General features: G+C 65.7%; 112 protein-coding genes and 2 pseudogenes (2 of these 114 running past the window's edge). 32 read left to right on the top strand and 82 right to left on the bottom strand.

The window, feature by feature from the left end; all coding sequences use genetic code 11:
* Positions 1 to 516 carry the 5' portion of a class III extradiol ring-cleavage dioxygenase family protein gene (locus tag MKK62_RS19345; protein WP_240258319.1) on the bottom strand. The gene continues 171 nt to the left of window position 1, outside the view, so the window shows 516 of its 687 coding nt (coding positions 1–516); it begins with the start codon at positions 514 to 516; its stop codon lies beyond the left edge, outside the window.
* A 10-nt stretch (positions 517 to 526) separates the two neighbouring features.
* The gene (locus MKK62_RS19340) at positions 527 to 1,438 is read right to left on the bottom strand and encodes a DMT family transporter (protein ID WP_240258320.1); all 912 of its coding nucleotides are present in this window, start codon (positions 1,436 to 1,438) and stop codon (positions 527 to 529) included.
* Between the two features lie 468 nt (positions 1,439 to 1,906).
* On the opposite strand from MKK62_RS19340, the gene MKK62_RS19335 reads away from it, so the two are divergent.
* Entirely contained in the window at positions 1,907 to 3,238 is a 1,332-nt protein-coding gene (locus MKK62_RS19335) for a DUF349 domain-containing protein (RefSeq protein ID WP_240258321.1), read from the top strand.
* Here the strand turns inward: MKK62_RS19335 and MKK62_RS19330 are convergent.
* The 6 genes and pseudogenes from MKK62_RS19330 to istA all read right to left on the bottom strand — a co-directional run bounded on the left by MKK62_RS19330 (position 3,235) and on the right by istA (position 9,817).
* On the bottom strand, positions 3,235 to 3,840 hold the full coding sequence (locus MKK62_RS19330) for an Rv2732c family membrane protein (protein ID WP_240258322.1): 606 nt from the start codon (positions 3,838 to 3,840) through the stop codon (positions 3,235 to 3,237). The genes MKK62_RS19335 and MKK62_RS19330 overlap by 4 nt on opposite strands.
* 164 nt (positions 3,841 to 4,004) lie before the next feature.
* A pseudogene (gene miaB, locus MKK62_RS19325) lies at positions 4,005 to 5,396 on the bottom strand (tRNA (N6-isopentenyl adenosine(37)-C2)-methylthiotransferase MiaB); the annotation flags it as partial.
* Between the two features lie 133 nt (positions 5,397 to 5,529).
* Positions 5,530 to 6,057 (bottom strand): recombination regulator RecX, encoded by a 528-nt coding sequence (recX, locus tag MKK62_RS19320; RefSeq protein WP_240258323.1) that lies wholly within the window; start codon positions 6,055 to 6,057, stop codon positions 5,530 to 5,532.
* Entirely contained in the window at positions 6,023 to 7,072 is a 1,050-nt protein-coding gene (recA, locus tag MKK62_RS19315) for a recombinase RecA (RefSeq protein ID WP_240258324.1), read from the bottom strand. The genes recX and recA overlap by 35 nt, the downstream gene beginning before the upstream one ends.
* Before the next feature lie 454 nt (positions 7,073 to 7,526).
* Entirely contained in the window at positions 7,527 to 8,252 is a 726-nt protein-coding gene (locus MKK62_RS19310; RefSeq protein WP_240263800.1) for an ATP-binding protein, read from the bottom strand.
* 47 nt (positions 8,253 to 8,299) lie between these two features.
* Positions 8,300 to 9,817, bottom strand: a complete 1,518-nt coding sequence (gene istA / locus MKK62_RS19305) for an IS21 family transposase (protein ID WP_240258325.1) — start codon at positions 9,815 to 9,817, stop codon at positions 8,300 to 8,302.
* 262 nt (positions 9,818 to 10,079) lie between these two features.
* On the opposite strand from istA, the gene MKK62_RS19300 reads away from it, so the two are divergent.
* Entirely contained in the window at positions 10,080 to 10,595 is a 516-nt protein-coding gene (locus MKK62_RS19300; RefSeq protein ID WP_240258326.1) for a hypothetical protein, read from the top strand.
* 111 nt (positions 10,596 to 10,706) lie between these two features.
* On the opposite strand, the gene MKK62_RS19295 is transcribed toward MKK62_RS19300, so the two are convergent.
* Positions 10,707 to 10,901, bottom strand: a complete 195-nt coding sequence (locus MKK62_RS19295; RefSeq protein WP_240258327.1) for a DUF3046 domain-containing protein — start codon at positions 10,899 to 10,901, stop codon at positions 10,707 to 10,709.
* Positions 10,902 to 10,914: 13 nt separating this feature from the next.
* The gene (locus tag MKK62_RS19290; protein WP_240258328.1) at positions 10,915 to 12,072 is read right to left on the bottom strand and encodes a glycosyltransferase; all 1,158 of its coding nucleotides are present in this window, start codon (positions 12,070 to 12,072) and stop codon (positions 10,915 to 10,917) included.
* Between the two features lie 119 nt (positions 12,073 to 12,191).
* Between MKK62_RS19290 and MKK62_RS19285 the strand changes: the two genes are divergently transcribed.
* Positions 12,192 to 12,614, top strand: a complete 423-nt coding sequence (locus MKK62_RS19285; RefSeq protein ID WP_240258329.1) for a limonene-1,2-epoxide hydrolase — start codon at positions 12,192 to 12,194, stop codon at positions 12,612 to 12,614.
* Positions 12,611 to 13,006 carry a DUF5313 domain-containing protein gene (locus MKK62_RS19280; RefSeq protein WP_240258330.1) on the top strand — a complete coding sequence of 132 codons (396 nt, stop codon included), beginning with the start codon at positions 12,611 to 12,613 and terminating at the stop codon, positions 13,004 to 13,006. The genes MKK62_RS19285 and MKK62_RS19280 overlap by 4 nt, the downstream gene beginning before the upstream one ends.
* 31 nt (positions 13,007 to 13,037) lie before the next feature.
* Here the strand turns inward: MKK62_RS19280 and pspM are convergent, their stop codons facing one another.
* The 5 genes from pspM to pgsA form a co-directional block, all read right to left on the bottom strand.
* Entirely contained in the window at positions 13,038 to 13,859 is an 822-nt protein-coding gene (gene pspM, locus MKK62_RS19275; protein ID WP_240258331.1) for a phage shock envelope stress response protein PspM, read from the bottom strand.
* Between the two features lie 14 nt (positions 13,860 to 13,873).
* The gene (gene pspA, locus MKK62_RS19270) at positions 13,874 to 14,698 is read right to left on the bottom strand and encodes a phage shock protein PspA (protein ID WP_240258332.1); all 825 of its coding nucleotides are present in this window, start codon (positions 14,696 to 14,698) and stop codon (positions 13,874 to 13,876) included.
* A 64-nt stretch (positions 14,699 to 14,762) separates the two neighbouring features.
* The gene (gene clgR, locus MKK62_RS19265; protein WP_240258333.1) at positions 14,763 to 15,101 is read right to left on the bottom strand and encodes a transcriptional regulator ClgR; all 339 of its coding nucleotides are present in this window, start codon (positions 15,099 to 15,101) and stop codon (positions 14,763 to 14,765) included.
* Positions 15,102 to 15,213: 112 nt separating this feature from the next.
* On the bottom strand, positions 15,214 to 15,702 hold the full coding sequence (locus MKK62_RS19260; protein ID WP_240258334.1) for a CinA family protein: 489 nt from the start codon (positions 15,700 to 15,702) through the stop codon (positions 15,214 to 15,216).
* On the bottom strand, positions 15,680 to 16,276 hold the full coding sequence (gene pgsA, locus MKK62_RS19255; protein WP_240258335.1) for a CDP-diacylglycerol--glycerol-3-phosphate 3-phosphatidyltransferase: 597 nt from the start codon (positions 16,274 to 16,276) through the stop codon (positions 15,680 to 15,682). The genes MKK62_RS19260 and pgsA overlap by 23 nt, the downstream gene beginning before the upstream one ends.
* A 111-nt stretch (positions 16,277 to 16,387) precedes the next feature.
* Between pgsA and MKK62_RS19250 the strand changes: the two genes are divergently transcribed.
* On the top strand, positions 16,388 to 16,909 hold the full coding sequence (locus tag MKK62_RS19250) for an amino-acid N-acetyltransferase (RefSeq protein ID WP_240258336.1): 522 nt from the start codon (positions 16,388 to 16,390) through the stop codon (positions 16,907 to 16,909).
* Between the two features lie 36 nt (positions 16,910 to 16,945).
* Here the strand turns inward: MKK62_RS19250 and MKK62_RS19245 are convergent, their stop codons facing one another.
* A complete protein-coding gene (locus tag MKK62_RS19245; RefSeq protein ID WP_240258337.1) occupies positions 16,946 to 19,453 on the bottom strand; it encodes an FtsK/SpoIIIE family DNA translocase in 2,508 nt (835 codons plus the stop codon).
* A gap of 157 nt (positions 19,454 to 19,610) precedes the next feature.
* On the opposite strand from MKK62_RS19245, the gene MKK62_RS19240 reads away from it, so the two are divergent.
* The 3 genes from MKK62_RS19240 (at position 19,611) to MKK62_RS19230 (ending at position 21,255) form a co-directional block, all read left to right on the top strand.
* Positions 19,611 to 19,925: a putative quinol monooxygenase gene (locus MKK62_RS19240; RefSeq protein ID WP_240258338.1), complete on the top strand. Its 315-nt coding sequence runs from the start codon at positions 19,611 to 19,613 to the stop codon at positions 19,923 to 19,925.
* Positions 19,925 to 20,755: a mycofactocin-coupled SDR family oxidoreductase gene (locus MKK62_RS19235; protein ID WP_240258339.1), complete on the top strand. Its 831-nt coding sequence runs from the start codon at positions 19,925 to 19,927 to the stop codon at positions 20,753 to 20,755. The genes MKK62_RS19240 and MKK62_RS19235 overlap by 1 nt, the downstream gene beginning before the upstream one ends.
* Before the next feature lie 62 nt (positions 20,756 to 20,817).
* Complete coding sequence (locus MKK62_RS19230) at positions 20,818 to 21,255, top strand: hypothetical protein (protein ID WP_240258340.1); 438 nt, start codon at positions 20,818 to 20,820, stop codon at positions 21,253 to 21,255.
* Here MKK62_RS19230 and MKK62_RS19225 read toward each other — a convergent pair.
* The 5 genes from MKK62_RS19225 to MKK62_RS19205 all read right to left on the bottom strand — a co-directional run bounded on the left by MKK62_RS19225 (position 21,242) and on the right by MKK62_RS19205 (position 25,951).
* Positions 21,242 to 22,918, bottom strand: coding sequence for a ribonuclease J (locus tag MKK62_RS19225; RefSeq protein ID WP_240258341.1), 1,677 nt, complete (start codon positions 22,916 to 22,918; stop codon positions 21,242 to 21,244). The genes MKK62_RS19230 and MKK62_RS19225 overlap by 14 nt on opposite strands.
* A gap of 18 nt (positions 22,919 to 22,936) precedes the next feature.
* Positions 22,937 to 23,839 carry a 4-hydroxy-tetrahydrodipicolinate synthase gene (dapA, locus tag MKK62_RS19220; RefSeq protein ID WP_240258342.1) on the bottom strand — a complete coding sequence of 301 codons (903 nt, stop codon included), beginning with the start codon at positions 23,837 to 23,839 and terminating at the stop codon, positions 22,937 to 22,939.
* Between the two features lie 70 nt (positions 23,840 to 23,909).
* Positions 23,910 to 24,662: an FAD-dependent thymidylate synthase gene (thyX, locus tag MKK62_RS19215; protein ID WP_240258343.1), complete on the bottom strand. Its 753-nt coding sequence runs from the start codon at positions 24,660 to 24,662 to the stop codon at positions 23,910 to 23,912.
* Between the two features lie 117 nt (positions 24,663 to 24,779).
* Positions 24,780 to 25,829: a polyprenyl synthetase family protein gene (locus MKK62_RS19210; RefSeq protein WP_240258344.1), complete on the bottom strand. Its 1,050-nt coding sequence runs from the start codon at positions 25,827 to 25,829 to the stop codon at positions 24,780 to 24,782.
* Positions 25,826 to 25,951 carry a hypothetical protein gene (locus MKK62_RS19205; RefSeq protein ID WP_260060442.1) on the bottom strand — a complete coding sequence of 42 codons (126 nt, stop codon included), beginning with the start codon at positions 25,949 to 25,951 and terminating at the stop codon, positions 25,826 to 25,828. The genes MKK62_RS19210 and MKK62_RS19205 overlap by 4 nt, the downstream gene beginning before the upstream one ends.
* Positions 25,952 to 26,708: 757 nt before the next feature.
* Between MKK62_RS19205 and MKK62_RS19200 the strand changes: the two genes are divergently transcribed.
* The 4 genes from MKK62_RS19200 to MKK62_RS19185 are packed head-to-tail and all read left to right on the top strand — an operon-like array spanning position 26,709 to position 34,214.
* Positions 26,709 to 28,226 (top strand): hypothetical protein, encoded by a 1,518-nt coding sequence (locus tag MKK62_RS19200; protein WP_260060441.1) that lies wholly within the window; start codon positions 26,709 to 26,711, stop codon positions 28,224 to 28,226.
* 2 nt (positions 28,227 to 28,228) lie between these two features.
* Positions 28,229 to 28,954 (top strand): hypothetical protein, encoded by a 726-nt coding sequence (locus MKK62_RS19195; RefSeq protein WP_240258346.1) that lies wholly within the window; start codon positions 28,229 to 28,231, stop codon positions 28,952 to 28,954.
* A complete protein-coding gene (locus MKK62_RS19190) occupies positions 28,951 to 32,148 on the top strand; it encodes an ATP-binding protein (protein ID WP_240258347.1) in 3,198 nt (1,065 codons plus the stop codon). The genes MKK62_RS19195 and MKK62_RS19190 overlap by 4 nt, the downstream gene beginning before the upstream one ends.
* A complete protein-coding gene (locus tag MKK62_RS19185) occupies positions 32,145 to 34,214 on the top strand; it encodes an FAD-dependent oxidoreductase (RefSeq protein ID WP_350355730.1) in 2,070 nt (689 codons plus the stop codon). Before MKK62_RS19190 ends, MKK62_RS19185 begins: the two co-directional genes overlap by 4 nt.
* Here MKK62_RS19185 and MKK62_RS19180 read toward each other — a convergent pair.
* The 4 genes from MKK62_RS19180 to MKK62_RS19165 form a co-directional block, all read right to left on the bottom strand.
* Positions 34,202 to 35,431 carry a winged helix-turn-helix domain-containing protein gene (locus MKK62_RS19180; protein WP_240258348.1) on the bottom strand — a complete coding sequence of 410 codons (1,230 nt, stop codon included), beginning with the start codon at positions 35,429 to 35,431 and terminating at the stop codon, positions 34,202 to 34,204. The two genes, MKK62_RS19185 and MKK62_RS19180, sit on opposite strands and share 13 nt — an antisense overlap.
* On the bottom strand, positions 35,412 to 36,104 hold the full coding sequence (locus MKK62_RS19175; RefSeq protein ID WP_240258349.1) for a cell division protein DivIVA: 693 nt from the start codon (positions 36,102 to 36,104) through the stop codon (positions 35,412 to 35,414). Before MKK62_RS19175 ends, MKK62_RS19180 begins: the two co-directional genes overlap by 20 nt.
* An 85-nt stretch (positions 36,105 to 36,189) precedes the next feature.
* A complete protein-coding gene (locus MKK62_RS19170) occupies positions 36,190 to 36,687 on the bottom strand; it encodes a dihydrofolate reductase (protein WP_240258350.1) in 498 nt (165 codons plus the stop codon).
* Positions 36,684 to 37,484: a thymidylate synthase gene (locus MKK62_RS19165; protein WP_240258351.1), complete on the bottom strand. Its 801-nt coding sequence runs from the start codon at positions 37,482 to 37,484 to the stop codon at positions 36,684 to 36,686. The genes MKK62_RS19170 and MKK62_RS19165 overlap by 4 nt, the downstream gene beginning before the upstream one ends.
* A gap of 209 nt (positions 37,485 to 37,693) precedes the next feature.
* Between MKK62_RS19165 and MKK62_RS19160 the strand changes: the two genes are divergently transcribed.
* Positions 37,694 to 38,428 carry a dienelactone hydrolase family protein gene (locus MKK62_RS19160; protein WP_240258352.1) on the top strand — a complete coding sequence of 245 codons (735 nt, stop codon included), beginning with the start codon at positions 37,694 to 37,696 and terminating at the stop codon, positions 38,426 to 38,428.
* 3 nt (positions 38,429 to 38,431) lie between these two features.
* Here MKK62_RS19160 and MKK62_RS19155 read toward each other — a convergent pair whose 3' ends face one another.
* Entirely contained in the window at positions 38,432 to 39,427 is a 996-nt protein-coding gene (locus MKK62_RS19155) for a helix-turn-helix domain-containing protein (RefSeq protein ID WP_240258353.1), read from the bottom strand.
* Between the two features lie 377 nt (positions 39,428 to 39,804).
* Between MKK62_RS19155 and MKK62_RS19150 the strand changes: the two genes are divergently transcribed.
* A complete protein-coding gene (locus MKK62_RS19150) occupies positions 39,805 to 40,503 on the top strand; it encodes an SDR family oxidoreductase (RefSeq protein WP_240258354.1) in 699 nt (232 codons plus the stop codon).
* On the opposite strand, the gene MKK62_RS19145 is transcribed toward MKK62_RS19150, so the two are convergent.
* Positions 40,451 to 41,122, bottom strand: a complete 672-nt coding sequence (locus MKK62_RS19145) for a TetR/AcrR family transcriptional regulator (RefSeq protein ID WP_240258355.1) — start codon at positions 41,120 to 41,122, stop codon at positions 40,451 to 40,453. The genes MKK62_RS19150 and MKK62_RS19145 overlap by 53 nt on opposite strands.
* A gap of 60 nt (positions 41,123 to 41,182) precedes the next feature.
* The gene (locus MKK62_RS19140; RefSeq protein WP_240258356.1) at positions 41,183 to 41,980 is read right to left on the bottom strand and encodes a maleylpyruvate isomerase N-terminal domain-containing protein; all 798 of its coding nucleotides are present in this window, start codon (positions 41,978 to 41,980) and stop codon (positions 41,183 to 41,185) included.
* A 342-nt stretch (positions 41,981 to 42,322) separates the two neighbouring features.
* On the opposite strand from MKK62_RS19140, the gene MKK62_RS19135 reads away from it, so the two are divergent.
* The 4 genes from MKK62_RS19135 to MKK62_RS19120 all read left to right on the top strand — a co-directional run bounded on the left by MKK62_RS19135 (position 42,323) and on the right by MKK62_RS19120 (position 46,159).
* Positions 42,323 to 43,309, top strand: a complete 987-nt coding sequence (locus MKK62_RS19135) for an NAD(P)H-binding protein (protein WP_240258357.1) — start codon at positions 42,323 to 42,325, stop codon at positions 43,307 to 43,309.
* Between the two features lie 260 nt (positions 43,310 to 43,569).
* Entirely contained in the window at positions 43,570 to 44,448 is an 879-nt protein-coding gene (locus MKK62_RS19130) for an alpha/beta fold hydrolase (RefSeq protein ID WP_240258358.1), read from the top strand.
* Between the two features lie 67 nt (positions 44,449 to 44,515).
* Entirely contained in the window at positions 44,516 to 45,052 is a 537-nt protein-coding gene (locus tag MKK62_RS19125) for a carbonic anhydrase (RefSeq protein WP_240258359.1), read from the top strand.
* 78 nt (positions 45,053 to 45,130) lie between these two features.
* Positions 45,131 to 46,159, top strand: coding sequence for a TIGR03617 family F420-dependent LLM class oxidoreductase (locus MKK62_RS19120; RefSeq protein ID WP_240258360.1), 1,029 nt, complete (start codon positions 45,131 to 45,133; stop codon positions 46,157 to 46,159).
* On the opposite strand, the gene MKK62_RS19115 is transcribed toward MKK62_RS19120, so the two are convergent.
* The 6 genes from MKK62_RS19115 to MKK62_RS19090 are packed head-to-tail and all read right to left on the bottom strand — an operon-like array spanning position 46,134 to position 54,227.
* Positions 46,134 to 47,123 carry an aldo/keto reductase gene (locus MKK62_RS19115; RefSeq protein WP_240258361.1) on the bottom strand — a complete coding sequence of 330 codons (990 nt, stop codon included), beginning with the start codon at positions 47,121 to 47,123 and terminating at the stop codon, positions 46,134 to 46,136. The two genes, MKK62_RS19120 and MKK62_RS19115, sit on opposite strands and share 26 nt — an antisense overlap.
* A gap of 13 nt (positions 47,124 to 47,136) precedes the next feature.
* Positions 47,137 to 48,234, bottom strand: a complete 1,098-nt coding sequence (locus tag MKK62_RS19110) for an acyl-CoA dehydrogenase family protein (protein ID WP_240264053.1) — start codon at positions 48,232 to 48,234, stop codon at positions 47,137 to 47,139.
* Positions 48,235 to 48,239: 5 nt separating this feature from the next.
* Complete coding sequence (locus MKK62_RS19105; RefSeq protein WP_240258362.1) at positions 48,240 to 49,424, bottom strand: acyl-CoA dehydrogenase family protein; 1,185 nt, start codon at positions 49,422 to 49,424, stop codon at positions 48,240 to 48,242.
* Complete coding sequence (locus MKK62_RS19100; RefSeq protein WP_240258363.1) at positions 49,421 to 50,182, bottom strand: SDR family oxidoreductase; 762 nt, start codon at positions 50,180 to 50,182, stop codon at positions 49,421 to 49,423. Before MKK62_RS19100 ends, MKK62_RS19105 begins: the two co-directional genes overlap by 4 nt.
* Positions 50,179 to 50,997 carry an SDR family oxidoreductase gene (locus MKK62_RS19095; protein WP_240258364.1) on the bottom strand — a complete coding sequence of 273 codons (819 nt, stop codon included), beginning with the start codon at positions 50,995 to 50,997 and terminating at the stop codon, positions 50,179 to 50,181. The genes MKK62_RS19100 and MKK62_RS19095 overlap by 4 nt, the downstream gene beginning before the upstream one ends.
* Complete coding sequence (locus tag MKK62_RS19090) at positions 50,994 to 54,227, bottom strand: acetyl-CoA carboxylase family protein (protein ID WP_240258365.1); 3,234 nt, start codon at positions 54,225 to 54,227, stop codon at positions 50,994 to 50,996. Before MKK62_RS19090 ends, MKK62_RS19095 begins: the two co-directional genes overlap by 4 nt.
* Before the next feature lie 152 nt (positions 54,228 to 54,379).
* Here MKK62_RS19090 and MKK62_RS19085 point away from each other — a divergent pair, with 152 nt between their 5' ends.
* From MKK62_RS19085 to MKK62_RS19075, 3 genes are all read left to right on the top strand, one after another.
* Positions 54,380 to 54,676, top strand: coding sequence for a CDGP domain-containing protein (locus MKK62_RS19085; protein WP_434085103.1), 297 nt, complete (start codon positions 54,380 to 54,382; stop codon positions 54,674 to 54,676).
* Between the two features lie 70 nt (positions 54,677 to 54,746).
* Complete coding sequence (locus MKK62_RS19080) at positions 54,747 to 55,406, top strand: cupin domain-containing protein (RefSeq protein WP_240258367.1); 660 nt, start codon at positions 54,747 to 54,749, stop codon at positions 55,404 to 55,406.
* Positions 55,407 to 55,416: 10 nt separating this feature from the next.
* Positions 55,417 to 55,977 (top strand): cupin domain-containing protein, encoded by a 561-nt coding sequence (locus MKK62_RS19075; protein ID WP_240258368.1) that lies wholly within the window; start codon positions 55,417 to 55,419, stop codon positions 55,975 to 55,977.
* 4 nt (positions 55,978 to 55,981) lie between these two features.
* On the opposite strand, the gene MKK62_RS19070 is transcribed toward MKK62_RS19075, so the two are convergent.
* The 3 genes from MKK62_RS19070 to dapB are packed head-to-tail and all read right to left on the bottom strand — an operon-like array spanning position 55,982 to position 57,632.
* The gene (locus MKK62_RS19070; protein WP_240258369.1) at positions 55,982 to 56,437 is read right to left on the bottom strand and encodes a flavodoxin family protein; all 456 of its coding nucleotides are present in this window, start codon (positions 56,435 to 56,437) and stop codon (positions 55,982 to 55,984) included.
* Entirely contained in the window at positions 56,434 to 56,898 is a 465-nt protein-coding gene (locus tag MKK62_RS19065; RefSeq protein WP_240258370.1) for a hypothetical protein, read from the bottom strand. Before MKK62_RS19065 ends, MKK62_RS19070 begins: the two co-directional genes overlap by 4 nt.
* A complete protein-coding gene (gene dapB / locus MKK62_RS19060) occupies positions 56,895 to 57,632 on the bottom strand; it encodes a 4-hydroxy-tetrahydrodipicolinate reductase (protein ID WP_240258371.1) in 738 nt (245 codons plus the stop codon). The genes MKK62_RS19065 and dapB overlap by 4 nt, the downstream gene beginning before the upstream one ends.
* A 171-nt stretch (positions 57,633 to 57,803) precedes the next feature.
* Between dapB and MKK62_RS19055 the strand changes: the two genes are divergently transcribed.
* On the top strand, positions 57,804 to 58,220 hold the full coding sequence (locus MKK62_RS19055) for a hypothetical protein (protein ID WP_240258372.1): 417 nt from the start codon (positions 57,804 to 57,806) through the stop codon (positions 58,218 to 58,220).
* On the opposite strand, the gene MKK62_RS19050 is transcribed toward MKK62_RS19055, so the two are convergent.
* From MKK62_RS19050 to aldR, 4 genes are read right to left on the bottom strand one after another with little or no spacing between them, the layout of a single operon-like run.
* Positions 58,217 to 59,293 carry a PDR/VanB family oxidoreductase gene (locus MKK62_RS19050; RefSeq protein WP_240258373.1) on the bottom strand — a complete coding sequence of 359 codons (1,077 nt, stop codon included), beginning with the start codon at positions 59,291 to 59,293 and terminating at the stop codon, positions 58,217 to 58,219. The two genes, MKK62_RS19055 and MKK62_RS19050, sit on opposite strands and share 4 nt — an antisense overlap.
* A 16-nt stretch (positions 59,294 to 59,309) precedes the next feature.
* On the bottom strand, positions 59,310 to 61,088 hold the full coding sequence (locus MKK62_RS19045; RefSeq protein WP_434084966.1) for an SDR family oxidoreductase: 1,779 nt from the start codon (positions 61,086 to 61,088) through the stop codon (positions 59,310 to 59,312).
* Positions 61,089 to 61,101: 13 nt separating this feature from the next.
* Positions 61,102 to 62,016 carry a metal-dependent hydrolase gene (locus MKK62_RS19040; RefSeq protein WP_240258374.1) on the bottom strand — a complete coding sequence of 305 codons (915 nt, stop codon included), beginning with the start codon at positions 62,014 to 62,016 and terminating at the stop codon, positions 61,102 to 61,104.
* 47 nt (positions 62,017 to 62,063) lie between these two features.
* Positions 62,064 to 62,579, bottom strand: coding sequence for an HTH-type transcriptional regulator AldR (gene aldR, locus MKK62_RS19035; RefSeq protein WP_240258375.1), 516 nt, complete (start codon positions 62,577 to 62,579; stop codon positions 62,064 to 62,066).
* A gap of 68 nt (positions 62,580 to 62,647) precedes the next feature.
* Between aldR and ald the strand changes: the two genes are divergently transcribed.
* Positions 62,648 to 63,763 (top strand): alanine dehydrogenase, encoded by a 1,116-nt coding sequence (gene ald, locus MKK62_RS19030; protein WP_240258376.1) that lies wholly within the window; start codon positions 62,648 to 62,650, stop codon positions 63,761 to 63,763.
* Positions 63,764 to 63,799: 36 nt separating this feature from the next.
* On the opposite strand, the gene MKK62_RS19025 is transcribed toward ald, so the two are convergent.
* The 5 genes from MKK62_RS19025 to MKK62_RS19005 all read right to left on the bottom strand — a co-directional run bounded on the left by MKK62_RS19025 (position 63,800) and on the right by MKK62_RS19005 (position 70,232).
* A complete protein-coding gene (locus MKK62_RS19025) occupies positions 63,800 to 64,822 on the bottom strand; it encodes a nitronate monooxygenase (protein ID WP_240258377.1) in 1,023 nt (340 codons plus the stop codon).
* A 4-nt stretch (positions 64,823 to 64,826) separates the two neighbouring features.
* Positions 64,827 to 66,176 carry a M16 family metallopeptidase gene (locus MKK62_RS19020; RefSeq protein ID WP_240258378.1) on the bottom strand — a complete coding sequence of 450 codons (1,350 nt, stop codon included), beginning with the start codon at positions 66,174 to 66,176 and terminating at the stop codon, positions 64,827 to 64,829.
* Positions 66,154 to 68,454 (bottom strand): polyribonucleotide nucleotidyltransferase, encoded by a 2,301-nt coding sequence (locus tag MKK62_RS19015; RefSeq protein ID WP_240258379.1) that lies wholly within the window; start codon positions 68,452 to 68,454, stop codon positions 66,154 to 66,156. Before MKK62_RS19015 ends, MKK62_RS19020 begins: the two co-directional genes overlap by 23 nt.
* A gap of 409 nt (positions 68,455 to 68,863) precedes the next feature.
* Positions 68,864 to 69,133, bottom strand: coding sequence for a 30S ribosomal protein S15 (gene rpsO, locus MKK62_RS19010; RefSeq protein ID WP_067332662.1), 270 nt, complete (start codon positions 69,131 to 69,133; stop codon positions 68,864 to 68,866).
* Between the two features lie 124 nt (positions 69,134 to 69,257).
* A complete protein-coding gene (locus MKK62_RS19005) occupies positions 69,258 to 70,232 on the bottom strand; it encodes a bifunctional riboflavin kinase/FAD synthetase (protein ID WP_240258380.1) in 975 nt (324 codons plus the stop codon).
* Positions 70,233 to 70,311: 79 nt separating this feature from the next.
* Between MKK62_RS19005 and mntR the strand changes: the two genes are divergently transcribed.
* On the top strand, positions 70,312 to 71,007 hold the full coding sequence (gene mntR / locus MKK62_RS19000; RefSeq protein WP_240258381.1) for a manganese-binding transcriptional regulator MntR: 696 nt from the start codon (positions 70,312 to 70,314) through the stop codon (positions 71,005 to 71,007).
* Positions 71,008 to 71,009: 2 nt separating this feature from the next.
* On the opposite strand, the gene MKK62_RS18995 is transcribed toward mntR, so the two are convergent.
* From MKK62_RS18995 to MKK62_RS18935, 13 genes are all read right to left on the bottom strand, one after another.
* On the bottom strand, positions 71,010 to 71,879 hold the full coding sequence (locus MKK62_RS18995; protein WP_240258382.1) for an SDR family oxidoreductase: 870 nt from the start codon (positions 71,877 to 71,879) through the stop codon (positions 71,010 to 71,012).
* Entirely contained in the window at positions 71,876 to 73,342 is a 1,467-nt protein-coding gene (locus MKK62_RS18990; protein WP_240258383.1) for a flavin-containing monooxygenase, read from the bottom strand. The genes MKK62_RS18995 and MKK62_RS18990 overlap by 4 nt, the downstream gene beginning before the upstream one ends.
* Positions 73,342 to 74,172 (bottom strand): short-chain dehydrogenase/reductase, encoded by an 831-nt coding sequence (locus tag MKK62_RS18985; RefSeq protein WP_240258384.1) that lies wholly within the window; start codon positions 74,170 to 74,172, stop codon positions 73,342 to 73,344. The genes MKK62_RS18990 and MKK62_RS18985 overlap by 1 nt, the downstream gene beginning before the upstream one ends.
* Positions 74,173 to 74,250: 78 nt before the next feature.
* Positions 74,251 to 75,831: an acyl-CoA synthetase gene (locus MKK62_RS18980; RefSeq protein ID WP_240258385.1), complete on the bottom strand. Its 1,581-nt coding sequence runs from the start codon at positions 75,829 to 75,831 to the stop codon at positions 74,251 to 74,253.
* A complete protein-coding gene (locus tag MKK62_RS18975) occupies positions 75,828 to 76,781 on the bottom strand; it encodes an alpha/beta hydrolase (protein ID WP_286670866.1) in 954 nt (317 codons plus the stop codon). The genes MKK62_RS18980 and MKK62_RS18975 overlap by 4 nt, the downstream gene beginning before the upstream one ends.
* On the bottom strand, positions 76,778 to 78,028 hold the full coding sequence (locus MKK62_RS18970; RefSeq protein ID WP_240258386.1) for an acyl-CoA dehydrogenase family protein: 1,251 nt from the start codon (positions 78,026 to 78,028) through the stop codon (positions 76,778 to 76,780). Before MKK62_RS18970 ends, MKK62_RS18975 begins: the two co-directional genes overlap by 4 nt.
* Before the next feature lie 14 nt (positions 78,029 to 78,042).
* Positions 78,043 to 78,912: an SDR family oxidoreductase gene (locus tag MKK62_RS18965; RefSeq protein WP_240258387.1), complete on the bottom strand. Its 870-nt coding sequence runs from the start codon at positions 78,910 to 78,912 to the stop codon at positions 78,043 to 78,045.
* Positions 78,913 to 78,932: 20 nt separating this feature from the next.
* On the bottom strand, positions 78,933 to 79,793 hold the full coding sequence (locus MKK62_RS18960; protein WP_240258388.1) for a MaoC/PaaZ C-terminal domain-containing protein: 861 nt from the start codon (positions 79,791 to 79,793) through the stop codon (positions 78,933 to 78,935).
* A gap of 4 nt (positions 79,794 to 79,797) precedes the next feature.
* On the bottom strand, positions 79,798 to 80,247 hold the full coding sequence (locus MKK62_RS18955; protein ID WP_240258389.1) for a type II toxin-antitoxin system Rv0910 family toxin: 450 nt from the start codon (positions 80,245 to 80,247) through the stop codon (positions 79,798 to 79,800).
* A gap of 2 nt (positions 80,248 to 80,249) precedes the next feature.
* Entirely contained in the window at positions 80,250 to 81,440 is a 1,191-nt protein-coding gene (locus MKK62_RS18950; protein WP_240258390.1) for a lipid-transfer protein, read from the bottom strand.
* A 115-nt stretch (positions 81,441 to 81,555) separates the two neighbouring features.
* A complete protein-coding gene (locus tag MKK62_RS18945) occupies positions 81,556 to 82,137 on the bottom strand; it encodes a TetR/AcrR family transcriptional regulator (RefSeq protein ID WP_240264056.1) in 582 nt (193 codons plus the stop codon).
* A gap of 154 nt (positions 82,138 to 82,291) precedes the next feature.
* Positions 82,292 to 82,672 (bottom strand): DUF732 domain-containing protein, encoded by a 381-nt coding sequence (locus tag MKK62_RS18940; RefSeq protein ID WP_240258391.1) that lies wholly within the window; start codon positions 82,670 to 82,672, stop codon positions 82,292 to 82,294.
* 50 nt (positions 82,673 to 82,722) lie between these two features.
* A complete protein-coding gene (locus MKK62_RS18935; RefSeq protein ID WP_240264057.1) occupies positions 82,723 to 83,859 on the bottom strand; it encodes a sodium:calcium antiporter in 1,137 nt (378 codons plus the stop codon).
* 89 nt (positions 83,860 to 83,948) lie between these two features.
* Between MKK62_RS18935 and MKK62_RS18930 the strand changes: the two genes are divergently transcribed.
* The gene (locus MKK62_RS18930; RefSeq protein WP_240258392.1) at positions 83,949 to 84,326 is read left to right on the top strand and encodes an ArsR/SmtB family transcription factor; all 378 of its coding nucleotides are present in this window, start codon (positions 83,949 to 83,951) and stop codon (positions 84,324 to 84,326) included.
* A 9-nt stretch (positions 84,327 to 84,335) separates the two neighbouring features.
* Here MKK62_RS18930 and truB read toward each other — a convergent pair whose 3' ends face one another.
* From truB to pptH, 3 genes are read right to left on the bottom strand one after another with little or no spacing between them, the layout of a single operon-like run.
* Entirely contained in the window at positions 84,336 to 85,214 is an 879-nt protein-coding gene (gene truB, locus MKK62_RS18925; RefSeq protein ID WP_240258393.1) for a tRNA pseudouridine(55) synthase TruB, read from the bottom strand.
* Positions 85,211 to 85,885 carry a 4'-phosphopantetheinyl transferase PptT gene (gene pptT / locus MKK62_RS18920; RefSeq protein WP_240258394.1) on the bottom strand — a complete coding sequence of 225 codons (675 nt, stop codon included), beginning with the start codon at positions 85,883 to 85,885 and terminating at the stop codon, positions 85,211 to 85,213. The genes truB and pptT overlap by 4 nt, the downstream gene beginning before the upstream one ends.
* Before the next feature lie 5 nt (positions 85,886 to 85,890).
* Positions 85,891 to 86,859: an ACP phosphodiesterase PptH gene (gene pptH / locus MKK62_RS18915; RefSeq protein WP_240258395.1), complete on the bottom strand. Its 969-nt coding sequence runs from the start codon at positions 86,857 to 86,859 to the stop codon at positions 85,891 to 85,893.
* A gap of 143 nt (positions 86,860 to 87,002) precedes the next feature.
* Between pptH and MKK62_RS18910 the strand changes: the two genes are divergently transcribed.
* The 3 genes from MKK62_RS18910 to MKK62_RS18900 are packed head-to-tail and all read left to right on the top strand — an operon-like array spanning position 87,003 to position 90,246.
* Positions 87,003 to 87,584, top strand: a complete 582-nt coding sequence (locus MKK62_RS18910; protein WP_240258396.1) for a DUF3558 domain-containing protein — start codon at positions 87,003 to 87,005, stop codon at positions 87,582 to 87,584.
* Positions 87,585 to 87,610: 26 nt separating this feature from the next.
* Positions 87,611 to 89,260, top strand: coding sequence for a CocE/NonD family hydrolase (locus tag MKK62_RS18905; protein ID WP_240258397.1), 1,650 nt, complete (start codon positions 87,611 to 87,613; stop codon positions 89,258 to 89,260).
* Positions 89,260 to 90,246: an alpha/beta fold hydrolase gene (locus MKK62_RS18900; RefSeq protein ID WP_240264058.1), complete on the top strand. Its 987-nt coding sequence runs from the start codon at positions 89,260 to 89,262 to the stop codon at positions 90,244 to 90,246. The genes MKK62_RS18905 and MKK62_RS18900 overlap by 1 nt, the downstream gene beginning before the upstream one ends.
* Positions 90,247 to 90,255: 9 nt before the next feature.
* Here the strand turns inward: MKK62_RS18900 and MKK62_RS18895 are convergent, their stop codons facing one another.
* Together MKK62_RS18895 and MKK62_RS18890 are read right to left on the bottom strand one after the other, a co-directional pair.
* On the bottom strand, positions 90,256 to 90,822 hold the full coding sequence (locus MKK62_RS18895; RefSeq protein WP_240258398.1) for a DUF1802 family protein: 567 nt from the start codon (positions 90,820 to 90,822) through the stop codon (positions 90,256 to 90,258).
* Positions 90,813 to 91,067: a DUF2277 domain-containing protein gene (locus MKK62_RS18890; RefSeq protein ID WP_240258399.1), complete on the bottom strand. Its 255-nt coding sequence runs from the start codon at positions 91,065 to 91,067 to the stop codon at positions 90,813 to 90,815. Before MKK62_RS18890 ends, MKK62_RS18895 begins: the two co-directional genes overlap by 10 nt.
* Before the next feature lie 143 nt (positions 91,068 to 91,210).
* Between MKK62_RS18890 and MKK62_RS18885 the strand changes: the two genes are divergently transcribed.
* A complete protein-coding gene (locus MKK62_RS18885) occupies positions 91,211 to 91,960 on the top strand; it encodes an enoyl-CoA hydratase (RefSeq protein ID WP_240258400.1) in 750 nt (249 codons plus the stop codon).
* A 12-nt stretch (positions 91,961 to 91,972) separates the two neighbouring features.
* Here MKK62_RS18885 and MKK62_RS18880 read toward each other — a convergent pair whose 3' ends face one another.
* The 13 genes from MKK62_RS18880 to rimP all read right to left on the bottom strand — a co-directional run bounded on the left by MKK62_RS18880 (position 91,973) and on the right by rimP (position 105,455).
* Complete coding sequence (locus tag MKK62_RS18880; protein WP_240258401.1) at positions 91,973 to 92,536, bottom strand: hypothetical protein; 564 nt, start codon at positions 92,534 to 92,536, stop codon at positions 91,973 to 91,975.
* Positions 92,537 to 92,634: 98 nt separating this feature from the next.
* Positions 92,635 to 93,189, bottom strand: a complete 555-nt coding sequence (locus tag MKK62_RS18875) for a hypothetical protein (RefSeq protein ID WP_240258402.1) — start codon at positions 93,187 to 93,189, stop codon at positions 92,635 to 92,637.
* Positions 93,190 to 93,217: 28 nt separating this feature from the next.
* On the bottom strand, positions 93,218 to 93,781 hold the full coding sequence (locus MKK62_RS18870) for a hypothetical protein (RefSeq protein WP_240258403.1): 564 nt from the start codon (positions 93,779 to 93,781) through the stop codon (positions 93,218 to 93,220).
* A gap of 6 nt (positions 93,782 to 93,787) precedes the next feature.
* Positions 93,788 to 94,342, bottom strand: a complete 555-nt coding sequence (locus tag MKK62_RS18865; RefSeq protein WP_240258404.1) for a hypothetical protein — start codon at positions 94,340 to 94,342, stop codon at positions 93,788 to 93,790.
* 102 nt (positions 94,343 to 94,444) lie between these two features.
* Positions 94,445 to 97,102 (bottom strand): helix-turn-helix transcriptional regulator, encoded by a 2,658-nt coding sequence (locus tag MKK62_RS18860; RefSeq protein ID WP_240258405.1) that lies wholly within the window; start codon positions 97,100 to 97,102, stop codon positions 94,445 to 94,447.
* 65 nt (positions 97,103 to 97,167) lie between these two features.
* On the bottom strand, positions 97,168 to 97,749 hold the full coding sequence (locus MKK62_RS18855; RefSeq protein WP_240258406.1) for a sugar O-acetyltransferase: 582 nt from the start codon (positions 97,747 to 97,749) through the stop codon (positions 97,168 to 97,170).
* Positions 97,746 to 99,065 carry an MATE family efflux transporter gene (locus MKK62_RS18850; protein ID WP_240258407.1) on the bottom strand — a complete coding sequence of 440 codons (1,320 nt, stop codon included), beginning with the start codon at positions 99,063 to 99,065 and terminating at the stop codon, positions 97,746 to 97,748. The genes MKK62_RS18855 and MKK62_RS18850 overlap by 4 nt, the downstream gene beginning before the upstream one ends.
* Positions 99,062 to 100,060 carry a DHH family phosphoesterase gene (locus tag MKK62_RS18845; protein WP_240258408.1) on the bottom strand — a complete coding sequence of 333 codons (999 nt, stop codon included), beginning with the start codon at positions 100,058 to 100,060 and terminating at the stop codon, positions 99,062 to 99,064. The genes MKK62_RS18850 and MKK62_RS18845 overlap by 4 nt, the downstream gene beginning before the upstream one ends.
* Positions 100,035 to 100,592, bottom strand: a complete 558-nt coding sequence (rbfA, locus tag MKK62_RS18840; protein ID WP_240258409.1) for a 30S ribosome-binding factor RbfA — start codon at positions 100,590 to 100,592, stop codon at positions 100,035 to 100,037. Before rbfA ends, MKK62_RS18845 begins: the two co-directional genes overlap by 26 nt.
* Before the next feature lie 32 nt (positions 100,593 to 100,624).
* A complete protein-coding gene (gene infB, locus MKK62_RS18835) occupies positions 100,625 to 103,345 on the bottom strand; it encodes a translation initiation factor IF-2 (protein ID WP_240258410.1) in 2,721 nt (906 codons plus the stop codon).
* A gap of 67 nt (positions 103,346 to 103,412) precedes the next feature.
* Entirely contained in the window at positions 103,413 to 103,670 is a 258-nt protein-coding gene (locus MKK62_RS18830; RefSeq protein ID WP_350355763.1) for a DUF448 domain-containing protein, read from the bottom strand.
* Between the two features lie 170 nt (positions 103,671 to 103,840).
* Entirely contained in the window at positions 103,841 to 104,884 is a 1,044-nt protein-coding gene (nusA, locus tag MKK62_RS18825) for a transcription termination factor NusA (RefSeq protein ID WP_240258412.1), read from the bottom strand.
* Positions 104,885 to 104,930: 46 nt separating this feature from the next.
* The gene (rimP, locus tag MKK62_RS18820; protein WP_240258413.1) at positions 104,931 to 105,455 is read right to left on the bottom strand and encodes a ribosome maturation factor RimP; all 525 of its coding nucleotides are present in this window, start codon (positions 105,453 to 105,455) and stop codon (positions 104,931 to 104,933) included.
* A 172-nt stretch (positions 105,456 to 105,627) separates the two neighbouring features.
* On the opposite strand from rimP, the gene MKK62_RS18815 reads away from it, so the two are divergent.
* Positions 105,628 to 106,155 (top strand): hypothetical protein, encoded by a 528-nt coding sequence (locus MKK62_RS18815; RefSeq protein ID WP_240258414.1) that lies wholly within the window; start codon positions 105,628 to 105,630, stop codon positions 106,153 to 106,155.
* Positions 106,152 to 106,610 (top strand): ferritin-like domain-containing protein, encoded by a 459-nt coding sequence (locus tag MKK62_RS18810; RefSeq protein WP_240258415.1) that lies wholly within the window; start codon positions 106,152 to 106,154, stop codon positions 106,608 to 106,610. Before MKK62_RS18815 ends, MKK62_RS18810 begins: the two co-directional genes overlap by 4 nt.
* Here MKK62_RS18810 and MKK62_RS18805 read toward each other — a convergent pair whose 3' ends face one another.
* From MKK62_RS18805 to mqo, 5 genes and pseudogenes are all read right to left on the bottom strand, one after another.
* Positions 106,611 to 108,359, bottom strand: a complete 1,749-nt coding sequence (locus MKK62_RS18805) for a proline--tRNA ligase (RefSeq protein WP_240258416.1) — start codon at positions 108,357 to 108,359, stop codon at positions 106,611 to 106,613.
* A 156-nt stretch (positions 108,360 to 108,515) separates the two neighbouring features.
* On the bottom strand, positions 108,516 to 109,970 hold the full coding sequence (locus MKK62_RS18800) for an MFS transporter (RefSeq protein ID WP_434085102.1): 1,455 nt from the start codon (positions 109,968 to 109,970) through the stop codon (positions 108,516 to 108,518).
* A gap of 180 nt (positions 109,971 to 110,150) precedes the next feature.
* Entirely contained in the window at positions 110,151 to 111,302 is a 1,152-nt protein-coding gene (gene cobA / locus MKK62_RS18795) for a uroporphyrinogen-III C-methyltransferase (protein ID WP_240264059.1), read from the bottom strand.
* A gap of 131 nt (positions 111,303 to 111,433) precedes the next feature.
* Positions 111,434 to 111,898 (bottom strand): annotated as a pseudogene (locus tag MKK62_RS18790) (GNAT family N-acetyltransferase); the annotation flags it as partial.
* Positions 111,895 to 113,325: a malate dehydrogenase (quinone) gene (mqo, locus tag MKK62_RS18785; protein ID WP_240264060.1), complete on the bottom strand. Its 1,431-nt coding sequence runs from the start codon at positions 113,323 to 113,325 to the stop codon at positions 111,895 to 111,897. The gene mqo and the pseudogene MKK62_RS18790, both read right to left, overlap by 4 nt.
* Before the next feature lie 254 nt (positions 113,326 to 113,579).
* Between mqo and MKK62_RS18780 the strand changes: the two genes are divergently transcribed.
* A protein-coding gene (locus tag MKK62_RS18780) for an alpha/beta hydrolase (protein ID WP_240258418.1) crosses the window boundary here: on the top strand, positions 113,580 to 114,198 show its 5' portion. Its footprint extends 398 nt past the window's final position; only the first 619 of its 1,017 coding nucleotides appear in the window; its start codon is at positions 113,580 to 113,582; the stop codon falls past the right edge of the window.

Below are 114,198 nucleotides of genomic sequence, written 5' to 3'. Positions count from 1 at the left end.
GGCGTCGTCCAGCGCGCGCTGCACATCGACGTCGGCGGGCTGGTATCCCCCGGGCGCAGCCGGCGTCAACGTGTGGGTGCCGTCGGCGACCACCAGCACCCCGGTCGGCTCGGACCACCCGTCGATCTCGCTGCGCAGTTGCCGGCCGAACGCGACCGCGGCCGCGGCATCATGGCCGTCGGCGTAGACCCGAACCTCCGCCACCGCGTCTGGTTGGGCCTGCAACCGGATCCAGCCGGCGACCAACGCGCACAGGGGCATTGGCGTAGGCGGGCCGCTCGCACCTGGCGAAAGGTGCACCACCACGTCGGCGCCGTAACCCGCGAATGTCCCGACACCGTCGGAGCCGACGACGTCGTCCGCGGCGCCCACCCCGACAACGACCCAGCGAGGTGGCAGCGCGCCTGCCGCGGCGACCATTGCCGCCCGCAATTCAGCGACCTCACCGGCGGCAGCGCCGGCCAGCTCGGGAACGAGTACCGGCGCTGACGGGATGATCGAGATGGCGCTCAGCACGCCATCAAAACTAACGGTCGGAAATCGCCAGCAGTCGTCCGGTGGCAACGTCGTCGTTGTACCCCTGCACGGTTTCAGCCTCACCGCGCGCGAGGGCGGCGGTGGCGATCACCGTGAGCACCACCGCGACGGCGAGCACGACCACCCGCTCCTCGCCCGGCTGCAGCGTTTCGCCGAGCACGGCGACGCCCAGCAGCGAGCCCGCGACCGGCTTCGCCACGGTCATGGTCGGCATGGACGCGTTGAGCGGGCCGCCGCGGTAAGCCGACTGCTGCAACACCATCCCCGTGACGGCCGCGACGATGGACGCGTAGAGCTCCGGGGCGGCGAGCAGCGCCACGATGCCTTTCTCAGCGGCCTCGGCGGCACCCTTGACCAGCACCGCGAACAAACCCAGCGAGGCCCCGGACACGGCCGCCAACAACACCGCACCGATCGTCCCGTTGGGCCATTTGCGAGCACCCAGGAGGCACAGCCCGAACAACGGGCCCAGGACGGCGGCCACGATGAGCCAGGTGTGCCAGGAAGCCCGCGAGTACCCGGCGACCGGATTACCCACGGTGACCACGACGGCCAGCGACCCCGCCAGCACCACTGCCCAGGCCCACTCCCACCGGCTGACCGGCTGTCGGGTCATCCGGGCGTAGATCGGCAACGCGAACAGCAGCGCCGTCACCTGCAGGCCGGTGACCATGATCACGGAACCCAGGGTCAACGCGGCGCCCTGCAATACGTAGTTGGCGATGGCCGCGAGCGCACCAATGCGCCAACTGCGGTTCCGCCAGCACATCAGGAACAAGGCGAGGTAGCCGACCGGCTTGTCGGTCACCTCGTGCGCAGATCGCTGCCGCTCTACATTCCCGATCGCCGACGCCAGCGCGGCGGCCAGCGCCAGCACTGCGGCGATCTCTGCTTTCGGCACGGCTTACCTCCTCGCTGGTCATCGGGCGGGGTGACGGCCGATTCCCGCCACGTTACTGACGCGTGCTGTGAAAACCTCGCTGCCGCGCGTCCCGGTTGTCGATTCGACGGCTCTTTCTCAGGTATGACGGCATTTTGGCCGTCGCTGCCGCGCTGGTGGCGACCGGGCGGATCACGAACCCCTGGGCGGCACACAGCCCGATCAGATCCATTCCAGACATCGTTCACCGCCCAGTCATCTCGGTTTCACCATCCACCCTAGGGGCCATTTGCCCCAACCGCCGATCACGCCGGTGCCGTCCGCCGAATCGACCGCTCCGACGACACTGAGCGGCCAACTCAGAACGCTTCTCACGACAAACTGCTTCAATACTGATGGGGTGCCGTGTGAGTACCTCGTTTCGACGGCGCCGCTTTGCGCGGCAGGTGTGCGGTCACTAACCGCACGGAGGGTAGGTAAGGGCAGCTCATGACGTCTGACGAGCCACACATCGAAGCCCAGGAAGCCCGGCCGAGCCCGAGGCCGGGACCACGGCCAGGTCCCAAGCCGACCCCACGTCCCCCCGCTCACCCGGTAGTAGCGGTGCCCGCCAGCGACCCGCACAAGTTCGGTCGGGTCGACGACGACGGCACGGTGTGGCTGATCAGTTCGGCCGGTGAACGCGTGGTCGGCTCTTGGCAGGCCGGTGACCCCGAAGCGGCATTCGCCCACTTCGGGCGCCGATTCGACGACCTCAGCACGGAAATCGCGCTGCTTGAAGAGCGCTTGACGGCCGGCACCGGCGATGCCCGCAAGATCAAGGCGACAGCCGCAGCACTGGCCGAGACACTGCCCAACGCCAACGTCCTCGGCGACATCGACGCGCTCGCCGCTCGCCTGAACGCCATCGCCGAGCACGCCAGCGAAGCGGCCGCGGCCGACCGGACGCGCCGCGACGAGCATCGCGCGGCCCAGACCGCGCGCAAGGAAGCTTTGGCCGCCGAAGCCGAGGAACTGGCCACCACGTCAACGCAATGGAAGGTCGCGGGCGACCGGCTGCGCACGATTCTCGATGAGTGGAAGACGATCACCGGGTTGGATCGCAAAACCGACGATGCGCTGTGGAAGCGCTACTCGGCGGCGCGGGAGACGTTCAACCGGCGGCGCGGATCGCACTTCGCCGAATTGGACCGCGATCGGGCGGGTGCCCGCGAGGCCAAAGAGAAGCTCTGCGTGAAAGCCGAAGCACTCGTGGATTCGACGGACTGGGGCCCCACCAGTGCCGAATTCCGCAAGCTGCTCGTGGACTGGAAAGCTGCCGGGCGCGCGGCGCGCGACGTCGACGACGCACTGTGGGCGCGCTTCAAAGGCGCCCAGGACAGCTTTTTCAAGGCCCGCAACGCCGCCACCGCCGAACGGGACGCCGAATTCCACACGAACGCCGCCGCGAAAGAGGCGCTACTCGCCGAGGCGGAGAAGATCGACACCAGCAATCCGAAGGCGGCCGCAGCGGCGCTGCGCGCGATCGGTGACAAGTGGGACGCGATTGGCAAGGTCCCGCGGGAGAAGTCGGCCGATCTCGAGCGGCGTCTGCGCGCGGTCGAGAAGAAAGTGCGCGACGCCGCGGAGCCGTCCGGCCCTGACCCCGAGGCTCAGGCCCGCGCCGATCAATTCCGGGAGCGCGCCGAGCAGTACGAGCGTCAGGCCCGAAAAGCCGAGGCGGCCGGCCGCATCAAGGAAGCCCAGGAGGCCAAGGCCAACGCCGAACAGTGGCGGCAGTGGGCCGACGCGGCAGCCGACGCGCTGACTCGCAAGCGCTAAGTCGAAGAACCGCCCGGGCCATTGCCCTTGGGTGGTTGAGGGTCATCGAGGGTCTCCAGCAGCGTCCGGGCCTGGCGCTGCGCCGCCGATTTACGGCGCTGTTCCTCTGCGGCGAGTTGCACGATGGTGCGCGACCAGACCACCCGCGCCCAGTGGAACGTCAGCAAGATGATGGCAAGCCACGCCACGAACAACCCGACGCCGGGCCCGGGGTGACCGGAGGCGACTGTCTGCCGCGACCAAATGGCCAGCAGCCCAGCGGCACTGGCCACCGCAGAACCCGCCAGCGCGATCCAGGCCAAGGCCCAACGGCGGGTCAACAGAGCCAGCATGGAAAAACCGACGCCGAAAACCAAAGCAAGCCAACTGAATACGCGCTGCGGCAGGGCGATGGCCGCATTGGCGGCGCCGTGGGTGGAAAACAGCACATCCCATCCGCGCACGTGACCGGTATGTGGCAGCACGAACGAACCGATCAGCACGAAAACCAAGATCGCGACGACCAAAGCCCTTGCGCCCGGCTCGATCTCGCGAGCAATGCGACGCTCAGCGGCCTCGATGTCGTCGCGGTACGCATCGAATGCGCCGTCATTGCCGCTCATCGAGCACACCCCGGCGACTCGGTCGGCTGAGCCGGTTTCCCGATCGCCGGCATGCCCAGGCTCAATGGTCTGGCTCCTCCTCCGACGCGTCCCCCGTCCGCATCGTCGCCAGACAGGCTCAATGCTCTGGCTCCTCCTCCGACGCGTCCCCCGTCCGCATCGTCGCCAGACAGGCTCAATGCTCTGGCGCCGGAGGGACGCCGGCCGGCGGCGTGTGCGTCTCCGGCTCGGGTGCGGCGGTAGCTGAGCACGTCGCCGTCGGCGATCAGGTGATGCGGCGCTGCGCGGGTGACCGTGGTCGTGACGATGTCACCGGGGCGCACGTGCTGCTCCCCCGGTGTGAAATGCACGAGTCGCCCGTCGCGTGCCCGTCCGCTCATCCGAGCGGTGCTGGTGTCCTTGCGGCCTTCGCCGGTGGCTACGAGGAGTTCGACGGTCCGGCCGATCTGGGCGCGGTTCTCCTCGAGCGCGATCTCTTCTTGCAGGGCGATGAGTCTGTCGTAGCGTTCCTGCACAACCGCTTTCGGCACCTGGTTGTCGAGTTCGGCCGCGGGGGTTCCCGGCCGCTTGGAGTACTGGAAGGTGAAAGCGCTGGCGAAACGGGCCTGGCGGACGACGTCGAGCGTGGCGGCGAAGTCCTCTTCGGTTTCGCCCGGGAACCCCACGATCAGGTCGGTGGTGATCGCCGCGTGGGGCATGACAGCGCGGACCCTGTCGATGATCCCGAGGTAGCGCTCGGCGCGGTAGGACCGGCGCATCGCCCGCAACATGCGGTCCGAGCCGGATTGCAGCGGCATGTGCAGCGCCGGGCAGACATTCGGCGTCCGGGCCATCGCTTCGATGACATCGTCGGTGAATTCGGCCGGATGCGGTGAGGTGAAGCGCACCCGCTCGAGCCCATCGATGCGACCGCACTCAGTCAGCAGTTCGGCGAACGCGCCGCGGTTGCGCGGTAGTTGCGGGTCGGCGAACGACACCCCGTAGGCGTTGACGTTTTGACCTAGCAGCGTGATTTCCAGCACGCCGTCGGCGACCAGTGAACGCACTTCGGCCAAGATGTCGTCGGGGCTGCGGTCGACCTCCTTGCCGCGCAGCGACGGCACGATGCAAAACGTGCAGCTGTTGTTACAACCGACCGAGATGGAAACCCACGCGGCGTAAGCGGATTCGCGTGCCGCAGGCAGCGCCGACGGGAATTCTTGCAGCGCCTCGGCGATTTCGACCTGGGCGACCCGGTTGTGCCGTGCCCGTTCCAGCAGCGTGGGCAAAGACCCGATGTTGTGCGTGCCGAAGACGACATCGACCCACGGCGCCTTGCCCAGCACAGCGTCTCGATCTTTTTGCGCCAGGCATCCTCCGACCGCGATCTGGAAGTCGGGGTTGCTTCGCTTGCGTGGGGCCAGGTGGCTGATGTTTCCGTACAGTTTGTTGTCGGCGTTCTCCCGCACCGCGCACGTGTTGAACACCACGACATCCGCATCGTCGCCGTCGGCCGCCCGCCGGTAGCCCGCCGCCTCGAGCAGACCGGCCAGCCGTTCGGAATCGTGGACGTTCATCTGACAGCCGTAGGTGCGGACCTCGTAGCTGCGCTGCGACGGCAGCGGCGCCGCCGCGGGCGTCGAGCCTGATTCCACCGTCGAAGTCACTGGGCCATGGTACGGCGCGCCAGCAGCCCGGCGTTCGGGCGACCTAGACGCGCCGGCGCTCCCGCTCGCCGGCCAACTCGACGCTGACCACGTCGAAGGCCATCCCCTGGCTGAAGCCTCGCCGGGCAAGCATTCCCACCAAGCGGCGCGTGACCCTGGCATCGGCGGCCTCATCGCTGAGACTTTCACGCCGCAGCTTCTTGCGGACCAGCTCTTCGGCCCGGCCTCGCTCGTCGGCAGGGTTGATGCCGCCAAGCACCGACGTGATCAGTTCCTTGTCCACACCCTTGGTCTGCAACTCAGCAGCCAACGCACGCTTACCTTTTCCCGCGTTGGCCAACCGCGAGTGCACCCACTGCTCAGCGAAGTCCGCGTCGTCCACCAACCCGACCTCGGTCAGCCGATCCAGCACCTGCGTGCTGAGATCGTCGGGATAGCCACGCTTGGCCAGCTGAGCCGCCAACTCGGCGCGGGTTCGCGCCCGCGCGGTGAGCAGGCGCAGACACAACGCCCGCGCCTGCTCACCGCGAGATGGCTCAGAAGTCGACGGGAGCGGGGAGGGGCTCGACATTGGCGTCATCGGTCAGCACGGCACCGATACCGAGCTTTTCCTTGATCTTCTTCTCGATCTCGTTGGCCACGTCGACGTTCTCCAGCAGGAAGTTGCGGGCGTTCTCTTTACCCTGCCCCAACTGCTCGCCTTCGTAGGTGAACCACGACCCGGACTTGCGGACGAAGCCCTGATCCACGCCCATGTCGATCAGCGAGCCCTCGCGGCTGATACCACGCCCGTAAAGGATGTCGAACTCGGCCTGCTTGAACGGCGGCGACACCTTGTTCTTGACGACCTTGACTCGGGTGCGGTTACCGACCGCGTCGGTGCCGTCTTTCAGCGTCTCGATCCGTCGCACATCCAGACGCACCGAGGAGTAGAACTTCAACGCCTTTCCGCCCGTGGTGGTTTCGGGCGAACCGAACATCACGCCGATCTTCTCGCGGAGCTGGTTGATGAAGATCGCCGTGGTGCCCGAATTGCTCAGCGCACCGGTGATTTTCCGCAGCGCCTGGCTCATCAGCCGAGCCTGCAGTCCGACGTGACTGTCACCCATCTCGCCTTCGATCTCTGCGCGGGGCACCAGCGCGGCGACCGAGTCGACGACCAAGATGTCCAGCGCACCTGAACGGATCAGCATGTCCGCGATCTCGAGGGCCTGCTCACCGGTGTCCGGCTGGCTGACCAGCAGCGAATCGGTGTCGACACCCAACTTGTGGGCGTAGTCGGGATCCAGCGCGTGCTCGGCGTCGATGAATGCCGCGATGCCACCGGCGGCCTGCGCGTTGGCCACCGCGTGCAGAGCGACGGTGGTTTTACCCGAAGACTCCGGGCCGTAGATCTCGACGATGCGGCCACGAGGAAGGCCGCCGATGCCCAGCGCCACATCTAGCGCGATAGATCCGGTCGGGATGACCGAAATCGGTTGACGCACTTCGTCTCCGAGGCGCATCACCGAGCCTTTGCCGTGACTCTTCTCAATTTGGGCCATCGCCAATTCGAGGGCCTTTTCGCGGTCTGGGGCTTGTGCCATGGTGCTACCTCTCGGTGTAGTCGTTGTTCGGTTTGACCGGTGTTGGTCGATTGGCCGCGACGTTAGAGCAGCCCTCCGACAAGTCGGCATCTGTCGAACGATCACCACAGTAGCGAACAGGTGTTCGACTAGCTTGCAGGCGCGCCGCTGGCGTGTCTTCGGCAGAAAAGGCCGGGCGCCTCAGTCCGTAGCGCGGAGCCAGTGCCCTGAAATCAAGATCCGATCCCGGATTTACCTTCTGCCATCCAGAATGCGAGCTAATATCCTGAGATATCGCTGAGGAAAGACCCGGCTTTCTCTCAGATAACTCGATATCACACGACTGTCAATGGACAGCTGAAACTGCCCGTGGGCGGACATGAGAACTGCCCGTAGGTGGCCAATAAGAACTGCCCAGTGGCGGACACGAATCTGCCCATTAGGGTGTGTCCGCCACCGGTGGTTGAGGCCGTTGTCAGCTCAAGGGTTTGACTCCCTTCCCGTGCAGGGCTTGGGCCAGCCGCACGGAGTCTCCGCTGGTCTGGCACAGGTGCGCGTGATGCAGCAGCCGGTCCACGGTGGCAGTCGCCAACGTCTTGGGCATCAGCTCATCGAAACCACTGGGGTGCAGGTTCGATGAGATCGCCACCGAGCGCCGTTCATAGGCGGCCTCGACGATGCGGTAGAGCCCTTCAGCGGCATCGGCACCGACGGGCAACAGTCCAACGTCGTCAATCACCACGAGCTCGGCACGCACGATCTTGGCCACGGCCTTGCCCAACGAATCGTCAGCGCGGTGCGCCCGAACCAGGACCCCGATCTGCTCGAGGGTGAACCACGCCACCGGCATCCCGGCTTCGATGACCTTCTGCCCCAACGCTTCGAGGAAGAACGTCTTGCCGGTGCCAGCGGGCCCGCAGACCACCAGGTTCTCCCGACGACCCACCCACTCCAGGGTCTGTAGCGCCTGCTGGGTCGGTAACGGGATCGACGACGCATTGGGGTCCCACACGTCGAATGTCTTCCCGGTCGGGAAGCCGGCGGCTTTGCGGCGGGCGGCCAGCATGGACCGGGCCCGGCCGGCGGACTCCTCGGTCAGCAGCGCTTTGATCACCTCGGTGGGGTCCCAGCGTTGAGCTCGGGCAGTGGCCAGCACGTCGGCGGCGATCGCGCGGGCGTGCGGCAACCGCAGCCCACGCATCAGCGCTTCGACGTCGGCGGGTAGCGACGCGGTGGTCGTGGTGGTAGTCACGCGATGCCTGCCTCGTCAGCGTCGATAACGTTGCGGCCGAATAAGTTCCACCCACTGGTTCCTTGCGCCAGGGAGGTGTCTTCGTCGGCGCCGCGGCGAGTGGTGTCCATGCCCTTGCTGGCGAGGATGGAATCAAGGTCACCGGTGGCGAAGCGACCGTGCACGCCAGCATGCCCGAGCGCCCAGTCGACATCGGCGCGGCCGGTTAACGCCGACAGTTCCACCGCGTGGGCCATCTTCTGCAGGATCCGTTCGGTGCCGACGGCGGCGGCTTCTTTGAGCCACACCGCCGCACCCGGCCCCAGCGCCAGGAAGGTCTGCTCACTGACAGTGCGGGCCCGCACCCGGTAATCACCGGGCACCTTGTCCCGATGCTCAGGGAAGTGGTCATCGTTGATGGCGGGACTACCGGGGGCGGCGCGGCGATGCCGCGCCACCTCCACCGGGCCGCCGCCATCAAGAGCGCAGATCACCACCTCATCGGTGCCGTCGTGGTCACGGATCCACACTGTCTGGCCCAGAAGAGTTGCGGGCAGCGAGTATTGGCAGTGGTCGAAGGTGACCATCGGGGTGTTGTCGGGAACCCGGCGGGTCACCCCCAACGCGGCGGTGTGGGGCAGGTCAGGAACCGCGTGCAGGGCCGGGCGTTCCTGAATGAGCATCTCGGCCGGCCGGCGTCCCGTGATCCGGTGCACGCGGGCGTTGATCTCGGTGGTGAAACCGGCGCATGCGGCTTCGACGTCGGCGAACGAGTCGTACTGCGGCAGGAGGTTGGTCTCAGTAGGCACGATGTCGGCTTTGGCGAGCTTCACCGCGTTCTCCACCCCACCCTTGGTGGCTGGGTCGGCGGGTTCACACGTCAGCACCGAAAGGCCGTAGTAGCGGCCGAAGGTGACCGCGGCCCGGTTGCGGACCGGAACTCCGGCGATGTGTCCAGTGGTGACGGTCTTCTCGTTGTCGGTGAGCAGGTAGGTCGGAGCACCACCGACGATGCGAAAGATGCGGTCCAGGCCGGCGAAGACACTGGGTGCGGTGCGGTCCCGCAAAGCCACCACGACGCGGTAGCGGCTCCACGCCAGCCACGCCACGAGCAGCACGATCTTGCGGCCGGCGACAAGGGGGCCGTCGGCGAAGTCGTACTGTAGCCACAGTCCTGGCTCGGTGATCCAGGGCCGGTGCACGCGTGTATTGCCAAGGCGCCATTGCGCTTTGATCTCCGCCAACGAACGGCGGGTGGTGCGGTCGGTGCCGGTGTAGCCCAACGCCACCAGCTTGTCGTGGGCTTTGTCGCCGCGGATCTTGCCCTTCGAATCAGCGACCCAGGTTTCCAGCAGGTCGCGCCAATCATCGATCATCCGGGCCCGCCGCGTGGCCGGGGGCAGCCCAGCGTTGCGATCCTCGACCGCTTTCTTCACGGTGTGGTGCGAGCACCCACACAGCTCGGCCGCGGCGCGGTAGGACCCGGTCAGGTCGTAGGCATTGAGTATTTCCATGAGTTCTCCGTCAGACTTCAAGTAGGTCTCTCCTGGGGTTGTCGGGTCGACTAGGCATCGACATCGAAACCGCAGGAGAGGCCGCCCCAGCGCAGACGCGCCGAACGACATCAAGTAGGTCTGGGCAGATTCATGGCCGCCTGCGGGCACTTTCGTATCCGCCGGTGGGCAGTTCTTATTGGCCGCGAACGGGCACTTTCATGTCCGCCAGTGGGCAGTTTTTCATGTCCGCCGACACACGACGAACGGACGAATCGCAGTTCCCATCCCCGGAAGGCCAGTCATGACTCGTATCTCGCTCACCATCGGCGCGTTCTCCGCAGGACTGCTCGCTGCCGCGTTTCTGCCGATGGCCGTCGCCTTCGCTGACGACCAGTACTCGATAGAGACATACGACGGTACGCCAGTGATCACCTCTGAAACCGGGGTTGTCCCCTTCTATCAAACCGTTGTGGGGACCGACGTTTTTGCCGCCAACCAGGGCAATCCCGTCGAAACGCTGGGGACCTTCACCGGCCAGTTCGAAAGCGTAACGACGAGCTGGGGCTACTCCAACGAGCTAATTCTCGACACCGGCAACCAACTTGGCGGCCTGACGGTGCCCACTGGATCGGTGTTCGACTTCACCAACTTTGGTGGCGGATTCTCGAATGAATACGCCGACATCGCCGGGACCGCGGGTTCCCCGAACACCATCACCGACATACTCACCACGCCGTTCGGGGACATCAACATTCCCACCACGTTTGACGCCATCGCGGTATTGGTCGACACGCCCGCGGGGTTCGTCATCCCCTGAAACGCGCCGCCCTGCAACCGGCTAACGCGATAGCCGGTTTCGGCCAGGGCTCGAGCGGGAGCTCTGCCGCCAGTCTCGAGAGGCTTGTCCTGCCAAACGACTTGCAGGCTTTCACCACTGGTCGCGGGGTACGTCGAAGTCAACGCACAGCGCCCGCCACACGTCGCGCGGCTCCACCCCGTCCTCGATCGCCTGCGCGGCGGTGCGTCCGTCGAAACCGCTCAACACGTGGTCAGCCAACACCGAGGCGCCGTACGTGGCGCCGAATCGCAGGGTGATCCGCTCGTTGAATTCTGTGAGACGCACCCCGCCAAGTTACCTATCCGGCGAGTGCCAGTGCCTGATGGCACACCTGCACCGGGTCCGCCACGTCGGCGGCGCCGGCCGCGGCGCGTTGCGCGGCGGCGCGATAACCCGGCGCCGCCAGGACATCGGCAACAGCGCCGGCGAGTGCTTCACCGGTCAACGGCCGCACCAGGCGCCCGCTGCCTTGGCGCACCACCCGGTTGGCGATCTCCCATTGGTCACCGCCACCGGGAACCACCACCAGCGGCACCCCGGCCAGCAGGGTCTTGGCCACGATGCCGTGGCCCCCACCGCAGACCATCAGGTCGGCGTGGGCGAGCAGGTCGTCTTGCCTGCCCAGCCCGGCCACCGCCCAGGGCGGCAAATTCAGCTCCGGACCATCGAGCCGCGACACCACCAGCCGCACGCCGAGGGGCGCCAGGCCGGCCAGCGCCGTCTCGGCCATTCCGGCGGTACCGGTCGTCGCCGTCGACGGCGCGACCACCACGACCGGGCCAGAACCCGCCGGGATCGGCAATGTCCGCTCGGTCGGCTCGAAGTGCAGCGGCCCGACCACGACGGCTTCGGCCGGCCAGTCCGGGCGTGGCACCTCCAAGGCTGGTAGCGTTGCGATCAGCATCCGCAAAGGTCCGGGATCGTTTGCGGGCAAACCGATTTCAACACGAACCTGTCGGCGTTGGCGGTCGCCAACCCGTAACGACCGCGCGGTCAACGCGCGCATTGTGGCGTCGCGTAGCCGACCACTGATTCCGGTACCGGGCGCCAGTCCACTGCCGACCGGCGGCAGCCCCTTCGACGGCCGGTACAGCGGGTGCGGGTCGAGTTCGATCCACGGGATTCCCAGCAGCTCGGCCGCCATCCCGCCGCAGGCGGTGATCACATCGGACACCACCAGATCCAGCCCCATTGCCTGCAACTGCGGGCGATTCAGCACGGCCATCCGAGCCGCGCGCTGATGGATCTTGGCCCCGGCATCGCCGTCGTCGTCGTCCTGGGTTGGGTCCAGCCCGGCCAGTTCGACGGCGTCGACACCGGCGGCACGAGCGGTCTCCAGCCATTCGACGCCGGTCAGTAGCGTCGGCACGTCCCCAGCCGCCAGAAACCGCTGGCACAACGCGATCGCCGGGAACGAATGGCCGGGGTCCGGCCCAGCCACCACCGCCACGCGCATCGCACTACCCTGCCATAGCGGGTTCGGGCGTTGACTCTGCGTCCGTGGCGTGAGCTACTCGCATTTTTCCGCCCATGGACGCAGAATCAACGCGGCTCGTCTCACCTAGGCTGTGGATCATGACCGAGCAGACTCTCGAGAACACCCGCACTGTCGAGGTCTTCCTGCATGCGCTGCAGGACGCCGATCTCGACACTGCAGGCGGCGCGCTCGCCGAAGATCTGGTGTACCAGAACGTCGGCCTTCCAACGATTCACGGCCGCCGCCGCGCGATGAAGCTATTCAGTTCGCTGGGCGGCGCCAGCGCCTTCGAGGTGAAGATCCATCGGATCGCCGCCGACGGCGCCGCGGTGCTCACCGAGCGCACCGACGCGCTGATCTTCGGCCCGCTGCGCCTGCAATTCTGGGTGTGCGGCGTTTTCGAGGTCCACGACGGACAGATCACGTTATGGCGGGACTATTTCGACTTCTTCGACATGTTCAAAGCGACCCTGCGCGGCATCGCCGGCCTGGTCGTCCCGTCGCTTCGGGCGTCGTTGTGACGACGTCCGACAAAAACCGCGCACGGCCCAACTTTGTTCAGTTCCTCCGCTACTGCTGCGGCGGGCGCTTGCCCGACTCGATGCGCGACTGGGTACGCAACGACCTGGCTGGCAAAGGCGCGACGGGCCGGATGATGCGGCGGGTCGCCGTTCCGGCGGTGCTGGTGCTCGCCCCGTTCTGGCTGATCCCGACGACGCTCGACGTGCATCTGAGCATGACGCTGCCGATCCTGATTCCGTTCGTGTACTTCTCGCACGCGCTGAACAAGGTGTGGCGTCGGCACATGCTCCAGGTACACGGGCTCGACCCGAATCTTGTTGATGCGCACCGCAGTAAGCGTGAGGAACAGATGCGTCAGTCCTACATCGAGCGCTACGGTCCTCGCGAATAGTCGATCACTTTCAGCGGACCTCGCGGCGCGACTAGGCGTGGCGCGGAAGGCCGCCGAGCTCGTCGAACGCCTGCGACCAGCCGATCAAACGATCTGTGGCCCCGGCCAGTTCGTCCCGGTAGCGCTGTCGTGACGCCAGCAATGCGGCCCCACGGTCTGCACTCGCCGACGACACTAATTGCGCTGCGGCAGTAACCATTTCGTTGTACTGGCGCACGCCTGCGCTCAGTTGCGCAGTGAACGCGTTGATCGTGGGCGCCAAGTAGGAGCGTGATTGCGGCGTGCCGTTCGCGGCCCGTTCCATCGACATCACCTCGGCGGCGGTGGCCGCCATCGCAGCCGAGCTTTTCTTGGCCGCCGCACTCAGGTCGCGAATCTCGTTGTCGGGCAACAAGCTGCCGCGCTCCATGACGCCGAGCAACGAGAAGAATCCTCGCTCTGAGGCGCCCAGCGCATACATTGCCGGCCGCGCCGCCGAACTCGGAGGTGGAAGACGACGGATGCTGGTGGCCCGCTGCGGTGGTAGTGGGTCAGTCTTCAACCAGTGATAGCGGATCAGCAGCAAAGTCGCGATCATCGCCTGCCCGACGGCAACCCCGCCGGTGATCTCGAGCAGTAGCGCGAACCATCCCCACGCCGCCAGGATCGCAGTGACCACACCCCAGAACACGGTGCCGGCGGAGAAGATCAGACCCCAGCGCAAAGCGCGTCGGCGGCGCCGCAGTTGTCGCTCTCGGGGATCGGTGGCGGCGCTGATCTTTTGCAACACCAACTCGGAGACGTCACTCACGGTGTCGAGGCCGCGCAGCAGCAGCGTCCGCCATATCCCGCTGCGCCCCGACTGCACTGCCATCGCCCGATTGTCTCCTACTGGCCCAGGGGTTTCTCGGCCGGCGCGGACTGGGGTGCGGCCGCCGGGGTCCCCGGATCGGCGGTCGGGCCAGTCGTCGTTCCGCCGGTCGGTAAGGCTTCACCGCGCATCGACGCCCGGATCTGCTCGAGGCGGGAGTGGCCGGCCATTTCCACACCGGCCTGCTCGACCTCGAGCATTCGGCCCTGCACCGAATTCTGGGCGAGCTCGGCCTGGCCCAGCGCGTTGGCGTACCGGCGCTCGATCTTGTCCCGAACTTCGTCGAGGTTGGGCGTGGTGCCCGGCGCGGCGATCTCACTCATCGACCGAAGTGATTTGCTGACCTGCTCTTGCATCTTGGCTTGCTCGAGCTGGCTGAACAGCTTGGTGCGCTCGGCGATTTTCTGCTGCAGCACCATGGCGTTTTGCTCGACAGCCTTCTTGGCCTGCGCCGCGGCACCGAGCGCCTGGTCATGCAGCACCTTGAGGTCTTCCACACTTTGTTCGGCGGTCACCAGTTGCGCGGCGAACGCCTCGGCGGCGTTGTTGTACTCGGTGGCTTTGGCGGCGTCGCCGGCGGCGGATGCCTGGTCGGCAAGCGTCACCGCCTGACGGACGTTGACCTGCAGCTTTTCGATGTCGGCGAGCTGGCGGTTCAGTCGCATCTCGAGTTGACGCTGGTTGCCGATCACCTGCGCGGCCTGCTGGGTCAGCGCCTGGTGCTGGCGCTGCGCTTCCTCGATGGCCTGCTGGATCTGCACCTTGGGGTCGGCGTACTCGTCGATCTTCGAGTTGAACAGCGCCATGACGTACTTCCACGCCTTGACGAACGGATTGGCCATCTGTGAGCTCCGCCTTCGTGTGTCGATGTTGCCGTCAGGGTCAACCTATCGTCTCGACCCTGGGCTAGGCGATAGCCAGAGAAGCGACCGGCGGGATGACGACCTTGGTGCTGGCGTCGATGTTGGCCGCAGTCGGCGAGTCGGCCTTGGCCGGCTCGGACGCGAACTCCTCGACGGCCAACTGTTCGCTGGCGTCGATCAACAAGCGCGACAGAGGTACGTCCAGCGCGTCACAGATCGCGCTGAGCAGCTCGCTCGATGCTTCTTTGCGACCGCGCTCGACCTCGGAGAGATATCCCAGGCTCACCCGCGCGCTGTCGGAGACCTGACGCAGTGTTCGGCCTTGCGTGATGCGGGCTTGCCGCAATACGTCGCCGAGAACCTCGCGCAGCAATGACGGCATCACGCTCTCCTCTCACGTCGGGTCATCTTGGGTGTTCTAACGGTCAACGCGCGCGGCTCGGCCATTGGTTCCCCGACAGAGACTTAATCGAGCGGTGGCGATTCGTGCCTGCTCAGGCAGCCGCGACGAGCGCCCGCAGCCGGCTGATCGACTGCCGCACCGCAGCGAGCCGGATGTCCCAGCGTGTCCCGGACAAATGCAGCTCGACCACCTCGGTGTCGACCGGACCGGCCAGGCCCAGGAAGACCGTGCCCACCTCGTGCCCGCCGTGCGGCTCCGGGCCCGCGACACCGGTCAACCCCACGCCCCAGGTCGATTCACAGCGTTGACGTGCGCCGACGGCCAGTGCCCGCGCGGTGGGCGCCGCGACCGGTCCAACCTCGTCGAGGATCTGCGGCGCGACGCCGGCCAGCGAGATCTTGGTGTGCTCGGTGTAGGTGACCAAGCCGCCGCGCAGAACTTCACTGGCTCCCGGCACGCCGGCCAGCGTCGCCGCGAGCAGCCCGGCGGTCAACGACTCGGCCGTCGCGATGCTCTGCTTGCGCACGGTCAGATCGGCGACCAGCGCACGCGCATCGTCAGTCAGCAGCGGGTCGTCCACGGGAATCCCTTACGGCCGAGACGACGTAGTCCAGTCCGGTCAGCAAGGTCAACACGATCGCGGCGGCCATCATTACCCAGGCCACTTTCAGCCAAAGCCCAGATACCGGCAACACGAAGAGTCCGATCGCGACGGCCTGCACTAGGGTCTTGAGCTTGCCGCCGCGGCTGGCAGGGATGACGCCGTGACGCAGCATCACGAAGCGCAACACGGTGACGCCGACCTCGCGGGCCAGAATGACCCCGGTCACCCACCAGTGCAGGTCGCCGAGCATCGACAGCCCGATCAACGCCGCGCCGATCAGCGTCTTGTCCGCGATCGGGTCGGCCATCGTGCCGAACTCGGTCACCATGCCGTAGTTGCGCGCCAGCGCGCCGTCGAAGCGGTCGGTGATGACCGCCACGGCGAACACCACGAAAGCGATGATGCGGCTGGGGGTTTCGTGTCCATTTCCGGCGAACAACGCCAACAGGAAGACCGGCACCAACACCAGGCGCAACAACGTCAATACGTTGGCGAGGTTGGTGACCCGAACACGCGGGACTACCGGACCTGACTGAGGCTGCCCCGACACGGCAACAGAATATCGGTTACCGGCTGGCTCAGGCCTATAGCCCGCTCCTCCTCATCGCGCCACGCGCTCTCCATCGTCGCCGGGCGGCGCGTAACCGATACTCTCCAGTTCGTGAGCGCAGCCACCGGACCACCGGCCGACGGGCCGACGATCCGGCGCGCGCGCACATCGGACGTGCCGTCGATCAAGCATCTGGTCGACACTTACGCCGGCAAGATCCTGCTCGAGAAGAACCTGGTGACGCTGTACGAATCCGTGCAGGAGTTCTGGGTGGCCGAGCAGCATGGCGTGGTGGTCGGCTGTGGCGCTCTCCACGTGCTGTGGGCCGACTTGGGCGAGGTCCGCACGGTGGCGGTCGACCCGTCGGTGACCGGACGCGGCATCGGCCACGCCATCGTGGACCAGCTTTTGCGCGTGGCGCGCGAGCTGGATTTGCAGCGGCTCTTCGTGCTGACTTTTGAGACCGAGTTCTTCGGCCGGCACGGCTTCACCGAGATCGAAGGCACGCCGGTGACGCCGGAGGTGTTCGAGGAGATGCGCCGCTCCTACGACATCGGCGTCGCCGAATTTCTCGACCTCAGCTACGTCAAGCCGAACACTCTCGGCAACTCCCGGATGCTGCTGGTGCTGTGACGGCGTGCGTGCGGCTGGCCGCACACTCGAACGCGCTCAGTCGTCGTCGTCCGAGCCGTCGGCGCCTGAGCCGCCACGGATCAACATCAGTGTGCCGGCCAGGTCCTCAGGCTTGACCAACACCTCGCGCGCCTTGGAACCTTCACTGGGACCGACGATCTCGCGGGTTTCCATCAGATCCATCAAGCGGCCCGCCTTGGCGAACCCGACCCGCAGCTTGCGCTGCAGCATCGACGTCGACCCGAACTGCGAAGAGACCACCAACTCAACCGCTTGCAGGAACACATCCATGTCGTCGCCGATGTCGGGGTCGACGTCCTTGCGCTCGCCGCTGGGCTTTGCCGCAGTGACGCCTTCGGTGTACTCCGGCTCGGCCTGGTCTTTGCAAGCGGTGACGACGGCGTGGATCTCCTCGTCGGTGATGTAGGCACCCTGCAGGCGCAGCGGCTTGCTCGCACCCATCGGCAGGAACAGGCCGTCACCCATGCCGATCAGCTTCTCGGCACCGGCCTGGTCCAGGATCACTCGGCTGTCGGTCAGCGACGACGTGGCGAACGCCAGTCGCGACGGCACGTTGGTCTTGATCAAACCGGTCACCACGTCGACCGAGGGCCGCTGGGTGGCCAGCACCAGGTGAATGCCTGCGGCGCGAGCCTTTTGGGTGATTCGCACGATGGCGTCCTCGACGTCGCGCGGCGCGGTCATCATCAGGTCGGCCAGTTCGTCGACGATCGCCACCACGTACGGGTACGGGCGGTACTCGCGTTGGCTGCCCAGCGGCGCGGTGATTTCGCCGCTGCGCACCTTGGCGTTGAAGTCGTCGATGTGGCGCACACGGGACGCCTGCATGTCCTGGTAGCGCTGCTCCATCTCCTCGACCAGCCACGCCAGCGCAGCAGCGGCCTTCTTGGGTTGGGTGATGATCGGCGTGATCAGATGCGGAATGCCTTCATACGGCGTCAGTTCCACCATCTTGGGGTCGATCAGGATCATCCTGACCTCCTCCGGTGTGGCGCGGGCCAGCAGCGACACCAGCATCGAGTTGACGAAGCTCGACTTACCGGAACCGGTGGACCCGGCGACCAGCAGGTGCGGCATCTTCGCCAGATTGGCCGATATGAAGTCGCCCTCGATGTCCTTGCCCAGTCCGATGACCAGCGGGTGGTGGTCGCGACGGGTCGACGGCGCGGTGAGAACGTCGGCCAGCCGCACCATTTCGCGGTCGGTGTTGGGCACCTCGATGCCGACGGCGGACTTGCCGGGGATCGGCGCCAGCATCCGGACGCTCTCGGTGGCGACCGCGTAGGCGATGTTCTTCTGCAGCGCGGTGATCTTCTCCACCTTCACGCCGGGCCCGAGTTCGACTTCGTAGCGTGTGACTGTCGGTCCGCGGGTGCATCCGGTGACCGCGGCATCCACCTTGAACTGCTGCAGCACCGACGAAATCGCGTCGGCCATCTGGTCGTTCGCGGCGCTGCGCTTTTTCGGCGGGTCTCCCGCGACCAATAGGTTCAGCGACGGCAGCGTGTACGGGCCGTCGACCACCCGATCGAGCACCATAGCGTCCTGTTTCGCAGCGGCTTTGGGCTCCTTCTTGCGGCTGCGTGACACTGCGGGCTCCGGGACGGTCGGGCTGTCGTCCGGCTCAACAGGTTCGGCGCTGGACGGCCAGGCCTGCGCCGCCTCGGCATCGTCGTAGGCCGATGGTTCGTCGTAATAACCGTCCGAAAAGTCCTCCGCGACAACGTCGTCGGGTTCGTCGTAGTAGTCGCTGTCGCCGTCGCGGTAGTCGAACATCCGGGTGCCGAACATCGATCGCAGTGTGTCGGGCAGCTCGCGAATGGTGGTGCCAGTCAACAACAGCAGGCCGAACAGCGCCCCGATGAACAGCAGCGGCGCGCTGATCCATGCGGTCAGCCCCTCCGAGAGCGGTCCCCCGATCGCGAAGCCGAAGAATCCCGCGGCGTGCGCGCGCCCGACCGGAGAGTCCGGCGAACCCGCCCACAAGTGCCAGAGGCCCAGCACCGGTAGCGCCACCATCGTTGCACCGAGTACCAACCGCGGCCGCGCCTCAGGGTTCGGCTCGGTGCGCATCAGCAACAGCGCCACCGCCGCCATCACCAACGGCAACACGACCACGGCCGACCCGATGAAGATCCGCACTCCGGAGTCGACCCATGCGCCCACCGGACGAGCGGCGTCAAACCACGAACTCGCGGCGATGATGACTGCGACGCCCAAGAGCGCCAGGGCGATGCCATCGCGGCGGTGACCCGGATCGATGTCGCGAGCCCGGCCCACTGACCGAGCGGTGCTTCCGGTCCCCTTCGCCAGCATCAGCCACGTCGCGCGGATGGCGCGCCCGGCGGTCAGGCCGGCGGCGGCGAGCACACCGCTCTGTTGCCTTCTGGCCGGCCGTCGCGCGGCCGAGGAGGGTCGCCGAGTCGGCTTCTTCCGGGGTTGTGCTGACCGGGAACCGCCCCGCGGAGCCGCCTTTGACCTGCCCGTTCGACCCCCGGACCGCGCGACAGTCTTACTTGCCATACCGGCAAGCCTAATCGCAAGAACACCATCTGCACCATCCGCCACACTCGTTACGCAGCCGTTACCGTCCAACCACCGGTTCAGCGGCCGAATCGCCTGAGTAGGGTGACATGCGTCACGTAGCAACTCGCTGCTCAGAAGCCTGCAGGAGGCCCGAATGCCCGTTGTTGTTGTCGCCACCTTGACCGTCAAACCCGAATCGGTCGACGCGGCCCGCAAAATCCTCACCGAATCGGTGGAGGAGGTTCACCACGAACCGGGTTGCCAGCTGTACTCCTTGCACCAAACCGGCGAGACGTTCGTCTTCGTCGAGCAATGGGCCGACGAGGAGGCCCTCAAGACGCACAGCACCGCGCCGGCAGTCGGCAAGATGTTCGGCGCGATAGGCGAACATTTGGACGGCGCGCCGGACATCAAGATGCTTCAGCCCATTCCGGCAGGCAGCGTGGAGCAAGGAATTCTGCGCCACTGATGGTCGCGACATCCGACGGACCGCTGGCGGGCAAAGTCGCCTTCATCACGGGGGCGGCCCGCGGCCAGGGGCGGGCACACGCCGTGCGGCTGGCCGCCGACGGCGCCGACATCATCGCCGTCGATCTGTGCGATCAGATCGCCAGCGTCCCCTATCCGCTGGCGACTCCGGACGACCTAGCGGCCACCGTCAAGCTGGTCGAGGACACCGGATCCCGGATCGTGGCCGCTCGCGGCGACGTTCGGGACCGGTCGTCGTTGTCTTCCGCTTTGCAGCAAGGCCTCGACGAATTCGGCCGCCTCGACATCGTGGTGGCCAACGCCGGCATCGCGCCTATGCAGTCCGGTGACGACGGCTGGAACGACGTCATCGACGTCAACCTCACCGGCGTGTACAACACCATCAAGGTCTCGATCCCGACAATGGTCAAGCAGAACACCGGCGGATCGATTGTGTTGATCAGTTCCTCGGCCGGCCTGGCCGGAGTCGGCAGCCCCGACCCAGGCTCGGTCGGGTACGCCGCCGCAAAGCACGGCGTCGTCGGGCTGATGCGGATCTACGCGAATTTGCTTGCACGGCAGAATATCCGGGTGAATTCGATTCACCCCTCCGGTGTCGAGACGCCGATGATCAACAACGAGTTCACGCGCGAGTGGCTGGCCAAGATGGCCGCGGCGACGGAAACACCGGGCGCCATGGGCAATGCCATGCCGGTGGAGACGCTGGACCCCGAAGACATCGCCAACGCCGTGGCGTGGCTGGTGTCCGACCAAGCCCGTTACGTCACCGGCGTCACCCTTCCCGTCGATGCGGGTTTTCTGAACAAGTAAGCCCGACACGCCGCGACGTGCGTGTTCCCACTTCACCGTCGTCGGCGGGCCATACTCAACACGTGGTCAGCAACGAAGCTGTCCCGCTTGGGGGCATAACGCCGGCGGCTTGTGGGGAGCCGCCGTACCGGTACTTGTCACGGCATCAGGTGGCCGTGCTCGATGCCGTGGCCCGCCGTTTGGATCTTGGCCCGCGAGACGAGCCGGACAAATTTGGCGTGATCCTCTACGTCGACCGGCTGCTGTCGGTGTTCAACGTCGCGCCAGGCGGTCTGCATGCGGTGGGGTCGCTTCGTCAGCGAGTTTCCGAACTCCGAAATCAGTACTCCGGCGGAATCGCGCTGCTGGACCAGATGGCTGGTGGTGACTTCGCCGCAGCGCCGCCTCTGCGACAGCAGCTGATTCTGGCGCGCAGTCAAGTGGCCGCATTCGTCGGAATGTTGTTCGGCCACATCGTCGAAGCGATGGGTTCGATCGACTCCGGGGTCAGATTTCGATGACGGTCGGCACGATCATCGGCTGTCGGCGGTAAGTCTCCCCCACCCATTTGCCGACCGTGCGACGAACGGCCTGAGCGATCCGCGCCGGATCTGTGACGTGTTGGGCTACAAGCGATTCCAACTCCGCCTCGACCAGGCGGACAGCGGGCTCAAGTGCCTTGGGGTCCTCGGAAAAGCCGCGGGAGTGCAGGTGCGGCGACGCCGCCGGTCGCCCTGTCTCCCGACGAATCACCACCGTGACCGCGACGAAGCCGGAGGACAGGATGAGTCGTTCGCCCAAGGTGGTGTCGCCGACATCGCCGGTGATCAAGCCGTCGACGAACATCTTGCCGACCGGCACGGCACCGGCGATGCGGACCGCTCCGCCCACCAGGTCAACGCTGACCCCGTTCTCGGCCAACACAATCGACTCGTCGGGAACCCCGGTGCTGGCGGCGAGTTTGGCATTTGCCCGTAGCATGCGCCAGGTGCCGTGGACTGGCATGACGTTGCGGGGACGGATCCCGTTGTAGAGGAACAGCAACTCACCCGAGTAGGCATGGCCTGAGACATGCACGCGGGCTTGCTGATTGGTGACGACGCGGGCGCCGATCTTGGCCAGTTCGTCGATGACACCGTAGACCGCTTCTTCGTTGCCGGGGATCAACGAGGACGACAAGATGATCAGGTCGCCGGCGGTCAGCGTGATGCTGCGATGCTCGCCGCGCGACATCCGCGACAGCGCCGCCATCGGCTCGCCCTGTGTGCCGGTGGTGATGAGCACGACCTGCTCAGGCGCCATCAGCTCGGCGGCGCCGATGTCGACCAGATCGGAGTCGTCCACCTCCAGAAAGCCGAGGTCACGAGCGATGCCCATGTTGCGCACCATGGAACGTCCGACGAATGAGACCCGCCGACCCAGCGCCACCGACGCATCGATGATCTGTTGCACGCGATCGACATTCGAGGCGAAACACGCGACGATCACCCGTCCCTGCGCCCCGCGAATCAGCCGATGCAGCGACGGCCCGACCTCGCTCTCCGACGGCCCGACACCGGGGATCTCAGCGTTGGTCGAATCGCACAGGAACAGGTCGACCCCAGCGTCACCGAGCCTCGACATGCCCGGCAAATCAGTGGGACGGCCGTCCAACGGCAGCTGATCGAGCTTGATATCACCGGTGTGCAGGACGGTGCCCGCACCCGAACGCACCGCGATGGCCAGCGCGTCGGGGATCGAGTGGTTGACAGCGAAGTATTCGCACTCGAAAACACCGTGGGTGGTGCGCATGCCCTCGGACACTTCGACGAACACCGGCTTGACCCGGTGCTCACGGCACTTCGCGGCCACGAGCGCCAGGGTGAACTTCGATCCGACGACTGGAATGTCGGGGCGGAGCTTGAGCAGGAATGGGATGGCGCCGATGTGGTCTTCGTGCGCGTGGGTGAGCACCAAGGCCTCGACGTCGTCGAGCCGGTCTTCGATGTGTCGGAAGTCGGGCAGGATGAGGTCGACGCCGGGCTCGTCGTGGGTCGGAAACATCACCCCGCAGTCGATGATCAGCAGCCGGCCCAAATGCTCGAAAACGGTCATGTTGCGGCCGATTTCGCTGATTCCGCCGAGCGCGGTCACCCGCAGACCACCCGTGGTCAACGGACCCGGCGGCTGAAGGTCTGGTTCCACCTGCAAGCGATCCTTTGGCTACCGGAGCACCGAGGCCGCGCGCATGTCGGCAGCCAGTGCGTCGATCTGGTCGGCCGTCGCGGGCACCTGCGGTAGCCGAGGGTCGCCGACCTCGATGCCCTGCAGCCGAAGGCCGGCCTTGGAGAACGTCACCCCGCCGAGCCGGCTCATCGCATTAGACAGCGGTGCGATCGCGACGTTGATCTTGCGGGCCGTGGCATGGTCGCCGGACGCGAACGCGGTCAACAGGTCTCGCAGTTGCCCGGGCGCCACGTGGGAGATCACGCTGATGAAACCGGTCGCGCCCATGGCCAGCCAGGGCAAATTCAGCGCGTCGTCGCCGGAGTAGTAAGCCAGACCCGTGTCGGCCATCAGCTGGGTGCCGGCGTGCAGGTCGCCCTTGGCGTCTTTGACACCGACGATGTTCGGGTGCTCGGCCAGCGCCCGTAGCGTGTCGTATTCGATCGGCACCACCGAGCGGGGCGGAATGTCGTAGAGCAGCACCGGCAGCGGTGTCGCGTCGGCGACCGCGGTGAAGTGCGCGAGCAACCCCGCTTGCGGTGGCCGCGAGTAGTAAGGCGTGACGACGAGCAGACCGTGCGCGCCCTCGGCCGCGCTGGCCTTCGCCAAGTGGACGCTGTGCGCGGTGTCGTAACTGCCTGCGCCGGCAATCACCCGGGCCCGGTCGCCGACGGCCTCGAGAACGGCTCCCAACAGGGCAAGCTTCTCGGCGTCGGTCGTGGTCGGCGACTCGCCGGTGGTACCCGACACGACCAGACCGTCGCATCCGGCGTCCACCAAATGGGTCGCCAACTTGGCCGCGGCGGGCAGGTCGAGGGAGCCGTCCGGGGCGAACGGCGTCACCATGGCGGTCAGCAGCGTTCCCAAGCGCGCATAAACGTCGAATCCGCCGGTGCTCACGCAGCCAAGGTTACCTGGCGGTACCAAACGCGTTTGCCGGTGCGGCGCCCTGCGCTCAGACCCTGTCTGTTCAGGCCTCGGTCGCCAGTGGACTGGTCGCCACCTCGGTCCCGTCGGCCAGCGTCGCGATGTCGAAGTCGCCGAACACCGCCGGGGCGACATCGACCAGCAGCCGCAGACATGCGATGGCCAGCCGGCGAATCTCGATGTCGGCGTGTTCGCTGGCCCGCATCGCGATGAAATGCCGCCAGGCGCGGTAGTTGCCGGTTACGACGATTCGGGTCTCGGTGGCGTTGGGCAACACGGCTCGAGCGGCCTGGCGCGCCTGTTTACGACGCAGGACGGCGTTGGGCTGGTCGGCGAACTTCGCTTCGAGCTTGCCGAGGAGTTCGGTGTAGGTCGCGCGACTGGCGTCGGCGGCCTCGGAGAGGATCTGGCGCAGCTCGTCGTCGTTCTCCATGCCCGGCGGGACGACGATCTGCGACTGGGTCTCGGGCACGTAGCGCTGCGACAGTTGTGAATAGGAGAAATGCCGGTGGCGGATCAACTCGTGGGTGCACGACCGAGAGATCCCGGTGATGTAAAACGAGACGCTTGCGTGCTCGAGCACCGAGAAGTGCCCGACATCGATGATGTGCCGCAGATATCCCGCATTCGTCGCGGTTCTTGGGTTCGGCTTGGACCAGCTCTGGTAACAGGCCCGGCCGGCGAATTCGGTCAGCGCCTGTCCGCCGTCGGCGTCGGTGCTCCAGTTCACGTCGGGCGGCGCGACGAAGTCGGTTTTGGCGATCAGTTGCACACGCAACGGCGCGGTCTCAGCCACGGCGAACACCCTAGCCGGGCGACGATGCAGAGCGAAGCGATGAGGAGGAGGCGGGCCATCAAACCCCGCCCGACGACGATGCAGAGCGAAGCGATGAGGAGTAGCGGGCCGACGGGCTCAGCGCCAGCGCGCCCAGACATAGGGCACAAGCGCCCGCAGGAAATCCAGATCCGGCCCCGGCTGGGCGTCAGCGAACGCGTGCTCGAAATATTCTTCGGCGACCAGCAGGATGCCCTCGGCGTACTCGCTGGTGAACGTGATACTGCCGTAGTCGTCCATCAGGCGGCGGATGGTTGCGACCAATTCCGGTGATCGCTGCGAGCGGGTGCGCCGCAAGTAGTCGCCCACGAGCGCGCGATCGGCTTCCGACGCAACACTGGCCAGATGCATCAACGGCAGAGTCCGCTTACCCTCAAAGAGATCCCCAAGGATCTCCTTACCGTACGTCCGTTGATCTCCAACGAGATTCAACAAGTCGTCACGGATCTGGAAGGCGGCGCCGAAGTGAAACCCGAAGCGCACCAACGGACCCAAGTCGACCGTCCCGCGCGACCCGACGATCGCACCGACCCGCAATGGATGAATTGTGGTGTACCAGCATGTCTTGTGCATGATGAGGTTGAGGTAGTCCTCCGGGCCAAGGTCGACGACGTCGTCGAGTTGCCATCCGGCTTCGGTAGCCTGCCCTTCCAGCGTGCGCAGCGCCATCGTGTCGAACTCGGCCCACACCAGGTCGGCGAGATCTCGGTCCAGGCGCCGGGTGGCACGCCGTAGTACCTGACCGGCGACGATCGCCACTCCATCGCCCGCATTGAGTGCCGCCGCAACTCCGTATGTCGCAGCCAAAGTTGGCCTGCCGCGCCGCATCTCGCTACCGTCGGCGATGTCGTCGTGCACGAGGAACGCGTTGTGCATCAACTCGATCGCGACGGCGATGCCGAGCAGATCGTCCGGGTCGGCGCCGAACGCCCGGCCCGCGGACATGCACAGCGCCGGACGCAATGCCTTGCCCGGTCGCGACGGATATTCCCGCATCGGCGCATACAGCCATTGACTCGGCTCGCCGTCAGGTATGGCACCCAACATTGAGCGACGAATGACCTTGCCGACCTGACGCAACCGGTCCTCGACCGTCGCAAGGTCGGAATCGTCGGCGGTGCTGGTCATGAGCCTCGCGACGACACGGTCAACGTCACGGGCAGCCAGATGTCGGGATATCCGTCGGCCAGTAGGGTTCCCCGGTAAGTGCCGGCGCTGACTTCGTCGGGAACGTCAATCTCGATGGTCACACCCCGACTGGATCGCGCCACCATAGGCACCATGTCAGGCTCGAATCGCACCGTCGCCGAAGCGATCACCGCACCATCATGAGCCGTCAAGTCACTGCAATGCATTCGGATCTTCCCCAGATCTTCCGCGCCACTGTTGTGTAACCAGACTTCCGTCGATACCGCACCGGGCTCGCTTGCCACCAATGAGACAGCTCCCGCCGAGGTGCCCCGTTGCATATTGACTGATGCAACGCCATTGCGCGGTTGCGCTGCGCCGCGCAATGTTTCGATCGCCTGCGTCGCTAATCTCTGCCACAGCTGCAACACTCGGTCGGCATCGGGAAGCGGCGCGGCCGCTGTTGGCTCGGGATGGCCCGGTGTCTGCGTGACTTCTTCGCAGGGCGGTGTGCAATTAACCGGTTCGTCAACGGATTTGGTGTCAGCCGATCGAATGAAACGGTTGACGACCTCGGTCGCTGCCCTGAACCCTCGAGCCTGAATTTCGCCTAACGCCCGTATGTTCAGGGCCGGGTCGAAGACCGATGCCCACGGGAGATCGGAAGCACCAGCGTCGTTGTCACGCTCGGTCACATTTCACTCCCGTGAACTCCGGTGGATTATCAGCCATTCAGACTGCTGGTGGGTATGATATCGGCGTTAACAGCCAGGAGGTCGGACCTTGCTGAATCTGTTGCAGTCTCAGTTGTCGTTCTTCGGCGCAATCGATGAGGCGGTCCGCTTCGCCAAGCGGGGCCACGGACCCAATCCGGACGCGGTGCTGGACATCGTGGAAGTTCTTTTGCCGGGCACTACCGGTTTCGGGCAGTCAGGCTGGTACCGCGAGCTCGAACAATTCGCCAACCGACCCGGCGTACGCAGCCCCGGGCGGAGCACGCCAATCGCGTTCCCCAGCGTCCAGGCGGCGCTCGAATACCTGCAGGCGGCGGACAGTGACGAGCGGATGCGTCTCGCCAGCGCTGCGCTCGGCGAATCAAGTGCGCAGGCTCAGGGCGAGCCCGTAACCGAGCCACCTGCAGAAGGGCTCGCTACCGATTCAGCTGGCGGCGCACCCCCCGCGCCGGCCCGATTACCTGAGCGAGTGGGCGACTACACCACCTTCCACGACCCGGTGCTGGCGCGCGCTACATACGCGGCAGTGGTGTTGGCGAGAATCGCCGAACTCGGCGGCACGCCACCCATGATCCGGGACATGCCGGATCTGCCTGCACAGATAATGGCTGCGGCGCTCAATTTCTGGTCCGGGACCCCCGAAAATTTTGACCCAGGCGACCCCACATCAGACCCGACCGTGCTCAGTTTGCTGGACGAGGCGAAGCGAGTCACCTCGCGGATGGAGTGGCACAGCTTCGCCTCGAAGAAAGTCAGCAAAAAGTTTGCCGACCAGTCGCTGCCGTGCTTCGGCACACTTGAGGCCGACGGCGACCAATATTGCAGCACGCTTTACACCAACGCGACGGATGACGAGCTCAGTGTCGACGACATCAAAAAAATCGTCGACCCCAGGAACTGGAGTTTGTGTTGCAAGTTCTTCTGCAAGGTCGCCGCGCAGACACCGCCGTACGCCAAACACGGGTGGTCGCGAATTCTGGAAACGATTGGCCCCGAATGTTCTGAGTGGCGCCTGCACACGGCGTTGCTTTTCTACTTCCAAGTCGACGACAGCGGCGGTCTATTCGTCAATTACGACCTCGATCCGCACCGCCAGGATGATTCCCGAATGGTCGAGGTCGATAACGGCTACATCTGGGTTACACCGCTGAATGGCACCGATTCCTCGAAGAAGGGCGTCCGTATCCGCACTAGCAAACAGGAGCGAGTGCAGGGGCTGAGCCCGACTGCAACCTCTGCGCTCGGCTGTCTGCTCGGTTGGGGAGACGCCGCGAACGAGCTTCTCAGTGGGACGGCCCACAAGGTGCTCGCCGGCGAGATCCAGCCTGGCGCATTGGTGTCGTTCGCGACCACACCACCGAACAACTATGCGTCACATATGGATCCGGGCGCCGCGACGCCGGCCGCCATTGTCGAGTCACCCGCGACGCTGCCACCGAACTTCGCCAATACCGTCAAGGACGCCCGCACATTGCTTAACGATCTCGTCAATCGGACGCGCGACGTCACAGCCGATGCCGCCACCCGGTGGCTCGACGGCATGAGTCGTGACGATGTCGAGAAAATCACGTCCAGCATCGGGACAAATCTGCGCCAGTACGCGCTCGAGGTGTACGAAACCGCCGAGAGCATGGTGAAACCCGAAGTGACGAAAGGCGAATAACGATGGCGCCGACCGACGATCCGAAGGCGATCGCAACCCGCTACGCGACGGTAGCCCGCAAGGTGATCAACGGGGCGGCGCAGGTTGCAATAGATGCCTTCGACAAAATCAATGGCGATCCAGGCAGTTTTACGGGTAAGGACGCGATCGAATCAGCGACCCAACTCGCCGGCATTGCCATCACCGGCGCGGCTGAACTTGCGCGGATACCGTTGCAGATACAACCGGACAACGGTCCGCTGCTGGTGGCTGACGAGGTCGCCTCGATAGTCCAGACCGCCGTAAGCGACGCAGCGGCGGTCACCGGTGACGCAGCGGAAAAGGTGAATGCCGGTACCTTCAAAGACAACTGGGTCGACTCGGCCATCACCTTGACCGGGATGGCAGTGCTTCGCACGGCTGAGATCGCCGAGGCGATCGGCGCCGGACCGGGTGTGTTGGCCAATCCGCTGATGAAATTCGGCCCGTACACCGTAAACGCAGCTGTTGCAGACGATCTCGTGCTTCAAATGGGACCTCTGTCGCGCCCCACGGTCGACGAGGACATCTCCGGCATCGTCCGATTCATCCCCGCCGGGGGTGCTTTGAAGCCGGGCAGAGCCAAAAAATTCTGGTTGGTCATCAACACCGCGGGCATCCCCAGTGGCGTCTTCCGCGGCACGGTCGAGGTCATGAAAAACGGCGCTGCCCAGCAGAACCTGGCTGTAAAGGTCATCGTCAACTTGTGACCGAACCGCCCCAGCCACCCGGCGTCGACGAACTTCTCGATCGTGCGCTTCGCGCGCTCGGCGAAGGAAACCGCGTGATCGCCAACCAACTTGCCGAACAGGTGCTAGCCGTCGACCGGCACAATCTGGACGCCGAAGACCTGCTGGCGGCGCCAGCCGATTCGGGTGAAATCCGGCGCATCACAATTCTTTTCGCCGACTTGGTTGACTCTACCGAGTTGTCGACCCGAGTTGAGCCGGAGACGTATCGCACGGTCGTTGGACGCTACCGCGACGAGGTGCAGCGCGTTGTCGAGCGATATGGCGGGCATATCGGCACGACCAAGGGTGATGGCTTACTCGTCTTCTTCGGTCACCCTGAAGCGCACGAGGATGACGTGCGACGGGCGGTGCAGGCCGGCCTGGACATCACCCACGAAGTCACCGCGTTGAGCGCTCGGGTCAAGCGCCGTTTCGGTTTCGAGATCGACGTCCGAGTTGGCGTGCACCGCGGAATCGCGTACCTCGATACCAAACAGGACGACGTCTACGGCTTCGCCGCGAATCTCGCCGCCCGGGTCTGCAGCCTTGCCGACCCAGGGACGGTCGCCGTCTCGCAAGCCGTCGAGGGTCTGATCCGCGGCCGCTTTGAACTCAGAGCGCAGCTGCCCAAGGCGGTCAAGGGCGTCGATCAGCCTATTCGCTACTTCCTGGTGGTGGCCGAACGTGACCTGACCCCAATCGGGTCCGGTCCGTTGGTCGGCCGCGACGACGAGCTCGAATACTTGCGTCGTGCGTGGGAACAGGCCACCCTCGGTCAATTAACAACTCCCGGAGCGGTATTCGTCGGCGAAGCCGGGATCGGCAAGAGCCGGCTCGCGTGGTCGGCGGTCGAGATGGCCGAGCGGTCGCACGGCGTTGTCCTTCAACTGGTCGGGTCCCCTTTTCACACCGACGTCGGCCTCCGCCCGATTCGTCGGCTGCTGGAGCGGCGGTGCGGCATTACCCGCACTTCGCAACCGGAGGAACGGCTACGCCATTTGCGCAGCGAACTCGAACAACGGTCGCTCGATGCCGACGTCGCGGTTCCTCTCCTGGCTCCCGTGCTCGGCATCGGTGCGGAGGCGGGCTACACGGCCGTCGCCGCCGAGGGGCTGAAACTTTACGAACAAATCACCGGAGCGGTGTTCGACTACCTCATCGCCTGCAGCCGAGATGCACCGACGTTGATCCTCGTCGAGGACATGCATTGGTTTGACGAAGACACTTTCGACGTCGTGGAGTCATTGCTCGGCGGCGAGCTCAGCGGACACGTCCTCGTCGTCATGACCAACCGGCACAACACGCCGCTGCCGAAGACCGCGCGAGCGCAGGTGTTCGAACTCAAGCCGCTCAGCGACGAGGAGGCCGACCAGCTCATCGTCGCGCTGCACCCGCGCGTGCGCGCGGACGAACAGAAGGCGATACGCCAGCGCTGCGTGGGGCTTCCGCTGTACATCGAAGAGGTGGTCGCCAAACTCAAAGCGCAGCCATCGGACGAAGCAAGTTCACTGGGCGTCCCGGACACCCTGTACGAGGCGCTATTTGCCCGGCTTCGATCCAGCCCGGGCGCGTTACGCGTGGTCGAGGCGGCGGCCGTGATCGGCAGCCGTATCGAGTGTGGGCTGCTGCGGTCGATCCTCGACGTTGCCGACATCGACGTCGATGCCGTCGTCACCGAGCTGGTCGAGGGCCGCGTGCTGGAGTCAATCGACCACGGACGGTACCGATTTCGGCACGACCTGCTGCGCGAGGTCGCCGAGGAACTGTCCCCGCCAACTCAGCGCCGCCGCCTGCACAGCCGTATCGCCGATAGCCTGGTGGCCACTCAGGGCACACCGGACTGGCCGATGATCGCACGACACTACGAACGGGCCGAGCGCTACACGGAGGCAGCGTCCGCGTATGGTGCGGCCGCGGCCAATGCCCGGCAGCGCGGCGCGCTGCGCGAAGCGCTCGCGCACCTGACGTATGCGATAGCCCAGGCCGAACGCTGCGCCGACGGGCCGGAGCGCGATCGCGTCGAGGTCTCGCTGCGACTTGCTCGGGCTTTTCTGGCGCAGGCCGCCGAAGGCGTGGCGAGCAAGAAAGTGGCCGCCGACTTCGAGCGCTGTCTGGCGTTGTGCGGCAGCAACTTAGCGGACGACGACCTGTTCTCGACTGTGATGTCGCTCTATCCGTATTACACGATGCGCGCGGATCTCGATCGCGCCGAACGGTTGGTCATGTCGGTGCGCGCACAGCTCACCGGGCAGCGAGCATCTTTCATGCCCATCAATGAATTCGGTCTGGGCCAATTAGCCTGGTATCGCGGTGAATTTGGCTACGCAAAGACGAAGTTGAACTTGGCGGCGACGACGCTGACCGAGGCATGCAGCCGCGATCTGGAGACAATGCTGTTCATGCCGAACGATGCCACCGCTGGGCTGTATGCACACCTGGCCATGGCCCGGTTCATCGACGGAGACTTGGCCGGTGTGGCTGTCGAACTGGAGCGAGCCGAGCGACGTTGCGCGGAAATACCTTTTCCCAAAGGCGCTTTCAGCTTGGCTTACGCGCGACAGTTGGAGGTATTGGTCCGCGCAGAGGCCGGCCAACTGCAACGTGCAGCGGAAGTCGCCGCCGATTTGCGCACCCTGGGCGAGCAACACGGCTTCGACTCTTGGGCGCTGGTCGGGGTCGCACAGCTAGGAACCGTGGCCGCACTGTCCGCGCTGGCGGACAACGCCGATGCAGCGGCGCTGCGACCGCATGTCGAGGCGTTGACCGCGTTCGTCGGCGCCTGTCGAGCGATGTCCGCGATCTCACTCGTCACTTTCTACGATGCTGTTTTGGCTCGACTACTCGTCGCGAGCGGCGACCTCACCGACGCGAGGCAGCGCCTGGACACCGGTCTGGAACTGGCTGAGCAGACCAGGATGCATTTCTACGACGCGGAACTCATGCGGCTGCGTGCGCAGACCGCCGATGACGAGGACCAACGTCGCGACGACCTGGAATCGGCCCGGGACCTGGCCCGCCGCCAGGACGCCCCGATCTTCGAATTGCGCTGCGCAGCAGATCTTTTTCAGCTTGACGAGGCGCGCTTCCGGGACGCGGTCACCGCAGCGTTGAGCCGGTTTCCCGACAACAGCTCCTGGCCGGAGGTCGCGGCCGCTCAGGCCATGATCGGGTGAGCCGTCCGGGCGGCAAGGTCGCGATCGTCGGAGGCGGCATGGCCGCGTTGAGTGCCGCCTGGCGCCTCAGCGAGCCCGGCACCCGGCAGCGCTTCGAATCCATCACGGTATATCAGCGGGGTTGGCGACTAGGTGGCAAAGCGGCATCCAGTCGCGGAGTTTATGGACGTATCGAGGAACACGGACTGCATATCTGGCTCGGTTCGTACGAGAACGCGTTCGCCCTACTGCGCGAGTGTTATACCGAACTCGACCGGGCGACAACAGATCCCATGGCTCCCGTCAAGACGTGGGAGGAGGCGATCGCGCCGGCCGACAACCCTGGACTAGCCGATGATTGGAACGGTCGATGGTCGACGTGGCACGGCACGCACCCGCGCGATCACAGCCTGCCCGGCGAACCAGGGAGCACCGGCCGGGAGCTGACGGTGGCGGGCTTCGTCGAACGGGCATTGCGGCTCGTCGTCGCCTTCGCAGATTCTCTACGCGACGCGACACCCGGTCGCTTGACGCTCAGCACGTCTCCCGATCCCCCGGTATCGCCGTCAGACATTCCAGTCGGCACCGCGCTGCGAACGACGCTGGCGGCATTACTGGCCGCGGCGGATCCGCACGCCGACATCACCGCGCCGGGCGACCTTGTCGAGCACACACTCAGCGCCGTCCGCGACGCCATCGACGCAGATGAGCGTTCGGACCGCAGACGCAGCTGGATACTCATTTCCCTTGTGGTGGCTGCGGTTCGCGGCATCATCGCGGACAAGCTGGTCACTGATGCCCGTGGATTCGCGGCGATCAACGACGAAGACTTCTGCGACTGGATCGTTCGCCACGGCGCGCATCCCGAAGTCCTCGATTCCGCGATGGTGCGCGGCATCTACGATCTGGTTTTCGGGTATCAGGACGGCGATCCGCACCAGCCCGCGGTCGCTGCGGGTGTGATGACGTTTCTGCTTGGTCACGTGCTTTTCGGCTATCGGGGTGCCATCTTCTGGAAGATGACCGCCGGCATGGGCGATATCGTGATAGCGCCGCTGTATCAGGCGTTACGGCGACGCGGCGTGACATTCGAGTTTTTCCATCGTCTCGACGGCCTGCACCTCGATGCGGGCTGCCGCAAGGTCGGCTCCATAACCATGGCCCGCCAGGCCCAGCTCGCGGATGACCGCACCACCTACGAACCGCTGGAGAGAGTTCGCGGCCTGCCTGTCTTCCCGAGAAGCCCACTCGGCGACCAGCTGCGGCCGCGTTCCGACCTCGACGCGACCGAGTCACATTTCGGGAACCGCAATGACGTCGAGATGCGGACCCTAAGGGAGGGTGTCGACTTCGATCACGTCGTACTTGCCGTGTCGATCGGGATGATTCCGATCGTCGCGAACGAACTCGTCAACCATCGTCCGGAGTGGCGCGACATGACGACCCACGTCCGCACGGTGGCGACCCAAGCGTTCCAAATCTGGCTCCGACCGGATGAAAAGACGCTCGGTTGTGACAGGCCCGGCGCGACGGTGAGTGCCTATCTGCCGCCGTTTGACACGTGGGCCTCGATGCCCCAAACGCTGTGGTCAGAGGACTGGCCGTCATCCGAGCGGCCTCGTACCGTCGCATATTTCTGCGGCAGTCTCGACGCGCCCTGGCCGAGCGCAGAAGACCAGTCTTCGTATGTGCCTCGGCATACCGAGCGTGTGCGCAACGCGGCCGTCGAGTTCTTGAATCGCCATGTCGGCCTGTACTTTCCGAACGCGGTAACCGAGCAGGGCTTCGAATGGCAGCTGCTCAGCGGTGTGAACGGTCAACGAGGAACCGAGGCGTTGGCCACCCAGCACCTCAGCGTGAACATCGACCCTTCCGACCGCTACGTGCAGTCGTTGCCCGGCAGCGATCAATACCGATTGAGGCCGGACGAAAGTGGTTACGATAACCTGGTTTTGGCCGGCGACTGGACGGATTGCGGCATGAACGCAGGCTGCATCGAGGCGGCGGTGATGTCCGGACTGCAAGCCGCCAACGCGCTGCTGGGCCGGCACCGTTTCCACCGTATCCGCGGGTTCTATATGCCCTGAACCGCGCGCAAAGCCTGCACCAAGTCACCGCGATCCCCGACTGTCACATCAGCCAAGCCCAACCACTTCGCCATCGTCTGCAATTCCCCGATCAGCGCCTCGGCGACCCGCGCCGCAGGACGACCGTCCTCGACGAATGCACCCACCACATGCAGAGCGTCGGCCGAACGATCGGCTTTCAGGTCGACCCGTCCCACCAACTCACCGTCGAGCAGAAATGGCCAGACGTAGTAGCCGAACTGGCGTTTGTGCGCCGGGGTGTAGATCTCGATGCGGTAGTGAAAACCGAACAGCCGCTCCACCCGCGGACGGAAGAAAATCAGCGGGTCGAACGGACACAGCAGCGCAGTGCCCCGGTTGCGGCGCGGAATCGACTGTCCCGCACGCAGATACGCTGGCGCCGCCCAGCACTCGACCTCGGCCGGCTCCAATTCACCCGCGGCGACCAGCTGGGCGATCGCCGCCTTCGACTGTGCCGGGGACAGCCGAAAATAGTCCCGGATGTCGGGCTCGGTGGCTATGCCCAGTGCGGACGCAGCCCGCAGCACCAGCTCTCGAACCGCGTCGGCTTCGGTGACCTGGCGTGCCATCACCTCGGCCGGCAGCACGCGTTCGGCCAAGTCGTAGTGGCGAGCGAATCCGACCCGGGTCGCCGTAGTCAGCGTGCCGGCGGCGAACAGTGCTTCGGCCACCCACTTGGTGTCCGAGCGGCTCCCCCACCAATCTCCGCGCGGGCCGCGCGGCCCGGCGGCCAGGTGCTGCTCGATCTGCCCCGCGGTGCTTGGCCCCAGTTCCCCGACCGCGGCAACTATTTTGTCGGCTAGCTCAGGGTTGGCCTTGACGATGTGTGTACCCCAGCGCCCGTGCCGGTATTGGCCCATTCGCCAGCGCATCAGCGGCCAGTCGTCGACCGCCATCAAGGCAGCCTCGTGCGCCCAGTACTCGACCAGCAGCCGCGGCGAGCGCGCGCTGTGCGCCCACGCCGCGCGGTCGAGCACGTCGCGGTCGTAGGGTCCGAGCCGGCTGAAGACTGGTGCGTAGTGGGCCCGCACCGCGACCGACACCGAATCGAGTTGCAGGACCTGGATCCGCGAAATCAACCGGCGCAGATGTGCTCTTGTTACGGCTGCCTGCGGCTTGACCTCGTGAAACCCTTGCGCCGCAACAGCTATCCGCCGCGCGTTCGCAGCGGATAATTTAACGGGCCGAGTCGCCACTGCCCACGGTGCTTGCCTCCGAATGGTTCTTGACCTCTTCGTACGCGGACTCGAGCGCCGCCGGGACGGCCTCCAGATCGCGGTAGACGCCCATCAGCTGCTCCAACACCTTGAGTCGCTGCCGGCTGGCCTCGTCGACGGCCCGCTTGACCTCGTCGCGATAGTCGTCTGCCTCTCGTTTGGCGTCGGCAAGCAGTTGCTCGCGCTGCCGCTCGGCGTCGGCGCGCATCGTCGCGACTTCGGCCTCGAGTGCAGCCTTGGTCTCGGCATACTCCGCCTCTAGGGCCTTCTTCTGCGCGGCCAGCTCGATCAGTTCGTCTCGATGTTTCGCCTGCACGGCATCCGCCTCGGCTTCGGCGGCTGCGACCAGCGCGTCGGCCTCGGATTGCGCCTCGGCCTGCATCTCCGCGATCTCGTCGACGGCCTGGCGGAGCATTTTCGCCATCCGCTGTTGCAGGGCGTGCGGCGACGACGAGGTGTCGGTGAGCACCGCTATTTCTTTGCGGAGCGCGGCGGCTTCGTCGCCGGCGTCCCTCAGTCGAGCTCGCAGGCTCTCGACGTCGTTGAGCAGGAACTGCTGTTTGGTGGTCAATACCTCGATGCGAGCATCGACGGCGGCCGGGTTGTAACCCCAGAGAATGCGAGAGAACGTCTGCGCGGTTTCGGTTGTCAAGGCCTCTACCCCCTTGTGGAAAACGCCAGGTCGACGATGTGTACCGGTCCCCGCCGAGTATGTCAGGCTGACCTATCGTCGCAGCTCAGGGGCGTTTGTAGTGGTGAAATCGGTACCGCACGCCCGCACGGCTTACCTGCCATTCACCCGGCGTCCCGACCCAAGCCTCGTCGAGCACCGGGGCGATGGCATCACCGTCGTCGCGAGGTAGGTCGATGTCGATTTCGGTGACCTCACAGTGGGTGGCTAGCGGCAGCGCCAGGGCGTAGATCTGTTCGCCGCCGATTACCCAGGTGTCGGGGTCGGTCAATGCGTCATCGAGGTGTTGCACCACCGTTGCGCCCTCGGCGACGAAATCGCTCTGGCGGGTCAGCACGACGTTCTTGCGTCCCGGCAGGGGCCGAAACCGCGAAGGCAGCGAATCCCAGGTCCGCCGGCCCATCACCACCGTGCGGCCGAGTGTGACTTCCTTGAACCGGATCAAATCTTCCGGGACTTGCCAGGGAATGTCACCGGCGCGCCCGATCACCCCCGACGTCGACTGCGCCCAGATCAGGCCGAGTCCGCCAGCGCGACCCGTCATACAGCGACCGGCGCTTTGATCGCCGGGTGTGGGTAATAGTCCTGGACGACGATGTCGTCGTAGGTGTAGTCGAAGATCGAGTCACGTTGTGCCAGAACAAGTTTCGGGTAGGGACGCGGATCGCGGCTCAACTGCTCGGTGACCTGCGCGACGTGGTTGTCGTAGATGTGACAATCGCCGCCCGTCCACACGAAGTCGCCTACCCCGAGGCCGGCCTGGGCGGCCATCATGTGGGTCAACAGCGCGTAGCTGGCGATGTTGAACGGCACGCCGAGAAACAGGTCGGCGCTGCGCTGGTAGAGCTGGCAGCTGAGCCGGCCGTCGGCCACGTAGAACTGGAACAGCGCGTGGCACGGCGCAAGCGCCATCTGCGGGATCTCGCCGACGTTCCAGGCCGACACGATGATGCGGCGGGAGTCCGGATCGGTCCGCAGCAAATTCAGCGCCGCGCTGATCTGGTCGACGTGATCGCCGGACGGCGTCGGCCACGACCGCCATTGCACTCCGTAGACGGGGCCGAGATCGCCTGTATCGCTCGCCCATTCATCCCAGATCGAGACACCGTGTTCCTGTAACCAACCGACGTTGGAGTCCCCCCGCAAAAACCACAGCAGCTCGTAGACCACCGACTTCAAATGCACCTTTTTGGTGGTGATCAGTGGGAAGCCCGCGGACAGGTCGAAGCGCATCTGGTGACCGAACAGGCTGCGAGTGCCGGTGCCGGTGCGGTCAGACTTCGGCGCGCCTCGATCGAGTACCAGCCGCAGGAGGTCTTCGTACGGCGTGGGAATCGGCACGCGGTTTAGCTTAGCGGCGATCGCAAGCGCATCGAAGATGCGCGCCGCGGGTCGACGCCATCTGCCCAGCGGCGATCGCAAGCGCATCGAAGATGCGCGCCGCGGGTCGACGCCATCTGCCCAGCGGCGATCGCAAGCGCATCGAAGATGCGCGCCGCGGGTCGACGCCATCTATCCAGCGTCGAACTGCACGGGGTAGAACGGAGGGCATGCCGAACTTCACCGACACCGTCACCACGCCCGATGGCACCGCGCCGATCCTGCTGGCCACCCCGGAAGGCGAGGGACCATGGCCGGGCGTCGTCATGATCCCCGATGCCGGCGGTTTCCGGCAGACCTTCTTCGACATGGCCGACAAGCTCGCCGAGGCCGGCTTCGTGGTGCTGTTGCCTGACGTCTACTACCGCCAGGGCGATTGGGCGCCGTTCGACATGGCAACCGCATTCAGTGACGAAGATGAACGCAAGCGCCTGTATTCGTTCATCGGCAGCATCAGCCCACAGAACTGGGCCTCGGACGCGGATAGCTACTTCGATTACCTGGCAGCCAGGCCCGAGGTGAGCGGCACCAAATTCGGTGTCACCGGCTACTGCATGGGTGGCCGCGCGGCGCTGACGATTGCCGGACTACTCCCGGACCGGGTCGGCGCCGCGGCGTCGTATCACGGCGGCGGCCTGGTCACCGACGGTGCCGACAGCCCACATCTACGGGCCGACCACATTCAGGCTTTCATCTACGTGGGCGGCGCCGAGAACGACGCGTCGTTCACCGACGACCACGCCGAGCAACTGGAAAAGGCTCTCACCGCTGCCGGCGTCGAGCACACGATCGAAACCTACGCCGCCGGGCACGGATTCGCGGTGCCGGACAACCGGTCTTGCGACCCGGCGGCTGCCGAGCGACACTGGACCACAATGCGCGAAGTGTTTTCGACCCACCTCTAGCGGCTACTCCGGCCGGCTGCCGTCGACTTCGCGTCTCGTCGAGGTCTGCCGCTCCGAGTGGCGGCGCCACTCCCGCGGCGACAATCCGTACTCGATTCGGAAAGCGCGGCTGAAGCTTGACATGTTGGTAAACCCGTACCGTCGCGCGATGCCGGCGATGTTGAGCCTGCCGGAGTCGTGGACCAGCGCGCGCCGGCACGCCTCAAGACGATGCATGCGAATCCAGTCGGCGAGGCTGACACCTTCTGCTGCAAGCACCTGATAGAGGTGACGAACCGAGATGTGATGGGCGGCGGCGATGGTGGCGGCATTGAGGTCGGCGTCGTCGAGGTGATGCCGGGCGTATTCCATGATGCGCACGGCCAGAGTGTCGGCCAGCGCGTCCTTGGCGAGGTGGCCGGCTTGCAGGTGAGTGGCTAGGACTGCCCTGATTAGCTCGATACTGGGGTGACTGGCACCGTCGTTGCCCAAGGCGGCCAGCTGTGATGTGTGCGCGGCCAGCCGGCGCAGGTGATCGTGGGTCAGCGCAGTCAATGGATGTCCGGGAAGCAACGAAACCGCGCAGGCTCGTCGTACCGCGTCGTGCGGGAGCGCCAGCGCGGCAAGCGGAATCTGAAAAAACTCCCCAGCCATACCGTGGGCGTTGAGCAGCGTGTAAGGCATCGTCGAGTCGTAGATCACGAGCCCACCGGGGCGCAGCACTGCTTCCCTGCCGCTTTGCACGACCATGCTGGATCCGGAGAGTTGCAGATTGACGAATACCGACGGCTCCCGGTCATCACGCGCCAGGGTCGGAGTGCGTTCGACCCGAACTGCGGTGGTTCCGCCGCAGCACACGGTGAGGTCACCTAACGAGGTGATCACGCCGTGTGCGGTCGCCGCGGGATCATCGGCACGCCAATGACATTCGACGGACACCATCGTCGCCGCCAGGGCCTCGCGGAAGTAGTCGCCGCGGTCGGCGGGGGCCACGTCGTCGGTGTTGAGTACGAGGGACACGCGAAACACTCCTTCGGTCGCCGCTACCGCTTCGCGTCAAGTCCATGAGCATAGGACCGTTCGGTCAAAAACGCCGGACGACGCAGTCCACCACAGCGCCGTTTGTGACTGGCAACGCTCCGCCGGGGCGCAACCCATGCAGCCAGATGACAAATCCGCGCACAAATGGCACACAAGAGTGCATTCAATGCGCACACAGGTCGCTGTGCAACAGCGACTATGACGTCGGCAAGCGAGTAGGCGGCATGGTATTCCGGCGACGACCGGTCATGGTTATGGAATGTACGGTCAACAATCAGCGTTGTCGGCTTCACGCACTCGATGGCACAGACACACGGGTGGAACGTATCGGGACGCAACAGTGAGGAGAACGCGCGATGGTTGATATCTCGGGCAAGGTGGTGGCGGTGACCGGGGGTCGCAGGGGGCTCGGTGCCGCACTGGTCGACGAGGTCCTCGCCCGCGGTGCGCGCAAAGTGTATTCGGCGGCGCGTAGCTCCTACGCCGACGATCGCGTCGAGGTGATCACTTATCCGCTCGACATCCGATCAGCCGAGTCAGTGGCAGCGTTTGCGGAAAGTGTTGGGGACGTGGAGATTTTGTTCAACAACGCCGGAATCTACGCTCCCGCACCCCTGCTCACCGGCTCCTTTGACGACATAACCGACACGCTGGACGTTAACACGCTTGGGCCGCTGCGCGTGACACGCGCCTTGGCTCCAATCCTTGCCGCTAATGGAGGCGGAGCCGTAGTCAACGTCCACTCAGTGCTCTCGTGGCTCGGTGGGGCGGGCGCTTACGGCGCCTCCAAGGCCGCGTTGTGGTCGCTGACCAACTCTTTGCGGATCGAACTTCGGCCCCAAGGCACCCATGTGGTGGGAGTACACGTCGGCTTCATCGACACGGATATGGCGGCTGATGTGTCGGCCGACAAACTGAGCCCGCAGCAGGTGGCGAAGATCATTGCCGACGGGCTCGAAAGGGACGCCGCCGAGATCCTCGTCGATGACGTATCAGTTCACGTCAAGGCCGCGCTTTCCGGCCCGGTTGAGGGCCTGGCCGTGGCTTTGGGCTAGCCACGCGACTTGTCCGCCGGCTGCCACGTCGCGACGTTCGAGGTAGCGAGGCAAGGAACTGCTCGGTGGCCGACGTCAGCGTCGCCCGCGTCGCGCCGAGCTTGCGCATAGCTTCGAGACCGCGCAGCACCGTAAGCACCAACGCGGCGGTCGAGTCGGGATCGGCAGCGGGGTCGAGGTCGCCCTGTCGTTGCGCCTCGGCAACTGAGGCCGCGAGTTCGCGACGATAGAGGTCGAACGTGCGCTTGACACGCTTGGCCACGACAACGTCCGACGGCACGAGTTCGGCTGCAGCCTTTGCCAGCAGGCAACCGCGCCTGCTGGTGTCGGTCACATTGTCATGACACACCCTGCGAACGTGATTGACCAATCCTTCGTAAGCCGTCGGCGCGCCGCGAAGATCCTCGACGATGCCGCGATGCTTTGCCTCGCAGTAAGAGTCCAACGCAGCCATGAATAAGGCGTGCTTGTCGCCGAAGGCTGCATATAAGCTGCCGCGTCCCAGACCGGTCGCGGCCGTCAGATCGTCGAGCGAGGTACCGGCATAGCCCCTTTGCCAGAACAAATCGCGAGTCACCAAGACGACTTCGTGTTTGGTGAATCCGCGTGGTCGTCCCATGCCTGCCATGCTAAACGGCGACATGTTCCGCGGTATGACGTCCAGCTAAGGCGGCGTCGTTCAGATCAGGTTGACGACATCGAGAAACGATCGCGCGACCCCAAGGTCTCCCGCGACCTGAACGCTCTCCTGCCATGGCATGCGTCGCGTCGACCACGCCAGGAAATCCGCAGTATTCGAGGTGAGTACCGCTGCCGAAGGTGCGGCGGCATCGGGCGGTTCGGCAACTCGGACTCCACCGCCGTGGGCGCTCAATTGGATCTGCCGTGCACCTGGTCCTACGAGCTCGAGCGTGATGGGTGCCTCGATGTAGTCGGCTAGTTCAGGCTGCATCTGCGAGAGGCCGCCGATCAGCCAGGAAATCGCTGGAGCAATTCGTATTTCGTCGAGCGCGGTGATATTCACGTCCACCGGGCCGCGGGGCTGCAGGACGTCGTAGCGAAGGTGGGTAGTGAGATCGAAGCTGAACATGTCAGGAATGGCATGCAGCGGGTATTGTCCGAGGTCGAGCAGTGCCGTTTGGGTCGACGCGATCGGTTCTTCCTGGAGCGCCGTGAAAGCGCCTGACGCTAAGTCTAATTGTTCTCGAAGGAATCCAGTTGCCCGCGCGGCGGGCCAATCTCGTCGTTCCGCGACGGCTTGCTCGTTGAGTTCTTCAATCCCGATCGGCGGCGCCTCAGCCCCTGCGATGGCGGCTTGTAACAGTTCGAGCAGCGCACCGAGGTGGATGTAGACGTCTTTTACCGACCATCCGTCGGCGGCACTTGGCGCTTCCCAATCGGCGTCAGACAGCTTCGGCGCGACGGCCAGTGCATCGTCGCCAGCGGCTCGCATGCCGTGTATCCCTGAATGGCTCATCGTTGTCTCCTCAATGCTTACCCGTTCACGCTGACCGTAACGCGAAACCGCAATCTCCACACGGCGTGCGGTCGAAGCTCAAATTGGCTCGCGGTCAGTGCCTTTGGAGCATCAATTTTATTCGGCACTGTGTGCCGGGGATGCACGCCAGTGTGCGACAACTGCACGGTGTTGTCGTCCACGGGCGCAACCGCATATTGTGGACCGATCGATCCAGATCGAAGTCCGATCTCTGCGGCGCGGAATATAACCACTCGACAGGACGTCGTACCTCGCAAGCGGACGACCGAACTGGATCGAATGTTTCGGTAACAGCGCCGCCGCGAAGGAGTGGTGAAATCAGTGAGCAGCGGACCGATCTTGGTGACAGGAGCCGGCGGCGACGTGGGTTCGGTGAGCACTGCGGTCGTGCATATGCTGCTTGCCGACGGGTGGCCAGTGCGCGCCTTCGTCCGAACTGACGACCAACGCGCCGAGGCGCTTCGTGAGGCTGGCGCCGACGTATTTGTCGGCAACCTGCTGAACATTGCCGATGTCGCCGCGGCGATTCGTGGTTGTCGCCGCGTGTATTTCAGCATGAGCCTAAGTCCCTACTACCTTGACGCCACAATCCTGATGGCGGCCGCCGCAAAGGCGAAGGGCGATCTGGAACTTCTGGTCAACGTATCCGAATCCGAACAGACGAATCTCACATTCGAGCGGATGACTGCACCGGCGGACGAGCGAAGGTCGTGGTTGGGTAACGGCGTGCAGGAGTGGTCGCCCCAACAGCGTGCACACTGGGCTGGCGAGCAGAGCCTGAACTGGTCAGGCTTACCAGTCGTCCATATCCGCGCGGGCATCTTCGTCGAGAACCCCATCCTCACAAGGTTTCCCATGACAGAGGTGATCGCGAAAGGGGAGCTGGGGCTGCCGTTTGGCGAGGCGAAACTCGCGCCCATCGCCGCACACGATGTAGCTAAGGTGTGTGCCAACATCCTGCGGGAGCCTGGCGAACACATCGGCCGTGCCTACACTCTGACCGGGCCGGAATTCAAAACGATGGCCGAATTCGCCGAAGACTATGCCGCGGCTCTACAGCGTCCGGTGCAGTACGTGCCGCGCGAACTCGACTCCTGGAACACCGCATACATCGACGCTGCCCTGGCCGAGACCAACCCCCACATTGCCGAGCACCTCAAGACGCTTACACGTCTTGTGGCGTCCGGCCGCTACTACACTGTCGACACAGACGACCTGTCCAACCTCTTAGGTGGGCCACCCAAGACCCTCCGCTGGGCCCTGCAGAACCACCCGCTTGTTCAACAGCAGGCCGGCAGTGTGCGTTGACGTGGCACATTACCGCGACGACACAATGCCCTTTCGGGAGCGCTCGTTTACGCGAGCGAGTGAAGCGAGGACGAAATGATTGAAGTTGTCGCTCAAGTGGCAGTGCCGTGGCCAAAGCCGTCACTGAGCTGTCGTGGCACCACCAACGATCTGGTCTACCACCACTCACGGCCGCCGTTCTCAGACACTTTCTGCCCGGCTTCGAACCAGTCGATTTCGTCGACGTCATCAACTCGGCATGACCAGAGTGAGGTAGCAATATGACCAGCACCGATGTCGCTGGTGATCCTTCGAAAGATTATGTCCGCAGCTGGCTCGGTAGCGAGCCGCAATGGTTTTACCGCCCGGACGGCACCAAGCTCCGCTTCGTTGTAGCCGGACAAGGAGCTCCCGTGCTGCTGCTGCATACCGTTCGCACGCAGCTGGACTACTTTCAGCGTGTTATTCCCCTGCTCTCCAGTGCTCACCGTGTGTACTCGCTCGACTTTCCCGGCATGGGGTGGTCTGATATCCGGCCCGGGGCTTCATACAATCACGACCAGATGCGTTCTGCAGTAGTCGATTTCGTACGTGGCAACGGATTGTCGGACCTCACCCTGGCCGGTGAATCCATGGGTGCCACTATTGCGCTGACAGCGTCAGTTTCTCTCGGATCGCTCGTGAGGCGGGTCGTCGCTTCCAACACCTATGACTACCCGCAAGGCGTGGAGCGATCAAACCTGTTGGCGCGGATGATCATTCCAGCAGTGAAGGCTCCGCTCGTCGGCACCACTTTCGCTGCTCTAGAGAATCGCGCGATTATCAAGGGCATCATGAACGGCGGATACGCCAACCCATCAAAATTTCCCGATGAATTTTTGAGTGAACTGGTTCGCGTGGGTAAGCGACGAGGCTACCCGGGCGTCGCCCGAGCGGTGTATCGCAGTCTGCCAACGTACATTGCGGCACGTGCTGAGTACGCGGCCGTGTCGGTCCCGGTGACTTTGCTCTACTCGCAACACGACTGGTCGAGAACGTCTGACAGGACCGCCACGGCAGCGGCACTGCCCACGGCGTCGGTGCGCAACATCGCTGACGCCGGACATTTCGCGGCCATGGAGAAACCTCATGCTCTGGCCGACGCGATATTGGGGCAGTAAGTCAGCCAGGCTGCCCGGACGACTGTCGCATCGACACAACCAACCCACATACGAGAAAGCTTGCTTCATGGACAACATCACGACCTATCTCGACGGAAACTCACGCTTCGCCGACACCCATTTCGCGGCCGGGCTCGGCATTGCGCCCGCCCGCAAGACCCTGCTGCTCGGTTGTTTAGACCCTCGCGTAAACCCCTCGCAAATCTTCGACCTCACGCTCGGCGATGTCGGAATCATCCGTAATGTCGGCGGCCGGGTCACCCCCGCGGTGATCGAGCAGATCGCATTGCTGACCACTCTCAGCGCAGTTCTCGGCGGAAAGCTCGGACCGGGATGGGATTTGGTCCTGTTGCAGCACACGGACTGCGGTATCACACGGCTGCAGGAGCCACCCGACCAACTAGCCCACTACTTCGGTGTCGACGTCTCCGCACTACCCGGCAAACATGTCAACGATCCCGCGGCGGCCATTGCTGCCGATATCGCCGCGTTGCGAAGTGCGCCCCAGGTCCCAAGCTCCTTCACCGTGACCGGCTTGAGTTACGACGTCGCTGACGGACGAGTGACTACGGTCGCAGACTCTGCGCCGCTGCGCGCCGCGTGATCGATCGCACACGCCAAATCCTGCTTCAAACGTGGCCCATCAAAGGCCATCGACACTGCAGGGGCATACTGATCCGCCATGCGCATCGATGCGATGACGGTCCCCCAGCCCCTCGGACGGGTCGGTGAGCTGGCCCGCCGAACGCAGTCGGCCGGTTTCTCCGGCCTGCTGTTCACCGAGACCGGACGCACGGCCTATCTCAACGCCGCGGTCGCCTCGCAAGCCGCGCCAGACCTGGAGCTGTCGACCGGTGTCGCGGTGGCATTTCCGCGCAGCCCGTTCGTGACTGCCGCCGCGGCCTGGGAACTGCAGGAGGCGTCGGGCGGAAACTTCCGGCTGGGCCTGGGCACGCAGGTCCGCACGCACGTCGTTCGCCGGTATGGCGTGGATTTCGAGAAGCCGGGTCCGCGGCTGCGCGATTACGTGCTGGCGGTGAAGGATTGCTTTGCGGCGTTCCGGTCGGGAAAGCTAGATCACCACGGTGAGTTCTACGACCTGGATTTCATTACGCCGCAGTGGAGTCCGGGACCCATCGACGTGCCCGATCCGAAAGTCGACATCGCCGCGGTGAATCCGTGGATGTTGCGGATGGCCGGCGAGGTAGCCGACGGGGTGCACGTCCACCCGATCGGCGAGCCGGGGTATCTTGCCCGGCACGTGCTGCCGAACGTCGCCGAGGGCGCACGGAAAGCCGGTCGGTCACCGTCCGACGTGGCGATCATCGTGCCGGTGATGACGGTGGTCGGTGACACCGACGAAGAACGCGACAGGCAACGGGAGTCGGTGCGTGCCAGCATGGCGTTCTACGGAAGCACGCCCAATTACGCGTTTATCTGGGACGAGGCGGGATTCGACGGCACGACCGCCCGTATCCGCGAGAAGCAGAAGGCCGGCGACTTCGCCGGAATGGCCGCTCAGGTCAGCGACGATCACGTCGCGGCTTTCGCGACCGAGTCGACCTGGGATGCGCTGGCCGACAAGCTCATTGACACTTATGGCGGGACGGCGACCCGACTGGTGCTTTACAACGCGGTCAGTGATCCCGATGGCTTCGAGCGGTACGGGGAGGTTGCCCGCCAGGTCAGCGCCCGATCAGGCGCTGCATGAACTCGGGATAGCGCGCCCCCTGTACCTCGATCTCCGCCGACGCCGTGTCGAGTTCGTGAAGGTCGTCGTCGGTCAACTGAATATCGGCTGCCCCCAGATTTTCATCGAGCCGCTCGAGACGGCGGGTGCCGGGGATCGGCACGATCCACGGCCGCTGAGCCAACAGCCAAGCCAGGGCGACTTGCCCCGGGGTGACACCCCGACGGTCCGCAATCGTCTGAAGCAGAGCGACGACCGCGCGGTTGGCTTCGCGCACGTCGACGGCGAAACGCGGGATCATGTTTCGGATGTCCGCTTTGTCGAATTGCGTGTTCTCGCTGATGCTTCCGGTGAGGAATCCTTTGCCCAGCGGGCTGTAGGGCACGAGTCCGATGCCGAGTTCGGACAGCGTCGACAAGACGCCGGTTTCCGGGCTTTCCGGCTCCCGCCACCAGAGCGAGTACTCGCTCTGCAGCGCCGTCACGGGCTGCACGGCGTGGGCGCGGCGAATGTTGTCCGCCGATGCCTCCGACATCCCGAAGTGCTTGACCTTGCCGCTGTCGATCAGTTCCTTCACCGTTCCGGCGACATCCTCGACGGGGATTTTCGGATCGACACGGTGTTGGTACAGCAGGTCGATGGTCTCCACACCCAGTCGGCGCAGCGAGTTCTCGGTTACCTCTTTGATGTGCTCTGGCCGGCTGTCGACCCCGTTGACGTTGCCGTCGGGCGCGAAGGAGAACCCGAACTTTGTCGCGATCACCACCTGATCGGTGAACGGCGCCAGCGCCTCGCCGACCAGTTCTTCGTTGTCACCGTAGGCTTCTGCGGTGTCGAAGAACGTGACGCCGCGCTCGACCGCCCCGCGGATCACCGCGACCATGTCCGCTCTCGATCCCGCCGGCCCGAAGCCGCGGCTCATCCCCATGCAGCCCAGCCCGATTGACGAAACCTCGAGGGTGCCGCCGAGGATGCGCGTATCCATGTACCGCTCCTTTTTACGAGGCCGGCAGATCGACCAGTGCGGCCAACCGGACGCGGTGGCGGTACGCCGTACCGAATGCCAGCTGATCGCTCTTGGCCCGCTTCAGATAGAGATGCGCGGGATACTCCCACGTCATGCCGAGGCCGCCGTGCAGCTGAACGCATTCCTCGGCCGCGTGCACCGCGGCTCCACTGCAGTAGGCCTGCGCTACGGCCGCGGCGATCGAGGCATCGACGTCCTGCCGGGCGCAGGTGTCAGCCGCGTACCGAGCCGCCGCCGCAGCGGAATTGAGCTCGACCCACAAGTCGGCGAGGCGGTGTTTGATCGCTTGGTACGAGCCGATCGCGCGGCCGAACTGCTTGCGGTCCTTGGCATATGCCAGTGTCGTCTCGAAGCACCACTGCGCGACACCGAGTTGTTCGGAGGCCAGCAGCGCCGCCCCGGTCTCCAGCGCCGCAGCGATCGCCGTCGCCGCCCCGGCCGAATCGACCCGAGACGACGCCGCACCCGAGAACTCCACGTTGGCAAGCGGTCTGGTCATGTCCAGGCTTACGATCGGCGATACCTCGACACCCGCCGCATCCCGTGCAACGGCGTGCAATTCGAGCCCGTCGGTTCCGGCGACGGGCACCAGCAGCACATCGGCGGCATCGACCCCAGCCACGCTGGTGATCCGTCCGGTCACCGCGTTGGCATCCGCGTCGAGTCCGGTGATCGTGTCGTCGGGCGCCGTGGACAGCGGCACCGCGAGCGCGGCGGTGAGCGATCCGGCCGCCAAGCCCTGAACCGTGCCGGTGTCACCGGATTTCAGCAGCACGACGGTGGCCACCACCGAACTGGTCAGAAATGGCACGGGCGCAACGGCGCGGCCGATCTCCTCCATCACGACCGCCGCCTCGCGGGCGGTCGCACCGGCACCGCCGAGATCCTCGGGTACCAACAGGCCCGCCAGACCCAGGTCTGCGGCCAGCGTGCGCCAGACGCCGGAGAGATCCTGTGGCGCAGAGTCGTACAGCGACAAGATCGCTTCTGGCGGGCATCGGCCGGCGAACAATCGTCGGACGCTGTCCCGCAACGCTTCCTCGGTGTCGGAATACAGCAGATCGCCCACTTGACTCACTTCCCCAGATCCTGGAAAGCCACGTCCTTGTCGACGCGATGTTCCGGTGGCAGGCCGAGAATCCTTTCGGCGATTGTGTTTCGCAGGATTTCCGATGTACCGCCTTCGATCGAATTTCCTTTGGCGCGGAGGTAGCGGTACCCGGGATCGCGGCCAATGAAGTCGACTGATTCGGGTTGACGCATCGTCCAATCGTCATATTGCAGGCCCAATTCCGGGTGCAGTTCGATCTCGAATCCGGAAATCGCCTGAGCCAGTCGAGCGAATGTCACTTTCATCCCGGCGCCCTCGGGCCCGGGCTGACCGACCGCCAGACGCTGCCGTAGCCGCAGACCGGTCAGCCGGGCGACTTCGGCCGCCACCCACAGCCGCATGAGCTCGTCATGCATTGCGGCACTACGCAACTCGGGTTGTGCCCGCCACGCCGCCGTGACCTTGCCGACGATTCCGCTTTCGCGCGCGCCTCCGGCCATCGAGCCGATGGCCACCCGCTCGTTGTTCAACGTGGTGGTGGCGACCTTCCACCCGCCGCCCTCGGGGCCCAGACGGTTGGCGTCGGGCACCCGGACGTCGGTGAGAAAAACCTCGTTGAATTCGGCTTCGCCGGTGATCTGCCGCAACGGTCGGACCTCGACACCCGGATCGGTCATGTCGAGGACGAAATAGGTCAACCCGTGGTGTTTCGGGACGGTCGGGTCGGTCCGGGCGACTAGGATCGCCCGCTGAGCGTTCTGGGCGCTCGACGTCCACACCTTCTGCCCGTTGACAATCCAGTCGTCACCATCCCGGACTGCGCGGGTGGCCACGCCGGCGAGGTCGGATCCCGCACCCGGCTCGCTGAACAGCTGACAGTAGACATGCTCGCCGGTGAACAGGGGCCGCAAGAACTCTCGACGCTGCACCTCGGTGCCGAAGGCGGCGATGGTGGGCGCGGCCATGCCCATCCCGATGCCGTTGCGCGCGCCGCCACCACCCGGCGGCGCACCGGCTGCGGTCAGCTCGTCTTCGACCTGGGCCTGGAAACTGCGCGACACATCCAAACCGCCGGAGCCGACCGGAAAGTGCACCCACGCCAGCCCGGCGTCAAAACGCGCACCGAGGAATGCGTGCGGATCTGTGCGGGTCGGGTCATGCTCCTCGAGCAACGTGCAGACCCGAGCATGCAGATCGTCGGCGTTCACCGAAAGCCCTCCGGATCGCCGAGCAGCCTTCCGCCGTCCAGCACCAGCGTCTCGCCGGTGATCCAGCTCGACTCGTCGGAGACCAGGAACGCGACCGCAGCCGCCACGTCGGGCGGCTCGCCGATACGTCCCAGCGCCGTACCCCGGGCCACCAGGTCTTCGTGGTCCTTCCACAGCGCTTCGGCGAGCTTGGTCCGAACCACCCCCGGGGCGATCGCATTGACCCGAACCTTGGGCGAAAGTTCCAGCGCCAGTTGCTTGGTGACGTGGATCAGCGCGGCCTTCGTCACGTTGTACAGGCCCATGTTGGGCGCCTGATGCATGCCCCCGATCGATGCGGTGTTCACGATCGCGCCGCCATGTTCCCGCATCCACGCCTTCGCAGTCAGCGATGTCCATAGCAACGGCGCCCACAGGTTGACGTCGAAGATCTTGGAAAATCGCGCGTGGTCCTGATCGATCAGCGGGCCGTACGCCGGGTTGGTGCCGGCGTTGTTGACCAGAATGTCGATGCTGCCGAAGCGGTCGAGGGTCAGATCGACACAGTGTCGCGCAGCGTCCTCGTCGACGGCGTGCGCGGCCACCCCGACAGCGTCGCCGCCCACCTGCTGAGCTGCGGCATCGGCGGCCTCCTGCTTACGCGAGGTCAACACGATGTTGGCACCACCCTCGGCGAGCCGCTGCGCGATCGCGAGGCCGATCCCGCGTGACCCTCCGGTGATGATTGCGGTGCGACCGTTGAACGGTAATGCGGTCATAGCGCCTCCATCAGGCTGTGCTGGTAGCGACGCATCCCGCGAAGCCAGCGATCGTAGTCGTTCCCCTTGTTCCGGTACATCTCCAGCACTGCGGGGTGCGGCAGGATCAAGAACCGTTCGTCGTCAACTGCGGCTAGCACGATGTCCGCGACGTCGGCCGGTTCGATCACGTCCCCGGCCGAGGTCACGGCGCGAGTCGCAAGGCGCGCCAACGGATCGTCGGATTCCCCTGGCGAATACAGCAGTTTGGTGTTGACACCCATCGGACACAGACAGCTGACCCGCACGCCCTGGTCACCGAAGGTGATGTTCAGCCACTCGGCGAATCCCACCGCGGCATGCTTGGTGACCGAGTAGGTCGCCGACCCGAGTTGGGTGAGCAAACCCGCGGCCGACGCCGTGCTGATGAAGTAGCCTTCGCCGCGTTCGACCCACCCCGGTACCAGCAGCTGCGCGGCGCGGATGTGGGACTTGAGGTTCACGTCGATCGACCGGTCCCACTCGGCCTCGGTCACGTCCAGACCGGAGACTCCGGTGATCCCGGCGTTGGCGAAGTACAGGTCGACGGGTCCAAATGTGTTTTCCGCCAACGCAATCAGCTGTTGAATGTGGGCGGTGTCAGAGACGTCACCGCCGGATGCGACGGCTACCCCGGCCCGCTCGGCATTGATCTGGTCGACCACCGATTGCGCGGCATCACCGTCCAGGTCGGCGACAACGACCCGGGCATCCTGTTGCGCCAGTTTCGTCGCCAGCGCCGCACCGATGCCGTTACCACCGCCGGTGACGATGGCGACCTTGTCGGCAACTTTCACAAGTGCCTCTCTTTCTTGTCGATGAACCGTTCTTTGTCCGTCAGCATCCTGGTGATCCATCCTCGGGTGTCCGCCGGATCGATGACGTCGTCGAGTTCGAACGTGGTGGCCGAGGTGAGCGCCTTGCCGTGTTGATAGGCGGCTTCGACCAAGGTGTCGAACAGGTTCTGGCGCTCGGTCGGGTCGGCGATCGCGGCCAGTTCCTTGCTGAATCCCAGCCGGACCGCGCCCTCCAGACCCATGCCGCCGATTTCGCCGGTCGGCCAGGCGACGGTGAAATCCGGCGCGTGAAAGGAGCCGCCGGCCATCGCCATTGCGCCCAATCCGTAGCCCTTGCGCAGGATAACCAGGCCGAACGGGACGGTCAGTCGCGCGCCCACAATGAACAGCCGGCTGAACCGCCGAACCGCGGCATCCACTTCGGCGTCGGGGCCGACCATGAATCCCGGGGTATCGCACAGCGAAATGACCGGCAGCCGAGCCGATTCGCAGAGCGTCAGGAAATCGGCCATTTTGTCGGCGGCCTCGGCGTCGATGGCGCCGCCGAGGTGGTGGCTGCTGTTGGCCAGCAGGCCGAACGGCACCCCCTCGACGCGGACCAGCGCGGTCACCACGCCGACTCCGTAGTCGGCCCGCAACTCCAGGACCGAGCCGAGGTCGGCCACCGACTCGATCGCGACGCGAACATCGTAGGCCCGTAACCGATTCTCGGGCACCACATGTCGCGCTCGGCGGAGATCGGGGCCCTTCCAATCGTCTTGGTTGCCCTGAAAATACGACAGGTACTGCTTGGCCAGCGACACCGCATGCGCCTCGTCGCGGGCCGCGAGCCCCACCACGCCGTTGCGACGCTGCACATCGACCGGCCCGATGTCCTCCGGCCGGTACCGCCCCAGCCCGCCGCCCTCGATCATCGCTGGCCCGCCCATGCCGATGTTCGCGTCGGGGGTCGCGATGATGACGTCGCAGGTTCCCGCGAGTGCGGCATTCCCGGCGAAACACCGACCGGACACGATCGACACCAACGGCACCTTGCCGCTGAGCGCGCCGAGCGCCCGGAACGTCGGCACGTCCAGACCTGCGATGTTCGCGACGTCTGTGTCACCGGGTCGGCCACCACCGCCCTCGGCGAACAGCACGACCGGTAGCTGCTGGCGGGTCGCCAGTTCGAAAATACGATCGGTCTTGGCGTGGTTACGCATGCCTTGGGTACCCGCGAGCACGGTGTAGTCGTAGGACAGCACGGCCGCACGCGCGCCGCCGATGGTGGCCACCCCAGCGATCAGGCCGTCGGCAGGGGTGTTGGCTATCAGGTCTTCCTCCGAGCGACGGCTGCGCTGCGCGGCGACGGCGAGCGCGCCGTATTCGACGAAGCTTCCCGGGTCGATCAGGTCGTCGACGTTCTCTCTGGCGGTGCGGCGATTCTGGTTGTGCCGCTTGGTGATCGCTGCAGGGCGGCCCTGATCCAACGTGATCAGGTGACGACGCCTGACCTCGTCGAGGTCCGCGCGGTCGCGGTCGAGATCGAGCGCGGCCGACCCGCCACGGTCGTCCGCACCCGTTCTATCGCCGACGTGGGTGAACACCATGATCGGCTCGCCGGTTGCTATCACCTGCCCGGCCGTCACCAAGACCCGGACGGCGCGGACCGCGTCCGGCGCACTCAATACATGCTGCATTTTCATGGCCTCGAGCACGGCCAGCTGCGCGCCCGCCGCGTAGTCCACTCCCTCGGACGCGATCTCGACCACTGTGCCCGCCAGTTGCGCTCGCAGCACCTCTTCACCCGGGTGAAGCTCCGGCAGCACGGGACGTGCCTCGTGGAGCCGGGACTGCGCCGCCCCGGCGAGCGCCGGCAAGTTCTCGTCGACAAAGCTGGTCGTCACCAGACCGGAGTGGGTGTCCTTGTGCGACAAAATTTCTCGCAGAAAAGCGACATTCGTTGCAATGCCTTCGATGCCGAATTCGTCCAACGCCGTCTGCGCCTTTCGCAGCGCCGCGGAAAACGACGACCCACGCACCCGAGTGATCACCTTGGCCAGTAGCGAGTCGTACCGCGGGCTCGGCGTCAGGCCGGCACGGCCGAAGGTGTCGACGCGGACGCCGGGACCGCTCGGCGGACAGAACATCGAGATTGTTCCTGCGGCTGGCACCACCGAACCGTCGGCATCCATTGTCTCCATGTTGACTCGCGTCTGGATCGCGATGCCCCGCACCGCGGCAAGCGCACCGACGACCTCGTCGCCGTCGGCCACGATGCCTGCCGGCAAACGTAATTGGTGAAACGACGCGCGCTGCGCGATGCGCAGCTGCACCGCAACCAGGTCGACACCGGTGACTTCTTCGGTCACCGTGTGTTCCACCTGGATTCGCGGATTGACCTCCAGGAATACAAATTGCTCGCCGGTGACCAGGAATTCGACCGTCGCAATTCCGCGGTAGCCTGCCTGGGCACACAACCGTGCAGCGGCCCGGTGCAGGTCGCGGCGCAGCACCGGTGAAAGACCCTGCGCCGGAGCGATTTCAACGAGTTTCTGGTGGCGGCGCTGGATGCTGCAGTCGCGGTCACCGAGCGCAAGCGCACGGGGCGGCGATGCGACGATCTGTACTTCGATGTGCCTGGCGTCGGCTAGATGCGCTTCGGCAAACAATGCCCGATCGCCGAATCCGAGTTCGGCTTCGGCGGCGCATCGGCGATAGGCGTCGTCGATGTGCTCGGCGCTGCGGACGATTCGCATGCCGCGGCCTCCACCGCCCGACAGCGCCTTGATCACCACCGGGCCGCTCTGAGCCGCGGCGAATGCACGGACCTCCTCGAGGGTGGCGGCCCCATCGGTCGCGGGCAACACCGGCACGTCGGCTGCCGTGGCCGCCCGCCTGGCGGCCGCCTTGTCACCGAACAGCTCGAGCGTGGCCGCATCCGGCCCGACGAACGTCAGCCCCGCACCTGCACAGGCTCGCGCGAACTCGGCCTGTTCGCTGAGAAAGCCGTAGCCGGGATGAATCAAGTCGGCCCCGGATTTCGCGGCCGCCGCCAGCACGGCGGCATGGTCCAGGTAGGCGGCCGGCCCGGCGCCGGGGAGCGCGATCGCTTCGTCGGCCGCGTGGACGTGCGGGCTGTCGGCATCGTCCTCGGCGTAGACCGCAACCGTGCCGAGATCCAACTCCGTTGCGGTACGGATGATTCGAAGTGCGATCTCGCCGCGATTAGCAATCAGCAGGCGCGTCACGTGCGGTCCTTCTCGAGGTCGACCATCCAGGGTTTGGCATCCATCCCGATCTCATCATGCCGCTGCCCCGATTACCGGACTATTGCCCCCATTCGATAGCCGAGCTAGTAGTTTTAGTGCGGCGTCGACGATGGACCGACTCAGTGAAGGACATGATGATCAAGCGCTACCTGATCGCAGCCCTGGGGACCGCCCTGGCAACCGCAGGTCTGACCGCCACCGCGGCTCCGGCCAGCGCCGGATGCCTGCACCCGCCGGGCCTCGCTCCGATGGCCCAGATGTGTGACAGCCCTATCGACGGCGACGGCATGTGGGAGCGCTGCCTGACCAACTACCCGGGTGGTCCGCTGAATCCCGCGACGGTCGACTGCAACACGATGAGCGCAGGCGATCCTCCCAAGGAGGCTGACCCGGCCATGCAGACTCCGCCCACCCACATCGATCCCTAGCCGCGGAAAGTCTCGGTGGCTCCGCCCCGGCCGCTGCGGTAACTTCGCCCGGGTGTCAATAAACCGTCGCATGGTGCTGGGTGGCGCCGGGCTGGCCGGCGCCGCGGCAGCCGCGGGTGTCGGCGTCGATCGTCTGGTTGAGGGTAGCCACCTCGACAAGGACATATCGCCCGGCGATGATGCCGCAAGGTTCGGTGATCCGCGCATACCGTCCGAGCTCATCTCCTCGCACACGCATCTCTATCGACTCGGCGCTTCCCCGGTGACGCGGCTGGACGGAGGATTCTTCCAGCAAGCGGACGAGGAAAGTTTCCCGATCCTCAAGGGCCAGGCGGCCAGTTTTCTGGTTCTCACGCTGCAGCCCGGAGGTATCCGCGAGCCGCACTGGCACCCCAGCGCGTGGGAGATCAACATCGTCACCAAGGGGGTCGCCGCGTGGACCCTCGTCGACGGCAACGGCAATCACGAAAGCTTCGACCAGCATGTGGGCGACGTGGTGTTCGCGCCTCAAGGTTCGTTCCACTACTTCGAAAATCGTGGCGCCGACGACATGAAGATCGTGATCATCCAGAACACCAGCACGGCGGAACCCAAAGACAACATCGGGATTGGTGAATCGCTCAGCAAGCTGCCATCCCGGGTGCTCTCCGCACTGTTCGGCGTTCCGGCAGACACATTCGATAAATTCAAGAAGGTCGACGAAGCCATCATCGTCCTGCGGAAGCACTGAGGAATACGTCATGACCGAGGACGTCAAGCGCTTCGGCGATCCGCGCATCCCTGCGGAAACCATCGCCTCCGCGTCACACCTGTTTCACCTGTCCGCGCTGCCACCCACCAGATACGACGGCGGTTCCCAGCAGCAGGCTCATGAGGACAATTTTCCGATCCTGCAAGGGCAGGCCGCCAGCATCCAGCTGATCACGTTGCAGCCCGGCGCAATTCGCGAACCACACTGGCACCCGAGCGCGTGGGAACTCAACTTGATCCTCAAAGGGTCCGCGAACTGGGTGCTCATCGACGGCAACGGAAACCACGAGGCATTCGAAGCCCATGTCGACGATCTCGTGTTCGCGCCCCAGGGCTCGCTGCACTACTTCGAGAACCTTGGCACCGAAGATCTGGAAGTGCTGATCGTTCAGAACGCCAGCGCCTCAGAAGACAAAGACAACGTCGGTATCGGCGAGTCAGTCAGTCAAATGCCACCGGACGTGCTCGGCGCGGTGTTCGGCGTCCCCGCCGCCACATTCGAGAAGTTCACCAAACACGACAGCGCGGTGACCATTTTGCGGGCGCGCTGAACTTTCATTCCATCAACGTCGCGGCGAGCGTGCCGCCAAGTTCGTAAGCCCGCTCCCGGACACCGGCGTCGATCGCGCCGGTAACCTCCAGTGCGTCAGCCGCTTTGGCTAGCGCGAGCCCGGTGGCCACCTTGTCCACCGACGACACCGCTCCAACCGTGTCGTTGTTGCCATGCACCCATACGCCGTAGGGCCGGCCGGCCACATGGTCCAGGCTTGGGTAATACACCGTGTCGAAGAAGTGCTTGAGCGCGCCTGACATGTATCCGAGGTTTGCCGGGGTACCGAACAGATAGCCGTCCGCGTCGAGCGCGTCGGACACCGTGGCGGCCAATGCGGGCCGCAGCACGACGTCGACACCCTCGATGTCGGGGTCCTTGGCCCCTGCCAGCACGGCTTCGAGGACCTCCCGGGTGGCCGGCGACGGCGTGTGATGAACGATCAACAGCGTCTTGCTCATTCACGCCCCTGCATCTCGACGGCTTTCCTCATAGCTTCTCGGGCCCGGCTTCGGTCTCCCGCGTAGTCGTAGGCCCGGGCGAGTCGATACCAGCGTCGCCAGTTGTGCGGGTCGGCGTCCAATTCGGCACGGACAGCGGCGAACAGCGCGTCCGCTGCGTCGCGTTCGATGCGTCCCGAAGGCCGCCGCGGGAGCGCATCGGTGTCGAGTTCCATTCCGTCCTCGGCGGCCAGTCGGGCCAATTTCTGGTGAGCCAGACCGGCGCGCAACGTCGCGACCATAGCCCACAAGCCGATCGCAGGCATGATGAGCAGCGCACTTCCCAACGCGATGGCCACCCCGCGCCCGGAGCCGATCATCAGCACGGCGGTCCGGCCGAGTAGTACCAGGTACACGAGCAATGCCGCGCACATCAGCGCGATCATCACTTGGATGCGGACAGTGCGCGCGTTCTGGCTCATTGCAGATTCAGCAGCGATTCGATTCCTACCGTCAGGCCGGGACGTTCGGCGATGCGTCGAACCGCGAGCAGCACACCGGGCACGAATGAGGTGCGGTCGATGCTGTCGTGTCGGATAGTCAGGGTCTCCCCCAGCGTGCCGAACAACACTTCCTGGTGCGCCACCAGTCCGGCCAACCGCACCGAATGCACCGGCACACCACTCACGTCGGCGCCTCGGGCGCCGGGAAGGCCCGTGCTGGTGGCATCGGGGTTGGGCGGCAGATCTTTTCGCGCTTCGGCGATCAGCGCTGCGGTGCGAGCGGCGGTTCCCGACGGCGCGTCGGCTTTGTGCGGATGGTGCAGTTCGATCACTTCCACCGACTCGAAGAACGGCGCGGCCTGCTTGGCGAAGTGCATGGACAGCACCGCGCCGATGGCGAAGTTCGGCGCGATGAGCACAGAGACATCCGGCTTGGCGGCCAGCCACGACCGCACCTGCTGTAGCCGCTCCTCGGTGAACCCGGTCGTTCCCACAACGGCGTGAATGCCGTTGTCGATCAGGAACTCGAGGTTTTCCATGACGACCTGGGGATGGGTGAAATCGATGACCACCTCGGTGTGGTTGTCGGTCAGCAAACTCAGCGGATCACCAGCGTCAACCTCGGCCGACAAGGCCAGATCGTCGGCGGCCTGGACGGCTTGGACCATCGTCGTTCCGACTTTCCCCTTGGATCCCAGTACAGCTACTCGCATGGCTTCACCCTAAAGCGTGCTCGATTGGCCCAGCGGCGCACCTGATTGCTCGCCGGTTCGTCACCGTGCGTTCACCAAGCGTGGGTTTGCGCCAAACGTGAGCGAACTGAAATTCTGCTGAAGATACTTAGCAAACCGAACCCGACCAGCTCGACGAAAGGAACTCCGATCTTGAAGATCACAAGCGGCGTGGCCGCTAGCGCGATGTTCGCCGGTCTTGCCCTGGTAATGACGGCTCCCGTGTCCTTCGCCGACCCGCTGAACGGCCACTACATCGAGACCGAGACCTACCCCGACGGTCATCAGGACCCGCCCAGCGACTGGTACATCACCCCGTGCGGCGACGGGTGCGCCGACATCCAGCACCTGGGCCAGGCGCACCTGGTCAACAACCAGTGGACGCTCGACGGCAAGGGCGGCGTCTCCTGCGAGCAGGGCGGCGACGTGCACGACGCGATCAACTTCCACTACGCCTGGGACCCGAACACGTTGGACGGCACGGTCCAGATCACCAACAACGTGGCGGCCTGTGGCAACCCGCAGGGCTATCAGGAGACCAACAAGCTGCACCTGGCCCCGGCAACCTAGAGGTCGATCACCACCCGATCGCCGGCCGCGCGGGAGACGCACACCAGCATCTCACCGTGCGACTCGGCGGTACGGCCGCGTCGGTCGACCTTTCCACTGAGCACGGCGACCTTGCACGTACCGCAGAATCCTTGACGGCAGGAATGCGCGGTCGTCGGGTCGTGGTCCAGCATGACGTCCAGCGCGGACCGGTTGGCGGGAATCTCGAGCACCCGCCCGGACCGGGCCAGTTCGAGTTCGAACGGGATGCCGTCGACGACGGGCGGCGGGCTGAACCGCTCGTAATGCAATGGCGCGTCGGCGTGTTCGTGACGGGCACCGCGTACGGACTCGAGCATTCCGGCCGGGCCGCACACGTACACCGCGGTGGTCGGCGTCGCGTCGACGAGCAGCTCTTCAGCAGCCGCCGGTCGTCCACGCTCGTCGTCGGCCCACACCGTGACCCGGTCTGGATCCAGTGAAAGGACCTCGTCCAGCAGCGGCATATATTCGCGGCTGCGACCCGCATATATTGCGCGCCAACTCATTTCGCGCTGTTGCGCGGCCCGCATCATCGGCAGGATCGGAGTGACCCCGATCCCGCCGATGACGAAGAGCACGTCGCGCTCGCCACCTCCGAGGTAGAACGCATTGCGGGGTCCTTCGAAGACCAACGGGTCGCCGACGGCGTAGGCGTCGTGCATTTCGGCGGAGCCGCCACTGCCGTCGGGGATGCGCCGCACCGCGATTCGGTAATCGATGCGCCGCCCGGGCGGTCCGCACAGCGAGTACTGGCGGCGACGGCCCGAGGGCAACTGCACGTCGATGTGGCTACCCGGCGTCCACGAGGGCAGCAGGCCGGCGTCCGGGTCGGCGAACGTCAGCGCGATCACGTCCGGGCTCAGCTGTTCACGCTTGGTGATCACGGCAGTGTGAGCGCGGCCGACCGGCACCACGCGCGACGGCTTCCAGCGGCTTGCCCACGAGAATCCGCCGAGCAGTACAGCGAGACCCCAGATGCCCGTGAACAACCGGTCCCGATCACGGCGTCCGTAGATGTCGTGCGGCCTACTGGCCCAAATATGTTGTGACACCGGAACCTCCGCGACCTTACGGTCGTATGTCGTAGCGGGCCAGCAGTCGGATCAGCGACGGGCTGATCCGTCGCATCGCGTAACCGACCCATGACTCGGCCGCGATCGGCACGACCGGCGCGCCGCTCTCGACGGCTTTGACGATCGCCTTGGCGGTGGCCTCCGGCGTGTAGTTGCGACGCCGATAGGCAACGTCGGCTTTGCGCCGGGCACTGTCCTGCTCGTCGGGAGTCATTCCCGCATAGACCGTGCTTTTCGCGATGTTGGTGTTGACGAAACCCGGGCACACCGCGGTGACGGTGATGCCGTCGTCGGCCAGGTCGGCGCGCAGTGATTCGCTGAAAGCCAGTACTGCGGCTTTGGTTGTGCCGTAGGCGATCATCGACTTCGACGGCAGGAATGCCGCGGCCGACGAGACGTTGATGATCGTGCCGCCCTGCCCGCGGTCGACCATCTGCGCGGCGAACGCTCGGCTGCCGTTGAGCACCCCACGTAGGTTGACCCCGAGAATGTCGTCCCAATGCTCCGGCGTCGTCTCCAGGAATCGGCCGGCCATTCCGATGCCTGCGTTGTTCACCAGGACATCGACCACGCCATGCTCGCTGTTCACTTGTGCGGCAAGCGCATTCATCGCGGCGTCGTCGCTCACGTCGGCCTGGTAGGCCGTCGCCGCGGCACCCGCTTCGCGAACGGCCGCGACGGTCTTTTCCGCTGCGACCAGGTCACGGTCGACGACCACCACGGCGTCGGCCCCTTGCCGGGCCAGCTCGACCGCGGTGGCGCGGCCTATACCGGCGCCGCCCCCGGTGACCAGGGCGAGTTTGCCCCGCACGTCGCGCGGTCCGGACTGCACTGCACCGACGACGGTCAAGGCGACACCGCCGACGTGCCGGTCGATCCATTCCGCGGCCAGTCGCGCGATGACCTCGGGACGCGCGGTCACTACCCAGTGGCCACCCTCGATGGGTACGACCCTGCTGCCCAACGGAATAGAACCGGTGTAACGCTGAAGCGCCGGGGTGACGAACACGTCCATCCGCGGCACCAGCACCTGCACCGGCACAGTGGTGCCCGGCAGCTTCACGCCGGGCGTCAGGAACGGCCCGGGCATATTGGCGCGATAGAGGTTGAGACCGTTGATGTAGTCGCCGGTCGAGCGCACCGGCTCACCGGGACGAGTCCGCGTGCTGGAATTACCGATGCGACCGAGGGCCTCGATCAACTTCACACCCACGCCCAGTCGGATCAGCAACTCGGGCAGGCCGGGGGTGAGGAAGAACCAGATGTAGCCCGACGCAAGGAACTGCCGGATTACGTCCAGCAGACCGCGCAGTCCGCGCGCAGAGCGAAGGAACTTGCCCGCGTAGCTGAGGTGCGGGCCGGATATCGAGGTGAACGACGCGACCTTGCCCATCACCGTGTCGTCGGTGACGGCCGCCCAGGCTTGGATCGATCCCCAGTCGTGAGCCAGCAGGTGAACGCGACCGACACCGATGCTGTCGATGACCGTACCGATGTCGGAAATCAGTTGCGCGAAGCGGTAATCCGATCGACGTGCCGGACGTGCGGACTCCCCGGCTCCCCGGACGTCGTAGGCGACGAAGTTATAGCGTCCCGCGAGATGTTCGGCGACCCCGTCCCATAGGTGGTGGTTATCGGGGTAGCCGTGAATTGCCAGCACGGTCGGCCGTTGCGGGTCGACGTCGGTGTAGGTGTGCACGGACAGCGCGAGACCGTCCGAGGCGGTCACCGTGCTGCGGGTGGGCACGGAACTGCTCGCCGAGGCGGTGGTCATGGATTCCTTCCGGTCAGTGCGAGGCGCGCGCAGCGGGCGAGATCGCCAGGTAGTCGACCGCCTTCTCCACTCCGCCGAGATGAGAGGGATGAAAGCGCGGCAGGTAGTAGGCGCCGATCACGCGGATGAAGCGCAGCGGCCCGGGCATCAGACCGCGACGAGCCGCGGTGCGGTAGTAGCGCCAGCGGGCCTTGGTCCCGGGCGGTACGTGCGGGTCCACCGAATACATGAACCGAACCCCGCGGGCCCACATCAGCAGCATCATCGGCGTCACGACCAGCTGAGTGCGGACCTGGCGAAAGTAACCGGCTCGAAGGTGCTTCATCAGGTCGAACGCTACGGCTTTGTGCTCGACCTCTTCGGCGCCGTGCCAGCGGAGCATGTCGAGCATCACCGGGTCGGCCCCGATCGCGTCGAGTTCAGGAGTGTCGAGCACCCATTCGCCGAGGATCGCGGTGTAGTGCTCGATGGCCGCGACGAGCGCAACCCGCTCGAGCAGCCAGCTGCGCTGCCGCCGCACACTCCAGCGCGGCCGATCCCCGAGAAGCGTGCCGAACAGCCACGCCATCTGGCCGGTGAAGGGTGTCACGTCGACGTCGTTGGCTGCGAAATAGTCCTGGACACCGGTGTGCGCCTGGGCGTGCATTGCTTCCTGGCCGATGAAGCCCTGCACATCGCGTCGCAGCTGTTCGTCTCTGATCAGCGGGAGGGCCTGCTTGAACACCTCGACGAAGAATTCTTCGCCGGCCGGCAGCAGGAGGTGCAGCACGTTGAGCATGTGGGTGGTGAACGGCTCGCCAGGCACGTAGTGAAACGGCAGCTTCGCCCAGTCGAATGCCACGTCGCGCGCCTCGAGCACCAGTCGCTCGTGATCAGAGCCGCTGGTTTCCAGGAGCGGACCGACTGCTTCGTCGTTGGCCGTGAACATTCGCAGGAGCATACCCGGTACCGCCGGTATCGGGAATACGTGCGTGATCAGACCGGCGCCGCTCCCCGCAGATGCTCGAAGATCAACGAGGTCTGGGTTCCTGCCACGTCGGCGTCGGCGTTCAAATTCTCGACCACGAACGATCGCAGGTCCTCGGTGTCGCGCGCGGCGACATGCAGGATGAAATCGTCGGTACCGGCGAGGAAGTAGACGTCCATCACCTGCGGGCGGCGCCGAATCTGCTGAATGAAGTCGCGGATCTTGCCCCGAGCGTGGGACTGCAGGCTCACCGAGATCATCGCCTGCAGGGGCAGTCCGACCGCCGCGGGATCCACGTCGGCATAAAACCCGCGAATGACCCCGGTCTCTAGGAGCCGACGCACGCGGCCGTGGCAGGTCGACGCGGCGATGCCGAGTTCATCGGCCAGCGCGCTGTTGGTCATCCGGGCATCGGCATGCAGTAGAGCCAGGATTCGGCGGTCGATCCGGTCCAGGTCGGCGGCCCGAAGATCCTTCGGCGGCAGCGCTGCTTGATCGGATCTCGCCGATCGTTCTTCACCCATTGCGCGATAATAATGCCGTGTCTTCGGCATCTTTGCGCCCAAGGCGAAGTTTCTTCACAATTGTGACTATGCGCGTGGGCATCCCGACCGAAGTGAAAAACAACGAATTCCGCGTCGCGATCACCCCTTCCGGTGTCGCAGAACTGACCCGTCGTGGTCATGAGGTCTTAATTCAGGCCGGCGCCGGCGAGGGCTCGGCTATCGCCGACAGCGACTTCAAAGCCGTTGGCGCACAAATAGTTTCCGCCGTCGATGACGTGTGGGCCGAGGCTGAACTCGTCCTCAAGGTGAAAGAACCGATTCCGATCGAGTATTCGCGGATACGGCGGGGTCAGACCCTGTTCACCTACCTTCACTTGGCTGCATCGCGGTCGTGCACCGAGGCCTTGCTGGCCTCCGGTACCACGTCGATTGCCTACGAGACCGTGCAAACACCTGATGGAGCGCTGCCACTGCTGGCGCCGATGAGCGAGGTTGCCGGTCGCCTCTCGGCGCAGGTTGGCGCGTATCACCTGATGGGCACCCACGGGGGCCGCGGTGTGCTGATGGGTGGCGTGCCTGGTGTCGAACCCGCGACGGTGGTGGTGATCGGCGCCGGGACCGCAGGCTACAACGCCGCCCGCGTCGCGCACGGCATGGGCGCGGCGGTCACGGTGCTCGACGTCAACATCGACAAATTGCGCGAGCTCGACCGCGCCTTCAACGGCCAGCTGCAAACCCGGTATTCCACGGCGCTGGAACTGGAAGCCGCCGTCAAACGCGCCGACCTGGTGATCGGCGCCGTCCTGCTGCCGGGCGGCAAGGCGCCGACACTGGTGTCTAATGCCCTTGTCGCGCATATGAAGCCGGGGGCCGTGCTAGTCGACATCGCGATCGACCAGGGCGGCTGCTTCGCAGACTCGCGGCCGACAACCCACGACGACCCGACCTTCACCGTGCACGACACGGTGTTCTACTGCGTGGCCAACATGCCCGCGGCCGTCCCGGCGACCTCGACGGTCGCACTGACCAACGCGACTCTCCCCTACGCGCTCGAACTCGCTGACCGTGGTTGGCGGGATGCCTGCCGGGCGAATACGTCTCTGGCGAAGGGGCTTTCGACACACAACGGGGCGCTGCTCTGCGAGCGGGTTGCCGCGGATCTGGGGCTCCCGTTTACCGACCCGGCCGCAGCACTGATCTGACGTCCGGGTCCACGTGACCCGACCGCCTCCGACCCCTCAGACGTGGCCGAGCTTGTCGACAATGTCCTTTGCCGGCCCCGCCTGGGCTTGCCGGTATCCCGTTCCCGCCCACAAGTTGGTGCCGTGAGGGTCTTCCAACTCCACTGCGGCCCTGCGGATCGGCGCGGTCATTTGGTTCACCTCGGGATAGCCCAGCGGCGCGATTTGATCCATCAACCGAGTGAAGTCGTTCGCCAGACCGCGGGCATAACGGCCTGAAAAAGCGCGAGTGACGACGGTGTTGTCGAATTGCGGATGACCGAGCGCAGATCGGTGTGCGGCGTTGGTGCCAGCCTCGTCTGACAACAGCAGCGCGGTACCGATCTGCGCCGCAGCCGCTCCCCGGCGCAACACCCCAGCGACATCCTCGGCATTGGATAGCCCGCCGGCCGCGATCAGCGGAACGTCGTGGGTGTGACCGATGCGATCGAGCAGGTCGATGAGCGGCTCGGTACCGGGACTCATGTCGGGTGCGAACGTGCCCCGATGCCCGCCGGCGTCCGGGCCCTGGACGATCAGGCCGTCCGCGCCGGCGGCGACCGCGACGCCGGCCTCGTACGCCGAGGTCACCGTGATGTAGAGCAACATGCCGAGGGCACCGAAGCGACGCAACACATCTGGCGATGGCGCCCCGAAGGTGAACGAAACCAACTCAGGCCGCATGTCAGCAACCACCTCGAGCTTCTGTAGCCAGCCGTCGTCGTCACCGAACTGGGGGTAGCCGACGTGGACGTCGTAGTGTTCGGCCAACTCGTCGAGGGCCTCGGCGTAAGCATCGAGGGCGATGACGTCGGCGACGCTGGGTTGCGGCACGAACAGGTTCACGCCGATCGGGCCGGTAGTCGCGGCGCGCGCCGCCGCGATGTCGTTGGCGAGGCGTTCGGCGCTGATATATCCGGCGGCCAGGAAACCAAGACCGCCGGCGTTGGACACCGCCGCGGCCAGCGCGGGCGTTCCGGGGCCGCCCGCCATCGGTGCTCCCACGATCGGCACGTCGAGATCCCAGAAGCCCAATACCATCGCGCTACCCCGTCATTGTCCGAAGTTGTTGCGGCAGAGAAGCCTTCGACTTGTGCGGACCGAGAACGGCTGCACCGTAGGGCTTGTTGAGGAGTTGGCGCGCGACCGCGTTGACCTCGTCCAGGGTGACCTCATCGAGCTCCTGCAGCGTCCGGTCGATGCTTCGATGCTCAGCGTAGTTGAGTTCACCGCGGCCGATGCGGTTCATTCGCGAACTCGAGTCCTCTAGGCCGAGCACCAACCCGCCGCGCAGGGAGCCCTTCGCGATCCGGCATTCCGTCTCGGTGATGCCGTCGCGCCCGACTTCGGCCAGCACGTCGACCGTCACGCGGGTCACTTCGGCGAACCGCTCGGGCAGGCAGGCGGCATATACCGACAAGGCGCCGGAGTCGGAGAACGTATCCAGCGACGAGTACACCGAGTACGCCAGCCCGCGAGACTCCCGAACCTGTTGGAACAGCCGGGAACTCAAGCCGCCTCCCAGCGCGGTGTTCAGCACCGACAGGGCCCAACGGTGTTTCCAGTGACGGCCCGGCGTGCGCACCCCGAGGAACACGTGAGTCTGCTCGGCGTCGCGATTCACCACCGTCAGTTGCGGGCGACCGGTGACCCGCCCCGCACCCTTGCGCGGCGCGATTGCGGTGCGGCCACGGACCAGGCGCGGCCCGAACTGCTCGCGCACCAGGGCCACCACCTCGTCGTGGTCGACGTTGCCGGCGACCGCGACGACCATTCGCTCGGGCGTATAACGCCGCTGATGGAACGAATGCAGCTGCGCCCTCGTCATCGACGACACGGACTCGACGCTGCCGATCACCGGTCGGCCCACCGGGTGATCCCCGAACAGCGCGGCCAGGAATTGATCGGCAAGCGCATCCTCGGGATCGTCGTCGCGCATCGCGATCTCTTCGAGGACGACGTCGCGCTCAAGCTCGACATCGCTTGCGGCGCAACGTCCGTTGAGCACTACGTCACTGACCAGGTCGACGGCCAGCGCGAGGTCGCTGTCGAGGACATGCGCGTAATAGCAGGTGTGCTCCTTGGCGGTGAAGGCATTCAGCTCGCCACCCACCGCGTCCATCGCCTGCGCGATGTCCACGGCTGTGCGCGTCGGCGTGGATTTGAACAGCAGATGTTCGAGGAAGTGCGCGGCGCCGGCCACCGTGGCGCCCTCGTCGCGCGATCCGACGCCTACCCACACCCCAACCGAGGCGGAGCGAACCCCGGGCAGGTATTCGGTGACAACCCTCAGACCGCCGGGAAGCGAGGTGCGCCGGAACGCCGCGGACGGCTCAGAATTGTGCCGTCCGCGGCGCAGCGCTGCTTGAGGACTAACTGCTGGCCGTCGCGGCATCGGCTTCCGCCGGCGACGAAACGGCACCCGCGGTGTCCGGGCTGGCGGCAGCGTCTCCCTCACCGGATCCGCCGTCGGCCGCCGCATCCTCGGCGACCAGCACCAGCGAGATCTTGCCCCGCTTGTCGATGTCGGCGATCTCGACACGAAGCTTGTCCCCGACGCTCACGACGTCTTCGACCTTCGCGATGCGCTTGCCGCGACCCAGCTTGGAGATGTGCACCAGCCCGTCGCGGCCCGGAAGCAGCGACACGAACGCACCGAAGTCGGTGGTCTTGACCACGGTTCCGAGGAACCGCTCACCGGTCTTGGGCAGCTGCGGGTTGGCGATCGCGTTGATCTTGTCGATCGCGGCCTGCGCGGACTCACCGTTGCTGGCGCCCACGAACACGGTGCCGTCGTCCTCTATGGAGATCTGCGCACCGGTCTCTTCGGTGATCGAGTTGATCATCTTGCCCTTGGGGCCGATGACCTCACCGATCTTGTCGACCGGCACCTTGATCGTGGTGATCCGCGGTGCGAACGGGCTCATCTCGTCCGGCTCGTCGATGGCCTCGGCCATCACTTCGAGGATCGTCAGACGGGCGTCCTTGGCCTGCGCGAGCGCACCGGCCAGCACCTGCGACGGGATGCCGTCGAGCTTGGTGTCCAGTTGCAGCGCGGTGACGAAGTTCTTGGTGCCGGCGCACTTGAAGTCCATGTCGCCGAAGGCGTCTTCGGCGCCGAGGATGTCGGTCAGCGTGACGAAGCGACGCTCAGTCTTGCCGTCAACTTCAACGTCGTCAGACACCAGACCCATGGCGATACCGGCAACCGGAGCCTTCAGCGGCACACCGGCGTTCAGCAGCGACAGGGTCGAGGCGCACACCGAGCCCATCGACGTAGAACCGTTGGAGCCCAACGCTTCCGAAACCTGACGGATCGCGTAAGGGAATTCCTCGATGCTGGGCAGCACCGGCACCAGGGCGCGCTCCGCGAGGGCGCCGTGGCCGATCTCGCGCCGCTTGGGCGAGCCGACGCGGCCGGTCTCGCCGGTGGAGAACGGCGGGAAGTTGTAGTGGTGCATGTAGCGCTTGGAGGTTTCCGGTCCCAGCGAGTCGATCTGCTGGGCCATCTTCACCATGTCGAGGGTGGTGATGCCCATGATCTGGGTCTCGCCGCGCTCGAACAGTGCGCTGCCGTGTGCTCGCGGGATCACCGCGACTTCGGCCGACAGGGCCCGGATGTCGGTGATGCCACGGCCGTCGATGCGGAAGTGGTCGGACAGGATGCGCTGCCGCACAAGCTTTTTGGTCAGCGAGCGAAATGCGGCGCTGATCTCCTTTTCGCGACCCTCATAGGTGCCGGCGAGGCGCTCGAGCACCTCGGCCTTGATTTCGTCGGTGCGACTGTCGCGCTCTTCCTTGCCGGCGATGGTGAGCGCCTTGGAAAGCTCGTCGGTGGCAACCGAGGCCACGGAGTAGTAGACGTCGTCCTGGTAGTCCGGAAACAGCGGGTACTCGGCCGTCTCTTTGCCGGCGGCCTCGTGCAGTTCCTCCTGCGCGGTGCACAGCGCGGCGATGAACGGCTTCGCGGCTTCCAGTCCTTCGGCCACCACGCTCTCGGTGGGTGCGCCCGCGCCGTCACCGATGAGCTCGATGACGTTCTCGGTGGCTTCGGCCTCGACCATCATGATCGCGACATCGCCCTCGACCTTGCGGCCGGCAACGACCATGTCGAACACGGCGTTCTCGAGCTGCTCGACGGTCGGGAACGCGACCCACTGGCCTTCGATGAGCGCCACCCGCACACCGCCGACAGGGCCGGAGAACGGCAGACCCGAGATCTGGGTCGACGCCGATGCGGCGTTGATCGCCAACACGTCGTAGAGGTCCTTGGGATCCAGGCTCAAGACGGTGACGACGACCTGAATCTCGTTACGCAGACCCGACACGAACGTCGGCCGCAGGGGGCGGTCGATCAGACGACAGGTCAGGATCGCATCGGTGGAGGGACGACCCTCGCGGCGGAAGAACGAGCCCGGGATGCGGCCCGCGGCGTACATCCGCTCTTCGACGTCGATGGTCAACGGAAAGAAGTCGAAGTGGTCCTTGGGGGTCTTGCTGGCTGTGGTGGCCGACAACAGCATGGTGTCGTCGTCGAGGTAGGCGACGACGGAGCCGGCGGCTTGCTTGGCCAGCCGACCGGTCTCGAAACGGATAGTGCGGGTGCCGAAGCTCCCGTTGTCAATGGTGGCGGTCGATTCGAACACGCCTTCGTCAATTTCAGCTACAGACATGTGCGTCCGTACAGCCTCTCTGGATTTATGGCTATTTCGCGCAGGCACGCGCGCCCCGGAGGGCTGCGGGACGACCTGGAAAGGTCTGGAAGCGGCGACGGCCGTCGATCGAAGCGGCCGACCCACCCCGGATCCGGGGAGTTCGGCAGCCACTACCGAAGACCGCGCGATACAGACGTGTCTTCCTTCGAAGTCCCGTTGTGTCTCGCTGGAACGGTGCGCGCGGATCGCGCGCGCCGCACCTTGCTCGGGCCGAGTGGCCCAAAACGCCTTTAACTCTACACACCGACCTGGTGATTCCTCGAAACTGCTCGAGCCCTTGGGCACCCGACGGCCTCGCGACTCGTAACCCAGTGCGACGACTCGCCGATCTGGATCGCAACCGTTGCAGTCTCGGCGGACGTCGTGATCAGCGGCGCAGGCCGAGCCGCTCGATCAGCGAGCGGTAGCGCTCCACGTCCACCTGGGCGACGTACTTGAGCAGACGGCGACGGCGGCCGACCAGCAGCAGCAGCCCGCGCCGCGAGTGGTGGTCGTGCTTGTGCTGCTTGAGGTGCTCGGTCAGGTCGGCGATCCGCTTGGTCAGCAGGGCGACCTGCGCCTCGGGCGAACCAGTGTCGGTCGCATGCAGGCCGTAGGAGCCCAGGATCTCTTTTTTCTGCTCGGCGGTAAGCGCCACGAAATATCTCCATCAATAGGTCCGCGAACATTCATCGGCCGCGGCCACCGCGAACTGCAGCACGCGCCGTACCGCCGGAAAGCTTAGCAGCGGGCGTGGCCGGAACCTGAATTCGCAGGTCAGCTCAGCCTGCAGAGAGCAGCTTGCGGGCGCGCTCGGTGTCGCTGCGCATCGCGTCGACCAGGTCGCCGACCGACCCGAACTTCTCCTGCCCGCGGATCCGGGCGACGAAGTCCAGCGCCACGTGCTGGCCGTACAGGTCGGCGGCGGTGTCCAGGACGAACGCCTCGACCGTGCGGGTACGGCCGGAGAAAGTCGGGTTGGTACCCACCGACACGGCGGCCTGATAGCGCTCGCCAGGCACGACGGACCCGGTGACGGGTCCGTGACCCAAGACGGTGAACCACGCCGCGTAGACGCCGTCGGCCGGAATGGCCGAGTGCATCGGCGGCGCCACGTTCGCAGTCGGGAAACCCATCTCGGTCCCCCGCCCGTCGCCGCGTACCACCACACCTTCGACCCGGTGTGGCCGGCCCAGCGCCTCGGCGGCGGCCACCACGTCGCCGGCGTCGACGCAGGACCGGATGTAGGTGGACGAGAACGTCACGGTTTCGGTGTTGTGATGTTCAGAGACCAGCGACATGGCCTCGACCGCGAAACCCAGCCGGGCCCCAGCGGCACGCAGGGTGTCGACTGTGCCGGCGGCCTTCTTTCCGAAGGTGAAGTTCTCCCCCACGACGACCTCGACCACGTGCAGGTCCTCGACCAGCAGCTCGTGGACGTAACGCTCGGGAGTGAGCTTCATGAACGAGGTCGTGAACGGCATGACCAGAAAGACGTCGATGCCGAATTCCTCGGCCAGCTCGGCACGCCGGGTCAAGGTGGTCAATTGCGCGGGGTGGCTGCCGGGATGCACGACTTCCATCGGGTGTGGATCGAACGTCATGAGCACCGTCGGCACCCCGCGGGCGCGACCGGACTTGACCGCGTGCTCGATCAGCTCGGCGTGGCCGCGGTGCAGCCCGTCGAATACTCCGATCGTCAGCACGCATCTGCCCCAGTCTGTGGGGATCTCATCCTGGCCGCGCCACCGTTGCACAACGACAAGCGTACGGGCCTAGGTAGCGCCCGGTCGTGCGAGAGCCGCAGATCAGGTGAGGATTGCTTAAACTTCCGTTGTGCGCCCCGCTGACGAGCCCAACGAGCTCTCCACGGTTGCCCAGGACTACCTCAAAGTCATCTGGAATGCCCAGGAGTGGTCGCACGCCAAGGTCAGCACCAAAATGCTGGCCGAAAAGCTCGGAGTCTCCGCGAGCACGGCGTCGGAGTCGATTCGCAAGCTCGCCGAACAGGGTCTGGTCGACCACGAGAAGTACGGCGCGGTGACTTTGACCGAGTCGGGCCGCCGCGCGGCGCTGGCGATGGTCCGCCGGCACCGGTTGCTGGAAGCGTTTCTGGTCACCGAACTCGGCTACGGCTGGGACGAGGTGCACGACGAGGCCGAGGTGCTCGAGCACGCCGTCTCCGACCGGCTGATCGCGCGCATCGACGCCAAGCTCGGCCATCCGCAACGCGACCCGCACGGCGATCCGATCCCGGGCTCAGACGGTCAGGTGCCCACTCCGCCAGCCCGTCAGCTGTGGGCCTGTGAGGACGGCGACGCCGGCACCGTCGCCCGGATCTCCGATAAGGATCCCGAGATGCTGCGCTACTTCGACAGCATCGGCATCAGCCTCGACTCGCGCTTGCGGGTGCTCACCCGGCGTGAATTCGCCGGGATGATCTCGGTCGCGGTCGAGTCGGCCGACGGTGACCCCACCACCGTCGACCTGGGAAGCCCAGCCGCACAGGCGATTTGGATGGTGGCGCGCTAACCTCAGGCGCCGCGCTGCTCCCCTGACGCAGACGGCCCCGCAGCATTGGCCCGCGCGCGGTACCCGTCACGGATAGCCGCGTCCACCGCGAGATAGGCCTGATCGGTCTTGGTCGCCCGCGCTACAAAGCGGCGTGGCCGTTCCGGCATCAAAAATGCGGTGCGCAACAGCATCTGCATGCGCCGCGGCACGAACGACATGGCCTTGTGGCTGCGAGCGGCCGAGACCACGGCGGAGGCGATGTCCTCAGGCTCGACCGAGACGAAGTTCTCGATCGCCCGGGACAATTCGATGCCGGCGGAGAGTTCGGTGTGTACGACGCCGGGAAGGATCGCGCTGACCGTGACGTTGTGGGCGTGCAGTTCCTCACGCAACGCAAGGGTCAAGCCCACAACACCGAATTTGGTCGCGCAGTAGGTCACCACACCGGGAAACCCTGCGACACCGGCCATCGACGCCACGTTGATGATCGTCCCGCCGCTGCGGGGAATGAAGCGCTCCGCCGCCAGTTTGCAGCCCAGGATCACGCCGCGGAGATTGACGTCGATCATCTTGTCCTGCAGCGCTTGCGATTCGGAGACGAACTCGCCGTCGAACATCACCCCTGCGTTGTTGACGAGGATGTCGAGCGGCCCGAGGTCGCGTTCGGCGTCGTTCAGGAAGGCCGAAAATGACTCCGGTGCAGTCACATCGAGCGGTAGCGCGACCACGTCGCCTTGAAGGTCAGCGGCCGCGTGCTTGGCCAGCTCACCGTCGAGATCCCCGATCGCCACCTTGGCGCCCGTGCCCGCAAAGGCTTTCGCGGTGACCAAACCAATTCCGCGCGCGCCACCGGTGATGGCCACGACACGTCCGTTCAGAGCTGCTTTCATGCTGATGTCACCAGGCTGTCGATGTCGTAGTCGTTGATGTCGGGGGTGGCGGCGAGTCGCTGTCGATACTCGTGCGGCGTCCACGGCCACAGCTCGGGCACCCCGTCGGCGCCCAGGTACCAACTGCTGCAACCGGTTGCCCACACCGTGCCGGGCATGGCCCGGCGCATGCTGGCATTGAAGTCGTCGGTCGCGCGACGGGTAGGGGCGACCGTGTCGAATTCCCCTGCGCGCCAGCGGGTGATCCAGCCGGTGATGTGGTTGGCCTGCGCCTCGGCTATCGCGGTGAGCGAGTAGTTGCCGACCGGGCTGTGCGGCCCCATCAGCATGAAGAAGTTCGGGAAGCCCGGCAGCGCCACACCCAGATGCGCCCTGGGGCCCTGGGCCCACAGGTGCTCCAACGTCAGACCGTCGCGACCCACGAGTGACATCGGGCGCATGAACGCGTGCGCGTCGAAGCCGGTGGCCAGCACGATCGCGTCCAGCTCGCGCAATTCGCCGTCAGTTGTGACGATGCCGCGCCGTTCGACGTGGTCGATGCCGGCGTCGACCAGGTGCACGTTGTCCCGCTGCATCGCCGGGTAGAAACCCGCCGACATGATCAGTCGCCGGCACATCGGCTGATAATCCGGGGTCAGGCGGCGGCGCAAGTCCGGATCGCGCACGGTCCGCAGATTGGCCCGGCATGCGCCGCTCATGAACCGGCGCCGCCAGCCGGGCCTGATCAGCGCGCCGGCCAACCATTCGAACACCAGATGGTAGGTGTAATACCCGATGGCGCTCAGCCGCGGCACCCGGCGACGGACCGGATTCATCCAGCGGTAGTACCGGGGATTGGGCAGCGGCAGAATCCACTGGGCGCTGCGTTGGAACAGGTCGAGACGACTGGCGAAATCGGCCAGGCCGCAGACGATCTGGACGCCCGTGGATCCGGTGCCGATCACCGCGACCCGCTTGCCGGCCATCTCGACCGAGTGGTCCCACCGCGCGGAGTGCATGACGGGTCCGTCGAAGTCGGCCAGCCCGTTGATCGCCGGCGTGCGTGGCTCGCGCAGCACGCCGGTCGCCGCGATCAGGAAGTCGTGCGACAGCTGCTCGCCGGCACCGGTGGTGAGCTGCCAACGGCCGCCGGCGAATCGCGCGTCGACGATCTCGGTGGCGAACCGGATGATCTCGCTCAGTCGATAGCGGTCGGTGAGCGCCTGGAAGTACTTGTGTATTTCGGGCCCGGGTGAGAACAGTCGCGTCCAACTGGGGTTCATCGCGAAAGTGAACTGGTAGAACCGTGACGGCACGTCGCAGGACAGACCGGGATAGGTGTTGTCACGCCAGGTTCCGCCGACGTCGGCGCCTTTCTCGTAGATGGTGACGTCGGTGACGCCGGCTTGCCGCAGCAGGATGGCCTGGCAGATACCGGACATTCCGGCGCCGATAATTCCCACGGACGGATGCCGTTGCGACATCAGCGAACTCCCTTCGCTTGGTCGGCGCAGATCGTCCGGCGGACGCTCGGCATCGCCGCGAGCAGTCGGTCGGCAAGAAACATCAGTGGCCGAAGGTCGAGCATCGGGGCGACCCACCAGGGCGCATAGACGCGCCGCGCACGCCGCGCGATGCCCGAGGTGATGGCTGCGGCCGCTACCTCGACCGGGGCCATCACGCCCAATGGGCCGGGCAGGATGTGGCTGAGCCCCGATCGGGTGACAATCTGGTCCGCCAACTCGGTGTCGATCAGCCCGAAGTACGCGATACCGACGCCGACGCTGTCGCCGTCGACTTCTATGCGCGCCGCGCGCACCAGCGACTCGACACCCGCCTTCGACGACACGTAGGCGCTCACGAGTGGACCCGGTATCACCGATGCAATTGATGCCACCACCATGACGTAGCCTCGGCTGGCTTTGAGGTGCGGCAACGCGGCGTGCAGTGTGTGGAAAGCGCCCACCAGGTTGACGTCGATCACGTGCCGCCATTCGCCGGGATCGACCTCGGCCACCGACGATCCGGGCCCGGCCACACCGGCGTTGGCCAGTACGACGTCGATGCCGCCGAAATGCTGCGCGGCGGCGGTGCACGCGGCGTTAACCGACTCCGCTGATGTCACGTCGACATCGAAAGCCGCTGCGCCGGCGCCGAGTTCGGCGGCCAAGCGCTCGGCCCCCAGCGCGTCGCGGTCGAGCAGCGCAACACGTGCACCGGCTGCGATGAGATCCCGCGCCACCTGCGCGCCAATACCGTTAGCCGCACCGGTGACCACCACGACCTTGTGGCGCACCCGCCGGCTCATTCTCATGAAGTCAAACCCTCGGCGCGCGAACGGTGAAGGGAGAACCAGACACCGATTTGATGATTTCGGACACTGCGTTGACTCCTAGCTGGAGGTGAGTTGCCTTCGCAGGACTTTGCCCGCCTCGTTGCGCGGTAGGCGCTCGATGAACACCACATCGCGCGGAATCTTGTGGCGGGCCAGATGCGCGCGCACATGCGATCGGACGGCGTCGGCGTCGAGTCCGGAGTCGGGCCTACTGACCACGTAGGCCGCCAACCGCTTCCCGAAGTCGTCGTCGTCGACTCCCACCACGGATGCCTCGACCACATCCGGATGCTCGGCGAGCAGATTCTCCACCTCCAGTGGGAAGACGTTCTCGCCGCCCGAGACAATCATGTCGTCGTCGCGGCCGTCGATAAACCACAATCCGGTCTCGTCGAAATGCCCGGTGTCGCCGGTGGACAACAGTCCGTCGACGATTTCTTTGTTGCCGCCGTCGGTGTAGCCGGTGAAGCTCAAACCGCTTGACACGAAGAGAGTTCCGACCTTGCCCGGCTCGGTGATCTTGCGGCGGTTCTCGTCGTAGAGGACCACGGTGCAGCCGACCGGGGGGCGGCCCACCGTGCCGGGTGCGCGGTGCAGTTCCTCGGGTGTGGCCACGGCCGCGACGGCGACCTCGGTGGATCCGTACAGGTTGTACAGCACCGGCCCGAAGGCTTCGTGAGTGCGACGGCACAGCGCCGGCGACAGCGATGAGCCCGCCGCGAACATCACTTCCAACGCCGAGGTGTCGTAGTTGGCCAGCACGTCGGGCCCGAGGTCGATGATGCGTTGCAGCATGGTCGGGACCAATACCACCGCGCGCACGTGGTATTCGGCGATCGCCCTCAGCGTCGCCTCGGGGTCGAAGCGCCGGGCCATCACGACTCGGTTGCCCAGGACCAGGCCCAGCGAACACGTGGCCAGGCCGGTGGCGTGAAACAGCGGCGCCGCGATGTAATACGCGCCGCCACGCGGCCAGGGGATCCGATCGAGCAACTGCGCGGACTGCGACGGGTCGATCCGGTTGCGCGGCACGCCTTTTGGGGTGCCGGTCGTCCCGCTGGTGAGCAGCGCCATGCCGCCCGGTTGCCGCGGTGCGGGCAGCGACGACGTCGACTGGTGGTCGGTCAGCTCGTGCAGCCGGCTGCTGGTGAACCGCAGCGTCTCCGGCGGCAAGGTGGTCATGATGTCGTCGAATTCGTCGTCGACCAGGATGCAGCTGACATTTTCCCGCGCGGACACATCGGCCAGTTGCGGGCCGGCGAAGCCTGTGTTCATCAGCACCGTGCGAACGCCGATCTTGTTCGCCGCCCCGATGGTCACCATGACGTCACGGCTGTTGCGATGCAGCGTCGCGAGCACCGCACCGGACCCAATTCCGTTGACTAGCAATCCCCGCGCCAGCGCATTGGACGCCGCGTCGAGTTGCCGGAAGCTGAGGGTGCCGCGATCGTCGGTGATGGCAGGGGCATCGCCGTAGCAGGCAGCGGCGTGGTCGATCAGTCCGCCGAATGCCCCGAAACGGCGCATCGCCCGGAACGCTCGAACCGCCTCGTCGGGCCGGCGGAGGTCGATCATGCCGCGGGAGGCCAGTACCCGGGCCGCGGCCAAACGGCCGCGAATGCCGTTGAGCGCGCTCATGACTGAGCTACCGCTGTACGCAAGAACTCCCCCGCCGTCTTCAGGCTCTGCAGGCTTCCGTCGTCGTGACGCGGCCAAAGCCAGTAGCCGTGCATCAGCCCGGGCCACAACACCTCGTCACAGAGTCCGCCCGTCTCGCGGACCAGCTTCGCGAACGCCTCGGCGTCGGCGCGCATCACTTCTCGCGACCCGTAATGCACCTGGGTGGGTGGCAAGTCGGCCAGATCGGCGTTCAGCAGGCACAGCCGCGGATCCGCCGGGTCGAAGTCGCCGACGTACAGCGCCACGGCCCGCGCCGCCGCCCGCGGATCGAGCGGTTGTCGCCGGGTCCGCGGATCCGCAATCGAGGCCCGGTAGGCCGGGTCGATCAGCGGACCGAACAACGCCAGGCCGGCCGGTAGCGGCAGGCCTTCAGACTTGGCGCGTAGCGCCAGCCCGACAGCGAGATGCCCGCCGGCCGAATCACCCGCAACCACGATCCGCATCGGATCGTGGCCGTTGTCGAGCAGCCATCGGTACGCGACAACGGCATCGTCTTCTGCCGCGGGAAAAGGGTGTTCTGGAGCCAACCGGTAATCGATGACGAATGCGGGCATCCCGGCGTACTTGGCCACCCGCGACGCGAACCCCCGATGGGTGCGCGCTGAGCAGATCAGATAGCCGCTGCCATGCAGGACCAGAACCACGCCCACGTCCCGCCTGGCACCCGGCGGCCATACCCACTCGCCCGGGACCCCGGCCGGCCCGGGCAGCACCCGCGTCCCCGGCACCGGAGGGCTGCTGCGCGCAATCGCGTAGTCCGCGACCGGGCGCAACCGCGCCAGCATCGCGTGGCGTGCCAGGAGCCCGTCGAGCATCAAGTTGAAGGACGTTCGGGCGAACGGGAGATACGACAGCCCATCCAGTGCGGCGAAAGACCTGCGCCGCAACCCGTTTGCCCGCGTTCTCATCGGGTGAGCAGCGCCTTGGCGATGTGTGTCACCTGCACCTCGTTGCTCCCGGCATAGATCATCAGCGACTTGGCGTCGCGGGCCAGTTGTTCGACGCGGTATTCGGCCATGTAGCCGTTCCCGCCGAACAATTGGACGGCGTCCATTGCGACGTCGGTGGCCGCCTCGGAGGAGTACAGCTTGATGGCCGACGCCTCGGCCAGCGACGGCGTCCGTCCTGCCTGCAGCTTCTCCAGGGTTTGGAACACCATGTTCTGCACGTTAATCCGCGCGACTTCCATCTTGGCCAGCTTGAGCTGAATCAGCTGGAATTGGCCGATGTTCTTGCCCCACAGCGTGCGGGTTTTCGCGTAGTCGATGCAGAGCCGATGGCACTCGTTGATGATGCCCAGCGACATCAAGGCGACCCCGATCCGCTCAGCCGAAAAGTTGGCCCGGGCACTTTCCCGGCCGTCTCCCCCGGTGTGATTCTCGGTCTCGCCGAGCAGGCGGTCGGGTGTCAGGCGAACGTTGTCGAAGAACAATTCGCCGGTCGGCGAGGACATGATGCCCATCTTCTTGAACGGTTTGCCCTGCGCCAGCCCCTCCATGCCGGCGTCCAGCACGAACGTCAGCACCGGCCGGTTGCGCTTGTCCGTGGAGCCGTCATCGAGCTTGGCGTAGACGACCATCACGTCGGCATACGGCCCGTTGGTGATAAACGTCTTCTGCCCGTTGAGGATGTAGCCGTCACCATCGCGCTTCACCGTGGTCTTCATCCCGCCGAACGCGTCCGAGCCGGAGTCGGGTTCGGTGATAGCCCACGCCGCGATCTTCTCCAGCGTCATGAGTTCTGGGAGCCAACGCTCCTTTTGGGCCAACGTGCCGCGGCTCATGATCGTCGTGGCACCGAGGCCGAGGCTGACGCCGACCGCGCTCAGCAGTCCAAGGCTCACCCCGGCGAGCTCGGAGACGAGCACGGCGGCCATCGACCCCTGCGGACCCAGGCCCGCAAATCCACGACCCGACTTCTTCTCCCCGCTCTCGTGGTGCCCGGCCTCCTGCCTGGCCCGCTCCTTGTCCAGCATCGTCTTGACCGCCTCGGCGGCCATCACGTCAAGACCGAACTCGCTGAACAGTTTTCGCGCGATCGGATAGGGCGATATCTCACCGGTCTCCAGCGCATCGATGTGCGGGCGGATCTCTTTGTCGATGAAGCCGCGGATGGTGTCCCGCATGATCAGATCGGTGTCAGACCATTCGAACATGTTGCGCTCCTTGATTACTGCGGCAGCCGATTGGCGATGTCGTCGATCAGCCAGGGACCATCGGTCTCGATGGTGTCGACGTCATGCCAGCCGGACAACGACGAGATCGCGCCTCCCTGAACCGCGTACACCTTGCCGGTGATCGGACACTTCTCGGTGGCTAGGTAGGCCACCAGCGGCGAGATGTTCGCCGGGCTGAACAGGTCGAGCTCACCCTCCTCCGGCTCGGACATAAGCGCGCCCATACCAGGGGTGGCCAGCGTGAGCCGGGTCCGTGCGATCGGCGCGATGGCGTTGACCCGCACGCCGTAGCGCTCGAGTTCCTCGGCGGCGATCAGTGTCAGCGCCGCGATGCCGGCTTTAGCCGAGCCGTAGTTGGCCTGGCCGGCATTCGGCAACGTCACACCGGAGCCCGACGCGGTATTGATCACTGCGGCGTTCGGCTGATCACCGGCTTTTGATTGCGCCTTCCAGTAGGCCGCCGCGTGGTGGAGCATCGCGAAGTGACCCTTCAAATGCACCGCGATCACCGCGTCCCACTGCGCCTCCTCCATGCCCGCGATGAACGCGTCGCGCAGGATCCCAGCGTTGTTGACCAGGATGTCGAGGCCACCGAAGTCGTCGATAGCTTGCCGCACAACGCTTTCCGCACCGCTCCAGGTGGCCACGTTCTCGGTGTTGACGACGGCGGTGCCGCCGGCGGCTTTGATCTCCTCGGCCACCTCGTGGGCGGGCCCGGTGTCGGCGCCCTCCCCGTCGTTGCTGCCGCCGAGATCGTTGACGACGACCTTGGCCCCTTCCTTGGCGAACAGCAGCGCGTGTTCGCGGCCGATGCCTCGGCCCGCGCCGGTGATGACCGCGACGCGGCCGTCCAATACACCCATCGGTTGTCAGACTCCTTTAGTCAGTCGGCCAGGACGGCCAGGCCGTCGGTGATCACGAGATCGGTACCCCGGGCCGTCTCGAACGCGTAGCGTGTCGTCCCGTTACTGCCGCCGGCCTTCCAGATCCGGGTCTCCAGGTCGTCGCCGGGAATCACCGGCTTGGAGAATCGGACGGCAAATCGCTTGAGACGACTGACATCTCCATCGGCCAGCTCGGTGAGCACCGCCCAGGAGGTGAACGCCATGGTGCACAGCCCGTGCGCGATGATTCCGGGCAGACCGGCGCTGATGGCCACGTCCTCGTCGAGGTGGATCGGCATCGGATCGCCGGCCGCCGGCGAGTACCGGAAGGTCTGGTCGGTGTCGACGTGCTGGACGACCTTGGCCACCGGCGCCCGGTCGCGCAGCGAGTCGTCGAACTTGTGCTCGGGGCTCAGCTCACCCATTGTTTTGTTCACCGTCATGCCGCGCACGAATGTCGTCACGTACTGCTCGTTGACCAGTTCACCGTCCTCGGTGCGGCATTCGAGCAGGATCGCGGCCCGGGTGCCCTTTTCCAGTCCCTCGTATCCGATCATCTTCCCGCGTGAGATCAGCTTGTCGCCCGGTCGGATCGGCCGGTGGAAGTGAAAATCTTGCTCGCCGTGCACGATTCGCGGGATGGCCTCGACCGGCATTACGTCGACAGCCGGCGTGAGCAGCGCCTCGAACACCGGCACGATCGCGAACACCGGCGGCGCGACGTCTCCCGCGCGGTGTGCCGCGATCGGGTCATTGGTGGCGGCGGCGTACTCGGCCAGCCGCTCCCGGGTGACTTCGAATCGCTCGTCGTCGGTCCAACGACCCAGGCCGCTGTCGTCGAATTCCAGTGTCTCAGTCATTGAGTTACGTCCCTGATAGCCCAGCCGACGCCAGCGCGTCGAGCTGGTCGAGGGTCTTGTCGAGCTGTTTGGCACCGTCCTTCTCGACGGCCTTGCCGAGCGCGCCCTTGATCATCGCACCCTCGAAGTCACCGAATACTGCGAAGGTCGAACCGCTGGTGGCCGGCTCGATGGTGAAGGTGAATGTGGCTTTGACACCGGCCATTCCGGTGCCGGATAGCACCAGCGAACGGGGCTCGTCGACCTGCTGAATCGTCCACTCGATTTTGTTGGCCATCCCAAGCATCACGATCTTGGCGGTCAGCTTGGCGCCTTCGGTCACGGTGTCGGGCGGCCCTTCGAGCCACTTCTCGTGCACGGTAAACCACTTGTCCCAGTTGGCCAGATCGGTCACCGTTGCCCATAGCGCGTCCGGATCGGCGGACAGTTGACGGGTGGCTTCGATGTGTCCCATTTTTAACGCTCCGCTCGTTGGTATGCCGTCACGACGGCTGCTCCGCCGAGTCCGATGTTGTGCTGCAGTGCGGCGGTGACGTTGTCGACCTGGCGCTTGTCCGCTGTGCCGCGTAGCTGCCAGGTCAGCTCGGCGCATTGCGCCAGACCGGTGGCGCCCAGCGGGTGGCCCTTGGAGATCAGCCCGCCGGATGGGTTGACCACCCATCGACCGCCGTAGGTGACGTCACCGTTGTCGATGAGTTTGGGCGCCTCACCTTCGGCGCACAGTCCCAACGCCTCGTAGAGCAGCAGCTCGTTGGCGGAGAAGCAGTCGTGCAGCTCGATGACCTGGAACTCCTCGGGCCCGAGGCCGGACTGCTCGTAAACCCGTTGCGCAGCTTCGACATTCATGTGGTAGCCGATCAGACCCTTGCAGGTGCCGTCGAAGCTGTTCTTGAAGTCGGTGGTCATGGCTTGGCCGACGATCTCCACCGCTTGGCCGGATAGACCGTGCTTGTCGACGAACGCCTCCGAAGCCAGGATTACCGCGCCGGAGCCGTCCGACGTCGGCGAGCATTGCAGCTTGGTCAGCGGGTCATAGATCATCCGCGCCGCCAGGATGTCTTCCAGCGAATAGGACTCCTGGAACTGAGCGTAGGGGTTGTTGACCGAATGCTTGTGATTCTTATAGCCGATCTTGGCGAAATGCTCTGCGGTGCTGCCGTATTGCTGCATGTGCTCGCGACCCGCCGCACCGAACATCCACGGCGCCGGCGGGAACAGCACCTCGGATATCTCCGCCATTGCCATGATGTGCTTTTCCATCGGGTTCGTCCGGTCGTCATAGGTGGACTCCAAAGAACCCGGCTTCATCTTCTCGAAGCCAAGCGCGATCGTGCAGTCGGCCAGACCGCCCCGAATCGCTTGCGCGGCAAGGTAGAGCGCGGTCGACCCGGTGGAGCAGTTGTTGTTGACGTTGACGATTGGGATGCCGCTCAGTCCCAGCTCGTAGAGCGCCCGCTGGCCTGAGGTCGACTCGCCGTAGACGTAGCCGACGTAACCCTGCTCCACCGCGGCGTAGTCGACGCCGGCATCGTCGAGTGCCTTGGTGCCGGCTTCACGCGCCATGTCCGGGTAGTCCCAGTTTTCCCGCCGCCCCGGCTTCTCGAATTTCGTCATCCCCACACCGATGACATAGACCTTGTTCGACATCACGCTCCCTTGCGCTGGCTCGCTCCGCTCTAGCGCTAAAACATACACACCTGACTGTATCTTTGCAACGGCGTACAGGGCGGCCACGGCAGATGGATCGTGATGAGAGCCGGAATCAGTCCAGGGAGTCGGCGGTCAGCATGCCGTCGGCAACGACGCGCAACTGCTTGCAGGCACGATCCCACCGTCTCCGCGGGCGATCGCTGTCGCGCTCGACGAAGCTCGCCAGCAGGATCCCCCGCAGCGCATCCATGGCGGTGTAGACGAAATTGCGCAGGTCTTTGCGCGCGGCATGGTCGGGCACCAGTTGCGCGATGGCCGAGATCAGGGTGCTGTTGACCAGCGGTTCCACGCGTTCGATATGGGCGGCCAATACGGGGTCGGTCCGTGCTGCGACCCAAAGTTCAACGGTGGCAACGAACATCGGGCCCTGGTGGGCCTCCCACAGAAAATCCAGCACGGTCGAGACGGGATCGGTGGTCGCTCGCATTCGGCCGAATTCACGCATGGCCGCCTGCACCCGCTGCTGGGCCAGGTGCTCGATGGCCGCCACCACTAGATCTTCTTTGGCGCGGAAGTGATGGATCTGCGCCCCGCGGGTGACGCCGGCGAGCTCCGCGACACGCGGCGTGGTGGTGCCCGCGTAGCCATAGGTCACCAGGCACTCGATGGTCGCGTCGAGGAGGCGCGCGCGCATGGCGGCGCTACGCTCCGCCTGTGTGCGCCGTGCACGTCGTTCGCCGACTTCGGCCACCCTCGCTACCGCCTATCGCGTCCGATTGACTTACATTCCATAGAGAATGTTACTTTAGCGGCCGGGTGACGGCTTCATCAGCCGAATTGGCCCATCCCTAGTGCATATGGCGCGGGCAGATCGCGGCGATGCTGGCCCCGATGAAGAACCCGGCGTGATAGCCGTCGAGATTCGTCCGTGCCATCGCCTCGTTGGCAACGTCACCGGCTTGCTTGCCTTGATCCAGCTCGCTGCAGACCTCGCGGCCGGCGGCGATCGCGGCGGGGCCGGAGGTGAAGGTGATGCCCCGCGCCGAAAGCGCTCCCAGGAAGTCGCCGCCATTGTCGGCGTCAGCGTGTGCGGCCGGGGTCAGCTGGGCCATGACGCCGAACAGTGCGCTCACCAAAACGAGACCAGTCAGTAGCGATCGCAAACGGCTGAAACAACGGATATTGGAGACCCCGACCTCGGTGGGCGCCTGGACGAACAGGGATGTCATTTCAGCCTCCGATCTTTGGTGAGTGATTACTCGACGGTTCGCCGTACCTTTCAGGCCAGGATGAGAACGAGGCCTGCGGCGAAGACTAGATACAACAGCGCGGAGATCGCGAGCCGCGTGGGCGTCAGCTTGTTAGCGCGCATCGTCGCAAGCAAATAGGTGATCGCAACCATGGTGATCGCCCCGGACCACAGCAGGGCGTGGTCGAGATGCCAGTCGGTGAACAGCAGGCCCAGCCCGCTGGGCACGGTGGCTTGGATCATCATTGCGCCGGAGATATTCGCCAGCGCGAGTTCGGTTTTTCCCTGCCGGACCCAGATGATCGCGTTCATGATCTCGGGAAGTTCGGTGGCGATCGGAGACAGCAGCAGCGCGGTGACCGCGCCCGACAGTCCCAGCATCGGAGCGATGACATCGAGCTGGTGGACGAACAGCTGCGAGGACACGAAGATCACCGCCAACGCCCCGAGCGTCTGGGCCAGCACGGCCACGGTGGCCGGTCGAGAGGCGCTCGGTTGCAGCTTGAGCGGCTCGAGATCCTCGGCGGCGCCGCTGTCCTGCCCACCGCGGACTTCGCGCCAGAAGTAGACCCCGTAGACCGCGAAGAACAGCACGCCCAGCCACGGCTTGAACGCGAATGCCACCAGCCCCAACGCGACCTTGACGACGAAGACCGCCATGAACCAGCGCTGATCGCGTGCCAGGCGCTCGGTCTGAGAAGTGGTGAACTCGGCGCCGGCACGGCTGTGCGCGTCCTCGGACTCGATGACCGAGCGCCGAACGAGCGTCGCTGCACCGACGCCCACCAAGACTTTCTCCCTGCTTCGGGCGCGTCGCCGCAGTAACAACACCGCGCCCGTCACTCCGTAGGCGACGGTGGCGAGGACGAGCGGACCACCCATCGCCGCTCCAACGCCGATGTAGCGGACGTCGGCAGTAGTGCCGGTCGTGACGGCGACCAGGGTGACGACCGACTCGGGCAGCGCGGTGCCGAAGGCGGCCAGCACCGTTCCGACGGCCATCGTGCCGAGGTTGAGCCGGTGTCCGAGCCACTCCACGGCGTTGACGAACCACTCGCAGGACAGATAAATGGCGACCGCGCAGGCGAGCAGGATCACGATGTGCGCCATGCAAGCTCCGCCTTTCTCGTCCCCGCCCACGACGAACGCCGCCCGGACGACACCCATCTTGCCCACATTTTGATAATTTCGCAAATGTTAAAATATTTCGATATGGCGAAATGCGACGTGGGGTACACGCGAGAATGGATGCCGATATGGCGCAACAAAAAGATCGGTTAACCGAAACCGCACCGTTCGACGTGCTGTCCGCCGAGCCGACCAGGCCGCAGCTCGACTCTGCGGCCAGCACCTTTGCGCTACTCAGCAACTCGGCTCGGCTGCATGTGCTGTGGCTGGCAGCCCAAAACAGCCACGACGTCACGGCGCTCGCGGAGCGGACCGGCCTCGGGGTGGCCACCATGAGCCAACACCTGACGAAGCTTCGTCTGGCCGGCTTGATCAGCGCCCGCAAGGAGGGGCGCCGCCACATCTACACCGTCGATGACCCGCACATCCTGACCCTGATGCAGCAGATCTTCTCCCACGTCGCGCCGGACGGAAGTTTGGCGCCGGACCCGCCACCGGGCAGCTGACGCTCGCGACTACAACGTCGCTGGGCGGATGACGACCACCGACTTTGTCGTCGCACCCTCGTCCCGCAGCAGCGCGAACACCCGGCCGTCCGCGGTGTGTGCTGCGTAGACGCCGTCGGCACCGGACGGGGTCAGCGCGCGGCCGTTGGCGACGGCGTCGGCCTCGGCGTCGCTGAGTTGTCGATGTGGAAACAGCAGCAGACACGCGTCGTCCAACGTCAGGCTCAGACCGGGCCGTTCGGTCAAGTCCTCGAGCGAGCGGGCCTGCTGCACGTCGAATCGGCCAACCCGGGTGCGCCGCAATGCGGTCAGGTGACCGCCGACCGCCAGCGTCGCGCCGACGTCGCGGGCTAAGGCGCGGATGTAGGTCCCCGACGAACAGTCCACCTCGACGTCGACGTCGACGAGGTGGTCGTGGCGCCGTACCGCCCGCACCTCGAAACGATCGATACGCACCGGCCTGGCGGCCAATTCGACCGTCCGCCCTTCGCGGGCCAGCCGATAGGCACGCTGGCCGTCGACCTTGATCGCGCTGACCGCCGACGGGACTTGCGCGATGTCGCCGCGTAACCGGGCGATCGCCGCCTCGATCGCGCCATCGGTCACGTGCTGCGCCGAGACCTGTTGCGTTACTTCGCCTTCCGCGTCCTCGGTCGAGGTGGTCTGGCCGAGCCGGATTGTCGCCGCATACGACTTCGACGTCTCGGTCACCAGACCGAGGATCTTGGTGGCTCGCTCGATTCCGATGACCAGGACACCGGTGGCCATCGGGTCCAGCGTCCCGGCGTGACCCACCCGTCGCGTTCCAAAAATGCGCCGGCAGCGGCCTACGACGTCATGACTTGTCATACCGGCCGGCTTGTCGACGACGACAAGGCCCGCCTTCATAGCGTGATCGCCGTCAACACCAGGTCGCGGTCCACCGACCACCGGCCGGCCAGTGTTTTCAGGGGCGGCCCCGAAAGCGTCTCGCCCTCGACGAGAATCGTCGATTCGAAACCTCCGGCGGAACCCGACTCGTCGACGGTGAACGTGATATGCGCGTCCTCGAAGCCGAGCCAGCGCTTGGTCAGCGGAAACCAGGCTTTGTAGGTTGCCTCTTTGGCGCAGAACAAGATTCGGTCCCAATGCATTGTGGACGGCAGAGCCGCCATCTCGCTGCGTTCGGCCGGCAGGCTGATCGCGTCGAGTACGCCGTCGGGCAACACGTCGTGCGGTTCGGCGTCGACGCCCAGCGAGCGGACCGCACCGGCCCGGCCCACCACCGCGCCGCGATATCCCGCCGTGTGGGTAATGCTGCCGACAACGCCGTCGGGCCAGCAGGGTTCACCCTTCTCCCCCTTGAGAATTGGGACCGGCGGAAACCCGAGCTCGCTGAGCGCGAGCCGGGCGCAGTAGCGGACGGTGATGAATTCGTTGCGCCGCTTGGCCACCGACCGCGCAATGAGCGGTTCCTCCTCGGCCATCGGCGTCAACCCCGGTGGATCGGAATACAATTCGGCGCACGCCAGATCGGCGATGCTGGGCAGTACCGCCGACATCAACGTAGACAGGGCCATCGAACCTACCGTTGCCGCAATCTGTCTCGGAACTGCTGCGCCTGCGCCTTCATCTCGGCGGTGATGACGAAATGTCCGCCGAAGTCGTTGAGGTAGCCCGGTGCGTACTGCGGGTCGGGCAGGATCTGGCGCAACCAGCTGTACGGCTTGCGACGACGCCACTCGCGCGGGTAGCCGACCGACACCTCTTCGAAGCGGACGTCGTCGTACCAGGTGGTCCGCGGGATGTGCAGATGCCCGTAGACCGAGCACACCGCGTTGTAGCGGGTGTGCCAGTCCGCGGTCTCGGTGGTTCCACACCAGAGCGAGAACTCGGGAAGGAACAGCGCGTCGCAGGGTTGGCGGACCATCGGGAAGTGGTTGACCAGCACGGTCGGATTCATCCAGTCCAGATCGTCGAGGCGCTTGCGGGTGGCCACGAGGCGTTCACGACACCATGCTTCGCGCGTCGGGTAGGGCTCGGGTGAGAGCAGGAACTCGTCGGTGCACACCACGTTGCGCTCTCGCGCGATCGCCATACCTTCGGCCTTCGTCGTCGCGCCCGCGGGTAGGAACGAATAGTCGTAGAGCAGAAACAGCGGCACGATAGTGGCCGGGCCGCCTCGCTCGGTCCAGACCGGGAACGGATGCTCGGGACTGACGACGCCCAACTCGTCGCACATATTGACCAGATAGTCGTAGCGGTCCCTACCGAAGATCTGCATTGGATCCCGGTTGGTCGTCCACAGCTCGTGATTGCCGGGAACCCAGATCACCTTGGCGAACCGTCGTCGCAGCAGATCGAGCGCCCAGCGGATCTCGTCGGTGCGCTCGGCAACGTCACCGCACACGATCAGCCAGTCGTCGGGCGTCGAGGGATAAAGGGATTCGGTGACCGGCTTGTTGCCGACGTGGCCGGTGTGCAGATCCGATACCGCCCACAGTGTCGGCTGTCGCGCTGTCGGGGGCTGCTGCCCGTGTTCTTGCCAAGCCACGACTCCCCAGCCTAACCGCTGGTGGCATGCGCACCCCGACCGTGCCGCCGACGGGTGGACTAGAACAGGTTCTCGTTTACTGTGTGGCGGCGCGGGTGTGACTTGTAAACTCCGCGCAGTAGCGAAATCACCGAGGGGGTGCCATGGCCGGCAAGCTGCGCCTACTAGCAGCGTTCGGCGCCTTGGTCACGGCGGTGATCGTCACCTGGCAGAGCGCGCCGCCGGCGACCATCGGCGGATCTGCGGTCGAGCTGCGCTCCACCGCGGCGCCCATGGACCCGCCCAGCACGATGAAAAGCCCGATCGTGGCGACCACCGACCCGAGCCCGTTCGACCCGTGCCGGGACATCCCGTTCGACGCGGTGCAGCGGCTGGGCCTGGGCTTCACCCCGCCGATCCCCGAAGAGGGGCTGCGCTGCCATTACGACGCGGGCAATTACCAGCTGGCGGTCGAGCCCATCATCTGGCGTACCTACGCCCAGTCCTTGCCGGCCGACGCGGTCGAGACGACCATCAACGGCCACCGCGCGGCACAGTGGTGGAACCTCAAGCCGACCTACCACAACAGCTACTTCTATTTCTCCTGCATGGTGGCGTTCAAGACCAGTTACGGGCTGATCCAGCAGTCGCTGTTCTACTCGACGATCTACTCCAGTCCGGAAGTCGACTGCCCGGCCACCAACCTGCAACGCGCCAACGAGCTTTCCCAGTACTACAAGTTCTGAGCCCGTCGTCCCCATAACCTGATGCGGTGACGACCACCTCCCAGCGGCCCGCCCGATCGACGCTGCGCACACTGCCCCGCCGACTCGCCGGCCATGCGCTCGCCCGAACGCTGCGGCTGGCGCCACCGACCACCGGCTTCACCGTCAGCGAAGTCAAGATTCCGATGCGCGACGGCGTCGAGCTGATCGCCGATGTCTACGAGCCCGCCGGAGAGGTCGTCGGCACGCTGCTTGCCCGCGGACCGTACGGCCGCGCCTTCCCGTTCAACATCGTGTTCGCCGACCTTCACGCGGCCCGCGGGTATCGCGTGGTGTTACAGAGCGTCCGCGGGACATTCGGTTCCGGCGGGGAGTTCTCCCCGATGGTCAACGAGGCGGCCGACGGCGCCGACACCGTCGAGTGGATGCGCCAGCAGCCGTGGTTCACCGGGCGGTTCGCCACCATCGGAATCTCCTATCTCGGGTTCACCCAGTTCGCGCTGCTGCAGGACCCACCGCCGGAACTCGTCACCAGCGTCATCATCGCGGGCCCCCACGACATGAGCCTGTCGGCGTGGGGCACCGGCGCGTTCACCGTCAACGATTTCCTGGGCTGGTGCAATTTGGTTGCGCATCAAGAAGATCCGGGCCGCATTCGCGCCGGCATCCGTCAAATGCGAGCGCAGAAAAGCGTGCTGCGGGCCGCCAGTCAAGCGCCGCTGGGCGCGGCCGGCCGCGCGCTGCTCGGCGACGCGGCACCGTGGTGGGAGTCCTGGCTGACTCCCCCGGCCGACGACAACCCGTTCTGGGGACCGCTGAAAGTCGACTCTGCCCTCGACCGGGTTCAGGTGCCGGTGCTGCTACTCAGTGGCTGGCAAGACCTGTTCCTTCCCCAGACGCTGCACCAGTTCCGGCATCTGCGCGCGCGCGGAATCGACGTGGGCTTGACCGTGGGCCCATGGACGCATACTCAGCTGCTTCTCGCCGGGCTACCCACCGTCGCGCGGGAAACCCAAAAATGGTTGGACACCCACCTTGCCGGTCGCCCGGCGACCCCGCGGTCCGACCGGTTTCGGTTCTGGGTCGGCAACGAGGGCTGGCGCGGATTGCCTGACTGGCCGCCCACCACCACCGGCCGCTCGCTGTACCTGCAGCCCGGCGGCGGCCTGGCGGACACCGCTCCGCCGACTGGATCGTCGGCGAGTTTCCGGTACGACCCCACCGATCCGACACCCAGCATCGGCGGCCGTCTGCTCTCCCCGGACAGCGGCTACCGCGACGACACCGCGCTGGCGGCACGCCGGGACGTGCTGAGCTTCACCAGCGACACGCTCACCACCGACTTGGTCGTGCACGGATGCCCGGTCGCCGAGTTGGCGCACAGCTCGGACAATCCGTTCGTGGACGTATTCGTTCGGATCAGCGAGGTCGACGCCAAGGGCCGCTCCCGCAACGTCAGCGACGCCTACCAACGACTCAGCGAACCGACCGATCACGTCAGCCTGGAACTGGACGCGATCTCGCACCGCTTCCGCGCCGGCACCCGCATTCGGGTGCTCATCGCGGGCGGTAGCCATCCCCGCTTCGCGCGCAACCTCGGTAACGGCGAGGCGACGTCCACAGCCAGCCAAACGACACCGTCCACGCACGAGGTGCACTTCGGCGCCTCGCGGATCGTGCTCCCGGTCGGTTCATGATGGACGACTTCGACGAATGGGCGTGCGGCGGAACGGGAATCCGCTGGAAATCGACCACCCCTGCCAACTCCGGTGCGGACGTCGCGGTCTTCACCCGCCGCTGCGGCATCCCGGGGGCGCCGGCGCTGGTCTGTGTGCACGGCTTTCCCACGGCGAGCATCGACTTCCTAGCGCTGACACGGGAACTCGGTGCCGACTTCGATATCTATCTGCTCGACTTCCCCGGCTATGGCCTCTCGGCCAAGCCGACGACACCGTATGTGTATTCGCTATACGACGATGCGCGGTTGCTGATCAGCGCGATCACCCAGCACTGGCAGTTGACGGATTACACGATGCTGACTCATGACCGCGGCACCAGTGTCGGCATGATCGCGCTGTCGATGTTCGACGACCTCGAGGACACGGAGCCCCCGCGCAAGGCCATCTTCACCAACGCGAATATCTATCTTCCCCTTGCCAATCTGACCGGATTCCAGAAAGCGCTGCTGGATCCGACCGTGGGGCGAAGCACTGCGCGTGCCACCACTCCGGAGATGCTGGCCGCAGGCATGGGCGTGACGACTTTCATGCCACGACGCGGCGCCGACGATCCCGAGATCGCCGCCCTGACGCGATGCTTCGCGCACAACGACCAGCCGGCGGTATTAGTGGACACGATCCAATATCTCCACGAGCGAGCCGCCGACGAAACCACCTGGCTGCAGGCACTTTCCCACAGCGCCGTCGACACCAGCCTGGTGTGGGGTCTGCATGACAACGTGGCCCCGGTCCGGGTCGCGAACTACGTGTGGCAAGAGTTCCTGCGCGACAAACCCGGTCTGAACCGCTATTGGATATTGCCTAGCGCCGACCACTATCTGCAATGCGATGCGCCCGCGCAATTGGCCGACGTCGTGCGACTGACGGCGGCCGGCGAGCCCACGTCGCTGGGCACGGTCGGTGACTGGCCCGAGGGCGCGGTGTTAGTCGACCAGACTCCTTGATACGTCACGCTATTCGACGGCATCGCGGACGCGATCGGCGACGTCGCGCAGTGTTCGCTCGTCGTGGACGGGCTCGCCCAGCGCCGGCTCGATCAACGGCAGCGGCACCCAGCTGGTACAGCCGGCGTAGTCGGGCGTGCGCTGCAGCGCGATCGGCGCGAGCAGCGGTAGTGCCTGCACAACCAGTACGGCGAGCCGGTTTTTCGGCCGAAAGTCGAGACGGTCGCGGCGCACGGAATCGGCGGTCCAGATGTGCAGGTCCTCCAGCGCGTCAATGTTGTCCGGCCGGTTGACGGCATACGCCGCAACGACTTTCGCTGCTGCCCGCACGACCAGTTGATCGTTGGTGCTGTCGCAGGCCGCTGCGTCGAGAAGGTCGTGGAACTCGGGTCGTACCCGTTCGGCGTGGCTGTGCGCGACCGTCGGGAACAACAGGAACTCTCGGGCGACATTGACGTCGAACCGCTTTTCACCGATTCCGCCCTTGCGCAGCAGCACCTGTTGCCGTCCGTCCAGCAGCGCACGCACCGCCGCGCTCCACTCCTTGAGCGCGGGCGTCGTCGCGGTCACGGCCACCGGGTCGCGAGGCGACGCAACGGCGGGTCGGTCTTGGGCGGCTGACGGCGCTCCGGCAGGGCGCGCAACAACCGGGTGGTGGTCGCCGCGACTTCGGCCACGGCCGCCTCGAAGGCCTCGGCGTTGGCCGACGAGGGTCGGGTGAAGCCGCTGACCTTGCGGACGTACTGCCGCGCCGCCGCCTCGATTTCCTCGGTGGTCGCAGGCGGCTCGAGACCACGCAATTCAGTGATGTTCCGGCACATGTCTCAACGATAGGTCGGCGGCTTTACATCGACCGTGTAACCACGGCGCCGAGTGTGCGGCCAGGGTGGCTATCGAGCGATAACCGCCGCCACACGGTGACACTCGAAACGTCAGCATCAATCCACTGACTACGGTGAAGCACATGACTGACGACATCTTGTTGATCCACACCGACGAGCGGGTGCGGACCCTGACACTGAATCGGCCGCAATCGCGGAACGCGCTGTCGGCGGCGCTGCGGGACCAGTTCTTCGGGGCGCTGGCCGACGCCGAGACCGACGACGACGTCGACGTCATCATCATCACCGGCACCGACCCGGTGTTCTGCGCCGGGCTCGACCTCAAGGAATTGGGTGGCCAGACCGCGTTGCCAGACATTTCGCCGCGCTGGCCGGCACTGAGCAAGCCTGTCATCGGCGCCATCAACGGCGCGGCGGTGACCGGCGGGCTGGAGCTGACGCTCTACTGCGACATCCTGATCGCTTCCGAAAATGCGCGATTCGCCGATACCCACGCACGGGTGGGCCTACTGCCGACATGGGGCCTCAGCGTGCGTCTGCCGCAGAAGGTAGGCGTCGGCCTCGCCCGTCGGATGAGCATGACCGGCGACTACTTGTCCGCGCAGGATGCGCTGCGCGCCGGCCTGGTCACCGAAGTGGTGCCCCACGACGAGTTGCTGCCCGCGGCACGCAAGGTCGCCGAAAGCATCGTCGGCAACAACCAGAGCGCGGTGCGCGCGCTGCTGTCGTCCTACCACCGGATCGACGACTCGCAGACCGGCGAAGGGCTGTGGCTGGAAGCGACTGCGGCGCGGGCTTTTCGGACGTCAGGCGACGACATCGCCGCCAACCGCGAGGCGGTCCTGCAGCGCGGACGCGCCCAGGTTCGCTGACGCCCCGCTACGTCAGATGCCGAACAATGACTCGGCGAGACCGATGAACAGTTCGTTCGGTCCGTCGAACACCAGGAAGTTGGCCGCTGCGAGGTCGTGAAAGGCGGCGAGTGCGTAATCGCCCAAGGCCCAACTCTGCGCGGCGTCCATGAATTGGCTCTGCGCCGCGACACTGATGTTTTGTATCTCGGCGACCGCATCGGTCAGATCAGCCGGAGGTACCTGAATGGACGAGATATCTATTTCGTAGTCGACCGGATTGTTCGTCAGGATGCCGACCGAGTCGATGAACACGTTCTCCTCCGGCCCGAACAGCAGATCCTCGATACCCGCCAAGTCAACATTCAAGGCCTCGGGTATTTCGCCGGCAGCGAGCGACTCCGTACCGAACGTGAGCAGGCCCTCGCCGTACGCGATGGTCGCTTGCACGTTGTCGAACATCTGCGTGACGGGATCGTCGGCGTATGCTGGCGGCGCCGTCGCCATCGGGCTCATCGTGGCGATGAGCGTCCCGCCGACCGCCGCGCCTACCAGCACGGTGATGCGATTGCGGCGAGGTTGATACTTGCCTGACATCACTCTTCCTCCGAATATGTTGCGCAGCGGTTCGTTTCGACAGTTAAGGTCCCGGGACACGGGGTTTGCATTTGCCTCGTCGGAAGCCGAGCAGCAAGTCAGTTACCGAAGATCGACTCGGCGAGGCCAAGGATGAAGGCGTTCGGCGCTTCGACCAAGAGCGCGTTGAGCCCGTAGATCTCCGTCAACTCGCCCGCCGCAAAGTCGTTGCCGGCGAAAAGGTTGGCGGCGTCAGTGAAGTCGAACTGGGCGCCCTCCAAATAGCTCTGGACCGCGCTGACCGTCGAAGGCCAGTCGTCCGGAATGGGGGTCGCGGGGAAGTCTAAGGGGCCTTGTATTAGGTCACTAGTCAACGCGTCGACGGAGTCAATGAATATATTCTCTTCGGGCGCGACCAGAAAATTATCGAATGCGGCGAGGCTTGCGCTCAACGCAAAGACGGGATGGTCGTTGAGCAGATAGTCACCAGCCAACGACATGTCCGAAACACCCGTCTGCGTGGCAGCCTGGATGTTGCTCAGCAGGTCGCTGATGGGATCGTCGGCATGAGCACTCGGCGCGCTCGCCAGCTGGCTCATCGTGGCGATCAGCAAGCCGCCAACGACCGCGCTAATCGTCCTAGCCGTGCACTTGATGTTATGGTCGATGCTCATTGCTCACTCCAAAGTCCTTGTAGCACAATCAGAATCCGAGCGATGATTCGACCAGGCCCAGAATTGCCGCGTTGGGCGCTTCGACCCAAAGCGCATTGAATCCCTCGATGTCGAGTAGCTCGGCAGCGGGAAAATCGCCCGCAGTCATGAAGTTGGCGGCTTGGGTGAAGTCGACGTTGGCCGCATCGGCGAAGCCTTGTATCTGAACCAAAGCCGACGCCCAATCAGTCGGGCCGCTGAGCGGCTCGAATCCGATGACCGCGTGCACGGGTGTGTTCGTCAGCGCATCGACGGTGTCCAGCAAGGCGTTTTCCTCGGGTGCGATCAGGACATTGTCGAGCCCGATGAGGCCGGCCGATGTACCGGGGATCGAAAGGCCGGCCGAGAAGTCCATCGCGGCGGCATTCAGGTAGACGTTACCGATCTCGACGGCCGCCTGGACGTTGTTGAGGAGTTCGCTGAGGGGATCATCTGCGCGAGCAGTCGGTGCGCCAACGAGCTGGCCCATCACGGCGCAGAGCATCCCGCCGAGAGCCACACCCGTGCCTAGCCGGCGGCGAATCCGTAAGTCGTTGCTAGTCAACGTGTTCACGCCCTATCAGAGTCCGAACAATGACTCGGTAAGGCCGAGGATGAGTGCGTTGGGCGCTTCGAGCCAGAGCGCGTTGCTGCCCGCGACCTCGAGCAGCTCAGCCGCGGGGAAATCACCGGCGGTCATGAGATTGGTCGCCTGGGTGAAGTCGACCTGGGCAATGTCGTAGAACGCCTGTGCATAGGTCAGCACTGCCGCGAAGTCGGTTGGAGCCGGGCTGATCGGATCGATTTCGAACGGGGACGCCACCGGAGTGTTTGTCAGCGCATCGATTCCGTCGACATACAGGTTTTCCAGAGGCGCGATCAACGTGTTGTCGAGCCCGGCCAGGTACGCATCGACCGCGTATGTCGGCTCGCCCGCCGCCAAGTACTGGTCCCCGAGGGTAAAGAACTGCTCGCCCGCATTGAACACAACCTCGACGTTGTTGAGCATGTCGGTGATGGGATCCGCGTGCGCGGGAGCCGCGGCCAGTTCGCTGAGCCCCCAAAACAATAAGCCCGCGGTGGCCACGCCAAGTGCAGCAATCTGATTTTTGCGCCGTGACGCGGTGATGTTCATGGAGCTCTCCCTTAGTTCGCATTTGCCTGAGCTAATGCTGAGAAGTCTCCGGTGTGCAGGGCGAAGCGCACATGGGGAAAATTCCCCAAATTGGTGTCGCAGTCAGTCGACGGCAGGCTGGTTCAGCTTGTGCGCAGCCTGAACCCGATTCGCCACGTCGAGCTTGTCCAAGATCGCTTCGACGTGGTGGCCGACGGTTTTTGGGCTCAGGTGCAGCGCCGCGGCGATCGCGGCGTCGCTGTTGCCGGCAGCCAGCAATACGGCGACCTCACGCTGCCGCCGGGTCAGCCGATGCGGGTCGGACTTGCTGTGGCTGGCTCGGCCAGGTGTGGTGGGACCGCGGAGTTCGCCGAGCCGTTGCTGAGCACGACGGGTCGCCGCCCGAGCGCCCAGTCGGCGGAAGGTGGCGGCCGCCGACTGCACCGCATCGAGATCGCCACTCAACTGTGCAATCGCTGCGTCGTAGGGACACCGTAGCCGCTCCCATTCCGCGGCCGCCGCACGCCAGTCGCCGTTGACTTCCATCTGGTAGGGGGTCAGCGGATCCGGAATCGGGGGCACGAGGACGCCACCCAGGTGTAGCCAACGCTGCAACCGACCGGTCAGCCAAGGATCCGCGTTTGGTCCCGAAATAGCCAGCGCCCGTGTGGCTTCGGCAACCGCCCCCTCGTCGTCACCGGCCAGCCAGGCGATCTCGGCACGCGCGGCCCACGCCGGGCTGAAGAAGAAGAAATCACCCGGTTCGGCGTCATCGGCCGGCGGATGCAGCGGGGGGCCAGTCTGCTTTTCTCCGCGCCGCGCGCGGACGAGTGCCATGGCAACCCTGGGCATTGTCGAGTTGACGTCGGTCAGTCCGCGTCGGGTGAATGCCTCCTCGGCGCTGGCAATCGCTGCCGTCCAGTCACCTCGCTGCAGGGCCACCAACGCGGCGGTGACGACCGGCATCACCTCGTAATAGCCCAGATCGTCTGCATCGCAGAACTTTGCGAGCTCGTCGCTGTAGCGTTGCGCGCGGTCGAGGTCGTGGTGCAGTGCCGCCGTCCATCCGATCGCGCCTCCGACGATGCCGACGTGCTCGGCCAATGCCTTGTCCGACATCGCGGCGTGCCAGGTCGTTTCGATGTCTTCCCACCCGGGGCCGCCTTGGGTGATCGACCACAGCGCAGTCAGGCAGCGTCCGGACATGACTACCCCCCGCTCGTCGACAGCATTTCCCACATCGATTGCCTGCGAGGCATATTCGATACAGGTCGGATCGTACGAGAGCACGCCGAGGGAAACCATGTTCGCCAAGGACCTGGCCAGTTGCGGTGTGGGACCGAGGCCTTCGAGCAGCCGTAGGGACGATTGCGCGGCCTGCCTCGCCTCACGGAATCGAGCCATCGACGCCCAGAGCAGATGCGACAGCAGGCAGAGATCCTCACCCTCGCCGAGGGGATCGCCCATCGCGCGCCGCATGTCGACCGCTTGTCGCCACAGCGATTCCGCCTCGTCGGCGTCACCGTACAGGTAGCGCGCGAAGGCATGCCCTTCTATCCACGTCACCTTCTGGTCAGCGGGAATGGCATCGCCGTGGGCCAGCGCGAGTGCATACAGTTCGGCCGCCTCACGGTTGGCGGCCAGCGCGGCGGCGCGCTGCGCGCCGGCAATTCCGTAGCGCACGGCGGCATCGTCATCGCCGGCTTGGTCGGCATGAAAAGCCAACGCCGCCAACAGCCCCGGGTCGATGGGCGGTTCGGCCAGCGCGGCCATCGCCGCCTTGTGCAGCACTCGGCGCTCGTGGGCGGGTATCTGATCCAGTGTGGCGCGCCGAGCCAGCTCGTGGCGAAATACGAGCACGTCGTCGTCGGCTAGCAGAACTCCGGCACGCAGGCATTCCTCCGTGCCGTCCTGCGCGTGAGGACAGATCGTCTGCACCAGAGGCAGCGCGGCGCGAGGACCACACACGGCCACCGCATAGGCGGTATGGCGGGCCGGCCCGGACAACCGCGCCAGCCGGCCCCACACCGCCTCGGCGACGCTGTGCGGCAGCCCGCGACTCGTCTGGTTTGGTGCTGCCCCGAGGATTTCGGTCACGTAGAACGGATTTCCGCTCGTCAACCGATGGAGGTCGGTGGCGTTGAGCCCGCTGCCGGCGACCAATTCGGCCACCGCGTCGCGGCTCAGCGGCTCAAGCCGGATACGGGTGATCGCCGCGGAGGTCGCGACGTCGCCAACCGCCGCGGCCAACGGATGCTGCGGGCCAACCTCGTCGTCGCGGTAAGACATCACGAGCAGCAGAGGAAGTCCGCTGATACGACGACCGAGAAACCTCAGAAGATCCAGCGTGGCGCCGTCGGCCCAGTGCACGTCCTCGATCACCCACAACCATCGCGGGCCGCCGCGCAGCACCTCGAGCAGACGCCGGTACACGGTGGCGGAATCGCCCGCGTCGAGCGCGGCGGTCAGCCCGTCCGCCACGCGGCGATCCAACCCGGCCAGCGCGTCGATCAGGGGACCGAGCGGCCTGGGAGTGGTCAACGGATCGCACCAGCCTTGCAACACCCGTACGTCGGGGCCGGCACCGGCCACCAATTCCCCGATCACCGCGGTCTTGCCGACGCCGGCCTCGCCCCGCAGCAGCACCACCCGGCCCGGGTCGCGGCCCACACGTCGAGCCAGCGCGACCAATTGCCGCACCTCGACGTCGCGCTCGAGCAGTCGAGCCACGATCAGTTCTCGGCTGCGGCGCAGGTCACCGAAAGACGGTGATTGGGACATCCGTACATGATGTGGACTTACTTTAATGCCGCGGCTGATACGCCGCTGGCAAAGAGCACCGGCAGTCAGACAGGCTTTTCGGGCCGTTCGGCGGCCGGATTATTCAGTTTCCTGAGGACTCGGCATGGGCTGCCCACCGCGAGCACTCCAGCCGGAATGTCCCTGACAACGACGCTTCCCGCCCCCACCACCGAGTTCTCGCCGATTGTCACTCCGGGGCACACGATCACGCCGGCGGCGAGCCAGGCGTTGTCCCGGATTACGATCGGAGCGGCCGATTCCCACCCCGTCCGCCTGGCTTCGAGGTCGTCGACAGGATGCAATGCGGTGACGAGCTGAACCCGCGGGCCGATTTGGACGTGGTCACCGATGGTGATCGAGCCGCAGTCGAGGAAGATCGCGTCGTAGTTGACGAAGCATCCGGCCCCGATCGCGATGCGTGTGCCGTAGTCGCACTGGAAACGCGGCAAGATCTCGGAACCCTCCCCCAGCGATCCGAGTAAGTCATGCAAGACCTGTGCGCTGCCGTCATCGCCGGCGTTGAACAGCGCGAGAAGTCGCTGGCAGGCTTCGCGGTGCGCCACCAATTCGGGATCGTCGGCGCGGTACAACTCGCCGCTCAGCATTCGCTTCCGCTGGCTACTCATCTACCGGTCACCGCCCAATCCCCCGACACCGCACGCCAACCGACGAAAATCACCCGCAGGACGATGAAGCAGCTCAGCCCTGACCAGATTCCGGCGAGCCCCCAGCCGAACTTCAGCGACAGCCAGATCGGCGGCAAGAAGCCGACCAGCGCGCTGATCACGGTGGCCGTACGCATAAACGCGGCGTCGCCGGCGCCCAGCAGAACCCCGTCGAGCGCGAAAACGACTCCCGCCAAGGGCAATTGCGCGACCATGAACCACCACGGCACGCCGACCGCGCTCAGCACCGCGGTGTCGTCGGTGAACAGCCGGGGTAAGACCGAAGCGCCGGCCCCGAAGACGGCGGCCAGTCCGGTCGCCGCGACCGCAGACCACAGTGTGACGCGCCGGGCGGTCGCCGTCGCGAGTCGAATGTCGCCAGCACCCAACGACGCGCCGACCATTGCCTGGGCGGCGATGGCCAACGAATCAAGAACAAGCGCAAGAAAATTCCACAGCTGCAGCACCACCTGATGAGCGGCTAGCGCTGCGGCACCGAACCGAGACGCCACCGCGGCAGCGGAGGCGAAGCACGCCTGGAACGCCAACGTGCGCACGAAAAGGTCGCGCCCGAGCACAATTTGGGCACGCAGCGCAGGACCGTCGACTCGCAGCGGCACCCCTTCTGCCAACAGGGCCCGCGCGAACAATAATGCGGCCAGCCATTGACCGGACAGGTTGGCGACGGCAGAACGGCTGAGTCCCCAACGGGGTAAGCCCAGCCAGCCGTAGACCAGCAGCGGGCACAGCACTGCGGACAGGCCGAACCCGGCGATCACGTAGCGCAATGGACGAACGGTGTCCTGCACGCCGCGCAGCCACCCGTTTCCCGCCAGGGACACCAGGATGGCCGGCGCGCCCGCAATCGCGATACGCAACCACGGCACCGCGGCGTCAGCGATGTCGCGCGAGCCTGCGATGGAAGAGACCACCGGCTCCGCCGCGGCCTGCACCGCCACGATGATCAGCACACCCAGACCGAGCCCCAGCCAGGTCGCCTGCACACCTTCCGCAACCGCCGAGACGCGCTCGCCCGCACCGAAGTAGCGGGCTGCGCGCGCGGTGGTGCCGTAGGACAGAAATGTCAGCTGCGAACCGACCATACCGAGGATCAGTCCGCCGATCGCCAATCCCGCCAGACTCAGTGCGCCGAGCCGACCCACGATCGCGGTGTCGAAAAGCAGATACAGCGGCTCGGCGGCCAGCACTCCGAGGGCCGGGAGCGCCAGCCGCGCTATGTGTCGGCCACCCGGTTGCGACCGGACGGGTTCGCTCACCCCAGAGCGGCGCTCAACGCGGTCACGACGTCGTCGACCGAACCCGTCGTCGAGTAACCGGCGGCGAGTCGGTGACCGCCGCCGCCGAACGACGATGCAACGGCGGACAGGTCGATGTCGGCCTTCGCTCGCATCGAGACCGACCATTGTTGCGGCTCAATCTCTTTGAACACCGCAGCGACTTCTGCCTGCTGAGTGGTGCGGACGATGTCGACGATGCTCTCGACTTCCTCCGGTCGTGCGCTGGCCCATTCCTGGTTGGTGACGACCGCGTACACGAACCCACGACCACCAGCGGCGTCGGGCACCAGCTGTGCCGAGCTCAGCACTCGGGACAGCATGGACAGCCAGGCGAAAGGATGGGTGTCCATCAGCGATCTGGTGATCCCCGCGTTGTCGATGCCCAGCTCGACCAGCCGCGCCGCCAGCCGGTAGGCGCTGGCGCTGGCCCACCGGAACGACCCGGTGTCAGTGGTCAGCCCGGCGTAGAGACAGCACGCCACGTCGGCGTCGATCGGCTTCTCCCACGCGTCGAGCAACTCGGCGACCATCATCGTGGTGGAATCCGCAGACGGCTCAACAAAATTCGCGGTGCCGAACAGTTGGTTCGACGCGTGGTGGTCGATGACCAGGACCTCGTGGCCCGGACCGACCATGTCCCGCAGGTCGCCGAGCCGGTTGACGCTCGGAATGTCCACCGTGACAACGAGATCGACATCCCGTCGCATCGCAGCGGGGTCGACTAGAAGATGCTTACCGGGCAGCAGAGACAACGACTCGGGAAGCGCGGCAGGTGCGGCGAAGCTCACCTCGACCGACTTGCCGCACCGATCGAGCACCAGACCCAGCGCCAGGCCGGCACCGATCGTGTCGGCGTCGGGATGCACATGACAAACGACTCCGACCGAGGCCGCGGCATCGATCACGTGCGCCGCGCCGGCGGCGTCGACGCGTTGTGCCGCCGCCGATTCAGTCTTCGCGTTGATCGTCGTCACCGGCGCCTTTCCCCTTATCGGTTAATGCCCCCGTGCTGATTTGCCCGGCTCCACCTCGGGCCGCTTCACGGCCCGCATCGTCGCCGAGCGAAACGTCGTCGTCATCGGTCGTGCGGTACGGATCGGCATCACCGGCCGGCGTGGCGCCCTGCCGGACGCGTGCCAGGTCGGCGTCTGCCGCCCGTGCGCGCGCCAGCAACTCCTCCATCTTCTGCACGGAGTCGGACACCGTGTCCCGGCTGAAGCTCAACGTCGGCGTGAAACGCACCCCGGTACCGGCCCCAACCTTGCTGCGCAGGACGCCCTTTGCGCGTTCCAACGCCGCCGCGGCCCCGTCATAATCGGGTTCGTCGTCGAGAGTGGAGCCCATCACCGTGTAGTACAGCGTCGCGTCGTGCAGGTCGCCGGACAACTTGGCGTCGACGATGGTGACTCCGACCAGGCCGGGATCCTTGATCTCGTACTCGATTGCCGAGGCGACGATCTCGGAGATCCGCTTGGCCAGCCGGCGCGCCCGCGCCGGGTCAGCCATGCCGAAGGTTCAGCTTGTCGGAGCTCATAGGCCTAAACGCGCTCCTTCTCGACCAGCTCGTAGGTCTCGATGACGTCGCCCTCTTTGAGGTCGGAGTAGGTCAGCGTCAAACCACATTCGTAGCCTTCGCGAACCTCGGTGACATCGTCCTTCTCCCGGCGCAACGAGGACACCGTGAGGTTCTCGGCAACCACGATGTTGTCGCGAAGCAGACGGGCCTTGGCGTTGCGGCGCACCACGCCGGACTGCACGAGGCAACCGGCGATGATGCCGACCTTGGAGGACCGGAACAACGCGCGGATTTCGGCGCGACCCAGCTGGTTCTCTTCGTAGATCGGCTTGAGCATGCCCTTGAGCGCACTCTGGATCTCGTCGATGGCCTGGTAGATCACCGAGTAGTAGCGAATGTCCACGCCTTCGCGGTTGGCCAGCTCGGTGGCTTTGCCTTCCGCTCGAACGTTGAACCCGATGATGATCGCGTCCGAAGCCGACGCCAAGTTGACGTTGGTCTCGGTGACGCCACCGACACCGCGGTCGATGACCCGCAGCGCGACCTCGTCGTCGATCTCGATCCCCAGCAGCGCTTCTTCCAGAGCTTCGACGGTTCCGGAGTTGTCGCCCTTCAGGATCAGGTTCAGCTGGCTGGTCTCCTTCAGCGCGGCGTCCAGGTCGTCCAGGCTGATGCGCTTGCGCGAGCGTGCCGCCAAAGCGTTTCGCTTGCGGGCGCTACGCCGGTCGGCGATCTGGCGTGCGATGCGGTCCTCGTCGACGACGAGCAGATTGTCACCGGCGCCGGGCACTGAGGTGAACCCGATGACCTGGACGGGACGCGACGGCAGCGCCTCTTCGACGTCGTCGCCGTGCTCGTCGACCATTCGGCGGACGCGCCCGTAGGCGTCGCCGGCCACGATCGAGTCCCCCACCCGCAGCGTTCCGCGCTGGATCAGCACCGTGGCCACCGGGCCGCGACCCCGGTCGAGGTGTGCTTCGATCGCCACACCCTGGGCTTCCATGTCGGGATTGGCCCGCAGGTCCAGTGCGGCGTCAGCGGTCAGCAGTACTGCTTCCTCCAGCGCCTCGATGTTGGTGCCTGCCTTCGCGGAGATGTCGACGAACATCGTGTCGCCACCGAAGTCCTCTGCCACCAGACCGTATTCGGTGAGCTGGGCCCGGATCTTGGCCGGGTCGGCGCCCTCCTTGTCGATCTTGTTGACCGCCACCACGATTGGCACGTCGGCCGCTTGCGCGTGGTTGATCGCCTCCACCGTCTGCGGCATGACGCCGTCGTCGGCGGCGACCACCAGGATCGCGATGTCGGTGGCCTTGGCACCGCGGGCACGCATGGCGGTGAACGCCTCGTGACCCGGGGTGTCGATGAAGGTGATCGGCCGTTCGGTGCCTTCGAAGTCGACGGTCACCTGGTAAGCGCCGATGTGCTGGGTGATGCCACCGGCCTCGCCCTCACGGACGCTGGCGTTTCGGATGGTGTCCAGCAGTCGCGTCTTGCCGTGGTCGACGTGACCCATCACGGTCACCACCGGCGGCCGGGTCTGCAGGTCTTCCTCGCCGCCTTCGTCCTCGCCGTAGGTGAGGTCGAAGGACTCCAGCAGCTCGCGGTCCTCGTCCTCGGGGCTCACGACCTGCACGACGTAGTTCATCTCGCTGCCGAGCAGTTCGAGGGTCTCGTCGCCGACAGACTGAGTCGCGGTCACCATCTCGCCGAGGTTGAACAGCGCCTGCACCAGCGATGCCGGGTTGGCGTCGATCTTCTCGGCGAAGTCAGACAGCGACGCGCCGCGAGCCAGGCGAATGGTTTCACCGTTCCCGTGCGGCAACCGCACGCCGCCGACGACCGGCGCCTGCATGTTTTCGTATTCGGCGCGTTTTGCCCGCTTCGACTTGCGGCCCCGTCGCGGAGCACCACCAGGACGCCCGAACGCACCAGCGGCACCGCCGCGCTGACCGGGGCGTCCACCGCCGCCACCACCGCCGGGACGGCCGCGGTAGCCGCCGCCTCCAGGCGGGGCACCGACTCCGCCGCCACCACCGCCGCCGCGGTAGTTACCGCCACCGCCGCCGCCGGGGCGTCCACCGCCGGCGGGAGCACCTGGTCGGCCGCCAGGACCACCGGGCCGCGGACCGCCCGGGCGGGGCGGGCGACCGGCTGCGGCCGGACGAGGAGGCATGTTGCCAGGTGAGGCCCCACCCGGTCGGGGGGCGCCGGGACGCGGCGCACCCGGCCGGGGGGCCTGAGGCCGCGGCATGGCGGGCCGCTCGACGGGTTGTGCAGACGAGAACGGGTTGTTACCAACGCGCGGGGTCCGGGCGGCCGGCTTCGGGGCGGCCGGGCGCGGACCCGGCGTCGGACCGGGACGGGTCGGGCTAGGCCCGGGAGTCGCCGTCGCAGCCGGCGGTTGTTGGATCGGCGCGGCCGGTGCTTGGGCTGCAGGCGCCGGCGCGGCCGGCGGCGCAGGTGCTGGGGTTGGCGCGGGCGCCGTGGGCCTCGGGGCCCCCGGCTTGGCCGTGGTGGCTTTGGCGGCGGGCTTTGCGGCCGCCGCGCCGTTGCCGGATGTCTTCTCCGGGGCGGGCTTGCCGCCGCCGAACGATTCCCGCAGTCGACGCGCGACGGGCGCTTCGACTGTCGAGGACGCTGATTTAACGAATTCGCCCTGCTCGCCTAGCCGAGCGAGGACTTCCTTACTGGTGACACCGAGTTCCTTAGCCAACTCGTGTACACGGGCCTTGCCTGCCACTACATCTCCTGTCTATGAGGCGACAGCGGTGGTAGGCCGCGCCTCGGGTACTAGCTATGACGCATGGTCATCGGGACTTCACGGTGTGCTCATGTTCTTTGCTGCCTGTTCTGTTGGCGGGATGGTCGGACCCATCGAGGAGTTCGATGTGCTCGACCACCGCTGACGTTTCCGGCGTGCCGGCGATGCGCAACGCTCGAGCGAAAGCTCGCCGCCGGATTGCTTCTGTGGCGCACTGTGGAACGGGATGCAGCCAAGCACCCCGCCCCGGCAGAGTACCTGCTGGGTCAACGGTCACGGCGTATTTACCGTTCCCCGTCGACACAGCCACCACTCGGAGCAGTTCAACGGCCAACTCTCGCTTTCGGCAACCGACGCACGTCCGTACCGGTCCTTCGGTACGTCGGTGCGCCGAGGCTGAAGACTCGCGCTGGATCACGGCTTAGTTTACCTGCATCCAACCGGTGGTCAGAACCCCCCGCGGCGTCCGCGCGGCTAGCCGTCGTGTGCTATCTGCTCAGGTGCGGAGTCCTGGGAGTGCGCGGTATCGCCGTCGGGTGAGTCGCCGCGGATGTCGATCCGCCAGCCGGTCAGACGGGCGGCCAGCCGGGCATTTTGGCCTTCCTTACCGATCGCCAAGGACAGCTGGAAGTCGGGCACCACGACCCGCGCGGCCCGCGCGTTCTGGTCGATGACGGTCACCGACACCACCTTGGCCGGCGACAACGCATTGGCGACGAAGCGTGCCGGATCGTCGTCGAAGTCGATGATGTCGATCTTCTCCCCGGACAACTCGCTCATCACATTGCGCACCCGCTGTCCCATCGGGCCGATGCAGGCGCCTTTGGCATTGAGGCCCGGTACCCGCGATGTGACCGCGATCTTGGAGCGGTGCCCCGCTTCCCGTGCCACCGCGACAATCTCCACCGATCCGTCGGCGATTTCGGGGACTTCCAGCGAGAACAGCTTGCGGACCAGGTTGGGGTGGGTGCGAGACAGTGTGATCACCGGCTCGCGGGCACCCCGGCTGACACCGACGACGTAGCAGCGCAGCCGGTCCCCATGTTCATACGCCTCGCCGGGAACCTGTTCCGCGGCGGGGATCACGCCCTCGGAGCCTTTGGTCTCGCTGCCCATCTGCACGACGACCAACCCGCGCGAGTTGGCCCGACTGTCGCGCTGGATCACCCCAGCGACGATCTCACCCTCGTGGGTGGAGAACTCGCCGTAGGTGCGCTCGTTCTCGGCGTCACGCAGGCGCTGCAGCATCACCTGGCGTGCGGTAGTCGCCGCGATGCGGCCAAACCCTTCCGGCGTGTCCTCCCACTCGCTGAGCACGTTGCCGTCTTCGTCGACCTCGCGCGCCAGCACCCGGACCGAACCCGATTTGCGGTCGATGTCGATGTGCGCGTCGGGCTGATGTCCTTCGGTGTGGCGGTAAGCGCTCAGCACCGCGGCCTTGACGTCTTCGAGCAGGTCGTCGAAGGAGATCCCGCGCTCGACCACTATCGCGTGTAGAGCGGCCATGTCGATGTTCATTCGCCGCTCCTCCTCATCGCTGTTCTCTGCATCGTCGCCGACGGGTTCATTCGCCCTCCGCACGTCGATCGACACCAGCCAACTCCAGCTCTCGCTGAGGTGGCGGCGAAAACTCGACTTGGACAACGGCTTTGGCGACTTCGCCGAGCGCGATCGGGCGAACCGTCCAGTCGCGGCCATCGCGTACCACAACATTCACCGTGCCCTCGATGGTCTCGCCGACGCGGCCGGTCACGTGCGACCCGTCCGTCAGCGCCATGTCGACCTTGCGGCCACGGGCCCGGCGGAAGTGCTTTTCGCTGGTCAACGGGCGATCGACGCCGGGCGAACTGACTTCCAGGACGTAGGCGCCGGCGATCTCGCGTTCGGCGTCCAACAGGCTGGAGGCTGACCGGGACAGCTCGGCGACGGTGTCCAAATCGAGCGCCTTGTCGCCGTCGGCGATGACGGTTATCCGCGGCGGTTGGGACCGCTGATCGATGACGACGTCTTCGATTTCGTATCCGGCGCGCGCGAACTCACCATCGAGCAGCTCGATCACCTGCGTCTGCGACGGTAGGCCGGTGGCCACAGCGAGCTCCTCATCTTGAGTTGTCCGGTCGGTCAGACCTGCGGCGCCGAAGATCCGACGGTCGCAAGGGACTGTTTTCCAACGATACGCCAGGAATGCGCCGTAATACGTGATCGTGTTCGAGGTCCGCCGGCGTTACAACCTCCGGTCGCGCCGATGGCAGGATATGGCAATGCTTCGCGCCGAGCCGGGATTCGTCGCCGCCGTCAATAGACGACGGGCACTCACGGGTGGCATCGCCCTTGCTGCCTTGGCGATCTCTGCGCCCGCGTGCAGCTCACCACCCGCACCGGCGCCGACCGTCGACGACCTCGAAGAACAGCTGAGCCTGGCACATCACGACAGCGAGTTGGCCGCGGCGGCCGCCGTCGGTGCGGATGACCAAGCCGGCAGAGCACTCAAGCAGGTCGCTGCGGAACGCTCACAGCACGCGGAGGCCCTCACGGCCGAGATCAAGCGCGTAGCCCCGACGTCGTCTTCGGCGACGAGTCCCACAACGACGACGACCACGACGACGGCCGCGGCGGCGCCCGCGCCCCCGCTGGCCTCGGTCGTTGACGCGCTCAAGGCGTCCGCGGACAGCGCCCGTCAGCTGGCGAGCACGTCGTCGGGCTATCGCGCCGGGTTGCTCGGATCGATCGCGGCGTCGTGCACCGCGTCGTACACCGTCGCGCTTGTCTTTGGAGCAGCCGCGTCGTGACCTCCACGGAGCCGTCGACTGCCAACACCGCCGCCGACAAGGCGCTGTGTGATGCGCTGGCTAACGAGCACGCCGTCGTCTACGGCTACGGCGTCGTCTCGGCGCGCTGCGCCCCGGAGGTGAACAAGCTGGTGTCGTCCGCGCTGAGCCAACATCGAGACAGGCGCGACCGGGTGATCACGATGCTGTCCGGGCGTTCGGTGCAGGGCCCGGTGGCGGCCGCCGGCTATCAACTGCCGATGCCGGTGATCACTCCGTCGGACGCGGAGAAGCTTGCTGTGCGGATGGAACAGGACACCGAAGCCGTCTGGCGGGTCTTCGTCGAGCAGGCACAAAGCAATGATGATCGGACGTTCGGTGTCACGGCCCTGACCCAGAGCGCGGTGCTGGCGGCGCGCTGGAGGCAGCAGCTCGGCGAGTGGCCGATCACGACGGCCCTTCCCGGCTCCGACTAGTCAGCCGGCGATGGCCGTGGTGATCTCGGTGGCCAGCCCGGCGCCGGCGATGAGCTCACGGTTCTCGCCGCTGAAACGGTTGCGCAACTCGACCTTCCCGTCCGCCCAGCCACGGCCCACCACGACAATCCACGGCACACCGAGCAACTCGGCGTCTTTGAATTTCACCCCCGGCGACGCGGTGCGGTCGTCGAGCAACACCTCGAGGCCGAGCCGGTCGAGGTCGGTGGCCAGCGAGGTAGCCCCGGTCCGCGCTTCGGCGTCCTTGTTGGCGATCACCAGGTGGACGTCGAACGGCGAGATCTCGGCGGGCCAGCGCAGCCCCAACTCGTCGTGTTGCTGTTCGGCGACGACCGCCACCAGCCGAGACACCCCGACGCCGTAGGAGCCCATGGTCAGCCGCACCGGTTTGCCGTCCTCGCCCAGCACGTCGACCGTGAACGCATCGGTGTACTTGCGGCCGAGCTGGAAGATGTGCCCGATCTCGATGCCCCGGGCGGCGACCAGGACCCCGGCGCCGTCGGGCGACGGATCGCCGTCGCGCACTTCTGCCGCCTCGATGGTGCCGTCGGCGACGAAGTCGCGTCCGGCTACCAGGCCGACGACGTGCTTGCCCTTTTCGTCCGCACCGGTGATCCAGCTGGTGCCGTCGACCACCCGCGGGTCCACCAGGTAACGAACACCGTTGTCCAGCAACGCTTTCGGACCGATATATCCCTTCACCAGGAACGGGTATTTGGCGAAGTCCTTGTCGTCGAGCGGCGCGTATTCGGCCGGGTCGAGCGCTGCGCTCAGTCGCTTGTCGTCGACCTCGCGGTCACCGGGCAGCCCCACGCCCAGCAGCTCCCAATCGCCGCCCGGCTGGCGCACTTTCACCAGAACGTTCTTCAAGGTGTCGGCCGCGCTGACCGTGCGACCCAGGCCGGCGCCGTTGGCCCACTCGACCAAGGTTGCGATCGTCGGGGTGTCGCCGGTGTCGTAGACCACGGCGTCGGGCTGGCCGTCGAGCGGCAGACTCTCCGGGCGCGCGGTCACAACGGCTTCGACGTTGGCGGCGTAGCCGGATTGTGGGCACCGCACGAAGGTGTCCTCGCCGATCGGGCTCTCGGCCAGGAATTCCTCGGAGGCCGAACCGCCCATCGCGCCCGATACCGCCGACACGATCACGTAATCGATGTTCAGCCGGGCGAAGATCCGTTGGTAGGCCTCACGGTGTGCGTGATAAGCGTTCTTGAGGCCGGCCTCGTCGACGTCGAAGGAGTACGAATCCTTCATGACGAATTCGCGGCCGCGGAGAATGCCGGCGCGCGGGCGGGCTTCATCGCGGTACTTGGTCTGGATTTGGTAGAGCGTCAGCGGGAAGTCCTTATAGGAGCTGTACTCCCCCTTGACCGTCAGCGCGAAGAGCTCCTCGTGAGTGGGCCCGAGCATGTAGTCGTTGCCGCGACGATCCTTGAGCCGGAACACCCCGTCGCCGTATTCGGTCCACCGATTCGTGGTTTCGTAGGGCGCGCGCGGCAGCAATGCCGGGAACAGGATCTCCTGGCCGCCGATGGCGTTCATCTCTTCGCGCACGACCCGCTCGATGTTGCGCAGCACCCGTAGACCCAGCGGCAGCCAGCTGTACAGACCCGGCGCGATCGGCCGCACGTAGCCGGCTCGGATCAACAGCTTGTGGCTGGCGACTTCGGCTTCGGCGGGGTCGTCGCGCAGAGTGCGCAGGAACAGCTCGGACATCCGGGTGATCACAGCGCGCAAGCCTAGCGGCGATCGCGAGCGCGGCCGCAGGCCGGGCGATGCGGGTCGACGCCGTCAGGCACCGTGTGGTGAGTGGAGCGGCCAAACAGCAACCACGGCTGCGATCCGGATGGGATGACAGCCGTGGCTTCTGTTTCGCGTCGGCAGCTAGAGCTCGCCGGCGTCGATGGCGTCTTTGACCTCTTGCGCGTGCGCCACCTGCTCGGCGGTGTAGCCGATGAACAGCGAGACCCCGCCGACGATGATCGCGACGCCCGCCACCCACAGCAGCCCATAGGTGTAGCCATGGTCGAGTGCGTGCAGCTGCGCGGCGTTCATGTTCTTCACCGGTCCGTTGGTGCCGCCGAGGTACAGGGTGCGTGACGTGATGACGGCCTGGATGACCGCGAGAACGACCGGGCCACCGAGGTTTTGCAGCATCAGCGCGATCGCCGAGGTCGGTCCGATCTGGTCGAAGCCGACACCCGCGATGGCCGACAGCGCGACCGGGACCACGATCATGCCGATGCCGATACCGGCGATCACGACCGGCACGATGAGGTTCGGGAAGTACGGCATGCTGCCGTTGAAGGTCGAGCCGTAGATCATCGCGCCGACCACCAAGGCACCGCCGGCGATGACCACGACCCTGGGCTGGAAACGGGACACCAGCTGCGACGAGCCGCCCAGCCCGATGCCCATCGCGATAGCGAACGGGATGAAGCCGACACCGGCGCGCAGGGCGCTGTAACCCATGATGTCCTGCACGTAGATGGCGACCAGCACGGTAACGGTGAACAAGACGCCGCCCGCCATGAAGATCGCGATGAAGGTGGCCAGGCGGTTGCGGTCGAAGAACAACCGGAACGGCACGACAGGGTTTTCGGCGGTGCGCTCGACCCATGCGAAGGCGCCGAACGCGACGAGACCGATGGCGGCAGCGCCGAGGGTGGTGACCGAAATCCAGCCCTTCTCCGGGCCCGTCGAGAACGCGAACACCGCCGCGGTGCAGGCCAGGGTCGCCAGCACGGCGCCCGCCGCGTCGAGCTTCATCCGCTCGCGGTTGGTCTCCCGCAGCGCGGTGCGGGCCAGGTAGATCATCACCAGCCCGATCGGGACGTTGACCAGGAATGCGAGCCGCCACGACAACTCGGTGAGCGCGCCACCGACAACCAGTCCCCCGACAGACCCGACGCCGGTCATCGCGCCGAACACCGCAGTGGCGGCGTTGCGCGCCGGCCCCTTGGCGAACGTCGTCGCCACCAGCGCGAAGCCAGTCGGTGACGCGATCGCGGCCCCGACGCCCTGCAGCAGCCGCGCGATCACCAGCGTCACGTCGTTCCAAGCGATTCCGCACAGCGCCGAGGCAATGGTGAACAGCGTGACGCCGACGATGAACGTTCGCTTGCGGCCAATGGTGTCGCCCAGACGCCCGCCCAGCAGCATCAGGCCGCCGAAGGTCAGCACATATGCGGTAATGACCCAGCTACGGCCAGCGTCGGAGAGGCTCAGCTCATTCTGGATCTTGGGAAGCGCGACGATGGCAATCGTGCCGTCCATGGTCGCCATCAGCTGCATGCCGGCGATGGCGATGACGGCAGCGAAGAACCGCCGCGTCGGCATCCACGGCGCCGACTTGGTCGGCCCGGCTGGCTCGGTTTGTTTTCGGGCGGTCTTTTCTGGGTGCGTATCGGGCATGTGAACTGCTCGCTTCGAGGGTTCAGTCGTCCAACGTTGGACAGCCCGCTCTGCATCGTTGAGAGCCGTCATAAGAACTTACCCTACAGTAATCTTAGGGATCTTTTAAATGCCGAAGGCCGCCACCGAGCCAATAACGATGATTGCGGGAGGTCGAATGCCCTCCGAACGGATCTTTTCCGGCGCGTCCGCCAGCGTGGCCCGCAAGGTGTGCTCCGCGGCCGTCGTGCCCTGTTGAACCACAACGACCGGTGTATCCGCAGGTCGACCGCCTTTTAGTAGAACCTCGGCAAAGAGTTCTATCCGCTCGACGGCCATCAGCAAAACGATGGTCCCGGTCATTGCTGCCAAAGCATCCCAATTCACTAACGATTCGGGATGGTCTGGTGCGAGGTGCCCGCTGACCACCACGAACTCGTGATTGATCGCGCGGTGGGTGACCGGCACGCCGGCCGAGGCGGGCACCGCGATGGCGCTGGTCACACCGGGCACGACCGTCACCGGGACACCTGCGTCAGCGCAGGCCAGCACCTCCTCGTAGCCGCGAGCGAAAACGAATGGATCGCCGCCCTTGAGGCGCACCACGAAGTGGCCGGCCCGCGCCCGCTCGATCATCACGGCGTTGATCGCGTCCTGGGCCATCGCGCGGCCGTACGGGATTTTCGCCGCATCGATCACCTCCACGTTCGGCGCCAGCTCGGCGAGCAACTCCGGTGGTGCCAGCCGGTCGGCGACCACCACGTCGGCCTGGGCGAGCAGCCGCCGGCCGCGCACGGTGATCAACTCCGGATCGCCAGGGCCCCCGCCGATCAGCGCCACACCGCCGCGGATCACGTCGTTGTTCTCGAAGCTCTCGGGAGAAATCACGCCCTGCTGCAGCGCCTCGCGGATCGCCGAGCGGATTCCGGCGGAGCGTCGGTGCTCACCGCCGGCCAGCACGCCGACGGACAAGCCGGCGTACTCGAACGACGCCGGCGTCACCGCGCTGCCGTCGATCGCGATGTCGGCCCGCACGCAGAAGATGCGGTTGCGGTCGGCCTCGGCGACGATTGCCGCGTTCACCTGCGGGTCGTCGGTGGCAGCGATGGCGTACCAGGCACCGCTCAGGTCACCGTCGCGGTATTCGCGCAGCGACAACGTGATTCCGGTCATCGCCTCGACCGACTGGGTCGCGCTTCGGCTGATGACATGGACGTCGGCGCCACTAGCCACCAGGAGCGGAAGCCGCCGCTGCGCGACGCTCCCGCCGCCGACCATGACGACCTTCTTGCCGGCCAACCGCAGCCCGACCAGGTACGGGTTTTCGGGTGTGGTCACTTGTCGATCCTGGGTCCGTCCGTCGACGATGCAGGCGGCACGGCCGCCTGAGGTGGGGGTACCTCCCGCTCGCGGGGGAGATACGGACTCGTCAAACGAAGCATCGGTACGTGCGGGACGCCGTCGTCCAGAAAGTCGTCGCCGTCGCGAACAAATCCGTGCTGGGCATACATGTCCGCTAGATATACCTGAGCATCGATCCGACACGGGTAGTCGCCGACTTCGGCCAGCGCGGCGCGCAGAAGCCGAGTGGTGTGCCCCTCGCCGCGAGCGCTGCGTTTGGTGCACAACCGCCCGAGCCGGAACGCCTTGTGACCGCCCGCGTGCTCCTCCATCAGTCGCAACGTGCAGATCACCTCTCCGTCGGGACCACCGAGCCAGAAGTGACGTGTCTCGGGAAACAAGTCCCGCCCGTCGAGTTCGGGGTATGGGCGGGCCTGCTCGACCACAAAGACCTCCACTCGCAGCTTCAAGATCGCGTAAAGGGTCGGAACGTCAAGATCTTTCGCCCACGCTCGGTGCAATGCCGCGGTCATGCTTCCAGCTCCAGAGCTTTGGCGGTCCACGACCGTAGCTCCTCGTACAGTGCCGGCTCCCGGGACAATGTCACGCCCAGCGACGGCACCATCTCTGTCAGAGTAGGTACCCAGGTGTGATACCGCTCGGGGAAGCAGCGCTGCAGAACGTCGAGCATTGCCGACACGGCGACCGATGCCCCGGGCGAGGCACCAAGTAGTCCGGCAATGCTGCCGTCCGCCGCGGCAAGCACCGAGGTGTCGAATTCGAGCCGGCCGCCGCGGCGTCTGTCGGGCCGAATGACTTGAACCCGTTGCCCGGACGCAATCATGCTCCAGTCGGAAGCCGCTGCGCTGGGCGCGAATTCACGAAGGGCCTCGATGCGGTGCGACGTCGTCACACCCAGCTGGCCGATCAGGTAGCGAAGGAGTTCGAGTTCGCCGAGCCCGGCCCCGGCGACGGTCGCCAGATTGCCAGGCCGAACCGACCGCGGTAAGTCGCCCGCGCGGCCCTGCTTGAGAAATTTTGGCGACCACCCCGCGAACGGCCCGAACATCAACCACGGCCTGCCGTTGACGATCCGGGTGTCCAGATGTGGCGCAGTCATCCCCGGCGCCCCGGGCGCCGGCAGCCCGTACACCTTGGCTCGGTGCAGGCCGGTGATCGCCGGGTTGCCGCTGCGCAGGAATCTACCGCCGACCGGAAAGCCGCCGAAGCCTTTGACCTCCTCGATGCCGGACTTCTGCAGCAACGGCAGCGCCTGTCCCCCGGCGCCGACGAAAACGAATGCGGCATCGAGCTTTTGGCGTTCAGCGGTGCGGCGGTTGAGGATGCTCAACGTCCAGCCGCCCTCGCGTCGGCGGCTCAGGTCGCGCACCTCGTGGCCGAACCACACGATGGTCCCGTTGCGGACGCCGTAGCCGATCAGTTGGCGGGCCAGCGCACCGAAGTCGACGTCAGTTCCTTCCACGGCCCAATTGAGCGCGACGGGTTCGGAGAAGTCCCTCCCAGCGGCCATATACGGCAGCCGGCTAGCGAATTCGCCTGCGCCTTCGACCAATTCGTTCCGCGCGAACAGCGGGTTGTCGGCGAGGGCCTCACGCCGGCGACGCAGATAGTCGACACGCTCGGCGCCCTGGACGAAGCTGACGTGCGGAACGGAATTGAGAAAACCGCGTACATCGGAGACCATCCCGTTCTCGGCCGCATAGGCCCAAAACTGCCGGGTGACCTGAAATTGTTCGTTAACCCGCACCGCCTTGGCGATGTCGATGGAACCGTCGGGCCGCTGCGGGGTGTAGAACAGCTCGCACAGCCCGGCGTGTCCGGTGCCGGCGTTGCTCCACGGGTCGCTGCTCTCTGCTGCCGCGCCGTCAAGCCGCTCGACGATGCCGATCGACCAGCCCGGTTCTAGCCGGCGCAACAGCGCGGACAGTGTCGCGCTCATGATGCCGGTCCCGACCAGCACCACGTCGAGCTTGGGGATTGTCGCTGACTGCGGGCCTGGCACCGGGCGGGTCGTCCTTTGCGCTAGAGCGGTTGCCTCGCTGGCAAGGTTATCCGCAGCTGATCCGGCCCGCTGAGCTGCGCACTCTGTCACGCTGACCGACCGTCTCAATGAGGCCGCCACTTGATGGCGACGGCGTGGGTCGCGGCGGTGCCCTACCCGGGCCGGCAGTAGTTGCCCTTAAGCTGGCGTGCGTGAATGGCTGGCAGCCCGACGTCCTGCCGGGCTACTGGCAACTCACCATCCCGCTGGGCGACGACCCCGACGGGGAGGGCGCGATCGACGCAACGCTGTTGCGCCGCGGCGATGCTGATAGCGCGGCAAGCGCCCAGGACGCCGTCCTGGCGGTGCACGGGTACACCGACTACTTTTTCCACACCGAGCTGGCCGACCACTTCGCCGGTCGCGGCATTGCGTTCTACGCACTGGATCTGCGCAAGTGCGGGCGCTCGTCGCGTCCCGGCTTGACGCCCCATTTCACCACCGACTTGCAGCGCTATGACCAGGAACTCGATCGAGCGCTGGAAATCATCGGCGCGGAGACGCAATCGGCACGGGTGCTCGTCTACGGCCATTCAGCCGGCGGGTTGATCGTCTCGTTGTGGCTGGACCGGCTGCGGCAGGGAGGCGCGACCGCCCGGAAACGGGTAACCGGGTTGGTGCTCAACAGCCCGTTCCTTGACCTACCGGGACCCATCCCCTTGCGGTGGCCGCCGACCAGGGCGCTGATTGCCGGCATCGCGCGCTTCGGCGACAAGCGGGTTGCCCGCGCCCCGAGCGGCACCGGTGGCGGTTACGGGGCCAGCCTGCATC

Origin of the sequence: Mycobacterium paraterrae, from assembly GCF_022430545.2 — a bacterium.
In the GTDB taxonomy this organism is placed as follows: domain Bacteria; phylum Actinomycetota; class Actinomycetes; order Mycobacteriales; family Mycobacteriaceae; genus Mycobacterium; species Mycobacterium paraterrae.
Note: the sequence above shows the minus strand (reverse complement) of the source record. Positions and strands in the feature narration are given on the sequence as shown.

Bases quoted from the DNA above. Each gene is read 5' to 3' on its own strand.
- MKK62_RS18855 (WP_240258406.1), bottom strand. From the start codon at position 97,749: ATGAGTAGCCAGCGGAAGCGAATGCTGAGCGGCGAGTTGTACCGCGCC.
- MKK62_RS19015 (WP_240258379.1), bottom strand. From the start codon at position 68,454: ATGTCTGTAGCTGAAATTGACGAAGGCGTGTTCGAATCGACCGCCACC.
- MKK62_RS18935 (WP_240264057.1), bottom strand. From the start codon at position 83,859: ATGGGTGTCGTCCGGGCGGCGTTCGTCGTGGGCGGGGACGAGAAAGGC.
- MKK62_RS19025 (WP_240258377.1), bottom strand. From the start codon at position 64,822: ATGGTATTGGGCTTCTGGGATCTCGACGTGCCGATCGTGGGAGCACCG.
- pspM (WP_240258331.1), bottom strand. From the start codon at position 13,859: ATGGCAGTGCAGTCGGGGCGCAGCGGGATATGGCGGACGCTGCTGCTG.
- MKK62_RS18965 (WP_240258387.1), bottom strand. From the start codon at position 78,912: ATGGGTGTATTGGACGGCCGCGTCGCGGTCATCACCGGCGCGGGCCGA.
- MKK62_RS18930 (WP_240258392.1), top strand. From the start codon at position 83,949: ATGGCGCAACAAAAAGATCGGTTAACCGAAACCGCACCGTTCGACGTG.
- MKK62_RS18990 (WP_240258383.1), bottom strand. From the start codon at position 73,342: ATGTCGCAACGGCATCCGTCCGTGGGAATTATCGGCGCCGGAATGTCC.
- MKK62_RS18985 (WP_240258384.1), bottom strand. From the start codon at position 74,172: ATGAGAATGAGCCGGCGGGTGCGCCACAAGGTCGTGGTGGTCACCGGT.
- MKK62_RS19285 (WP_240258329.1), top strand. From the start codon at position 12,192: ATGACCGAGCAGACTCTCGAGAACACCCGCACTGTCGAGGTCTTCCTG.
- MKK62_RS18970 (WP_240258386.1), bottom strand. From the start codon at position 78,028: ATGTTCGAATGGTCTGACACCGATCTGATCATGCGGGACACCATCCGC.
- MKK62_RS19045 (WP_434084966.1), bottom strand. From the start codon at position 61,088: ATGACCACCGCCTCGGCGAGCAGTTCCGTGCCCACCCGCAGCACGGTG.
- MKK62_RS18995 (WP_240258382.1), bottom strand. From the start codon at position 71,879: ATGAAAGCAGCTCTGAACGGACGTGTCGTGGCCATCACCGGTGGCGCG.
- recX (WP_240258323.1), bottom strand. From the start codon at position 6,057: ATGTCGAGCCCCTCCCCGCTCCCGTCGACTTCTGAGCCATCTCGCGGT.
- MKK62_RS19020 (WP_240258378.1), bottom strand. From the start codon at position 66,176: ATGCCGCGACGGCCAGCAGTTAGTCCTCAAGCAGCGCTGCGCCGCGGA.
- MKK62_RS19300 (WP_240258326.1), top strand. From the start codon at position 10,080: ATGACTCGTATCTCGCTCACCATCGGCGCGTTCTCCGCAGGACTGCTC.
- MKK62_RS18980 (WP_240258385.1), bottom strand. From the start codon at position 75,831: ATGAGCGCGCTCAACGGCATTCGCGGCCGTTTGGCCGCGGCCCGGGTA.
- MKK62_RS19170 (WP_240258350.1), bottom strand. From the start codon at position 36,687: ATGACGGGTCGCGCTGGCGGACTCGGCCTGATCTGGGCGCAGTCGACG.
- MKK62_RS19150 (WP_240258354.1), top strand. From the start codon at position 39,805: ATGGTTGATATCTCGGGCAAGGTGGTGGCGGTGACCGGGGGTCGCAGG.
- MKK62_RS18875 (WP_240258402.1), bottom strand. From the start codon at position 93,189: ATGAGCATCGACCATAACATCAAGTGCACGGCTAGGACGATTAGCGCG.
- MKK62_RS18945 (WP_240264056.1), bottom strand. From the start codon at position 82,137: ATGCGCGCGCGCCTCCTCGACGCGACCATCGAGTGCCTGGTGACCTAT.
- MKK62_RS19125 (WP_240258359.1), top strand. From the start codon at position 44,516: ATGGACAACATCACGACCTATCTCGACGGAAACTCACGCTTCGCCGAC.
- MKK62_RS18860 (WP_240258405.1), bottom strand. From the start codon at position 97,102: ATGTCCCAATCACCGTCTTTCGGTGACCTGCGCCGCAGCCGAGAACTG.
- MKK62_RS19235 (WP_240258339.1), top strand. From the start codon at position 19,925: ATGGTCGCGACATCCGACGGACCGCTGGCGGGCAAAGTCGCCTTCATC.
- MKK62_RS19120 (WP_240258360.1), top strand. From the start codon at position 45,131: ATGCGCATCGATGCGATGACGGTCCCCCAGCCCCTCGGACGGGTCGGT.
- nusA (WP_240258412.1), bottom strand. From the start codon at position 104,884: ATGAACATCGACATGGCCGCTCTACACGCGATAGTGGTCGAGCGCGGG.
- MKK62_RS19245 (WP_240258337.1), bottom strand. From the start codon at position 19,453: ATGGCAAGTAAGACTGTCGCGCGGTCCGGGGGTCGAACGGGCAGGTCA.
- MKK62_RS19330 (WP_240258322.1), bottom strand. From the start codon at position 3,840: ATGAGCGGCAATGACGGCGCATTCGATGCGTACCGCGACGACATCGAG.
- MKK62_RS18940 (WP_240258391.1), bottom strand. From the start codon at position 82,672: ATGACATCCCTGTTCGTCCAGGCGCCCACCGAGGTCGGGGTCTCCAAT.
- MKK62_RS19040 (WP_240258374.1), bottom strand. From the start codon at position 62,016: ATGTTCACGGCCAACGACGAAGCAGTCGGTCCGCTCCTGGAAACCAGC.
- MKK62_RS19145 (WP_240258355.1), bottom strand. From the start codon at position 41,122: ATGGGACGACCACGCGGATTCACCAAACACGAAGTCGTCTTGGTGACT.
- pspA (WP_240258332.1), bottom strand. From the start codon at position 14,698: ATGGCCAATCCGTTCGTCAAGGCGTGGAAGTACGTCATGGCGCTGTTC.
- MKK62_RS18900 (WP_240264058.1), top strand. From the start codon at position 89,260: ATGGACGACTTCGACGAATGGGCGTGCGGCGGAACGGGAATCCGCTGG.
- MKK62_RS19335 (WP_240258321.1), top strand. From the start codon at position 1,907: ATGACGTCTGACGAGCCACACATCGAAGCCCAGGAAGCCCGGCCGAGC.
- MKK62_RS19195 (WP_240258346.1), top strand. From the start codon at position 28,229: ATGGCGCCGACCGACGATCCGAAGGCGATCGCAACCCGCTACGCGACG.
- MKK62_RS18890 (WP_240258399.1), bottom strand. From the start codon at position 91,067: ATGTGCCGGAACATCACTGAATTGCGTGGTCTCGAGCCGCCTGCGACC.
- dapB (WP_240258371.1), bottom strand. From the start codon at position 57,632: ATGCGAGTAGCTGTACTGGGATCCAAGGGGAAAGTCGGAACGACGATG.
- MKK62_RS18880 (WP_240258401.1), bottom strand. From the start codon at position 92,536: ATGTCAGGCAAGTATCAACCTCGCCGCAATCGCATCACCGTGCTGGTA.
- MKK62_RS19100 (WP_240258363.1), bottom strand. From the start codon at position 50,182: ATGACCGCATTACCGTTCAACGGTCGCACCGCAATCATCACCGGAGGG.
- cobA (WP_240264059.1), bottom strand. From the start codon at position 111,302: ATGGTCGGCGGCGGGAGCGTCGCGCAGCGGCGGCTTCCGCTCCTGGTG.
- ald (WP_240258376.1), top strand. From the start codon at position 62,648: ATGCGCGTGGGCATCCCGACCGAAGTGAAAAACAACGAATTCCGCGTC.
- clgR (WP_240258333.1), bottom strand. From the start codon at position 15,101: ATGCCGTCATTGCTGCGCGAGGTTCTCGGCGACGTATTGCGGCAAGCC.
- MKK62_RS19080 (WP_240258367.1), top strand. From the start codon at position 54,747: ATGGTGCTGGGTGGCGCCGGGCTGGCCGGCGCCGCGGCAGCCGCGGGT.
- MKK62_RS19075 (WP_240258368.1), top strand. From the start codon at position 55,417: ATGACCGAGGACGTCAAGCGCTTCGGCGATCCGCGCATCCCTGCGGAA.
- MKK62_RS19140 (WP_240258356.1), bottom strand. From the start codon at position 41,980: ATGAGCCATTCAGGGATACACGGCATGCGAGCCGCTGGCGACGATGCA.
- rbfA (WP_240258409.1), bottom strand. From the start codon at position 100,592: ATGGCTGACCCGGCGCGGGCGCGCCGGCTGGCCAAGCGGATCTCCGAG.
- MKK62_RS18975 (WP_286670866.1), bottom strand. From the start codon at position 76,781: ATGAGAACGCGGGCAAACGGGTTGCGGCGCAGGTCTTTCGCCGCACTG.
- truB (WP_240258393.1), bottom strand. From the start codon at position 85,214: ATGAAGGCGGGCCTTGTCGTCGTCGACAAGCCGGCCGGTATGACAAGT.
- MKK62_RS19065 (WP_240258370.1), bottom strand. From the start codon at position 56,898: ATGAGCCAGAACGCGCGCACTGTCCGCATCCAAGTGATGATCGCGCTG.
- MKK62_RS18800 (WP_434085102.1), bottom strand. From the start codon at position 109,970: ATGCCGACGCGGCGGTTCTTCGCTGCCGTCATCGCCATCGCCGGCATG.
- MKK62_RS19160 (WP_240258352.1), top strand. From the start codon at position 37,694: ATGCCGAACTTCACCGACACCGTCACCACGCCCGATGGCACCGCGCCG.
- MKK62_RS19210 (WP_240258344.1), bottom strand. From the start codon at position 25,829: ATGACCAGCACCGCCGACGATTCCGACCTTGCGACGGTCGAGGACCGG.
- mqo (WP_240264060.1), bottom strand. From the start codon at position 113,325: ATGAGCGCGACACTGTCCGCGCTGTTGCGCCGGCTAGAACCGGGCTGG.
- MKK62_RS18885 (WP_240258400.1), top strand. From the start codon at position 91,211: ATGACTGACGACATCTTGTTGATCCACACCGACGAGCGGGTGCGGACC.
- MKK62_RS18910 (WP_240258396.1), top strand. From the start codon at position 87,003: ATGGCCGGCAAGCTGCGCCTACTAGCAGCGTTCGGCGCCTTGGTCACG.
- MKK62_RS18815 (WP_240258414.1), top strand. From the start codon at position 105,628: ATGCTTCGCGCCGAGCCGGGATTCGTCGCCGCCGTCAATAGACGACGG.
- MKK62_RS19240 (WP_240258338.1), top strand. From the start codon at position 19,611: ATGCCCGTTGTTGTTGTCGCCACCTTGACCGTCAAACCCGAATCGGTC.
- MKK62_RS18865 (WP_240258404.1), bottom strand. From the start codon at position 94,342: ATGAACATCACCGCGTCACGGCGCAAAAATCAGATTGCTGCACTTGGC.
- MKK62_RS19290 (WP_240258328.1), bottom strand. From the start codon at position 12,072: ATGCGCGTGGCGGTGGTGGCTGGGCCGGACCCCGGCCATTCGTTCCCG.
- MKK62_RS19115 (WP_240258361.1), bottom strand. From the start codon at position 47,123: ATGGATACGCGCATCCTCGGCGGCACCCTCGAGGTTTCGTCAATCGGG.
- MKK62_RS18950 (WP_240258390.1), bottom strand. From the start codon at position 81,440: ATGTCGAACAAGGTCTATGTCATCGGTGTGGGGATGACGAAATTCGAG.
- MKK62_RS19070 (WP_240258369.1), bottom strand. From the start codon at position 56,437: ATGAGCAAGACGCTGTTGATCGTTCATCACACGCCGTCGCCGGCCACC.
- MKK62_RS19310 (WP_240263800.1), bottom strand. From the start codon at position 8,252: ATGCGTGGGCTGCGGTTGCCGCACGCCCGCGCGATCGCCGCCGACGTG.
- MKK62_RS18955 (WP_240258389.1), bottom strand. From the start codon at position 80,247: ATGGGACACATCGAAGCCACCCGTCAACTGTCCGCCGATCCGGACGCG.
- aldR (WP_240258375.1), bottom strand. From the start codon at position 62,579: ATGGGTGAAGAACGATCGGCGAGATCCGATCAAGCAGCGCTGCCGCCG.
- MKK62_RS18960 (WP_240258388.1), bottom strand. From the start codon at position 79,793: ATGACTGAGACACTGGAATTCGACGACAGCGGCCTGGGTCGTTGGACC.
- recA (WP_240258324.1), bottom strand. From the start codon at position 7,072: ATGGCACAAGCCCCAGACCGCGAAAAGGCCCTCGAATTGGCGATGGCC.
- MKK62_RS19130 (WP_240258358.1), top strand. From the start codon at position 43,570: ATGACCAGCACCGATGTCGCTGGTGATCCTTCGAAAGATTATGTCCGC.
- MKK62_RS19085 (WP_434085103.1), top strand. From the start codon at position 54,380: ATGATGATCAAGCGCTACCTGATCGCAGCCCTGGGGACCGCCCTGGCA.
- pptT (WP_240258394.1), bottom strand. From the start codon at position 85,885: ATGGCCCTGTCTACGTTGATGTCGGCGGTACTGCCCAGCATCGCCGAT.